The 110,558-nt window shown below is 61.7% G+C and carries 115 protein-coding genes and 1 other RNA gene (2 of these 116 running past the window's edge); 51 read left to right on the top strand and 65 right to left on the bottom strand.

From position 1 onward, the window contains the following. The 8 genes from ACTRWK_RS09670 to ACTRWK_RS09635 all read left to right on the top strand — a co-directional run. A protein-coding gene (locus ACTRWK_RS09670; protein ID WP_005852453.1) for a transporter substrate-binding domain-containing protein crosses the window boundary here: on the top strand, positions 1–302 show its final stretch. The gene continues 433 nt to the left of window position 1, outside the view; 302 of the gene's 735 nt are visible here — the last part of the coding sequence; the start codon falls outside the window, past its left edge; the stop codon is at positions 300–302. Between the two features lie 109 nt (positions 303–411). Then, positions 412–1,293 carry an ABC transporter permease gene (locus ACTRWK_RS09665; protein WP_081781238.1) on the top strand — a complete coding sequence of 294 codons (882 nt, stop codon included), beginning with the start codon at positions 412–414 and terminating at the stop codon, positions 1,291–1,293. Continuing rightward, positions 1,290–2,096, top strand: coding sequence for an ABC transporter permease (locus ACTRWK_RS09660; RefSeq protein ID WP_132996866.1), 807 nt, complete (start codon positions 1,290–1,292; stop codon positions 2,094–2,096). The genes ACTRWK_RS09665 and ACTRWK_RS09660 overlap by 4 nt, the downstream gene beginning before the upstream one ends. 97 nt (positions 2,097–2,193) lie before the next feature. Next, positions 2,194–3,528: a glutamine synthetase family protein gene (locus ACTRWK_RS09655; protein ID WP_005852447.1), complete on the top strand. Its 1,335-nt coding sequence runs from the start codon at positions 2,194–2,196 to the stop codon at positions 3,526–3,528. 13 nt (positions 3,529–3,541) lie between these two features. After that, on the top strand, positions 3,542–4,222 hold the full coding sequence (locus ACTRWK_RS09650) for a type 1 glutamine amidotransferase (protein WP_037943838.1): 681 nt from the start codon (positions 3,542–3,544) through the stop codon (positions 4,220–4,222). Next, positions 4,222–5,580: a glutamine synthetase family protein gene (locus tag ACTRWK_RS09645; RefSeq protein WP_037944976.1), complete on the top strand. Its 1,359-nt coding sequence runs from the start codon at positions 4,222–4,224 to the stop codon at positions 5,578–5,580. Before ACTRWK_RS09650 ends, ACTRWK_RS09645 begins: the two co-directional genes overlap by 1 nt. A gap of 73 nt (positions 5,581–5,653) precedes the next feature. After that, positions 5,654–6,958: an NAD(P)/FAD-dependent oxidoreductase gene (locus ACTRWK_RS09640; RefSeq protein WP_037943837.1), complete on the top strand. Its 1,305-nt coding sequence runs from the start codon at positions 5,654–5,656 to the stop codon at positions 6,956–6,958. Between the two features lie 95 nt (positions 6,959–7,053). Then, on the top strand, positions 7,054–8,232 hold the full coding sequence (locus ACTRWK_RS09635; protein WP_289081995.1) for a DegT/DnrJ/EryC1/StrS family aminotransferase: 1,179 nt from the start codon (positions 7,054–7,056) through the stop codon (positions 8,230–8,232). A gap of 106 nt (positions 8,233–8,338) precedes the next feature. Here ACTRWK_RS09635 and phaR read toward each other — a convergent pair whose 3' ends face one another. The 3 genes from phaR to ACTRWK_RS09620 all read right to left on the bottom strand — a co-directional run bounded on the left by phaR (position 8,339) and on the right by ACTRWK_RS09620 (position 11,439). Beyond that, positions 8,339–8,905 (bottom strand): polyhydroxyalkanoate synthesis repressor PhaR, encoded by a 567-nt coding sequence (phaR, locus tag ACTRWK_RS09630; RefSeq protein WP_005852439.1) that lies wholly within the window; start codon positions 8,903–8,905, stop codon positions 8,339–8,341. A gap of 133 nt (positions 8,906–9,038) precedes the next feature. Further along, positions 9,039–9,482, bottom strand: a complete 444-nt coding sequence (locus ACTRWK_RS09625) for a phasin family protein (protein ID WP_005852437.1) — start codon at positions 9,480–9,482, stop codon at positions 9,039–9,041. Positions 9,483–9,633: 151 nt separating this feature from the next. Then, positions 9,634–11,439 carry a PHA/PHB synthase family protein gene (locus tag ACTRWK_RS09620; RefSeq protein WP_005852436.1) on the bottom strand — a complete coding sequence of 602 codons (1,806 nt, stop codon included), beginning with the start codon at positions 11,437–11,439 and terminating at the stop codon, positions 9,634–9,636. A 104-nt stretch (positions 11,440–11,543) separates the two neighbouring features. Here ACTRWK_RS09620 and phaZ point away from each other — a divergent pair, with 104 nt between their 5' ends. Then, a complete protein-coding gene (gene phaZ, locus ACTRWK_RS09615) occupies positions 11,544–12,860 on the top strand; it encodes a polyhydroxyalkanoate depolymerase (RefSeq protein WP_037943833.1) in 1,317 nt (438 codons plus the stop codon). Then, a complete protein-coding gene (locus tag ACTRWK_RS09610) occupies positions 12,860–13,450 on the top strand; it encodes a DUF6151 family protein (RefSeq protein WP_037943832.1) in 591 nt (196 codons plus the stop codon). The genes phaZ and ACTRWK_RS09610 overlap by 1 nt, the downstream gene beginning before the upstream one ends. Before the next feature lie 21 nt (positions 13,451–13,471). Here the strand turns inward: ACTRWK_RS09610 and ACTRWK_RS09605 are convergent, their stop codons facing one another. From ACTRWK_RS09605 to ACTRWK_RS09585, 5 genes are all read right to left on the bottom strand, one after another. Then, the gene (locus tag ACTRWK_RS09605; protein ID WP_037943831.1) at positions 13,472–14,182 is read right to left on the bottom strand and encodes an alpha/beta fold hydrolase; all 711 of its coding nucleotides are present in this window, start codon (positions 14,180–14,182) and stop codon (positions 13,472–13,474) included. A gap of 65 nt (positions 14,183–14,247) precedes the next feature. Further along, complete coding sequence (locus ACTRWK_RS09600; protein WP_037944975.1) at positions 14,248–14,862, bottom strand: hypothetical protein; 615 nt, start codon at positions 14,860–14,862, stop codon at positions 14,248–14,250. Between the two features lie 36 nt (positions 14,863–14,898). Then, entirely contained in the window at positions 14,899–15,648 is a 750-nt protein-coding gene (locus ACTRWK_RS09595) for an alpha/beta hydrolase (protein ID WP_037943829.1), read from the bottom strand. A gap of 2 nt (positions 15,649–15,650) precedes the next feature. After that, entirely contained in the window at positions 15,651–15,884 is a 234-nt protein-coding gene (locus ACTRWK_RS09590) for a hypothetical protein (RefSeq protein ID WP_005852428.1), read from the bottom strand. Positions 15,885–15,942: 58 nt separating this feature from the next. Beyond that, positions 15,943–17,223: an MFS transporter gene (locus ACTRWK_RS09585; protein WP_289081996.1), complete on the bottom strand. Its 1,281-nt coding sequence runs from the start codon at positions 17,221–17,223 to the stop codon at positions 15,943–15,945. Positions 17,224–17,427: 204 nt separating this feature from the next. Here ACTRWK_RS09585 and thrS point away from each other — a divergent pair, with 204 nt between their 5' ends. The 5 genes from thrS to ACTRWK_RS09560 all read left to right on the top strand — a co-directional run bounded on the left by thrS (position 17,428) and on the right by ACTRWK_RS09560 (position 22,118). After that, positions 17,428–19,377 carry a threonine--tRNA ligase gene (thrS, locus tag ACTRWK_RS09580; protein ID WP_009826554.1) on the top strand — a complete coding sequence of 650 codons (1,950 nt, stop codon included), beginning with the start codon at positions 17,428–17,430 and terminating at the stop codon, positions 19,375–19,377. A gap of 220 nt (positions 19,378–19,597) precedes the next feature. Next, complete coding sequence (locus ACTRWK_RS09575) at positions 19,598–19,900, top strand: BufA1 family periplasmic bufferin-type metallophore (RefSeq protein ID WP_289081997.1); 303 nt, start codon at positions 19,598–19,600, stop codon at positions 19,898–19,900. Positions 19,901–19,991: 91 nt separating this feature from the next. Then, complete coding sequence (gene bufB, locus ACTRWK_RS09570) at positions 19,992–20,840, top strand: MNIO family bufferin maturase (protein WP_289081998.1); 849 nt, start codon at positions 19,992–19,994, stop codon at positions 20,838–20,840. Continuing rightward, positions 20,837–21,586 (top strand): HvfC/BufC N-terminal domain-containing protein, encoded by a 750-nt coding sequence (locus tag ACTRWK_RS09565; RefSeq protein WP_289081999.1) that lies wholly within the window; start codon positions 20,837–20,839, stop codon positions 21,584–21,586. The genes bufB and ACTRWK_RS09565 overlap by 4 nt, the downstream gene beginning before the upstream one ends. 1 nt (position 21,587) lies before the next feature. Beyond that, a complete protein-coding gene (locus ACTRWK_RS09560; protein ID WP_132996877.1) occupies positions 21,588–22,118 on the top strand; it encodes a DoxX family protein in 531 nt (176 codons plus the stop codon). Between the two features lie 3 nt (positions 22,119–22,121). Here the strand turns inward: ACTRWK_RS09560 and ACTRWK_RS09555 are convergent, their stop codons facing one another. Continuing rightward, positions 22,122–22,442: an arsenate reductase family protein gene (locus tag ACTRWK_RS09555; RefSeq protein WP_306285736.1), complete on the bottom strand. Its 321-nt coding sequence runs from the start codon at positions 22,440–22,442 to the stop codon at positions 22,122–22,124. Between the two features lie 155 nt (positions 22,443–22,597). Here ACTRWK_RS09555 and ACTRWK_RS09550 point away from each other — a divergent pair, with 155 nt between their 5' ends. Beyond that, positions 22,598–22,804, top strand: a complete 207-nt coding sequence (locus ACTRWK_RS09550; RefSeq protein ID WP_005852411.1) for a cold-shock protein — start codon at positions 22,598–22,600, stop codon at positions 22,802–22,804. Positions 22,805–22,874: 70 nt separating this feature from the next. Here the strand turns inward: ACTRWK_RS09550 and ACTRWK_RS09545 are convergent, their stop codons facing one another. The 3 genes from ACTRWK_RS09545 to thyX all read right to left on the bottom strand — a co-directional run bounded on the left by ACTRWK_RS09545 (position 22,875) and on the right by thyX (position 25,739). Further along, on the bottom strand, positions 22,875–23,168 hold the full coding sequence (locus tag ACTRWK_RS09545) for a hypothetical protein (RefSeq protein WP_235183766.1): 294 nt from the start codon (positions 23,166–23,168) through the stop codon (positions 22,875–22,877). Between the two features lie 808 nt (positions 23,169–23,976). Next, positions 23,977–24,819 carry an abortive infection family protein gene (locus tag ACTRWK_RS09540; protein WP_286759472.1) on the bottom strand — a complete coding sequence of 281 codons (843 nt, stop codon included), beginning with the start codon at positions 24,817–24,819 and terminating at the stop codon, positions 23,977–23,979. Continuing rightward, positions 24,816–25,739, bottom strand: coding sequence for an FAD-dependent thymidylate synthase (gene thyX / locus ACTRWK_RS09535; RefSeq protein WP_462843896.1), 924 nt, complete (start codon positions 25,737–25,739; stop codon positions 24,816–24,818). Before thyX ends, ACTRWK_RS09540 begins: the two co-directional genes overlap by 4 nt. Positions 25,740–25,939: 200 nt before the next feature. Between thyX and ACTRWK_RS09530 the strand changes: the two genes are divergently transcribed. The 5 genes from ACTRWK_RS09530 (at position 25,940) to ACTRWK_RS09510 (ending at position 30,237) form a co-directional block, all read left to right on the top strand. Continuing rightward, entirely contained in the window at positions 25,940–26,905 is a 966-nt protein-coding gene (locus ACTRWK_RS09530; protein ID WP_462843895.1) for a thymidylate synthase, read from the top strand. Positions 26,906–27,031: 126 nt separating this feature from the next. Continuing rightward, positions 27,032–28,303 (top strand): tetratricopeptide repeat protein, encoded by a 1,272-nt coding sequence (locus ACTRWK_RS09525; RefSeq protein WP_462843894.1) that lies wholly within the window; start codon positions 27,032–27,034, stop codon positions 28,301–28,303. Between the two features lie 68 nt (positions 28,304–28,371). Then, positions 28,372–28,806 carry a VOC family protein gene (locus ACTRWK_RS09520; protein ID WP_005852400.1) on the top strand — a complete coding sequence of 145 codons (435 nt, stop codon included), beginning with the start codon at positions 28,372–28,374 and terminating at the stop codon, positions 28,804–28,806. Between the two features lie 4 nt (positions 28,807–28,810). Continuing rightward, positions 28,811–29,521 (top strand): DUF1194 domain-containing protein, encoded by a 711-nt coding sequence (locus ACTRWK_RS09515; protein ID WP_289082005.1) that lies wholly within the window; start codon positions 28,811–28,813, stop codon positions 29,519–29,521. Beyond that, on the top strand, positions 29,518–30,237 hold the full coding sequence (locus ACTRWK_RS09510; protein ID WP_289082006.1) for a DUF1194 domain-containing protein: 720 nt from the start codon (positions 29,518–29,520) through the stop codon (positions 30,235–30,237). The genes ACTRWK_RS09515 and ACTRWK_RS09510 overlap by 4 nt, the downstream gene beginning before the upstream one ends. Here the strand turns inward: ACTRWK_RS09510 and ACTRWK_RS09505 are convergent. From ACTRWK_RS09505 to ACTRWK_RS09495, 3 genes are all read right to left on the bottom strand, one after another. Beyond that, positions 30,231–30,731, bottom strand: a complete 501-nt coding sequence (locus tag ACTRWK_RS09505) for a MarR family winged helix-turn-helix transcriptional regulator (RefSeq protein ID WP_037943810.1) — start codon at positions 30,729–30,731, stop codon at positions 30,231–30,233. The two genes, ACTRWK_RS09510 and ACTRWK_RS09505, sit on opposite strands and share 7 nt — an antisense overlap. A gap of 112 nt (positions 30,732–30,843) precedes the next feature. After that, entirely contained in the window at positions 30,844–31,110 is a 267-nt protein-coding gene (locus ACTRWK_RS09500) for a succinate dehydrogenase assembly factor 2 (protein ID WP_037943808.1), read from the bottom strand. Continuing rightward, the gene (locus ACTRWK_RS09495; protein ID WP_005852388.1) at positions 31,103–31,501 is read right to left on the bottom strand and encodes a helix-turn-helix domain-containing protein; all 399 of its coding nucleotides are present in this window, start codon (positions 31,499–31,501) and stop codon (positions 31,103–31,105) included. The genes ACTRWK_RS09500 and ACTRWK_RS09495 overlap by 8 nt, the downstream gene beginning before the upstream one ends. 89 nt (positions 31,502–31,590) lie before the next feature. Between ACTRWK_RS09495 and ACTRWK_RS09490 the strand changes: the two genes are divergently transcribed. Both ACTRWK_RS09490 and ACTRWK_RS09485 read left to right on the top strand, forming a co-directional pair. Further along, positions 31,591–32,793, top strand: a complete 1,203-nt coding sequence (locus ACTRWK_RS09490; RefSeq protein ID WP_462843893.1) for a pyridoxal phosphate-dependent aminotransferase — start codon at positions 31,591–31,593, stop codon at positions 32,791–32,793. A gap of 22 nt (positions 32,794–32,815) precedes the next feature. Then, complete coding sequence (locus tag ACTRWK_RS09485) at positions 32,816–33,211, top strand: hypothetical protein (RefSeq protein ID WP_005852384.1); 396 nt, start codon at positions 32,816–32,818, stop codon at positions 33,209–33,211. Positions 33,212–33,240: 29 nt separating this feature from the next. Here the strand turns inward: ACTRWK_RS09485 and ACTRWK_RS09480 are convergent, their stop codons facing one another. Further along, positions 33,241–34,614 carry an MATE family efflux transporter gene (locus ACTRWK_RS09480; protein WP_462843892.1) on the bottom strand — a complete coding sequence of 458 codons (1,374 nt, stop codon included), beginning with the start codon at positions 34,612–34,614 and terminating at the stop codon, positions 33,241–33,243. 145 nt (positions 34,615–34,759) lie between these two features. On the opposite strand from ACTRWK_RS09480, the gene ACTRWK_RS09475 reads away from it, so the two are divergent. Further along, positions 34,760–35,905 carry an alpha/beta hydrolase family protein gene (locus ACTRWK_RS09475; protein WP_289084176.1) on the top strand — a complete coding sequence of 382 codons (1,146 nt, stop codon included), beginning with the start codon at positions 34,760–34,762 and terminating at the stop codon, positions 35,903–35,905. Beyond that, entirely contained in the window at positions 35,902–36,774 is an 873-nt protein-coding gene (locus ACTRWK_RS09470) for an alpha/beta fold hydrolase (protein ID WP_037943801.1), read from the top strand. The genes ACTRWK_RS09475 and ACTRWK_RS09470 overlap by 4 nt, the downstream gene beginning before the upstream one ends. Before the next feature lie 24 nt (positions 36,775–36,798). Here ACTRWK_RS09470 and ACTRWK_RS09465 read toward each other — a convergent pair whose 3' ends face one another. Next, the gene (locus tag ACTRWK_RS09465) at positions 36,799–37,470 is read right to left on the bottom strand and encodes a dimethylsulfonioproprionate lyase family protein (protein ID WP_005852376.1); all 672 of its coding nucleotides are present in this window, start codon (positions 37,468–37,470) and stop codon (positions 36,799–36,801) included. Between the two features lie 150 nt (positions 37,471–37,620). Between ACTRWK_RS09465 and ACTRWK_RS09460 the strand changes: the two genes are divergently transcribed. Beyond that, complete coding sequence (locus tag ACTRWK_RS09460) at positions 37,621–39,582, top strand: DNA gyrase/topoisomerase IV subunit B (protein WP_005852372.1); 1,962 nt, start codon at positions 37,621–37,623, stop codon at positions 39,580–39,582. Positions 39,583–39,821: 239 nt separating this feature from the next. Here the strand turns inward: ACTRWK_RS09460 and ACTRWK_RS09455 are convergent, their stop codons facing one another. Then, positions 39,822–40,346 (bottom strand): hypothetical protein, encoded by a 525-nt coding sequence (locus ACTRWK_RS09455; RefSeq protein WP_146152946.1) that lies wholly within the window; start codon positions 40,344–40,346, stop codon positions 39,822–39,824. A 416-nt stretch (positions 40,347–40,762) separates the two neighbouring features. On the opposite strand from ACTRWK_RS09455, the gene ACTRWK_RS09450 reads away from it, so the two are divergent. Beyond that, entirely contained in the window at positions 40,763–41,443 is a 681-nt protein-coding gene (locus ACTRWK_RS09450; RefSeq protein WP_243251625.1) for a hypothetical protein, read from the top strand. Here the strand turns inward: ACTRWK_RS09450 and ACTRWK_RS09445 are convergent. Next, positions 41,440–41,925: a c-type cytochrome gene (locus tag ACTRWK_RS09445; RefSeq protein ID WP_462843891.1), complete on the bottom strand. Its 486-nt coding sequence runs from the start codon at positions 41,923–41,925 to the stop codon at positions 41,440–41,442. The genes ACTRWK_RS09450 and ACTRWK_RS09445 overlap by 4 nt on opposite strands. Before the next feature lie 37 nt (positions 41,926–41,962). On the opposite strand from ACTRWK_RS09445, the gene ACTRWK_RS09440 reads away from it, so the two are divergent. Beyond that, positions 41,963–42,397 carry a DMT family transporter gene (locus tag ACTRWK_RS09440; protein WP_074635566.1) on the top strand — a complete coding sequence of 145 codons (435 nt, stop codon included), beginning with the start codon at positions 41,963–41,965 and terminating at the stop codon, positions 42,395–42,397. A gap of 6 nt (positions 42,398–42,403) precedes the next feature. Here the strand turns inward: ACTRWK_RS09440 and ACTRWK_RS09435 are convergent, their stop codons facing one another. The 5 genes from ACTRWK_RS09435 to proS all read right to left on the bottom strand — a co-directional run bounded on the left by ACTRWK_RS09435 (position 42,404) and on the right by proS (position 47,242). Then, on the bottom strand, positions 42,404–43,138 hold the full coding sequence (locus ACTRWK_RS09435) for a calcium-binding protein (RefSeq protein ID WP_289081877.1): 735 nt from the start codon (positions 43,136–43,138) through the stop codon (positions 42,404–42,406). Positions 43,139–43,220: 82 nt separating this feature from the next. Continuing rightward, positions 43,221–43,904 (bottom strand): ABC transporter ATP-binding protein, encoded by a 684-nt coding sequence (locus ACTRWK_RS09430; RefSeq protein WP_289081878.1) that lies wholly within the window; start codon positions 43,902–43,904, stop codon positions 43,221–43,223. Beyond that, a complete protein-coding gene (locus ACTRWK_RS09425; RefSeq protein ID WP_289081910.1) occupies positions 43,897–45,144 on the bottom strand; it encodes a lipoprotein-releasing ABC transporter permease subunit in 1,248 nt (415 codons plus the stop codon). The genes ACTRWK_RS09430 and ACTRWK_RS09425 overlap by 8 nt, the downstream gene beginning before the upstream one ends. 158 nt (positions 45,145–45,302) lie before the next feature. After that, complete coding sequence (locus tag ACTRWK_RS09420) at positions 45,303–45,815, bottom strand: DUF2937 family protein (protein ID WP_289081879.1); 513 nt, start codon at positions 45,813–45,815, stop codon at positions 45,303–45,305. An 86-nt stretch (positions 45,816–45,901) separates the two neighbouring features. Further along, positions 45,902–47,242 carry a proline--tRNA ligase gene (proS, locus tag ACTRWK_RS09415; protein WP_462843890.1) on the bottom strand — a complete coding sequence of 447 codons (1,341 nt, stop codon included), beginning with the start codon at positions 47,240–47,242 and terminating at the stop codon, positions 45,902–45,904. 172 nt (positions 47,243–47,414) lie between these two features. Here proS and ACTRWK_RS09410 point away from each other — a divergent pair, with 172 nt between their 5' ends. The 5 genes from ACTRWK_RS09410 to ppx all read left to right on the top strand — a co-directional run bounded on the left by ACTRWK_RS09410 (position 47,415) and on the right by ppx (position 54,673). Continuing rightward, positions 47,415–48,776: an FAD-dependent oxidoreductase gene (locus ACTRWK_RS09410; RefSeq protein WP_289081880.1), complete on the top strand. Its 1,362-nt coding sequence runs from the start codon at positions 47,415–47,417 to the stop codon at positions 48,774–48,776. Between the two features lie 148 nt (positions 48,777–48,924). Next, positions 48,925–50,004 carry an AI-2E family transporter gene (locus ACTRWK_RS09405; RefSeq protein WP_005852352.1) on the top strand — a complete coding sequence of 360 codons (1,080 nt, stop codon included), beginning with the start codon at positions 48,925–48,927 and terminating at the stop codon, positions 50,002–50,004. Positions 50,005–50,008: 4 nt separating this feature from the next. Further along, on the top strand, positions 50,009–50,692 hold the full coding sequence (locus ACTRWK_RS09400; protein ID WP_005852349.1) for a P-loop NTPase family protein: 684 nt from the start codon (positions 50,009–50,011) through the stop codon (positions 50,690–50,692). Positions 50,693–50,744: 52 nt separating this feature from the next. Then, the gene (locus ACTRWK_RS09395; RefSeq protein ID WP_037944974.1) at positions 50,745–52,919 is read left to right on the top strand and encodes an RNA degradosome polyphosphate kinase; all 2,175 of its coding nucleotides are present in this window, start codon (positions 50,745–50,747) and stop codon (positions 52,917–52,919) included. Positions 52,920–53,098: 179 nt separating this feature from the next. After that, positions 53,099–54,673, top strand: a complete 1,575-nt coding sequence (gene ppx / locus ACTRWK_RS09390; RefSeq protein WP_037954289.1) for an exopolyphosphatase — start codon at positions 53,099–53,101, stop codon at positions 54,671–54,673. A gap of 6 nt (positions 54,674–54,679) precedes the next feature. On the opposite strand, the gene ACTRWK_RS09385 is transcribed toward ppx, so the two are convergent. The 7 genes from ACTRWK_RS09385 to ACTRWK_RS09355 all read right to left on the bottom strand — a co-directional run bounded on the left by ACTRWK_RS09385 (position 54,680) and on the right by ACTRWK_RS09355 (position 61,067). After that, positions 54,680–55,099, bottom strand: coding sequence for a hypothetical protein (locus ACTRWK_RS09385; RefSeq protein ID WP_009826515.1), 420 nt, complete (start codon positions 55,097–55,099; stop codon positions 54,680–54,682). A 42-nt stretch (positions 55,100–55,141) separates the two neighbouring features. Next, positions 55,142–56,167 (bottom strand): endonuclease/exonuclease/phosphatase family protein, encoded by a 1,026-nt coding sequence (locus ACTRWK_RS09380; protein WP_289081881.1) that lies wholly within the window; start codon positions 56,165–56,167, stop codon positions 55,142–55,144. Then, a complete protein-coding gene (locus ACTRWK_RS09375) occupies positions 56,167–56,847 on the bottom strand; it encodes a molecular chaperone DjiA (protein WP_064217454.1) in 681 nt (226 codons plus the stop codon). The genes ACTRWK_RS09380 and ACTRWK_RS09375 overlap by 1 nt, the downstream gene beginning before the upstream one ends. Before the next feature lie 32 nt (positions 56,848–56,879). Further along, positions 56,880–57,365, bottom strand: coding sequence for a GNAT family N-acetyltransferase (locus tag ACTRWK_RS09370; RefSeq protein ID WP_289081882.1), 486 nt, complete (start codon positions 57,363–57,365; stop codon positions 56,880–56,882). Continuing rightward, entirely contained in the window at positions 57,362–57,976 is a 615-nt protein-coding gene (locus tag ACTRWK_RS09365; RefSeq protein WP_289081883.1) for a VOC family protein, read from the bottom strand. Before ACTRWK_RS09365 ends, ACTRWK_RS09370 begins: the two co-directional genes overlap by 4 nt. Positions 57,977–58,045: 69 nt before the next feature. Continuing rightward, on the bottom strand, positions 58,046–60,175 hold the full coding sequence (gene scpA / locus ACTRWK_RS09360; RefSeq protein ID WP_037943775.1) for a methylmalonyl-CoA mutase: 2,130 nt from the start codon (positions 60,173–60,175) through the stop codon (positions 58,046–58,048). Then, positions 60,138–61,067, bottom strand: coding sequence for a hypothetical protein (locus ACTRWK_RS09355; RefSeq protein ID WP_132996897.1), 930 nt, complete (start codon positions 61,065–61,067; stop codon positions 60,138–60,140). The genes scpA and ACTRWK_RS09355 overlap by 38 nt, the downstream gene beginning before the upstream one ends. Before the next feature lie 168 nt (positions 61,068–61,235). Here ACTRWK_RS09355 and ACTRWK_RS09350 point away from each other — a divergent pair, with 168 nt between their 5' ends. Then, a complete protein-coding gene (locus tag ACTRWK_RS09350) occupies positions 61,236–61,697 on the top strand; it encodes a DUF4174 domain-containing protein (RefSeq protein ID WP_243251609.1) in 462 nt (153 codons plus the stop codon). A 94-nt stretch (positions 61,698–61,791) separates the two neighbouring features. Here the strand turns inward: ACTRWK_RS09350 and ACTRWK_RS09345 are convergent, their stop codons facing one another. The 6 genes from ACTRWK_RS09345 to ACTRWK_RS09320 all read right to left on the bottom strand — a co-directional run bounded on the left by ACTRWK_RS09345 (position 61,792) and on the right by ACTRWK_RS09320 (position 67,197). Continuing rightward, positions 61,792–63,837, bottom strand: a complete 2,046-nt coding sequence (locus tag ACTRWK_RS09345) for an acetyl-CoA carboxylase biotin carboxylase subunit (protein ID WP_009826508.1) — start codon at positions 63,835–63,837, stop codon at positions 61,792–61,794. 116 nt (positions 63,838–63,953) lie between these two features. Then, positions 63,954–64,160, bottom strand: a complete 207-nt coding sequence (locus ACTRWK_RS09340) for a hypothetical protein (RefSeq protein WP_005852327.1) — start codon at positions 64,158–64,160, stop codon at positions 63,954–63,956. Positions 64,161–64,344: 184 nt separating this feature from the next. Next, entirely contained in the window at positions 64,345–64,692 is a 348-nt protein-coding gene (locus ACTRWK_RS09335) for a hypothetical protein (protein ID WP_462843889.1), read from the bottom strand. Positions 64,693–64,791: 99 nt separating this feature from the next. Then, positions 64,792–64,935 carry a hypothetical protein gene (locus ACTRWK_RS09330; protein WP_005852323.1) on the bottom strand — a complete coding sequence of 48 codons (144 nt, stop codon included), beginning with the start codon at positions 64,933–64,935 and terminating at the stop codon, positions 64,792–64,794. A gap of 214 nt (positions 64,936–65,149) precedes the next feature. Beyond that, entirely contained in the window at positions 65,150–65,602 is a 453-nt protein-coding gene (locus ACTRWK_RS09325; RefSeq protein WP_286759449.1) for a DUF6497 family protein, read from the bottom strand. Positions 65,603–65,664: 62 nt separating this feature from the next. Beyond that, a complete protein-coding gene (locus ACTRWK_RS09320; RefSeq protein WP_037943769.1) occupies positions 65,665–67,197 on the bottom strand; it encodes an acyl-CoA carboxylase subunit beta in 1,533 nt (510 codons plus the stop codon). Positions 67,198–67,375: 178 nt separating this feature from the next. Between ACTRWK_RS09320 and ACTRWK_RS09315 the strand changes: the two genes are divergently transcribed. Both ACTRWK_RS09315 and ACTRWK_RS09310 read left to right on the top strand, forming a co-directional pair. Next, positions 67,376–68,593: a multidrug effflux MFS transporter gene (locus ACTRWK_RS09315; RefSeq protein ID WP_304950661.1), complete on the top strand. Its 1,218-nt coding sequence runs from the start codon at positions 67,376–67,378 to the stop codon at positions 68,591–68,593. Positions 68,594–68,664: 71 nt separating this feature from the next. After that, positions 68,665–70,065 (top strand): helix-turn-helix domain-containing protein, encoded by a 1,401-nt coding sequence (locus ACTRWK_RS09310; RefSeq protein WP_289081886.1) that lies wholly within the window; start codon positions 68,665–68,667, stop codon positions 70,063–70,065. Positions 70,066–70,069: 4 nt separating this feature from the next. Here the strand turns inward: ACTRWK_RS09310 and ACTRWK_RS09305 are convergent, their stop codons facing one another. From ACTRWK_RS09305 to ACTRWK_RS09270, 8 genes are all read right to left on the bottom strand, one after another. Next, complete coding sequence (locus ACTRWK_RS09305; protein ID WP_462843888.1) at positions 70,070–70,756, bottom strand: thermonuclease family protein; 687 nt, start codon at positions 70,754–70,756, stop codon at positions 70,070–70,072. Between the two features lie 107 nt (positions 70,757–70,863). Next, positions 70,864–72,522 (bottom strand): choline dehydrogenase, encoded by a 1,659-nt coding sequence (gene betA / locus ACTRWK_RS09300; RefSeq protein ID WP_462843887.1) that lies wholly within the window; start codon positions 72,520–72,522, stop codon positions 70,864–70,866. A 260-nt stretch (positions 72,523–72,782) separates the two neighbouring features. Beyond that, entirely contained in the window at positions 72,783–74,234 is a 1,452-nt protein-coding gene (gene betB, locus ACTRWK_RS09295; RefSeq protein ID WP_289081889.1) for a betaine-aldehyde dehydrogenase, read from the bottom strand. A 57-nt stretch (positions 74,235–74,291) separates the two neighbouring features. Then, positions 74,292–75,476 carry a choline transporter gene (locus ACTRWK_RS09290; protein ID WP_005852309.1) on the bottom strand — a complete coding sequence of 395 codons (1,185 nt, stop codon included), beginning with the start codon at positions 75,474–75,476 and terminating at the stop codon, positions 74,292–74,294. 63 nt (positions 75,477–75,539) lie between these two features. Further along, positions 75,540–77,048, bottom strand: a complete 1,509-nt coding sequence (betC, locus tag ACTRWK_RS09285) for a choline-sulfatase (protein WP_184582626.1) — start codon at positions 77,046–77,048, stop codon at positions 75,540–75,542. Then, positions 77,045–77,620 carry a choline-binding transcriptional repressor BetI gene (gene betI / locus ACTRWK_RS09280; RefSeq protein ID WP_074635535.1) on the bottom strand — a complete coding sequence of 192 codons (576 nt, stop codon included), beginning with the start codon at positions 77,618–77,620 and terminating at the stop codon, positions 77,045–77,047. The genes betC and betI overlap by 4 nt, the downstream gene beginning before the upstream one ends. A gap of 122 nt (positions 77,621–77,742) precedes the next feature. Then, positions 77,743–78,645 carry a DMT family transporter gene (locus tag ACTRWK_RS09275; protein WP_005852306.1) on the bottom strand — a complete coding sequence of 301 codons (903 nt, stop codon included), beginning with the start codon at positions 78,643–78,645 and terminating at the stop codon, positions 77,743–77,745. Between the two features lie 37 nt (positions 78,646–78,682). After that, a complete protein-coding gene (locus ACTRWK_RS09270; protein WP_286759443.1) occupies positions 78,683–79,279 on the bottom strand; it encodes a LysE/ArgO family amino acid transporter in 597 nt (198 codons plus the stop codon). A 200-nt stretch (positions 79,280–79,479) separates the two neighbouring features. Here ACTRWK_RS09270 and ACTRWK_RS09265 point away from each other — a divergent pair, with 200 nt between their 5' ends. Beyond that, positions 79,480–79,719, top strand: a complete 240-nt coding sequence (locus ACTRWK_RS09265) for a hypothetical protein (RefSeq protein ID WP_009826495.1) — start codon at positions 79,480–79,482, stop codon at positions 79,717–79,719. A 144-nt stretch (positions 79,720–79,863) separates the two neighbouring features. Here the strand turns inward: ACTRWK_RS09265 and ACTRWK_RS09260 are convergent, their stop codons facing one another. Continuing rightward, positions 79,864–80,604, bottom strand: coding sequence for a YebC/PmpR family DNA-binding transcriptional regulator (locus tag ACTRWK_RS09260; RefSeq protein WP_005852303.1), 741 nt, complete (start codon positions 80,602–80,604; stop codon positions 79,864–79,866). 158 nt (positions 80,605–80,762) lie between these two features. Between ACTRWK_RS09260 and ACTRWK_RS09255 the strand changes: the two genes are divergently transcribed. Continuing rightward, the gene (locus ACTRWK_RS09255; RefSeq protein WP_289081892.1) at positions 80,763–82,535 is read left to right on the top strand and encodes an SLC13 family permease; all 1,773 of its coding nucleotides are present in this window, start codon (positions 80,763–80,765) and stop codon (positions 82,533–82,535) included. Positions 82,536–82,614: 79 nt separating this feature from the next. Here the strand turns inward: ACTRWK_RS09255 and ACTRWK_RS09250 are convergent, their stop codons facing one another. The 4 genes from ACTRWK_RS09250 to mgtE form a co-directional block, all read right to left on the bottom strand. Then, on the bottom strand, positions 82,615–84,387 hold the full coding sequence (locus tag ACTRWK_RS09250) for an SLC13 family permease (protein ID WP_243251596.1): 1,773 nt from the start codon (positions 84,385–84,387) through the stop codon (positions 82,615–82,617). Between the two features lie 151 nt (positions 84,388–84,538). Then, a complete protein-coding gene (locus ACTRWK_RS09245; RefSeq protein ID WP_289081893.1) occupies positions 84,539–85,351 on the bottom strand; it encodes a TIGR00282 family metallophosphoesterase in 813 nt (270 codons plus the stop codon). A 77-nt stretch (positions 85,352–85,428) separates the two neighbouring features. After that, positions 85,429–85,989 carry a 5-formyltetrahydrofolate cyclo-ligase gene (locus tag ACTRWK_RS09240; protein ID WP_289081894.1) on the bottom strand — a complete coding sequence of 187 codons (561 nt, stop codon included), beginning with the start codon at positions 85,987–85,989 and terminating at the stop codon, positions 85,429–85,431. After that, positions 85,986–87,389: a magnesium transporter gene (gene mgtE, locus ACTRWK_RS09235; RefSeq protein ID WP_005852296.1), complete on the bottom strand. Its 1,404-nt coding sequence runs from the start codon at positions 87,387–87,389 to the stop codon at positions 85,986–85,988. Before mgtE ends, ACTRWK_RS09240 begins: the two co-directional genes overlap by 4 nt. Before the next feature lie 117 nt (positions 87,390–87,506). On the opposite strand from mgtE, the gene guaD reads away from it, so the two are divergent. Further along, the gene (gene guaD, locus ACTRWK_RS09230) at positions 87,507–88,799 is read left to right on the top strand and encodes a guanine deaminase (protein ID WP_286759440.1); all 1,293 of its coding nucleotides are present in this window, start codon (positions 87,507–87,509) and stop codon (positions 88,797–88,799) included. An 81-nt stretch (positions 88,800–88,880) separates the two neighbouring features. On the opposite strand, the gene ACTRWK_RS09225 is transcribed toward guaD, so the two are convergent. The 4 genes from ACTRWK_RS09225 to ACTRWK_RS09210 form a co-directional block, all read right to left on the bottom strand. Further along, complete coding sequence (locus ACTRWK_RS09225; RefSeq protein ID WP_289081895.1) at positions 88,881–89,315, bottom strand: CAP domain-containing protein; 435 nt, start codon at positions 89,313–89,315, stop codon at positions 88,881–88,883. Between the two features lie 67 nt (positions 89,316–89,382). Then, positions 89,383–90,723 (bottom strand): 8-oxoguanine deaminase, encoded by a 1,341-nt coding sequence (locus tag ACTRWK_RS09220; RefSeq protein WP_289081896.1) that lies wholly within the window; start codon positions 90,721–90,723, stop codon positions 89,383–89,385. Next, the gene (hisN, locus tag ACTRWK_RS09215) at positions 90,720–91,514 is read right to left on the bottom strand and encodes a histidinol-phosphatase (RefSeq protein WP_037944969.1); all 795 of its coding nucleotides are present in this window, start codon (positions 91,512–91,514) and stop codon (positions 90,720–90,722) included. Before hisN ends, ACTRWK_RS09220 begins: the two co-directional genes overlap by 4 nt. A 69-nt stretch (positions 91,515–91,583) precedes the next feature. Then, entirely contained in the window at positions 91,584–91,958 is a 375-nt protein-coding gene (locus ACTRWK_RS09210; RefSeq protein WP_005852284.1) for a helix-turn-helix domain-containing protein, read from the bottom strand. A gap of 859 nt (positions 91,959–92,817) precedes the next feature. On the opposite strand from ACTRWK_RS09210, the gene ACTRWK_RS09205 reads away from it, so the two are divergent. Further along, positions 92,818–93,594 (top strand): Bax inhibitor-1/YccA family protein, encoded by a 777-nt coding sequence (locus tag ACTRWK_RS09205; RefSeq protein ID WP_005852283.1) that lies wholly within the window; start codon positions 92,818–92,820, stop codon positions 93,592–93,594. 332 nt (positions 93,595–93,926) lie between these two features. Here the strand turns inward: ACTRWK_RS09205 and ACTRWK_RS09200 are convergent, their stop codons facing one another. From ACTRWK_RS09200 to gatC, 7 genes are all read right to left on the bottom strand, one after another. Then, positions 93,927–94,616 carry a VIT1/CCC1 transporter family protein gene (locus ACTRWK_RS09200; protein WP_009826483.1) on the bottom strand — a complete coding sequence of 230 codons (690 nt, stop codon included), beginning with the start codon at positions 94,614–94,616 and terminating at the stop codon, positions 93,927–93,929. A 127-nt stretch (positions 94,617–94,743) separates the two neighbouring features. Continuing rightward, positions 94,744–94,911, bottom strand: coding sequence for a 50S ribosomal protein L33 (gene rpmG / locus ACTRWK_RS09195; RefSeq protein ID WP_005852281.1), 168 nt, complete (start codon positions 94,909–94,911; stop codon positions 94,744–94,746). Positions 94,912–95,092: 181 nt separating this feature from the next. After that, an RNA gene (gene rnpB / locus ACTRWK_RS09190) (RNase P RNA component class A) lies at positions 95,093–95,504 on the bottom strand. 101 nt (positions 95,505–95,605) lie between these two features. Then, on the bottom strand, positions 95,606–96,274 hold the full coding sequence (locus tag ACTRWK_RS09185; RefSeq protein WP_037943754.1) for an N-acetylmuramoyl-L-alanine amidase: 669 nt from the start codon (positions 96,272–96,274) through the stop codon (positions 95,606–95,608). Between the two features lie 5 nt (positions 96,275–96,279). Beyond that, complete coding sequence (locus tag ACTRWK_RS09180; RefSeq protein ID WP_037943753.1) at positions 96,280–97,026, bottom strand: hypothetical protein; 747 nt, start codon at positions 97,024–97,026, stop codon at positions 96,280–96,282. A 38-nt stretch (positions 97,027–97,064) separates the two neighbouring features. Next, positions 97,065–98,552 (bottom strand): Asp-tRNA(Asn)/Glu-tRNA(Gln) amidotransferase subunit GatA, encoded by a 1,488-nt coding sequence (gene gatA / locus ACTRWK_RS09175; protein ID WP_037943752.1) that lies wholly within the window; start codon positions 98,550–98,552, stop codon positions 97,065–97,067. Beyond that, positions 98,552–98,839 carry an Asp-tRNA(Asn)/Glu-tRNA(Gln) amidotransferase subunit GatC gene (gene gatC, locus ACTRWK_RS09170; RefSeq protein ID WP_005852277.1) on the bottom strand — a complete coding sequence of 96 codons (288 nt, stop codon included), beginning with the start codon at positions 98,837–98,839 and terminating at the stop codon, positions 98,552–98,554. Before gatC ends, gatA begins: the two co-directional genes overlap by 1 nt. A gap of 188 nt (positions 98,840–99,027) precedes the next feature. On the opposite strand from gatC, the gene ACTRWK_RS09165 reads away from it, so the two are divergent. After that, positions 99,028–99,720, top strand: a complete 693-nt coding sequence (locus tag ACTRWK_RS09165) for a metal-dependent hydrolase (RefSeq protein ID WP_037943751.1) — start codon at positions 99,028–99,030, stop codon at positions 99,718–99,720. 6 nt (positions 99,721–99,726) lie between these two features. On the opposite strand, the gene ACTRWK_RS09160 is transcribed toward ACTRWK_RS09165, so the two are convergent. From ACTRWK_RS09160 to ACTRWK_RS09150, 3 genes are read right to left on the bottom strand one after another with little or no spacing between them, the layout of a single operon-like run. Further along, a complete protein-coding gene (locus tag ACTRWK_RS09160; protein WP_037943750.1) occupies positions 99,727–100,161 on the bottom strand; it encodes a hypothetical protein in 435 nt (144 codons plus the stop codon). Next, the gene (locus tag ACTRWK_RS09155) at positions 100,158–100,778 is read right to left on the bottom strand and encodes a DUF5671 domain-containing protein (RefSeq protein WP_037943749.1); all 621 of its coding nucleotides are present in this window, start codon (positions 100,776–100,778) and stop codon (positions 100,158–100,160) included. Before ACTRWK_RS09155 ends, ACTRWK_RS09160 begins: the two co-directional genes overlap by 4 nt. A gap of 6 nt (positions 100,779–100,784) precedes the next feature. Then, positions 100,785–101,240 (bottom strand): nucleoside deaminase, encoded by a 456-nt coding sequence (locus ACTRWK_RS09150; RefSeq protein ID WP_037943748.1) that lies wholly within the window; start codon positions 101,238–101,240, stop codon positions 100,785–100,787. A gap of 64 nt (positions 101,241–101,304) precedes the next feature. Between ACTRWK_RS09150 and ACTRWK_RS09145 the strand changes: the two genes are divergently transcribed. From ACTRWK_RS09145 to dtd, 10 genes are all read left to right on the top strand, one after another. Then, positions 101,305–102,312, top strand: a complete 1,008-nt coding sequence (locus ACTRWK_RS09145; protein ID WP_289081898.1) for a pseudouridine synthase — start codon at positions 101,305–101,307, stop codon at positions 102,310–102,312. 97 nt (positions 102,313–102,409) lie between these two features. Next, on the top strand, positions 102,410–102,640 hold the full coding sequence (locus ACTRWK_RS09140) for a hypothetical protein (protein ID WP_005852271.1): 231 nt from the start codon (positions 102,410–102,412) through the stop codon (positions 102,638–102,640). A 3-nt stretch (positions 102,641–102,643) separates the two neighbouring features. Continuing rightward, positions 102,644–103,531: a 5-bromo-4-chloroindolyl phosphate hydrolysis family protein gene (locus ACTRWK_RS09135; RefSeq protein ID WP_289081899.1), complete on the top strand. Its 888-nt coding sequence runs from the start codon at positions 102,644–102,646 to the stop codon at positions 103,529–103,531. 36 nt (positions 103,532–103,567) lie between these two features. After that, complete coding sequence (locus ACTRWK_RS09130) at positions 103,568–104,743, top strand: toxic anion resistance protein (protein ID WP_289081900.1); 1,176 nt, start codon at positions 103,568–103,570, stop codon at positions 104,741–104,743. A gap of 26 nt (positions 104,744–104,769) precedes the next feature. Continuing rightward, positions 104,770–105,729, top strand: a complete 960-nt coding sequence (locus ACTRWK_RS09125; RefSeq protein ID WP_005852268.1) for a DUF2927 domain-containing protein — start codon at positions 104,770–104,772, stop codon at positions 105,727–105,729. A 33-nt stretch (positions 105,730–105,762) separates the two neighbouring features. Beyond that, on the top strand, positions 105,763–106,881 hold the full coding sequence (locus ACTRWK_RS09120; RefSeq protein WP_005852267.1) for an SPFH domain-containing protein: 1,119 nt from the start codon (positions 105,763–105,765) through the stop codon (positions 106,879–106,881). A gap of 42 nt (positions 106,882–106,923) precedes the next feature. Beyond that, entirely contained in the window at positions 106,924–107,478 is a 555-nt protein-coding gene (locus ACTRWK_RS09115; protein ID WP_289081901.1) for a cytochrome b/b6 domain-containing protein, read from the top strand. A 66-nt stretch (positions 107,479–107,544) separates the two neighbouring features. Next, positions 107,545–108,675, top strand: a complete 1,131-nt coding sequence (locus ACTRWK_RS09110; RefSeq protein ID WP_289081902.1) for a TFIIB-type zinc finger domain-containing protein — start codon at positions 107,545–107,547, stop codon at positions 108,673–108,675. After that, positions 108,672–109,346 carry a nitroreductase family protein gene (locus ACTRWK_RS09105; protein WP_184582660.1) on the top strand — a complete coding sequence of 225 codons (675 nt, stop codon included), beginning with the start codon at positions 108,672–108,674 and terminating at the stop codon, positions 109,344–109,346. The genes ACTRWK_RS09110 and ACTRWK_RS09105 overlap by 4 nt, the downstream gene beginning before the upstream one ends. 1 nt (position 109,347) lies before the next feature. Then, on the top strand, positions 109,348–109,794 hold the full coding sequence (gene dtd / locus ACTRWK_RS09100; RefSeq protein WP_289081903.1) for a D-aminoacyl-tRNA deacylase: 447 nt from the start codon (positions 109,348–109,350) through the stop codon (positions 109,792–109,794). Positions 109,795–109,854: 60 nt separating this feature from the next. Here the strand turns inward: dtd and ACTRWK_RS09095 are convergent, their stop codons facing one another. Then, positions 109,855–110,558, bottom strand: partial view of an HlyD family type I secretion periplasmic adaptor subunit gene (locus tag ACTRWK_RS09095; protein WP_005852257.1) — the 3' portion only. Its footprint extends 487 nt past the window's final position; the window shows 704 of its 1,191 coding nt (coding positions 488–1,191); the start codon falls outside the window, past its right edge; its stop codon occupies positions 109,855–109,857.

The raw sequence follows: 110,558 nt of genomic DNA, 5'->3' as shown, positions 1-110,558 counted from the left end.
CCGGTGCCACCCTGCTGGAATTCGCCACCTATGATGAAACCGTCGCAGCCGTGAACAATGGCGAAGCGGATGCGGTTTTCGCCGACAAGGACGCGCTGGTCCCCACGGTCGAGGAATCCGGCGGCGAGATGGTCTTTGTCGGTGATGACGTGCCACTGGGCGGCGGCATCGGCCTTGGCCTGCGCGAAAGCGACACAGAGTTGAAAGCGAAATTCGACGCCGCGATCCAGTCCATGAAGGACGATGGCAGCCTGAACAAGCTGATCATCAAATGGTTCGGCGAAGACGCCAATACATTCTGATCATGATCGGGGCGGCGCAGATGCCGCCCCTTTTCTCTGCCTGCCGATCTGATTAAAGACCCAAATCCAGACGCCCGCCAAAGGGCGCATACCACCGGGACATTCCGCCATTTTTGCCTGCACCGACCCAGAAACGCTTTCCGGCCTGTCATGGCTGACGTGCTACCTGACCACGGGCAAGCATTTGGCCTTTTATGGTGCATTCGGCACCGTCTTGCTGCTGCTCGCCATCACCGCCCCCGCCGCACTTGCCTTTGGCTTTGGCGGTGCGATGGCCGCGCGGTCGCCCTTTGCGCCGCTGTCATGGCTGGGCCGCGCCTATATCGCCATTGTGCGCGGCGTGCCCGACATCGCCTTCTTCCTGTTCTTCGTCATCGCGCTGGATCAGGGCATCGAATACCTGCGCCACAAGGTGAAATGCCCCGACTGGGATCAGCCGATCCGTCAGGGCAGCGACTTTATCGTCTGTCAGGCCGCCAAGATGCCGCTTGGCAACTCTGCCCAATGGGTCCACGAGGCCTATGGCTTTTCGCTCGCGGTGCTGACCTTTGCCATCGTTTTCGGGGCCTTTGCCGCCAATGTGCTTTATGGCGCGATGCGCGCTGTGCCCCGCGCCCAGATCGAGACCGGCGAGGCGTATGGCATGACCCCGCGCCAGACCTTCTGGCGTATCCTTGTGCCGCAGATGTGGGTCTATGCGCTGCCCGGTCTGGGGAACCTGTGGATGGTGCTGATCAAGGCCACCCCACTGTTGTTCCTGCTGGGCGTCGAAGACATCGTTTATTGGGCGCGTGATCTGGGCGGAGCCAAGACCCCGCGCTTTACCGATTACCCCCACCCCGACTGGCGCATGTGGTATTTTCTGGCGCTGCTGGTGTTCTACCTCTGCTTTACCCGTGTGTCTGAAATCGTGCTGGACCGGCTGATGCGCCGTCTGACCAAGGGTCAGGCCACCGCCGGCGGCGAAGCACAGCGAAAGGCAGCGGCATGACCTGTTGGGAAACCATCCAATCCTACGGGCTGCGCTCGCTTGGCTATGGCGAACGGCTGCTGCCGCGCAGCGACTTTACGCTGTGTGACCAGTTCACCCTGATTGGGTCGGGCATGATTTGGAACATCTACTACGGTTTTTTCGCGCTGGTCAGCGGCTTCCTGCTGGCGACGGCGCTGGCCGTGGCCAAGGCCCACCCCAGCCCTTGGCTGCGCAAACCGGCGGAATGGTTTATCTTCCTGTTCCGCGGCTCGCCCTTGTTCATCCAGTTCTTCTTTGGCTATTTCCTGTTCCTTAGCCTAAAATCTGTGCACCCGTTCTTTGATATGTTCACCTCTGCGTGGCTTGGGGCGCTGATTGTTCTGTTCTTCAACACCTCTGCCTACTCGGCCGAGATCTTCTATGGCGCGCTGCAATCCATCCCCAAGGGCGACACCGAAGCCGCCGATGCCTACGGCATTTCCGGCTGGTCGCGGTTCAAGCGCATCATCTGGCCCACCATGCTGCGGCTGGCATGGCCCGCCTATACAAACGAGGCAATCTTCCTGTTTCATGCGACAACGCTGGTGTTTTTCACCGGTTTTCCGGCGCTGCAACAACGCGGGGACGCGCTGTATTACGCCAGCTATTTCGCGGACAAGACGTTTAACCCGTTTATCCCCTACCCGATTTTGGCGGGCTACTTCATTTTGCTGACGCTGGTGATCATCGCCATCTTCGGGCTGATCAACCGCCGTTTGAACCGCCATGTGCCTCAGGCTGCGGTGCGGAAAATTCGCTTGCGTCTAAATCTGATCCGGTAGTATCTGTTTTTTGATCAAATTATTTAGCGCGTGGGCGCTACCCCCGGTTTTCACGTTGTAAGAACGCCGTTCATGCCCGCCGCTTGCAAGGTGTGATATGAAAAACTGGCTCCGCAAACATCCTCAGGTCCGCACAATCCGTGTGGCCGCCGCCGACCTGAATGGTCAGGCCCGCGGCAAGCGCATCCCCACGCGCTTTGCCGACAAGGTGGTAGAGGATGGCACGCGCTTTCCCATGTCGGTGCTGAACCTCGATATCTGGGGCGAAGACATCGACGACAGCCCGCTGGTGTTTGAAAGCGGCGATGCCGATGGCATCCTGCACCCGACCGAACGCGGCTTTCTGCCAATGCCCTGGCTTGATGCGCCCTCGGCCCTGCTGCCGATCTGGATGTTCCACGAGGACGGGCGCCCCTATGGCGGCGACCCGCGCCATGCCCTGCGCGCGGTGGTCGAACGCTACAAGGATCGCGGGCTGACGCCGGTCTGCGCGGTCGAGCTTGAGTTTTTCCTGATCGACGATTCGGGCCGCAAACTGCAGGTGCCGCTGTCGCCGCGGTCGGGCAAACGCCGCAAGGCCGCCGAAACCCTGTCGATCCGCGCGCTGGACCAGTTCGATGAATTCTTCACCGATCTTTATGACGCCTGCGAAGAGATGGACATCCCCGCCGATACCGCCATTTCCGAAGCGGGTCTGGGCCAGTTCGAGATCAACCTCATGCATTGCGACGACGCCCTGCGCGCCGCCGATGATGCCTGGCTGTTCAAGATGCTGGTCAAGGGCCTCGCCCGCCGCCACGGCTTTGCCGCAAGCTTTATGGCGAAACCCTACGAAGATTACCCCGGGTCGGGCCTGCACACGCATTTCTCGGTGCTCGACAAGAACGGTAACAACGTCTTTGACGACGGCGGCCCCCAAGGCACGGCGATCATGCGTCACGCTGTGGCGGGCTGTATGAACGCCATGGCCGGCTGCGCGCTGGTCTTTGCGCCCCACGCCAACAGCTTTGACCGTATGGTGCCCGGTGCCCACGCCCCCACGGGGATCTCTTGGGCCTACGAGAACCGCACCTCCTCCATCCGTATCCCGTCCGGCAGCCACAAGGCGCGGCGGATCGAACACCGTGTGTCGGGCGGCGACGTGAACCCCTATCTGATGCTGGCCGCCGTGCTGGGTGCTGCGATGAACGGCATCGAGGACGGGGCAGAGCCCCCCGCCCCGATCACCGGCAACGCCTATGCCGCCGACCTGCCGCAAATCCCCGGCGACTGGAAATCCGCGATCGACGCCTTTGAAAACTCCGCCGAGGTAAAGCGTATCTTTGCCCCTGAAATGGTGCGCAACTTTATCCTCACCAAACGGCAAGAGCTACATTATATGCAGGAACTGACCCCGCAAGAGCAGGTCGAAATCTATCTGGACACGGTGTAATCAGATGCCCCCTATGAAAATCGGTATCCTTCAAACCGGCCACTCCCCCGACAATATGAAAGACGCGCTTGGCGATTATGGCGACATGTTCGTCAAATTGCTGGGCGGGCACGGGTTCGACTTCCAGATCTGGTCCGTGGTCGATGGCGACTTCCCCGCCTCGGCGGTGGATGCGGACGGCTGGCTGATCACCGGATCGAAACACGGTGCCTACGAGGATCACGACTGGATCCCCCCGCTGGAGCAGCTGATCCGCGCCATCCGCGAAGCAGGCCGCCCGCTGGTCGGCATCTGCTTTGGCCACCAGATCATTGCACAGGCGCTTGGCGGCAAGGTCGAGAAATTCGCCGGCGGCTGGTCCGTGGGCCGCACCGAATACACCATCGACGGAGAGACCCTGGCCCTGAACGCCTGGCATCAGGATCAGGTCACAAAACTGCCCGACGGGGCCAAGGTGGTCGGCGCTTCCGACTTCTGCGCCAATGCGGCCCTGCTGTATGATGATCACATCTGGACCATCCAGCCCCACCCCGAATTCACCCAAGACTTTATCGACGGGCTGATCCGCACCCGCGGCAAGGGCGTGGTGCCCGATCACCAGCTTCAGGCGGCCTCCGCCCTGCTGGACGCCCCCACCGACAATGCAAAAATCGCCGACCATATTGCAGATTTCCTCAAGAAAGAGAGATTATGATGTCCGACTGGCTTGAAGAGCTTCCCCCCGCAGCACGCGAATATCTGGAGGGCAAGCGGCTCGACGAAGTTGAATGTATCATCCCCGACCTCCCCGGCATCGCACGCGGCAAAGCGGTGCCCGCCACAAAATTCGCACGGCAGGAATATTTCCACCTGCCCGATAGCATCTTCTACCAGACCATCACCGGTGAATGGGGCGACGCCGCCGGTGCCGACGGGTTCATCGAAAAAGACATGATCCTGCGGCCCGATATCTCGACCGCGACCGCCGCCCCCTGGACCGGCGACTGGACATTGCAAGTGATCCACGACGCCTTTGACCGCGACGGCAATCCGGTCGAATATTCGCCGCGCAATGTGCTCAAACGCGTTGTCGATCTTTATCGCGCACAAGGGTGGGAGCCGGTTGTCGCCCCCGAAATGGAATTCTTTCTGGTCGCGCGCAACCTCGACCCCGCGCATGAGATCAAACCGATGATGGGCCGCTCAGGCCGCCCTGCTGCCGCGCGTCAGGCCTATTCCATGACCGCCGTCGATGAATTCGGCCCCGTGATCGACGACATCTACGACTTTGCCGAAGCGCAAGGGTTCGAGATTGACGGTATCACCCAGGAAGGCGGCGCGGGCCAGCTCGAGATCAACCTGATCCACGGTGACCCCGTGCGGCTGGCCGACGAGGTATTCTATTTCAAACGTCTGATCCGCGAAGCCGCCCTGCGCCACGATTGCTATGCCACCTTCATGGCGAAACCCATCGCCAACGAACCCGGCAGCGCCATGCATATCCACCATTCGGTGCTGGATGCCACGACGGGCAAGAACATCTTCTCTGGCCCGCAAGGGGGCGAGACGGACGCGTTTTACCACTTTATCGCCGGCATGCAGAACCACATGCCCGACGCGCTGGCCGTCATTGCGCCCTATGTGAACAGCTACCGGCGCTACGTCAAAGACCATGCCGCGCCGATCAATCTGGAATGGGGCCGCGACAACCGCACCACGGGCATCCGCGTGCCCCTGTCCGGCCCCGCGTCGCGCCGGGTCGAGAACCGCCTCGCCGGGATGGACTGCAACCCCTACCTCGGCATCGCCGCCTCGCTCGCCTGCGGCTATCTGGGCCTGATGGAACAGAAAAAGCCCAAAGCCGAATTCAAGGGCGACGCCTATGACGGCGACGGGGATATCCCGCAGGTGCTGGGATCCGCGCTGGATCTGTTTGAAGAGGCCACGACCCTGCACGAGGTGTTGGGCCCCGAGTTCGCCCGCGTCTACGCCATCGTCAAACGCGCGGAATACGAAGAGTTCCTGCATGTGATTTCCCCCTGGGAACGCGAGCACCTGTTGATGAACGTCTAGGCCCGCCGCACCCGCGGGAGCCTTCGGCGAGGATTTAAGACCATTTGGAAGCGGCCAAGGGGGCCGATCTGCAATGAACCTGCTATACGCAAACGATGCGCCGGGGCGCTATCCAGACAGCTGGTACGCCGCGACCGCAACCCCGACCGATGCCTACCCCACGCTCAAGGCCGATCAGCGCGCGGATGTCTGCGTTGTCGGGGGCGGCTATACCGGCCTGTCGGCTGCGCTGCATCTGGCACAGGCCGGTCGCCGCGTCGTGCTGGTCGAGGCGCAGCGCGTGGGCTTTGGGGCCTCGGGGCGCAATGGCGGGCAATTGGGGAGCGGTCAGCGCGTCGAACAGGACGCGCTGGAAAAGATGGTCGGACGCGATGCCGCAACGCGCCTATGGGATCTGGGCGAGGACGCCAAAGCGCTTGTCAAAAGCCTGATCAAGACCCATGACATCGATTGCCACCTCAAGCCCGGCGTCGCCTGGACCGCCAGTTCTGCCGGTGACGTAGAGCATCTGCACGCTTATGCCGGTTTCTTGCAAGACCGCTATGGCTACGAGCTGATAGAGGTGTTGGACCGCGACGCGCTGCGCAACGTCTGTGCATCGCCCGCCTATCGCGGCGGTATTCTGGATATGGGGGCCGCGCATCTGCATCCGCTCAACCTCGCCCTCGGGCTGGCACGGGCGGCGCAGGCGGCAGGGGTCGAGATCTATGAACGCAGCGCCGTGCATCAGATCACCGAAGGCAGCCCCGCCACTGTGCAGACCGACGGCGGGCGGGTGACGGCGGACCATGTGATCCTGGCCTGCAACGGCTATCTGGGCGGGCTGAACCGCAAGGTCGCGGCCAAGGTCATGCCGATCAACAACTTTATCGTCGCCACCGAACCCTTGGGCGACCGCGTGAAAGACGTGCTGCCCCGGGATGTCGCCGTGGCCGATAGCAAATTCGTGGTGAATTATTTCCGGCTCAGCCATGATGGGCGACTGCTGTTCGGCGGCGGCGAAAGCTATGGCTACCGCTTCCCCAGCGACCTCGCCGCCAAGGCGCGCAAGCCCATGGGCCAGGTTTTCCCCGCGCTGCGCGACGTCAAGATCGACTATGCTTGGGGCGGCACGCTGGCGATCACCATGAAACGGCTGCCCTTTCTGGCCCGCGTGGCCCCGAACATCCTGTCGGCTTCGGGCTATTCCGGCCACGGCGTCGGCACCGCGATCCACGCAGGGCAGCTGATGGCTCGTGCGATCCAGGGCGATGGCGACGGCTTTGATACGATGAGCGCCCTGCCCACGCCGACCTTCCCCGGCGGCGGCGCGCTGCGCAGCCCGCTGCTCGCGCTCGCCATGAGCTGGTTCAGCCTGCGCGACCGCCTGGGGATATAGTCACAAAACATTCATGAAGCGGAACGGGGAAAAGGCTTGGTCCCATAGGCGCATTGTTTTACCATTCTGAAAACAAACATTCAGGATATTGAAATATGACCCTGCCCGACATGCACAGCGCCGAAGCCATTCCCGACACAGCCCGCGCCGAGATAGAGCTGCTGTTGCAAAGCGGCGATCTGTTTCGTTACACCGCTGCGGCCGATGCGCCGGTGTCCTTGCTGGAGGCCGAGTTTGCGCAGATGATGGGCAGCCGCTATGCGCTGGCGGTGTCGTCCTGCTCTGCCGCGTTGTTTCTGTCACTGCTGGCGCTGGACCTGCCGCAGAACGCCAAGGTGCTGATCCCCGGCTTTACCTTCGCGGCCGTGCCCTCTGCCGTGATCCACGCCAATTATACGCCGGTGCTCTGCGAGGTCGGGGAAAACTACCGTATCGATATGGCGGATTTCGCCGCCAAGCTGCCGGGTGTCGACGCGGTGATCATCAGCCACATGCGGGGGCATACCTCGGATATGGATGCGATCATGCAGCTGTGCGATGCCGCAAACGTGCCGGTGATCGAGGATGCGGCCCATTCGCTCGGCACCCTCTGGCACGACCGCAAGATCGGCACCATCGGCAAAATCGGCTGCTTTTCCTTCCAGTCCTACAAGATGGTAAACGCGGGCGAAGGCGGCATCCTGATCACCGACGATGCCGATCTGGTGGCCCGTGCGATCATCATGTCCGGTGCCTATGAACATAACTGGAAGAAACACCCCGGCATCGCGGACGCCTGCGCGCGCTGGCAAAACAAACTGCCGCTTTATAACCTGCGTTTGAACAACCTGTCAGCGGTTCTGGTGCGGGCCCAACTGGCCGAACTGCCCCGCCGTGTGGCCGACGGGCTGCGCAACCACGACTACGTCGCGGCCAAGCTGAACGCCGCCCCCCAGATCGACGTCCCCGCCCCGCTGCCCCCCGAAACCCGCGCGCCGGATTCCATCCAGTTCAATCTGGTCGGGCTGGACGATGCCGCCATCCGCGCCTTTGCCGAAGCCAGCGCCAAGGCCGGCGTCAAGGTTCAGGTCTTCGGCCAAAGCACCGACAACGCGCGCGCCTTCTGGAACTGGCAGTTCATCAAGGACCTGCCCGACCTGCCCCGGACCCGCGCCATGTTGATGACCGCCTGCGACGTGCGCCTGCCCGTGCAACTGCAACCAGCCGAGCTCGACGCGATTGTGAATGTGCTGCTCGGGGCGCTGGCGACGGTGACGAAATCCGCCGCGGCCTGAGGCTTCATTTTGCCAGATAAACTCCCGCCGGAGGCATCCGGCAGACACACCAAAGCCCACCCGTCAGCGGGTGGGCTTTAACCATTCAAACGAGGGCCGAGCGCCGTCACTTCAGCTTGGAGAGTTTTTCCTGCAGCTCGGCCAGTTGCTGTTTGATCGCATCCAGACTTTCGGCGTCATCGCCCTTGGCGCTGGCGGGGCGCTGGTCGGTCTTGCCCATGCCGTTCCAAGGCGTCGGCATATTGCCGGTCATCGCCTTCATGAACGCCTCTTGCTGGGCCTGCATGACCTCGAAACCGGGCATCTTCGCCATCGGGTTGATCGTGTTCATGTTCTCAAGCACCCGCGCCTGACCGTCGCGCAGCATGTCAAACGATGTCTTGAGGAACTGCGGCACAACGCTCGCATCGGGGGACATATAGCTGCGCACAAGATCGTTCAGCACATCCACGGGCAGCACGGATTCACCGCGGCTTTCGTGTTCGGCGATGATTTGCAGCAGATATTGGCGGGTCAGATCGTCGCCTGATTTCAGGTCCACAATCTGCACCTCGCGCCCGTCGCGGATAAACCCCGAGATATCATCCAGCGTCACATAGTCACTGGTTTCGGTATTATACAGGCGGCGGCTGGCATATCGTTTGATAAGCAGGGGCTTGACTGTTTCGGTCACGGTAGATCCTTCCCAAATAGCATGCTGCATTGCAGCTTAGGGCAGCTTAAATGAAAAAGATAGGTGCCACAAAAAAGGGCAGACCGCAAAGTCTGCCCTGATCAATCTTTACCTGAACCAAAGGCCGGTTCGATTACTTCGCAGCGGCTTTCTTTGTGGCGGCTGTCGCGTCGGATGTCGCTTTTTTCACAGCAGCTGTTGCTTCTTCGGACATGTCTTTGCCCGCAGCCATCATCAGCTCGACTGTGTCCATCTGGACCTTCTTCGCGATTTCAGCGAAAGCGGCCATATGCTCGGACGCGACTTCAGCAGAGGCCGAGGTGAACTCGGTCATTGCTTTGGCGTAATCTGCTGGCTCTTGCTTGGCTTTCGACATCTCGGACATTTTTGCCAGAGTGTCTTTTGTCCATTTGCTGGAAATCTCGGCGGATTTCTCGGCAGCGTTCAGCGCAACGCCGGACAGCTTTTCGTTCAGTGTCGCAGTTGTTTTGAACGCGTCGTTCATTGCGGATGTGTCAACTGGGAATGCACCCATCATGTCTTTCATCATCGCGGCGAAATCTGGTGTCTTCGTCATGGTAAACTCTCCTTCTGGGGTCAAGCGGCGTCTACCGCTACGTTATGACTACCCCATAGATAGATGCTGCGGTGCGGCATTGCAAGTTTTTTCTGCAATGCAGCATCAGGCCATTTCAGCCCGCCGCCCCATAAAAAATTGACTAATCAGATCAGCCTCTTGCCTTGCGCACCACATAGGTACCCGGGGCTTCGCCCAGGGTATCACGGCCCTTTTCACCCGGAATACGGGCATCGACTTTCCCGTCAGAGCGATTCTCGAGCCACGCGCCCCAGCGGGGCCACCACGACCCTTCGTGGAACTTTGCCCCCTCCAGCCAGTCCTCGTGATCCAGCGACAGGTTGTCGTTTGTGTAGTGGCCGTATTTGCCTTTGCTCGGCGGGTTCACGATCCCCGCGATATGGCCCGATTGGGTCATCACAAAGGTCTTGTCCGCGCTGCCCATCATGCGCACGCCGCGATAGCTGTCTTTCCACGGCGCGATGTGGTCGGTCTCGCAGCCGATGGCGATGAGCGGCACATCGATATCCTCCAGCTTCAGACGATGACCCAACAGCTCAAAGCCGCCCTCGACCAGCTTGTTCTGCTGGCAAAGCCCACGCAGATACTCCATCGCCATGCGCTGCGGCAGGTTCGCCCCGTCGCCGTTCCAATACAGCAGATCAAAGGCCGGAGGCGTGTCGCCCAGCATGTAGCTTTTGATCGCGGGCCCATAGACCAGATCATTCGACCGCAAGAAAGAGAACGTCCGCGCCATGATGACCGAAGGCAGGATCCCTTTGTCCTTGGTCTCTGCCTCGATCCCGTCGATAAAGTCATCGGTCAGGAAGGGCTGGAACTCCCCCTGATCGGAGAAATCGGTGAGCGCGGTAAAGAAGGTCGCGGATTTGACGGATGTATCGCCGCGCTGCTTCATCAAGGACAGCGTCAGCGACAGCGTGGTCCCCGCGATGCAATAGCCTACGGCGTGCACCTGTTCCTGCGCCGTGATCTCCTTGACCTCGCGGATCGCGGTCAGGAACCCGTCCTCGATATAGTCGCCCATGCCGATGTCACGATGGCTTTGGTCCGGATTGACCCATGACACCATAAACAGCGTATAGCCCTGATCCACGATCCATTTCACCAGACTGTTCTGGGCCTTGAGATCAAGGATATAGAATTTATTGATCCAGGGCGGGAAGATCACGATCGGCGTGGCATCGACCTTTTCGGTGCTGGGGCTGTATTGGATCAGCTCGAACAGATTGTTGCGATAGACGACCTTGCCGGGGGATGTGGCGATGTTGCGGCCCAGTTCAAACGCGCTTTCATCGGCCAGCCGCACGATCAGCTCGCCGTTATTCGCCTCCAGATCGGCAATCAGGTTCTCCAGCCCGCGGATCAGGCTTTCGCCCTCGGTCGCCACAGCGCGTTCCAGCGCATCGGGGTTGGTGGCCAAAAAATTGGTCGGGCTCATCATGTCGATGATCTGGCGGCTAAAATATTGCAGCCGTTTCTTTTCATGCGGGGCCAGATCGGCCACATGATCAACGGCTTGGCCCAGGGCCTCTGCGTTGATCTGGTACTGCTGTTTGACAAAGTTGAAATAGGGGTGCGATTTCCACAGCGGGTTGGCAAAGCGGCGATCCTCGGGCGAGGTATCTTCCGGCGCGGCCAGCTTGCCTTTGGCCAGCGCCTGCTGCGCCTCCATAAAGTGGCCGACGGATTTGCTCCAGTAGGATACCTGCTGTTCGATCATCTTGGCGGGGTTCTGTACGGCTTCGGTCCAATAGGACGCGGCGGCCTTTGCAAACAGCTCTTGATTCGGGCCGTCCAAACTCGCCTGATGCGTGTCCCGCCCGACCATGATCTGCGACAGCCGCGCGCCAAGCGCTTCGACCTTTCGCAGGTTTTCCTCCATACGTTCCTGTGCCTTGGAGCTCTCTGCGTCGGTCTTGGTTGTTTTTATTGTCATGCTAACCGTTCCTCCCTATGTTTGCACCTGCAGCATCGCGCCGACCTTTGGGGGAGGGTCTGACAAGATGCCGGGCACAAGGCCCCCAACAGGAGACCCCTTACATGAAGTATATGGCATCTTACGATTTAATGGAAACGATGAGAAACACCAACCAGTGGCTGGGTGCCACGGCGTTGGCGATGGCATCGTATCCCGCTTTTGCCGCCATCCCGAACCCTGCGTTGAACTGGATGGCCGCATGGGGCGAAGTGACCGAACGCAGCTTTTCGCGCATGGTGGTCAAACCTGATTGGGATATCCCCCCCGCCGTGGGCGTTGATGGTGCGGACCATCCCGTCCTGATCGAGAAAGAGCTGGAAGGTGCCTTTGGCGATCTGGTGCATTTCGTCGTACAGGGCCGCGATGCGCCCAAGCGCAAGATCCTGCTGGTCGCGCCCATGTCGGGCCACTATGCGACGCTGCTGCGGTCGACCGTCATCAGCCTGATCCCTGACGCGGACCTTTATATCACCGACTGGCACAATGCCCGCGACATCCCCGTCAGCGCCGGCAAGTTCGACGTAGAGGATTATACCCTGCGGCTTGTTGACTATATGCGCCATCTGGGCCCTGACGTGCATGTCATCGCCGTATGCCAACCCGCCCCGCTGACCCTCGCCGCGACCGCCTATCTGGCGGAACAGGACCCCAAGGCGCAGCCAAGCTCGCTCACATTGATCGGCGGCCCCATCGACACCGCGGCCAGCCCGACAGAGGTGACGGATTTCGGTCACCGCGTGAACATGAACCAGCTGCAAGAGATGATGATCCAGCAGGTCGGCTTCCAGCACCAGGGCGTGGGCCGCAAGGTCTATCCCGGTCTGCTGCAGCTGAATTCCTTTATCACGATGAACGCCGAAACCCATGCCAAGGCCTTCCGCGACCAGATCATGCGTGTCGCACAGGGGCTGGCCGGCGACCACGACAAACACAACAAGTTCTACGACGAATACCTCGCCGTGATGGACATGCCCGCTGAATTCTACCTCTCCACCGTGCAGCGGATCTTCAAGGATAACGAGATCGGCACCAACAGCTTCTCAATCAAGGGTCAGCCCGTGGACATCGGCAAGATCACCGATGTCGCCGTCAAAACGGTCGAGGGCACCAAGGACGATATCTCGGCCCCCGGCCAATGTATCGCGGCGCTGAACCTCTGCACCGGCCTGCCCGACGACAAAAAGGCAAGCCACCTCGAAGACGGCGCAGGGCACTACGGGATCTTTGCAGGCAAAAGCTGGCGCGAGAATATCCGCCCGCTGGTGCTGAAGTTCATCGACGACAACCAGCGCACGGCCAAGGCGACAGCCCCCAAGGCCCCTGCGGCCCCGGCCAGCGCGGGTAAAACCTCGATCCCCGCACAGAAGTCGACGGCATAATGCCCGCCGCGCCGCGTGACCTGCCCTTTGCCTGTGCCTGCGGCACGGTCAAAGGGGCCCTGCGCGGCGTGACACCCGCGCGCGGCAGCCATGCCCAATGCCACTGCATCGATTGCCGCGCGGCCGAGGTCTACCTCGACCAGCCCGACCCCGCGCCACGGGCGATCCAGCTGTTCCAGACCACCCCCGACAGATTCCACTTCGATCAGGGTTTCGACAAATTGTCGGTGTTTTCCTTCGGAGAGACAAATCTGCTGCGCTGGTATGCCTCTTGCTGTGGCACGCCGATGTTCAACACGCTGCGCAAGCCCAAGCTCGCCTTTGCCAGCATCATGACCCGCACCCTGTCCGACCCTGCCCCGCTTGGGCCGATCGTCGGCACCGGCTATATCCCGACGCCCTCGGGCAAGCTGCGGAACGAAGGGCTGCCACGGTTGATCTGGGGGGCGCTGTCGCGGGCGGCCGGGGCCAAGGTGACAGGCCGCTGGAAGGTGAACCCCTTTATCGATCCGGACACCGCAACGCCCAAACGCCCCGTGCATATCGTTCCGCGTGACCAGCGCAAGGCAATCACCGAGGCGCTGCGCTAACCCGCACTTGCCCCGCCCCGATCACGCAGGGGTCAGGGGCATCTTCAACCATTCCTTGATCGCGGCAGTCGTGGCTTCGGGCTGTTCAAGCGTGGGCAGATGCCCTGCCCCCTCGATCACGCGCAAAATCGCATAGGGCAGCAGTTCGGCCATGAAACTATGGCGCTTCACGGGGTTGAGCCTGCCCACCTCGCCACACATCACCAGCGTCGGCACCTTGCACTTGCGCAATACCGCCTGCTGGTCGCGGGCCCGTTGCAAGGCGCGGGCTTGGCGCACATAGACTTCCGGCCCCAGCGTGTCGGCCATATCCAGCGCAATCTCCAAAATCGCCGCGCGGTCCGGACCGGGGGCGAGCCAGACGGGGTTCAGCTCTTCGCGCATGGCATCGGCCAGCCGCCCCGACTTGACCTTGACGATCAACATCTCGCGCGCGGCAGCACTCTGCGGCGTTTCGGCCAGCGGGCTGGCATCGATCAACGCCAACCGCGTCAACCGATCCGGCGCACGGCGCAAAATCTCGAGCGCGACAGCACCGCCCAACCCCAAGCCTGCCAGCGCGAAACGCTTGGGCAACTGGTCCAGCAGACCAGAGGCGATTTCCTCGATCCGCTCGCCTTGGGTAATCGGGGCGACAGTCACAGCGGTTTTCGCCGACAGCTCGGCGATCTGCGGCCAGAATACCCGCGCGTCAGACATGAGGCCCGGCAGAAGAACAAGAGGGTCAGCCATGTATGTCCCTGTCACTAGTCATAAATTCGCGTCACTTCGGGACACTGCTGCTGCGCCGCACCTCATCACGGATAGGCGATGCCACGCAAGGGCGGAAAATCGCCATAGCGCGCACGGCGCTGCGCCAAGGGCTCCGACGGCGACTTCCCGCCGCGCAACAGCATCCCGCGCGGCGCGATATAGCTGGAGATGCTGCGCAGCGGCTGCGGTCTCCACGTCAGGTTGAAGGCGGCGAGCTTGGGAAAGAACCACATCTCGGAATAGGGCAGATGGTCATGCACCCACCACGCCAGATCACGCCAGTCGCGCCCCTGATCATACTGGTCGGCAAACCACGGGATCACGATGCTCGCCCCGGCAATCGCCTGCGCCTCTGCGCCACGGTCCCAGATGTGACATTCGATCGGGTTGTCATTGGCCGCGCAATTCAGCTTGTGCCGGTTGCCATAGGCATTCAGCGCCGCCGACCGATACCCCGACCGCACGGCGATGCGGCCAAAGGTTTCCTCTAGCGGGTCCAGCAAGGTCGTGCAGAAGGCCCGTCCGTTTTCGATGGCAAGATCAGGATTGTCGGGGATATTTGGCTGCCCGTGAAACCCAGAAATCTCTGAGTACATGAAATCGCGCATAAAGAAATGCCGCGACAGCCGGACCCGCCCAAAGGTTTCAAGGCTCCACATGCTGGCCGGTTTACGCATGGCAAAGCCCCTTTATCCTCAGGTCGTGGCAGAGACCTCTTCCACCGCTTGGATCAGCAGTTTCAGGCAGCGGTCGTCGGAAAAGCGGTGGTCCGCATCCTTGACCAGTTGCAACTGCATGTCCGGCCCCTGCGCATGTTCCAGCAGACGCACGGCTGTGGCAACGCTGACGGCGGTATCTGCGGTGCCTTGCAGAAAGCGCGTCGGGAACGGCAGATGCAGCGGATCGCGCAGCACCAGCTGCTTGCGCCCGTCCTCGATCATCCGGCGCGTGATAATGTAAGGCTCCATATAATCGGACGGCAGTTCGACCTGACCCGTCTCGGCCAAAGTCTTTTTCTGCGCCTCGGTGAAGCTGGCCCAATAGCCGTCTTCGGTAAAGTCAGGGGCCGCGGCGATGGTAACCAGCCCCGCGATCCGCGCGGGCAGCGCGCGCACCAGCAGCAGCGATTGCCAGCCGCCCATAGACGACCCCACCGGCAGGATCGGGCCCTCGGTCAATGCTTCTACCGCAGCCAATGTGTCTTCGGCCCAATCGCCAATGCAGCCCTCCGTGAACGCGCCAGAAGATTCCCCGTGACCCGAATAATCGAACCGCAAGAACGCCCGCCCCTCGCGTTTGGCCCAGTCCTCAAGGAACACCGCCTTGGTGCCCATCATGTCGGATTTCAGACCGCCCAGAAACACCACGCAGGGGCCTGTGCCTTCGGTCTTGTGATAGGCCAGCCGCCGCCCTTGAGGCGTTTCCAGATACATCGGTGCCGTCATCCTCAGCCCCCCAGATAGGTGCCCTTGGCGGGGCGATAAAAGATTTTCTGGTTGTGCAGACGGCCCAGCAGATCGTCGATCCGGCGCAGGCTGTCTTTGGCGGCATCGGCGGGCAGCATCGATGCGGTGTCATTCAGCGCATCCATCGACAGATCGCGTTTGGTCACATGTAGCGCTGCCTCGATCAGGTCGATATCGCTGATCGTCAGCTCGAAGTTGCGGTTGTGTTTGGACATGGGCGAACCCCTTTGGATCAAATGCGCGCCCCAGTCATACGCCCCGCCGCCCCGACGATCAATCCGCCGCTTCGACTTCGCGCAGCCCAAGCGCCGCAATCGCGGCCCCTGCGGACATGACTGCGAATAGAACCAGCGTTGCCACCGGCCCGATCAGCGCGGCACCGCCCCCCGCCACGCCCGCGACCAACAGCAGCCCGCCAATCACCGTGTTGGACACGGCGGCATAGGCCGACCGCTGGTCCTTGGGCGACATATCCACCAGATAGGTAGACCGCCCCTGCCGCACCCCGTGATAGGCGATCATCAGAATGAACAGCACCAGCGGCATGGCCCAGATCTGCGTCGCCATCCCAAGCAGCGCCAGCGCCACCGCACCCCCCATCGCCAAGGCCCCGACAATGCCGGTCAACATCAGCACACGGCGGCTCGATTGATCCGACAGCCGACCCCAAACGTAGGAGCTTAACAGCGACGCCAAGGCCGAGGCGAGCACCAGCGCGCCAAGCTGGCCAAGGGCGGATTGATCCTCGCCCCCCGCCAGCACCACAAAATACGGCGGCGCAAGCGATGTGGCGACCAGCAGCCCTCGCACCAGAATGAACCGCCGCAGGTTCGCATCCTCCTTCAGGATAGAGAAACTGGCCGGCGTCGCCTTGCCGCCCTCGCTTTTGGCCTCGTCCAGCGTGGAAAACAACAGCGCCGCGCCGCCCCAAAGTGCCGCCGCCAGCGCGATCGCCGCGATCACCACGCCGCGATCCTGCACCAACCCCGACATCAGCAAGAGCGCCAGCACCAGCACCCCGGCAGAGGCGACAGACCCCGCCGTGCCCGTGATCGACCCGCGCCGCGACTTGCCCACGGTCTTGCCAAGGATATCCTTATACGACACCGAACAGGCCGCACGGCTGACCGCCAGCCCCGCCAGCGCCGCGCAAATCGCCAGCCCCGCCGCTGATCCGTCCAGCAGCAGCGCGGCCCCCACGATCAGCGCCGCGAAGATGCCCTGCCCCGCAGATCCCGCGACCCACGCCCATTTGCGCCGCGCCATCGCCTGCACCCAGCCCGCCATGACGATCTGCGGCAACAGCGCCCCCGCCTCGCGGATCGGCACCAGCGCCCCGGCATAGACCGCAGGCGCGCCAAGCGCCGTCAGCAGCCACGACAACATGAGCTTGGGGTCAATCAGCCCGTCAGCCACTTTGGTCATGGTCAGGCTGGCGATATGGCGCAGGGCGTTCGGGGCCTCGGCCTCTTGCGCATGGGACGACAGGTCCTGCGCGTCACCCTCTGCCCCTGAAAGCGTCTCAAACGCCCGCTGCGCCACATCATCCTGCATGTCTTCGCGTCCCGTCGCTACCCGTTAATCTGATGTTATCTATGGCACCGCGCCCCCAAGGAAAGGACAGCGCCCCATTTCACACGCCGCGCCCGCGCGCCCCACCGTGATATTGACAAGCCAGACCACCGACGCCAAACAGGCCGGACGCATATAACCCGCAACCGGGCGTCTCGTAGGCGCCAAACCGACGAGGAGGCCCAGATGGCCCAGATCACCCTCACCCTTCCCGATGGCAACGCACGTCAGTACGACGCAGGTATCACTGCGGGCGACGTGGCGAACGACATCTCCAAATCACTTGGCAAGAAAGCGATCAGCGCCACAGTGGACGGCGCCCATTACGATCTGGCATGGCCGATCAACGCGGACGCCAGCATCGCGATCCACACAATGGCCGACGAGGCGCAAGCGAACGAGCTGGTGCGCCACGACCTCGCCCACATCATGGCCCGCGCCGTGCAAGAGCTTTGGCCAGACACAAAAGTCACCATCGGCCCCGTCATCAAGGACGGCTGGTACTATGACTTTGACCGTAAGGAATCCTTCACCCCCGAAGACCTTGGCCTGATCGAAAAGAAGATGAAGGAAATCATCAACAAGCGTGACCCCGTCCGGACCGAGGTCTGGGACCGCGAGCGCGCGATCAAGCATTACGAGGACAACGGCGAACCCTATAAGGTCGAGCTGATCAACAGCATCCCCGGCGACGAACCGCTGCGCATGTATTGGCACGGCGACTGGCAAGACCTCTGCCGTGGGCCGCACCTGCAACACACCGGCCAAGTCCCCGGCGACGCGTTCAAACTGATGTCCATCGCGGGGGCCTACTGGCGCGGCGACAGCGACCGCGCGATGCTGCAACGCATCTACGGCGTGGCCTTCACCGGCAAGGAAAAGCTGAAAGCCCACCTGAACATGCTGGAAGAGGCCGCCAAACGCGACCACCGCAAGCTGGGCCGCGAGATGGACCTTTATCACATGCAGGAAGAGGCCCCCGGTCAGGTCTTCTGGCACGCCAACGGCTGGCTGATCTACACCCAGCTGCAAGACTACATGCGCCGCAAGCAACGCGCCGGCGGCTATGTCGAGGTGAACACACCGCAGGTCGTGGACCGTAAACTCTGGGAAGCCTCCGGCCACTGGGAGAAATACCAAGACCACATGTTCATCGTCGAAGTGGACGAGGAACACGCCCGCGAGAAATCGGTCAACGCGTTGAAACCGATGAACTGCCCCTGCCACGTGCAGATCTTTAACCAGGGTTTGAAATCCTACCGCGACCTGCCCCTGCGCATGGCCGAATTCGGATCATGCAACCGCTATGAACCCTCGGGCGCGCTGCACGGGATCATGCGCGTGCGCGGCTTTACACAGGACGACGGCCATATTTTCTGCGCCGAAGACCAGATCGAAGCCGAAACCGCCAAGTTCATCGAATTCCTGTCGGGCATCTACAAAGACCTCGGCTTCGAAAACTTCAGCGTCAAATTCTCGGACCGCCCCGAAAAACGCTCAGGCTCGGACGAGGTCTGGGACAAGGCCGAGGCGGCGTTGCTCTCGGCCACCCGCAAGGCAGGCATCGAACCCACGCTCAACCCCGGCGAAGGCGCGTTCTACGGCCCGAAACTGGAATTCGTGCTGACCGACGCCATCGGCCGCGACTGGCAATGCGGCACCCATCAGGTGGACTTCGTGCTGCCCGAACGGCTGGACGCGACCTATATCGGATCGGACGGCGCGAAACACCGCCCCGTCATGCTGCACCGCGCCACCTTGGGGTCGTTCGAACGCTTTATCGGCATCCTGATCGAAGAACACGCGGGCAAGCTGCCCTTCTGGCTCGCCCCGCGTCAGGTCGTCGTCGCCTCCATCACCTCCGAGGCGGATGACTACGTGCACGAGGTCGTCGCCACCCTCAAGGCGCAAGGCGTCCGCGCCGAGGCCGACATCCGCAACGAAAAGATCAACTACAAGGTCCGTGAACATTCGGTCGGCAAAGTGCCGGTGATCCTTGCAGTCGGCGCGCGCGAAGTCGAAGAGAAAACCGTGTCCGTCCGCCGTCTGGGGGAAAAGCAGACCTCGGTTCAGGCGCTGTCGGATGTGGCGAACGCCTTGGGCATCGAAGCCACACCGCCCGATTTACGCGGCTGAAAACTGTAACAAACCCCTCGGGGCGCAACGAACTTGCGCCCCGAACATGTCACTATGTTTCAAAATTGCGCCTCCCAACGCTGGAATCTCGCGAATTGTTACAAAAAAACCGGCGATTTTCTGACGCCTCCGTGACACACTCCGATGTGAGTAGCTTTGTCGCACCCCACGCGGCTTAATGTCCTTATCGACAAGCAACCAACCTCAGGAGGAAACACCAATGTCCAACACAATGAAAACACTCGTCGTTGCAGGCGCAGTTGCCGCTGCCCTGTCCGCACATTCGACCGCAGCAAACGCCGCGTCGAAAGAAAAATGCTACGGCGTGGCGCTTGCCGGTCAGAATGACTGCGCCGCAGGCCCGGGCACCACATGCGCTGGCACATCCGTCACCGACTACCAGGGCAACGCCTGGAAACTGGTTGACGCAGGCACCTGCGCCGACATGGAACTGCCCGCAATGGCAGACGGGTCCGAGCGTATGGGCTCCCTCGAAGCGCTGGACCGCGACCTGCCAGCCTAAGCCCTCAGCGGCCTAAACCATTCGCCTGCGCGGCACGCCCCATGCCGCCGCGCAGGCCCCTTTACACGACCCCTCGGATAGGGAGCCTCTTATGCCAGACGGTGCCACCCGTTTCGACACATTGCCCGCACGCCCGGGCGTCGGCTATAAACCCCAGCATTTCAAAGACCTGCAAGACGATCCTGGTCCAGTTGAATGGATTGAAATCCATGCAGAGAATTACATGGGCGATGGCGGCCGCCCGCTGGCACAGCTGCGCGCGTTGTCCGAAAAATTCGCCCTATCTGTGCACGGTGTCGGGCTGAGCATCGGGGGCGAAATGCCACTGGACCGCGATCACCTCGCCCGTTTGAAAAAGCTCTGTGACTGGGCAAACCCTGCCAGTTTCTCTGAACATCTTGCATGGTCCACCCATGACAGCGAATTCCTGAACGACCTGCTGCCCCTCCCCTATACCGAAGCCACCCTGTCCCGCGTGGCGGATCACATCAGTCAGGTTCAAGACACGATCGGGCGTCAAATGCTGCTGGAAAACCCCTCCAGCTACCTCGCCTTTGATGAATCCACCTTGTCTGAAACTGACTTTTTGGCCGAGCTAACCCACCGGACCTCCTGTGGTTTATTGCTGGATGTCAACAATGTGTTCATTTCAGCGAAAAACCTCGCCCTCTCCCCGCGCGACTATATCGACGCCTATCCGGTGGACGCCGTGGGCGAGCTTCACGTCGGCGGTCACGAGGAAGACAGCGTCGGTTTCAACCAACCGCTGCTGATCGATAGCCACAGCCGCCCCGTGGTCGACCCCGTATGGGATCTGCTGGCCTATACGCTGGACCGCACCGGCCCCAAGCCCGTGCTGGTGGAATGGGACAATGACGTGCCCGATTGGCCGACCCTGCGCGCCGAGGCAGAGCGTGCGGCGGATGTGCTGGCCCGATGACCACGCTGCACCGGTTTCGGACACCCCTGCTGGACCCGACGCAGGACCGTCCCGAAGGGCTTCGCGGTGCCGCTGGCGCGCCCGCTGACACGCGCTATGACGTTTACCGCAACAACGTCACCCATTCGCTCATTGGCGCGCTGCACAGCGCCTTTCCCTTGGTAGTCAAGATTCTGGGCACGCAGAACTTCGACCAGATCGCCCCCGCCTTTGTGCGTGCGCATCCGCCGAGCTCTCCGTTAATGATGCACTATGGCGCTGATTTTCCGCAGTTTCTTGCCGCGCAACCGCCTTTGTCAAAGATGGGTTACCTCCCCGATTGCGCCCGTCTCGACCTGGCACTCCGCCGGTCCTATCACGCCGCCGACAGCGCGCCCTTCGACCTTGCCGCCTTCCAGCAGATTGAGCCCGACGCGATGATGCAGGCGCAGCTGCCCCCCGCCCCCGCGACGGTGCTGCTCCGCTCTGACTGGCCGCTGTATGACATCTGGCGGTTCAACATGCAGGCGGATGCGCCCAAGCCGCAGATGCAGGCGCAGGACGTGTTGATCACCCGTCCCGACTTCGACCCCGCCCCGCATCTGTTGCCCCCCGGCGGCGGCGCATGGTTTGCCGCCTTGGCTGGGGGTGCCACGCTTGATCAGGCCCATGACACCGCGCTGGCCACGCACCCCGATTTCGACCTTGGCGCGGCTTTGGGCCTGTGCTTTGCAACCGGCGCGTTTTGCGCAAAGAACGGCGGATAAGATGCTGAAGACTCTCACCCTTTACGATCGCGCGACGGGCTGGATCACCGCGCAAGACTGGCTGCTGCCCACATTGGCGCGGTTCCTCTTCGCCGCGGTGCTGACGCAGTATTTCTTTACCTCTGGCCTGACCAAGCTTGACGGTCTGTTCACGCTGAGCACCGGCGCCTATGTCCAGATCTTCCCCCGCGCGTTCGAGGCGGCGGGCTATGACGCGACCGCGCTGTCGGCGTGGCACGGGCTGGTGGCCTATGCGGGGACGCTGGCTGAGTTCGTGCTGCCCGCGTTGATCGTGCTGGGGCTGTTCACTCGGTTTGCGGCCTTGGGGATGATCGGCTTTGTGGTGCTGCAATCGCTTACCGATCTATACGGCCACGGGCAATGGAGCGCGCTTGGTCAGTGGTTTGACCGTCTGCCGGACGGGACCATTCTGGACCAGCGCGGGCTTTGGGTGCTGCTGCTGGTGGTGCTGGTGGTCAAGGGCGGCGGGCCGGTTGCACTGGATCGCGTCTTGCTGGCGCGCCGCCGCTGAGGGTTACTGCGCGGCTTTGACCTTTGCCCCTGTCGCGTCGTTCCAGCCGAGGAACAGATCCTCCCCCACCGCGATCAGGGGGCGTTTCATCAAGGCGGGATGGGCCGCGAGCAATTCCAGTGGATCGGCACCGCGTGCCGCGTCGTCCAGACCGCGCCATGTGGTCGAACGGGTGTTGACCAGTGCTGCGCCGAATTGCGCGTGGGCGCGGGCCAGCACGTCGGCGGGGACACCGTCCTTGCGCACATCGACCAGCTGCGCGTCGGGCAGCGCCTTGATCGCCTTGCGGCAGGTATCGCAGTTTTTCAGACCGTAGATCAGCATTCTCACCTCACTTTTTTGGGGTTTCATATGTCCTAAGATAATCGGGCAGCGCGAAATTTCTTGATTTCCGGCGCGGGTGAACAACCTTTTATCGCGTAAGGCGGCGAAAGCAATTTTTCGACGCTGTGACAGCGATTAATGAGGAGCGTTGAGAAATGCCAACGGGTACAGTCAAATGGTTTAACACCACCAAAGGATACGGGTTCATCGCGCCGGAGGGCGGCGGATCGGATGTGTTTGTCCATATCTCTGCGGTGGAACGGTCGGGGCTGACCGGACTGGCGGACGAGCAGAAAGTGTCCTTCGAGATGTCCGAGGGCCGTGATGGCCGTCAGATGGCGACGGATCTGGAACTGCTGTAAAAAAGCCCGATGCCCAAGGGACACAGGGTTTTCTGGTCGTCTTGCGGGCAAAGGCACGCGGGGCTGCGGCTTAGCGGCAGCCCTTTTCCCCCGGCACGCAGGAATAGGTGACGGGACGCGGCGTATAGTGCCGAACCTTGTGCTTTTTCGGCGCGGGATGCGCCATCATCTGCTGGTAGCTGGTGCTGGTGTTCGGCGTGCCGCAGCAGATGACACCGGAAATGGTGATCGGCTGGAGCCCTGCGGGGCAATAGTTGGCCGAGGACGGGTAGGCATAGATCTTGGGCTCTGCCGAGACCTGTGCGGGCAGCAGAACCGCGCCCATCAGACCCAATCCGGCCATCATTCCTGTTGTTAGACGCATAATATCCCTCGTTATTTTCAATTTCCCTTAATTTGCCCCGCGTCAGCGGCCAAGTCTAGCCTTTTTGCCCCCTAGGGGTGTGTTGCTGGTACGGCGTAACGACAGAGGCGCGGGCTGCGGAGCGGGGCTCGGGTTACCCATGGGTAACTTAACCTGTTGTTATTGTTTGTTTATTTTTGGTTAGACTGGCGTGCGGTGGCGTGCGTTCGCTGGTGTGAGGCATGGTCCGGCAAAGCCGGATTGAACAGTCCAGTGGATTGTTCAAAGTCTCGAACGCGGAATGCGCAAGCATTTCGCCGGGGATGTATGAGGTGACCTAAACAGGGACCGCCGCGCCCGAACCGAGGGGTGGAAGCGAAGCGCCTGCTCAGCGAAGGCAAGCCATCGCTCTGTCGGTGGCGCGGATGCCTTGCACCCGCTGTCCCGCTCCGTGTGTGGGGGTGAGGCACGGTCCGGCGAAGCCGGATTGAACAGTCCGGTGGACTGTTCAAAGGGCCGAACGCGGAATGCGCAAGCATTTCGCCGGGGATGTAGGCGGTGACCTATATCGGGACCGCCACGCCCGAACCGAGGGGTAGGAAGCGAAGTGCCGGCTTCGTGTGGGGGTAAGACATGGTTGGGGCGCAGTCCCAATCAATCCTTCCGGGGGAAGGATTGAAATGTCGAACGCGGATTTCGCGAGAAATACGCCGGGGAGTTATGGGATGTAATCAATCGGGACCGCCGCGCCCGAACCGAGGGGTGGAAGCGAAGCGCCCGCCCCGTGGGGGCGGTTCGGGCGCTGCCCAATCGGAGATTGGGCATTGGGTCAGTTTTGGATCTGTCTCTCGCTAAATGAATCTATTAAGAAATCGCAGAATGCAAAGGTAAGGTTTACTACTAGTACCGCATGCCGTCTTGCAGGCTTATGCCGAGCAACGTGGCGGTCGCCTGATTTATTCGCTATTTCGTAAAATCCGGTAACCAAAGTAGAGAGGCCATTTAAAAGAGGCCTTAAAGAATCCTCAGTCATAGATGATTGGTCCATGTTTGATGCTATAGCCAAGGCCTTATAGAGTTTTTTGATATCACCTTCAGTGTCCTTGAATTCCACACCTTGTTTTTCGAGCGAGAGTTTCAGAAAGCCTTCAATAACAGTGTAGCAAATCGTAATTGCACCATCGAAATCATTAGACTCTATTCGTGCCCTCGCTTTGGTCACTCTCTCTTCAAGGATCGGATGAGTTAGCAGCAACTTTGTTGGTGAATTACCAAACACTAACTTGTTTGGCACGACCTGAAAGAAGATTGGCCCAGGGACGTGATCGTTTCCGTTATAGAAGCCAGGCCGGTAATCTTTGTTCAGTTTGTAGCCGTCTTGAGCTAAAATTTTGGAAAACTGAAAAGCAATATTTTCGGCGTGCTTTTCATTTTCGTCTAGTGAGTTAAATGCTTCCTCAATCACATCTTTCAGCCGTTGCTGTCCGTTCATTGTGGTCAGCTTTTCCCGCACGAAAATATGTCGAGACGGAAAACCTGCGCCGTACAGATCCATCTCGCCATGACCGTTGAAGAAATTTACCAATTGCGGGCCTGAACGATATTCAGAAACCTGCGAATCTCCAGAAATAATACCGACCAAAAATTCGATCGCCTTATTACCTATCTTCACCCATCAATCACTCCAATAAACTCCCGCCATTCCCCCTTGCTCATGCCAGAGGTCTCCTGCGTGACCTCCTCACCCTTCACCATCCGGCGGATACACTCAAGAGCTGTATTGGACATAGTCGCGCCACCTAGACGGTAATCCTCGAAGGCGCGGTAGGCGGCGGGGACCCAGTCGGCGACGACGTTGCAGATGGCATCGGCATAGACTCGGATCTCGTATTGGGCGTGGGCATCGGCACGCAGACGCAGGAAGTGGAAAAGGTTGTGCAGGTCCACCTTCCAGTACCATTGCGTGTAGATGTTCGACGGCAGGTTCATCCGCGCCAGCTCTCGTGCCAGACCGTCCTGCGGTTCTCCGTCGGGGCCGGTTTCGGCGATCATCGCCTCGTAATTGTCATAGGCGCGGTTGCTGTCGGACTTGAGGATTTCGAGCACACGGGCGGCCTCTGCCCCTTCCAGAACGCCGCCGCGGCCCTGATTGTTCACCACGCTTTGGGCGTTCACATGGGACGGCTCGGGGATGTAGAATTCACGGTCCAGGATCGAATAGCGGGCGGAGTATTCGTTGACGTTGGCGGTGCGGTGGCGGATCCACTGGCGCGCGACAAAGACGGGTAGTTTGACGTGGAGCTTGATCTCGCACATCTCGAAGGGGGTGGAGTGCCAGTGGCGCATCAGGTAGCGGATCAGCCCTTCGTCGTTCTGCACCGATTTCGTACCGCGCCCATAGCTGACGCGGGCCGCCTGACAGATCGCCGCATCGTCGCCCATATAGTCGATGACGCGCACAAAGCCGTGGTCGAGCACGGGAATGGCCTTGTAGAGATGGGCCTCCATCCCTTCGGAGACGGTGCGCAGGGTCTGTTTCGGCTCTGCCCGCAGAGCGTCGATTTCGGCTTGTTGGTCGGGGCTGATCGGCATGGGGGCGTCCTGTCATATGGGCGTGGATTCGGGGTCTACTATATCTGCGGCAGCAGGCCACCGGAACCGCCATATGCGGTATTGTTTTTGGGTAGCACTTTGGCGGCAAATGCACGCGAGGCAAGGTGGAGCGTTGACAGCAGGGCGCAGGATTGGCGACTGTCGCGGCAATCAACAAGAAATTTTCGAGGCAGACAGTTATGAAATTCGGGACATCAGCGCTGGCGCTGTGCGTATTTTTGGCAGCATGTGGCAGTGGCACGCCGTTTAACGGCGAGACGGAGGCAGATACGGGCACGGGTACTGACGGGAGCACGGGGGCCAGTGCCATTCCCGAAGAACTGGCGAACGACCTCAAGAGCTTTAGTTATGACCCGGCGTCCCAGACGCTGTCGATCACGGGTATCACCGCAGATGATAGCGAGTTCACCGCCAATTATCGCCGCCGCCCCGGCTTGGACCGCAACGGATATGAAGCCTACACCGCGCAGGACGGATCGCTGGACCGCCACGTCACCGCGTATGTGAAGGACATCGATGGCACCCGCGCCGCTGTGGTGATGACGGGCGGGCAATTCGAGCAGGTCTTTTCGGGCGCTGGATATTCCAACACCTCGTATTCAGCGCCGGTCGCACCGGGCACGCAATCCGAGGGCGGGCTGGTGACCTATGCGGGGAATTACATCGGGTTGCTGAACGGAGCCGGGTCCGGGGAAGATCTGGCACCGGTTGCAGACGGGACTGACCCCGACCCCCTGTCGCGTCAGGCCGCCGAAGTGACGGGCAAAGTGGTTCTGACCGGCGACTTCACCGACGCGGCGGTTGCAGGGATCATCTATGATCGCAAGGTAACCGACTTTGATACAGGCGGCACCTACGATCCCAACTCCGCCACCCCTTTCGAGGCGCAGAACATCGCGCTGGACAGCACTGGCATCGCGGAAGACGGCTCTTTCTTCGGGACCGCGTCACAGTCTAACAACGCGGTCGGCGAATACGGCGGTATTTTCGGGGGCACGGGTGCCACGGAAGTTGCTGGTGTGATCCACGCCGAGAACCACATTGCGCTGGGCGGATCGGGCACACCGATCGAGTATGGCGCGTTTGTCCTGACCCAATGTGGCCAACCCGGTGAAGACGCGATCTGCGATCAGCCCGAGCGATAGAGCGGCTGTATCGTGTCTTTCGCCAATTGCGCCATCGGCTGTGCAGTGGCCGGGCTCTGCCTGCTGAACAGTGGCTCTGTCGCGGCAGAGCAGTCGGTCGCGTTGTCCCTGCCAGAGGCCCGATCATTGGCGGTCCATGCGCTGAAGGGTGAACGCCCTGCTCTGGCGTCGCAGATCGCGCGAGGGTTGCTGATCGCGGATCCGCATTCGGCGTATGCGCATTATGTTCTGGCCACAGCCCATGCAGATATGGGGCACGGAACGGATGGGCGAAAGTCTGCGGCGCGAGCGTACCGCTATGCAGACAACAGGGTACAGAAGTTTCAGGCCGCGGAACTGGCAGCACGGCTGACCTTTGCAGATGGGCACCCGACCCTCACTCAGCTTTGGCTTAGACGTGCCGTTCAAAACGCCCCGACCCCGGAGATAGAAGAACAGCTTGCGCGTGACTATGCCCGTGTGCGGCGTGAAAATCCGTTTCGCTTTTCCATTACAGGCGGGGTGAAGCCCTCTAGCAATGTCAACAACGGTGCTGACACCGCACAGCAGGTGATCGACGGCTTGCCGTTTACCGGGCGGCTCAGCGGATCGGCGCAGGCCCTATCGGGTATCGTGGGTACCGTCGACGCGGTCGTCGGGTACCGTTTGCGGAGCACTCAAAAGACGCGAACGGACCTTTCGGGTCGCCTGTTTGTACAACGTGTGGCGCTTGATAGCGGGTCGCATGATTTGGCACCTGAAGCACGTAACAGTGATTTCGGAGCGACCTATGCAGATGTTTCACTTCGGCAGTCCTTCGCGGTCGGCGCGGCGGGCGGAAGCGCCGATGTAGCCGGATCGCTTGGCGAATACTGGTCAGGAGGCGACCGCAGCTATTCGTTCATGCGTGTTGGCGTCGGTCGCCGCTGGCAGCTGTCTGCTTCGACTTCGGTTTCCATGGGCGCGACGCTAGAAAAACGGTTTAGTGAACGAATTAGTTACTTTGACAGTAACACCGTGTCCCTGATTGTAGGGTCCCAACACAAGCTCGCTTGGGGTGATGGTATCGGCGTTTCCGTCAATCTACGCGAGACCGACAGCGACTTCGTCAACTATGCCTCGCAAGCCGCGTCCCTACGGTTAAGCTATAGCTTCGCCGATCAAATCGGTCCGGCGGTTGTGAACGCAGGCTTAACCTTGGGAAAAACCCACTACGACACCTATTTTGCGGTTTTCGATGTCCCCGGTGGCAAGCAAGACTACGCAACCTATGCGGACGTTAACATCATGTTACCTGATGTGGACTATGCGGGGTTTGCGCCCAGTGTGACTTTACGCGCCGGACGGACGCGATCCAATGTCAGCCGGTTCGAAACGAGCGAGTTTTCCGTCTCATTGGGATTTCAGTCAAAATTCTGACATCCGCTGGCAACCGCCGCCAGCCGTGCTACCCTGCAGGTCGAAGACGAAAGCAAAGGAGCCAACCCATGCCGATCAAATATTTGCACACGATGGTGCGCGTCAAGGATCTGGAGAAATCGCAAGCCTTCTACGAGCTGCTGGGCCTGAAAGAGCGCCGCCGGATCGACAATGAGGATGGGCGGTTTTCGCTGATTTTCATGTGCCCTCCCGGGCAGGACGACGGCCATGCGGATGTGGAGCTGACCTATAACTGGGACGGCGATGATGCGCTGCCCGATGACAGCCGTCATTTCGGGCACCTCGCCTATACCGTTGAAAACATTTATGAAACCTGCAAGATGTTGCAAGAGAACGGGATCACGATCAACCGTCCTCCGCGCGACGGGTATATGGCGTTCATCCGGTCGCCCGACAATGTGTCGGTCGAATTGCTGCAAGAAGGGGACCGGCTGGAGCCGCAGGAACCCTGGGCCAGCATGGAAAACACCGGCCATTGGTAAGCCGATGATCCGGGCGGCCTTCCTTGCCACAGCGCTGGGCGTCGCACCCGCGGCCCTTGCGGCGGCGGAGTGTCGGCTGGCGCTGCTGCTGGCGATGGATGTGTCCAGTTCGGTTGATGCGGTCGAGGACCGTTTGCAGCGTGGCGGCACCGCCGCCGCGTTGCTGTCAGACCCGGTGCGGCGGGCGTTTTTCGCCAGCGATCTGCCGGTGGCGCTGGCCGTCTATGAATGGTCGGGGCGCTATAACCAGCAGATCGTGCTCGATTGGCAGATGATAGACTCGCCCGACGATCTGACGCGCGCGGCGGGCGTGGTGGCGGGCAGCCAGCGCAGTCATAATGATTTTCCCACGGCCATGGGCTATGCGCTGGGGTTTGGTGCGGCGGTCATGGCGCGGGCACCGCGTTGTTTATACAAGACAATTGATCTGGCGGGGGACGGTCAAAACAACGAGGGCTTTGGCCCGCAGCTGGCCTATCGGTCGTTTGATTTTGACGATGTGACGGTCAACGGGCTGGTGGTGAATGCCGCCGATTTCGAGGCCGAGACAGGGCTGATCGCCTTTTACAAACGCGAGGTCTTGCACGGCCCCGGTGCGTTTCTGGTGATCGCCAACGGGTTCGAGGATTTTGAACGCGCCATGCGGATCAAGCTGGAACGCGAGCTGACACCCCCTGCGATTGGCAGCCTGTCCGTGGTCGAGGACGCGGGATGATCCGCGCCGGGGTTGCGGCCCTTGTCGGCGCAACGCTTTGGGCGTCGGCTGGCGTGGCGGAGTGCCGGCAGGCCTTGGCCTTGGGGCTGGATGTGTCGGGGTCCGTCGATGCGCGGGAGTACCGCTTGCAATTGGACGGGGTCGCCGGGGCCCTGGACGATCCGGCGGTGCGCGCGGCGATCCTGTCGGCACCGGAGGCACCGGTGTCCCTGTTGGTCTATGAGTGGAGCGGCCCGACAGACCAGCGCGTTATTGCCCCGTGGCGGTCGATCAGTGATGCCGCCGCCCTGCAAGAGCTGATCGACGGGCTGCGACAGGTGGAGCGCGCGGCCGCGTCGCCCGGCACCGCGCTTGGCGTGGCGGTGGCAGCGGGGGCGGCCTATCTGGCACAGCGGCCCGCATGTTTGAAGCACACGCTTGATATCTCGGGCGACGGGATATCCAACCTTGGGCCCCGCCCCCGTGACGTGAAACGACAGCTTGCCGGACGTGATCTGACGGTGAACGCGCTGGTGGTCGAAGCGGCGGGGGAGGACAGCACGCTGACGGGGTATTTCATGGCAGAGGTGATCACCGGCCCCGGTGCCTTTGCCCTGCCCGCCGCGGGGTTTGATGCCTATCAATCTGCCATGACCACCAAGCTGCTGCGCGAGCTAGCGGTGCTGTCGCTGGCGCAACTGGGTGACGAAGCCCTGCCCGCCCTGCGCGGTCAGTAGATATAGCGGATCTGGTCCGTCCAGTAGCGTTCCATCCGTTTGAGCGCGCGGGTGATGTCATCCATGCCCGATGCGCCCAGCGCGCCCTTGTGCATCAGCCCGCTGGCGTGGCGACCAAACAGGTCTGACACGACTCCGCTGATGTGACGCCCCTTGCCGGTCAGCCGCACCCGAACCGAGCGGCGGTCGATCTGGCAGCGCTGGTGGTGCATATAGCCCATATCCACCAGTTTTTTCAGGTTATAGCTGACGTTGCTGCCCTGATAGTAGCCGCGGCTTTTCAACTCTCCGGCGGTGACTTCATTGTCGCCGATGTTGAACAGCAGCAGCGCTTGCACGGCGTTGATGTCCAGCACGCCGACGCGTTCGAATTCATCCTTGATCACGTCCAACAACAGGCGGTGCAGCCGTTCAACCAGCCCGAGCGCATCGAGGTAGCTTTGCATGAATCCCGCCTCTGACGGGGGGATGGGGATGGGGTTTTGGATACTCATATTCAACTCCGACATTGCGATTGGGGCGGAAGCTGAAGATAAAAATAAAATATATCGTTAAACCGGACGGATGTCGGCGCGAGGGGGCCGACATCCGCAGGGGAAACCGCGCCTAAAGCGGGTTTGCAGCCAGATGAATCTGGATGTCCGCGATCAGCGCGGTAAAGGGTTCGGGCGCAGGTGTTTGCCCCGTAACCCATTGATAAAGGTCGTGATCATTCTCGCTCAGCATGTCGTCATAGAGCGACAATGCCGCGTCATCCATCGTCGCGAGACGGGTTGCGGCATAAGAAGGTAAAATGAGATCCATTTCCTTAATACCTCGCCGCATAGAGCGCATATGCAGACGTTTGACCTTGTGTTCGTGCAGCTCAGCCATGGGTGTTCCCTTTGAAAATCCGGCGTAGTTTCTTTTCGAGACGGCCCATTTGTTCGGCCCGTTTCAACAGATCGGCGCGCATGTCGCGCAGTTCGATCAATGCTTCTTTGATATTGGCGTCGGTGGCGGCTGTGTCATCGGGGGCGTCGATGCCTTCGCCCTCGCCGTTGATCAGCCACATCATCGACACGCCCAAGACCCCGGCGAGCGTGGACAGGCGGTTGGCGCGGGGTTCGGACAGGTCGTCTTCCCAGCCGCGCAGGGTGGATTGCTTGATCCCCAACCGCTTGGCGAGCGCGGCTTGCGTCATATCCGCGTTCTCGCGCGCGGCGGCGACCCGGTCGCCAAAGGTTGCCACGTCGGATGCGTACCAGTCTTCGTTCTCGGCCATTGCGTCTCTCCTGTTTGGACCGATCTGGCTTGATCGGTGCGGGGGTGCGCCCTATGAGGGTGCTGCACACATATCAAACTGAGGCCGAAATGGAACTGCTGTCCAAGACCCTTGCGCGCGTAAAACCGTCGCCCACCATCGCCGTGACCCAAAAAGCTGCCGAGCTGAAGGCCGCAGGCAAGGATGTGATCGGGCTGGGTGCCGGAGAGCCGGATTTCGACACGCCGCAGAATATCAAGGACGCCGGTATCGCCGCGATCACCGCGGGCAAGACGAAATATACCGCCGTGGACGGTATCCCCGAGCTGAAGCAGGCGATTTGCGCCAAGTTCAAGCGCGACAACGGGCTGGACTATACGCCCGCGCAGGTCAGCGTCGGGACCGGTGGCAAGCAGATCCTGTACAACGCGCTGATGGCCACGATGAACCCCGGTGAAGAGGTCGTGATCCCTGCGCCCTATTGGGTCAGCTACCCCGATATGGTGCTGCTGGCCGGTGGCACGCCGGTGATTGCCCCCGCGACGCTGGAGAATGATTTCAAGCTGACCCCAGAGGCGTTGGAAGAGGCGATCACGCCCAAGACGAAATGGTTCATCTTCAACTCGCCCTCGAACCCCACGGGCGCGGGCTATAGCTGGGATGAGCTGAAGGCGTTGACCGATGTGCTGATGCGTCACCCCCATGTCTGGGTGATGACCGATGATATGTATGAACATCTGGCCTATGATGATTTCAAATTCTGCACCCCCGCGCAGGTGGAGCCCGCGCTGTATGACCGTACGCTGACCGTCAACGGTGTGTCCAAAGCCTATGCCATGACCGGCTGGCGCATTGGCTATGCGGCGGGGCCGGAAAAGCTGATCGGCGCGATGCGCAAGGTACAGTCGCAATCCACGTCGAACCCCTGCACCGTCAGCCAGTGGGCCGCGGTGGAGGCGTTGAACGGCACGCAGGATTACATCGCCGAGAACAACAAGATGTTCACCCGCCGTCGCAATCTGGTGGTGGACATGCTGAACGAGATCGACGGCATCGTCTGCCCCAAGCCAGAGGGCGCGTTCTATGTCTACCCGTCCATCGCAGGGCTGATCGGCAAGACCACCCCGTCGGGCGTCACCATCACCGATGACGAGGTTTTCGCCACCGCGCTGCTGGAAGACACCGGTGTTGCCGTCGTCTTTGGCGCGGCCTTCGGCCTGAGCCCGAACTTCCGCATCAGCTATGCCACCTCGGACGCGGCGCTGAAAGAAGCCTGCACCCGTTTGCAACAGTTCTGCGCCGCGCTGAGCTAAGCCAGACCGTAAAGGAGCCCCCATGGCGAGCGACCTGCCAGAGTATTACTTTCGCGTGCGCGAGAATGGCGCGGCGGTGTTTCGCGTGGATGCAGAGAACCGCCAGCGGCGGATCGAGATGGACCAGATCGCCGTTGTGAACATCCGCAACGGCGAGATCAAACCCCAAGGCGATCGCGTGCTGTCGGACGGCGATCTGGAACGTATCCGCCAGTGGATGACCGAGCGCGCACAGGTGCTGGCGCAGCGCGACATCGACGATATCCACCGTGCGGTGGATTATCTGAACCTGACAACGCAGTGGGTGCAGTCAAAGGCCACGGACGACCAGCTTGATGCCGTCACGGACGCGCTGCTGTTGGCGATGCATGATCTGCGCAGCACGTTGGTACGCAAGAAGGCCGACCGGCTGCCCTAGGCGAAGCGGCTGCCGGTCAGCAGGTGGTGTTACGCGGCTGCGGGGTCTGTTGGCCCCAGACGTTTCAGCACGCTGCCCCAGAAGCGCGCGTTCAGCAGGATCGCCGCCACGCCAAGGCCAAAGACCAGCCCAAGCCAGACGCCGACCCCTTCTAGGTCAAAGACAAAGCCCAGCAGATACGACGCGGGCATGCCCACGATCCAATAGCTGAAGCCTGCAAGGAGCATCGGCACTGTGGTGTCCTGCACTCCGCGTAGAATGCCCAAGGCTACGGCCTGCGCGCCATCGACAAGCTGGAACAGTGACGCCATCGCCAGCAGCCCCACCCCGATCACAAGGATCTGGTCGCGCGCGGGTTCGTCACGTTGCATGAACAGGTTGATCAGCGGTTCGGGCCACATCACGAAGACAAAGATCGTCAACACTGCGACCAGCGCCGACATCACCGTCGCGGTGATCGCGCCACGCGCCAGATGCGCCGGATCGCGGCGGCCATAGGCATTGCCTGCGCGGATCGTGGCCACGTTGCTGATACCAAGGTGCACCATAAAGGTGATTGATGCCAGTTGCAGCGCGATGCCGTGGGCGGCCAGCGCTACGGTGCCCAGCCAACCCATCATAACGGCGCTGGCGGCAAAGAGCCCGACCTCGCTGAGCCCTGTGAACCCGATGGGCAGACCAAGGCGGAAGACACGGGCCAACATCTCCCAATCGGGACGCCAGAGGCGGACAAACATCTGGTGTTGCGGCATTTTCCACAGCACATAGATCACCACGGCGACCAGCGACACGCTGTGCGACGTGACAGAGGCGATGGCCGCACCGCGCACGCCAAGCTCTGGCGCGCCCCAGTTGCCGAAGATGAACGCATAGTTGGCCAGCACATTCGCGACGCCCGCCAGCAGCGTGATCCACAGCACGACCTGTGTGCGTTCCAGCGCGGCGAGGTAGCTTTTCAGCACCATGACCATCAGCGCGGGGAAGATGCCCCAAGCAGCGATGACCAGATAGCCGTCGACCATATCGGCCAGCGCCTGATCCTGCCCCATCAACGCCATGATCGGCCGCGACCAGATCATCAGCGGCAGCGCCAGCACGGCAAAGCCCATCGACAGCCACATGCCCATGCGGGTGGCGCGGCGCAGGCCGACCTCGTCGCCCTCGGCGTCAAAGGCGGCGACCAGCGGCATCACGCCCCATGCAAAGCCCGATCCGAAGATCAGCAGCACGAAGAAATAGGTGCTGGCGAGGGTGACAGCGGCCAGCGCCTCTACGCTGTACCAGCCCGCCATGACCGTGTCGGAGACCCCGATCGCGATCTGCCCCAGATGCCCGCCTACAAGCGGAAGCCCCATCACGGTGATGGCTCGGGCGTGGCCCGGATATGTCATTTGCTGTGTCATGCGCCTTTCCTACGCCGCCCTGCCCGCAAGGGGAAGAGCCGATGACCTAGGGGAAGGCCGCGCGGCGGTTTGCGTGGTCGGGCGGGCTTGCACCCTGCGGCTGGCCGCGCCACAGTCGCGACACCGAAGTTGGGAGGATACCGCCTTGCACAACCGCATCGATCTGCTGCGCCCCGACGCGCCAGCGCTGGCGCAGCGCGGCCCCCATCCCGTCGGCGTGACCACCCTGACCGCCGCTGTGTCCGACACGCGCCAATTGACGCTAGAGGTCTGGTATCCGGCGGCCGAGGGCACGGGTGCGGGGACGTCCTATGCCACCTTGCTGCGCGACGGTGTGACGCCGACTGTCTTGCACGGGTCGGCCTGCCGCGAGGCTTTTGTCGCCACGGGCTTTTCAGCGCCGTTGATCGTGATCTCGCACGGGTATCCCGGGAACCGCTTTCTGCTGAGCCATCTGGCGGAATCCCTTGCGCGCCAAGGCTTTGTCGTGGCGGCACCGGATCATGCGGGCAGCACCTATGAGGATCAGCAGGCCTTCGGGGTGACGTTGCTGAACCGTCCGCTGGACCAGCGCGCGGTGATTGACGCGATGGAGGCGCTGACGGGGCCCTTGGGCGATCTGGTGGCGTGTCGCCGTGTCGGGCTGATCGGCTATTCCATGGGCGGCTACGGGGCGATGATCTTTGGCGGGGCCGGTCTGGCCGAGACGGCGTTGCAGCATCCCCGCGCGCCCGAGGGCGGCAGCCTTGCGCGGCATCTTGCGGGGTCAAAGACCCACGCCGCCCTGCGCGATCCGCGGCTGTGCGCGATCATGCCCATCGGCCCTTGGGGCAACGGGCAGGCGATGTGGGATGCCGATGGGCTGGCGCAGATGGACACGCCGCTGTTCATGATGGCCGGCACCGTCGATGATGTATCAGACTATGCCGCGATGCGCCGCCTCTTCACCGGCTGCGCCAGCGACCGCTATTTGTTAAGCTTTATCAACGCGGGCCATAATGCCGCCGCGCCGATCCCTGCCCCGCTGGAAAGCTGGGCGCATTCGGATCTGCTGGGGTGGGCACCGTTCCAGCACTATGCCGATCCGGTCTGGGACACGCTGCGCATGAACAATATCGCGCAACATTATGCGGCGGCCTTTATGGGCATGCATCTGCGCGGTGACGACACCGCAGGGATGCTGGACGGGGCTGACTGGCCCGGTTTCGCCCCGGGCTCCGCCGTAGGGCTGCGACTGGAGCATTTGCCCGCCGGCCCCGCCCCGGACAAACCGAAAAGGAAGACGACATGACCGCCCATTGGACCGAAACCCGCCAGATCAACGGCAATCCTTTCTTTATTCGCCACTGGGGCGATGAGAACGCGCCCAAGCTGCTGATGCTGCATGGCTTTCCCGAATATTCGGGCGCGTGGAACGATCTGGCCCCGCTGCTGGCCAAGCGGTTCCATTGCATTGCCCCCGACCAGCGCGGCTATGGGCAGAGCTGGCGACCCGCCGAGGTAGAGCAGTACAAGACATCGAAGCTGGTGTCGGATATGGCGGCGTTGATCGGGGACGAGCCCGTGATCCTGCTGGGCCATGACTGGGGGGCCTCTGTCGCCTATGCGCTGACCATCGGGCGGCCTGATCTGGTATCGAAACTGATCATCATGAACGGCGTCCACCCCGCCCCCTTCCAGCGCGAGCTGGCCAAGGGCGGCGCGCAGACCGATGCCTCGCAATACATCCATTTTCTGCGCCGTGAGGGATCAGAGGATATTCTGGCCGCAGATGATTTCGGCAAGCTGATGGGGCTGTTCTCGGCGCATATGGATATGAGCTGGCTAGAGGGCGAGACGCTGGCGGGCTACAAGCAAGCGTGGCGTGATGCGGCGGGGCTGCGCGGGATGGTGAACTGGTATCGCGCCTCTCCGCTGAAGCTGGGGGCCGAGGGCGAGGCGATTGACGACGCGCTGAGCTTTGATCCGGCGCGGTTGCAGGTGCGCTGCCCGCATCTGCTGGTCTGGGGCACCGATGATACCGCGCTGCTGCCCGAGACGACCCGCGGGCTTGAGGACTACGCCCCCGACCTGACCCGCATCACCATCGAGGGCGCGGATCACTGGCTGCACCACCAAAAACCGCAAGAGGTGGCGGAGGCCATTCTGAACTGGCTTTAGGCCGCGCCTGCCCCGTCCCGCGTTTTACTTGCGCGCGCGGGTAAAGACCATTTTCTGCTGGTGCAGATCGGCAGGATCGCCCATCCACGCATAGGCCAGAAGCGCCGGTTCGCGGTCGCCCACGGTGATCCGGTGCAGATGTTCGGGCGGGTTAAAGATCATCGATCCGGGCACATAGACGCCCTGATGGTTCTCGGACACCGCGCCGGACAGACAGACGTAGCTTTCGGTGATCCCCTTATGGGCATGGGCCGGATAGGTGCAGCCCGGCGCGAAGAGCACCACGCCCAGAATGATATCATGGCTGACCACCGGACCCTGCGCCCCTGCCAGTTCGGCATAGGCATAGCTGTTGGTCAGCCCCTTGGGGACTTTCTCGTAGCCGTATTGCCAGCTGAGGTCATGGGCCACGGCATCCAGCGCCCGGACCGCGGGGGCCAAGGCCCCCTGCTTGCCCTCGTCCAGCGCGCGGCGCAGATGGGCAGTGACGGGCTTTTCCGCACGCGGCTGTAACCGCAGTTCGGCATTGCCCCGCAGCAGCCTTGCAATGGCCTCGCGCGCTTTGCGTTGATGGCTTTTGATCCGGTCGCTGCCGCCCGCGGGCAGGTAGCGATAAAGCTCGTCACATTCCTGCATCATATAGCGCCAGTCGGGCACATCGCGCAGGGTGGTGGGAGCGGCGGTGTCAAACGTCATGGCAAGCCTTCCAACGGTTTCCTGCCCCGATGATAGCAAAGGCACAGGCGCAGGAAACACCGCATTGCGACGTCATCCGCCCTTCCCCCGACCATAGCGCTCTGGCATAGTGGGAGGCTCAACAAAAGCAACAGACAGGCAGGCCCCTACATGTCCGATCTTCTTTCCGGTGCGCAGAGCAACGCCAAGGAATATGATGCCTCTTCGATCCAGGTTCTTGAGGATATGGAGCACGTGCGCCTGCGCCCCGGCATGTACATCGGGGGCAAGGACGATCGCGCGCTGCACCATATGGTCGCGGAAATCATCGATAACTCGATGGACGAAGCGGTGGCGGGCCATGCCACCTGGATTGAACTGGAACTGCATGAAAACGGCCATGTCACCGTGCGTGACAACGGGCGCGGCATCCCCACCGATCCGCACCCCAAAGACCCCAGCAAATCGGCGCTGGAGATCATCTTTTGCACGCTGAACGCGGGCGGCAAATTCTCGGGCGATTCGTACGAGACCTCGGGCGGTCTGCACGGTGTGGGGTCGTCCGTGGTCAACGCGCTGTCGGATCACCTGCGGGTCGAGGTCGCGCGCAACCGCGAGCTGTTCGCGATGGAGTTTTCGCGCGGCATCCCCCAAGGCAAGCTTGAAAAGATCGGCGCGGCCCCGAACCGGCGCGGCACGGCTGTCACCTTCCACCCCGATGCAGAGATTTTTGGCCCGCTCAAGCTCAAGCCCGCGCGGCTGTTCGCGATGGCGCGGTCCAAGGCCTATCTGTTTTCCGGCGTCGAAATCCGCTGGAAATGCGGCCAGCAGGACGGCGACACCCCGCAAGAGGCGACGTTCCACTTCCCCGGCGGCCTGTCGGACTATCTGAACGAAACGCTGAAAGGCTCGACAACCTACGCCGAGCATCCCTTTGGCGGCACCGTCGACTTCCGCGAGAAGTTCAACGCACCGGGCAAGGTCGAATGGGCGATCAACTGGACGCCGTCGCGCGATGGTTTCATCCAGTCCTATTGTAACACCATCCCCACCCCCGAAGGCGGCACCCACGAGGCGGGCTTCTGGTCCGCGATCCTGAAGGGTGTCAAAGCCTATGGCGAGCTGGTCGGCAACAAGAAGGCCGGCACCATCACCCGCGACGATCTGATCACCGGCGGCTGTGCGCTGGTGTCCTGCTTTATCCGCGAGCCTGAATTCGTCGGCCAGACCAAGGACCGTCTGGCGACGGTGGACGCGCAGCGCATGGTGGAAAACGCCGTGCGCGACCACTTTGACAACTGGCTGGCAGCGGATACCAAATCTGCGGGTGCGATCCTTGATTTTCTGGTGCTGCGCGCTGAAGAACGCCTGCGCCGCCGTCAGGAAAAGGAAACCGCCCGCAAGACTGCCACCAAGAAGCTGCGCCTGCCCGGCAAACTGACCGACTGTACCTCCAAGACCCGCGAAGGCACCGAGCTGTTCATCGTGGAGGGCGATTCCGCCGGTGGGTCCGGCAAGGGCGCGCGCAACCGGAACACGCAAGCCTTGCTGCCGCTGAAGGGCAAGATCCTCAACGTGTTGGGGGCCGCGTCGAGCAAGCTGAACACCAATGCCGAGATCAACGATCTATGCGAGGCGCTTGGCGTCGGGATGGGCACGAAGTTCAACCTTGATGACCTGCGCTATGACAAGATCATCATCATGACCGATGCGGATGTCGACGGGGCCCATATCGCGGCGCTGCTGATGACGTTCTTCTACACCCAGATGCGGCCGATGATCGATGCCGGGCACCTCTACCTCGCCTGTCCACCGCTTTACCGTCTGACCCAAGGGGCCAAGCGCGTCTATGTGGCGGATGATGCGGAAAAGGACATGTGGCTTGAGAAAGGCCTGGGCGGCAAAGGCAAGATCGATCTGCAACGCTTCAAGGGTCTGGGCGAGATGGACGCGAAAGACCTGAAAGAGACCACGATGGACCCCACCACCCGCAAGCTGATCCGCGTCACAGTCGACGAAGACATGCCCGGCGAGACCGGCGATCTGGTCGAGCGTCTGATGGGGAAGAAGCCCGAGCTACGCTACCAGTATATTCAGGAGAACGCCCAGTTTGTGGAGGAGCTGGATGTTTGAGGGGGGGTGATACCCTTCCATTTCGGAACTTGAACCGAAATGGAAGGGTAAGGGGTTATGCAGCGGCTTTCAAAACGCCTGATAGCTGCTGCTGTTCATTTGAACCAAACATTTCTGACTTCTTGAGTTCCGTGAGCCCAACTTTTTTAATTGCGCTCAGAAAAGCCTTGTAACTATCTTGTTCCCGTAGGCTGCAAGCCATAACAACTCTCCCGTACATAAAAACCTAACTCGGCATACTATGTGTCAGTTAGCAATTTGCTAACAAATAGCCATGATCCAACCATTTTGATATCCGAAAAGTGACCAAACTTAGTCATTTCCTCTGAAAAATTGCGGAACAAATCGAGATCAACTGGACTTCGGAAGTGGATTTTGACGTGCGGGCATACCAAGTCTCGATCACTTAAAGCCAAAACTGATTCGAATATTGAAGCTAGCAGGCGTGCATAATCATCGGCGCTATAGCTCCCTAAGTCATACTTTGGAGCAAGGATTAGGTTTCTAACACGCAAAACTCGACCGCTGAAGCGCGGAATGAATGCGCGGTTCACAAAGCACACAGCGTGGTGCTCCCCTGCAGCATCTACATGGGCATATACGCCGTTCCATCGTTCACCTGAACAAATCTCAATCTGTTCCCCTAAGAGCGGAATAGTAGCTGGCATATATGAAGAAAAATCTTCATCGAAATCGTGACACTGTTTTGCCCACTCCTCTAACAGATGTGCCCATGATCCGTCGTCGTGTAGAAGTTGCTTCATTCTTAACCTTTCCCAAAAGTGCTCAATCTATGCGGAAACAGCGCAAGCACAAAACACAACTTAAGCGATAGCTCCCCGTGGCTTTAATTGAAACCCGCACTCTTTTCTTTGACAAAGTGCGTCTACGATCACTTGTTGCTCGTTCAATAAATGGTCTAATTGACAAATCTTACTCGACGGTTAACGACGAATTCATGCCCCCTCGATGTTGACGCATCCCTCCAGCCTCAAACTGTCCCCCGGACAGTTTGCAAGACGGCCTCCGCCCCAGGGTCAGGCGCGGCCCTTAACATCTGTTCCGCAGGATATCTGCTCCGCCCGTTCGCCCCTGAAACCTTCCCTCGGAAGATTTCAACACGGGCCTCGTGTCAAAAATACCGCTTGATCCGCCCTGCGCTTTCACTCAACGTTTCGCCATGATCCGAGCCTTTATCCTCCTCATGTTTCTGGCCTCTTGCGGGCGGCCGTTGACCCAGAATGAGCTGCTGTTCGCGGGGGATATCATGGGGGATACGCTCGATTACCCCAAGGTGCGGCTGCATGACGGGTCGCCCTCGCGCGGGGTGACGATGACGCGCAAGGCGCGGCCGCGCACGACCTGTCGCGAGCGTATCCTGCCGCCCGAAAAGGTCGGCGAGGTGATCACCACCAAACCCGCCGCCGTGGCGCTGTGGAATACGGTGCTGTTTGACGAAGACTGGTATCTGGACGATTACCTGCCCGACTATCCCGACCGGATCGGGCTGATCGCGGCGATGATCTTTGCCCATGAGCTGACCCATATCTGGCAGTGGCAGAACCGCAAGACGACGGGCTATTCGCCGCTGCGTGCGGCGTTTGAACATGGCGGCGGGGCGGACCCGTATCTCTTTGATCTGGAGAGCGACCCGAAGTTTCTGGATTTTGCCTTTGAACAACAAGGCTCTATCGTCGAGGAATTCGTCTGCTGTCGTGCGTTGGACCCGCAGGCACCGCGCACCAAACGGCTGCATGCGCTGATCTCGCAAGAAATGCCCGTAGCACCCCTGCCCCAAAGCCGGCCCTATGCGGTGCGGATGCCCTGGGACGGGGTCGAGGTGAACGGGATCTGTAGTTAACGCTGGATACTTTCAAGATAGACCAGCAGCCCTGCCAGCGCCCGTGGTGTGGGCGTCAGCTGGCCATCCAGATCGACAGGCACCAGATCCAGCGCCATGCCCTCGCCAAACTGCGGCATCACCCGTTGCAGGTGGCTGTCTGTGGCATCGCCCGCCGGGTCGCCGTAGATATAGGCCAGCGTTCTGGTCTGCGGAAACCGCCCGCCATTGTCGCGCGCCAGGAGGGTCAGGTCGCGGGGCTGCGGGCGAAGGCCCTTGGCCGCGGCACCGGCCCCTTGGGCGTTCAGCCCGTGGCATTGCACACAGTTTTCGGCAAAAAATGCCGCCCCTTCCGCGCGGTCGGGGGCGTCGGGCGGGGTCTGTGCGGGCATACAGGCGGCCAGCCCCAGGAACAGCGGCACGCCGAGGGCGATTGTGGTTTTCATCATATGATCCTCCGGTAGGTCACGGGGATGCTTGCCCTTGGCGGGGGTCTTCGCCATGATCTGGATCAAGAAACGGGAAAGATTAGGAATACTCATGGCGCATTATGCAGTTGTGATGCTTTTGGCCGGGGTTGGCATTCCCGTTCTGGCCGCGTTGAACGCAGGGCTTGGCAGCCGGATCGGATCCCCTGCGGCAGCGGCTACGGTGCTGTTTGTGGTGGCTTTTTCGGTCAGCTTACTGGTCGCGATGCTGGTGGGGCGGCAAGGGTTTGCGCAGATCCCCGCGGCCCCGAAGCATCTGCTGCTTGCCGGATTTCTGGTGGCCTTCTACATCCTGTCGATCACCTTTATCGCGCCGCATTTCGGCGTCGGCAACGCGGTGTTCTTTGTGCTAGTGGGCCAGCTTTTCAGCGCCGCGGCGATTGACCATTTCGGGCTGTTCGGCGCGCAGGTGGCGCCCTTGGGGGCCGCGCGGGCCGCTGGCATCGCCTTGATGTGTGCCGGTGTCTGGTTGACCCAGCAAGCCTGAGGCCGATCAGGCCGCGTCTTGTAGTGGGTTGGTCAGCACAAAGAGGATTTCATCCTCCGCCAAGGGGTTTTCGATCCCTGGCAGGGTGATGGTGAGCCCTGTGCTGAGCGTGACCGTCAACTCTCCATCCGCGACGGTCTGATCGGTGACAGAGGCGTTTTCATCGTCGGTTTCGACAATCAGCGCATCGGTGCCCACGTCATAATCGGTGACCGTGATCCCGCCTGTGGCACCGTAGATCGCGGTGAAACTGTCCGCGCCCGTGCCCCCGATGCCGGTGTCATTCGCCCCCAATCGCAGGCTGTCGTCACCGTCTTCGCCGATCAGCTCGTCCGCGACCCCGTCGTCGCTGCCGTCTTGGGCGTTGACCCCGCCCGAAAGCGTGTCATTACCCTGCCCGCCAAACAGGATGTCGCGCCCGTCGGTGCCTTGCAATGTATCATCCCCCGCCGTGCCGGTTTGCGACTGTGCGTCATCCTCGGGCGGTTGCGCGGTGTCGTCGATTGTCTCGACCGCTGGATCCTCCGCGGTCGACGCGTCGGTTGGCGCGTCGGCTTCAGGCGCTGCCGGGTCGGGGGTCAGCGCATCGTCCATGCCTGCGCCCGTGGTCGTCACCATATCGGGCATGCCGATGGGGATTTCTTCGTCCTCGACCTCATCCTCCGTATCCTCGCCAAACGGGTCAAACACGGCCAGCATGGGGCCGAAAGCGGCAAAGAGCATGACGAGCAAAGGTGACATGGCAACATCCTGTTTTGACACAGTTTGCCCCCTGCTCGTGGCACCAGTTGGGTCTGGATAAGGATAAATTAAGGCAGCCGCCTTAAAGCGCGACCAGCTGCCCTGCTTCAAGCCGGATCTGGCGGTCCATCCGCGCGGCAAGCTCAAGGTTATGGGTCGCGATCACCGCCGATAGCCCCGTGCCCCGCACCAGCGTCATCAGCGCGGCAAAGACCTGATCCGAGGTGGTCGGATCAAGGTTGCCTGTGGGCTCATCCGCCAGCAGCAGCCGCGGCGCATTGGCCAGCGCACGGCAGAACGCGACCCGTTGCTGTTCGCCCCCCGACAGCGCCGCGGGCCGGTGGTCGGCGCGGTGGCCGATGCCAACCTCGTCCAGCAAGGACAGCGCGCGGGTCTGCGCCTCGGACTGCGAGACACCGTTTGCCAGCTGCGGCAACACGATATTTTCCAGCGCGGAGAATTCAGGCAGCAGGTGGTGGAACTGATAGATAAACCCCACATCGCCCCGCCGCACGCCGGTGCGTTTGCGATCGGACTGCCCTGTCATATCGGTGCCGCCAATCTCGACCGTGCCGGTGTCGGGCGTGTCGAGCAGACCCGCGATATGCAGCAGCGTTGACTTGCCCGCGCCAGAGGGGGCGACCAGTGCGACGACCTCTCCGGCGGCGACGGTCAGGTCGATGCCGCGCAGCACGTTGACTTCGTTCGGTTGGCCGGGGTTGTAGGATTTGCCAATCCCCGAGAGCCGCAAAACAGGATCATTCATAGCGCAGCGCCTCGACTGGGTTCATGCGCGCGGCACGGCGCGCGGGGAAGATGGTGACGACGAAGGACAGGCCAAGCGACAGGCCGATGGCCGACATCACGTCACCGAATTGCAGTTTGGCGGGCAGGAAGTAGATGCCGCGGATCGAAGGATCCCATGCGTTGCCCCCCGAGAGGTAGTTCACGACGGCAAAAATCTGATCGACATAGAGCGCGAAGAGACAGCCAAGGAACACCCCCATCGCAGTCCCGATGATGCCCGTGAAGGCCCCGCAGATGAAGAACACGCGCAGGATCGACCCTTCGCTTAAGCCCATGGTGCGCAGGATCCCGATGTCGCGCCCCTTGTTCTTGACCAGCATGATCAGGCCCGAGACGATATTCATCGCCGCGATCAAGACAAGGATGCTGAGGATCACGAACATCACGCGGTCCTCGATATCCAGCGCGCTTAAAAACGAGCCCGACGCATCGCGCCATGTCCAGATCAGGCCGCGTTCCCCCGCGGCGGATAGCAGCGGCACGGTCAGATCATCCACGCTGTCAGGGTTTTCGACCATCACCTCAAGCTCATCGGCGACGCCTTCGCGGTTGAAGAAGGACTGCGCCTCGGCCAGAGGCAGATAGGCGCGGGTGCGGTCGATGTCATAGCGCCCGGCCGAGAAGATATAGGTCACCTCGTAGCCATTCACGCGGGGCGAGGTGCCAAAGGCGGTTTTCACCCCGTTCGGAGAGATGATCTTGATCGTGTCGCCCAAGCCGACCCGCAGTGCTTGTGCCACGCCGGACCCGATGGCGATGCCCTGTTCGAAATCGGCCAGATCGCCATCGGCGGTTTCGGGGTTGGCGATGCGCGGGATATTGGCCAGATCGGCGGCCTCGATGCCAAAAATCTCGATCCCTGCGTTGGCCTGACCCTTGTTGGCCATCACCTGACCGCGCACCAAAGGGGCCACCTGCGTCACGCCCGGCACCTGGGCCACACGCGCGGCCATCTCGGTGTAATCGGGTATCCCCGTCTGGGACACGCCGTTCTCATCCACCGACGCCATATTATACACGGTCACATGGGCATTGGCCCCTAGGATCGTATCGACGAATTCAGCCCGAAAGCCCGACCGCACGGCAAGGGTCGCGATCAGGGCAAAGACCGCCAGCGTGATCCCGATCAGGCTAATCCAGGTCATCACGCTCACGCCACCTTCGGCGCGACGCGCACGCAGGTAGCGCCAGGCGATCATCCATTCAAAAGGGGCGAAGGGCGGTGTCGAGGATACTGGTTTGGCCAAGGGATGGTTCCGATCTGGGATCAATCGCGCGCAACCTCGCGGTTTCGGCGCATCGGGTCAAGCGAGGAGTGGTCGAGCGGCAGGGTGTACCGCAGGTAAAGCTGCGCGTGTCAGCGGCCCTGCGCCGGTATGCGGGCGCCGCGCCGCCGGAACGGGGCGCGTAACAGTCGCAGCAGCACCCCCAGCCCCAAGCCGCCCGCGACAAAGCCCGCGCCAGCAAACACCACCCCGGCAAAGTTCAACGGTACAGCGGGCTGAAACGCCTGCCACGCCGCCCCCGCGATCTGCGGGTCCGACATCTGCGGCAGGTGGTAGGCGCGCATGAAAGGCCCCTGCCCCTGCAATCGGGTCAGGGCGGTTTGCAATGTCTCGTAGCGGGCAAAGGTCGCGGCCATATCGGCGCGGCGACGCTCCATAAAGTCGGTACCGGTCATCTGCGCCAAGGCATCGCTGCGCGACAGGCCGACCGCTTGGGCGCTGGCATCGAAATCGGCAACGACCTCGTGCAGCGCATCGACCGCCCCGCCCAACCGTTGCAGATATTGCTGTGAGTATTCGGGGAATTGCGAGGTCACCGCCGCGCCCGCCACACCGCCAGCAAGGGTCAGCGCCCGCAGGATCATGAAACGCCCCAAAGGTCCGTTGTGCAGCGCTTCATGATCCGCCCCCGTTTTTCAAGGCCCGTCGTTCCAAGGCCCGTCGTTAAAGGTTAAGCGATACCGCGATAAATCCCGGCGATCTTTTCAACCGCGGCCTCGGGCGTCATCTCTTCGCTTTCGCCGCTGCGGCGCGAGGTCAGCTCGACCACACCGTTTTTCAGCCCCCGCGGCCCGACGGTGATCCGCCATGGCAGACCGATCAGGTCCATCGTCGCGAACTTGCCACCCGCGCGTTCCTTGGTGTCGTCATACAACGGGTCCAGACCCAGAGTCTGCAGGCTGGCATATAGCGCGTCACAGGCCGCATCCGCCTGTTCGTCGCCCTGTTTGAGGTTCACAATCCCCACATGGAAGGGCGTCACGCCCTCGGGCCAGATGATGCCCTTGTCGTCATGCGATGCCTCGATGATCGCGCCTAGCAGACGGCTGACGCCGATGCCGTGCGACCCCATGTGCACGGGCACAGGCTTGCCATCAGGCCCCTGTACGGTCGCCCCCATCGGTTCGGAATACTTCGTCCCGAAATAGAAGATCTGCCCCACTTCGATCCCGCGCGCGCTGCGCTGGCGTTCGGCGGGGACTTCGGCAAAAAGCGCTTCGTCATGGGTCTCGTCCGTGCGGGCATAACGCGAGGTGAACTCCTCCATCACGGCCTGACACTGGTCGACGGAATCATAATCGATCTCGCGGTCGCCGAACTTCAGCTCGGTGATCTGGCTGTCATAGAACACCTCGGATTCGCCGGTTTCCGCCAGCACGAGGAATTCATGCGTGTCGTCGCCGCCGATCGGGCCGGAATCCGCGCGCATCGGGATCGCCTGGAGCCCCATGCGTTCATAGCTGCGCAGATAGGTCACCAGATGGCGGTTATAGGCGTGCAGCGCGTCTTCTTTTGTCAGATCAAAGGTATAGCCGTCCTTCATCAGGAACTCGCGGCCCCGCATCACGCCGAAACGGGGGCGGACCTCGTCGCGGAATTTCCACTGGATGTGGTACAGCGTCATCGGCAGGTCCTTGTACGACCCGACGTGGCTGCGGAAGATATCGGTGATCATTTCCTCGTTCGTGGGACCATAAAGCATGTCACGGTCCTGACGGTCCTTGATGCGCAGCATCTCGGGGCCATAGGCGTCAAAGCGGCCGGATTCCTTCCACAGGTCCGCCGATTGCAGCGTCGGCATCAGCATCGGGATGTGGCCCGCACGCTGCTGTTCTTCGTGCACGATGGTTTCGATCTTGCGCAGCACCTTGAAGCCAAGCGGCAGCCACGAATAGATCCCCGCCGCCGATTGCTTGATCATGCCCGCCCGCAGCATCAACCGGTGGCTGACAATCTGCGCCTCAGAGGGGTTTTCCTTGAGCACAGGCAAAAAATAACGGGACAGACGCATGATGATCCTCTCAGAGTGAATTGGCACCTGACTATGATAATCCCCGCGCCGAGACAATCACGAACAGAAGGGGCACCAACAGCGGGGCACCAGGTCCCGCGTCCCGCAACTGATTGACCCTCGGCGCACAGACGCGTTTGTTGTCAGCGGCACAAAACAAAAAGGACGCCCCATGACCATGATCCTAGAGCCCGCGCGCGAAACCCCTGTGATCCACGAGACCGGCGTGCTGGTGATCGGCTCCGGCCCCGGTGGTCTGGCCGCGGCCCTTGCCGCCGCCCGCGCCGGGGCAGAGGTGACGCTGCTCGACCGGTTCGGCTGCTTTGGCGGCAATATCACCGTGGTCGGGGTCGAAGGCTTTGCCTGGTACCGCCATGAACAGACGATAGAGGCCGGCGGCATCGGCTGGGAATTCGAGGAAAGCGCCAAGGCGATGGGGGCTGCCAGCCCTGAATCCCAATCGCTCAGCTACGAGCTGGACAGCGAGGGGTTCAAACTTGTCGCCGACCGGCTGGTGACCGAAGCAGGCATCCACCCGATGCTGCACCGCCAGTTCGTAGCGCCCATCATGGAGGGCGACACGATCCGGGGTGTCATCGTCGAATCAAAAGCAGGCCGCGAGGCGATCCTCGCCAAAATCGTGATCGATGCCACGGGCGACGCCGATGTCGCCCACCGTGCCGGTGCCCCGACCTACAAGACCCCGGTCGAGGAGATGCAGGCCGCCTCGGTCATGTTCCACATCGCGGGCGTCGATAAGGCGGCCTTCATGGCGGGGGTCAAGGCCGACCCGCAGACCTATGCCAATTGGTCCACAGGCGAATGGGTGGTCGAAACCGATGGCAAGGAAGACGCGATGTTCTCTCCGTTTCTGGCCAAACCCTTTGCCCAGGCCATCCGCGACGGGCGTATGCCCGCCAACCTCAATACCATCGGGGGCACATGGGGCGCTGTGCATGACAGTGGCGAAATGACCTATATGAACCTGATCCACCTTGCGGAATGCGACGGCACCGACCCCGACAGTATGACCCGCTTCGAGATCGAGGGCCGCGCGCAGGCGATGCACGCGATTGACGCGCTCAAGGCCTATACGCCGGGCTGCGAGACCGCGCGGCTGCGCAATTTCGGCATGAGCATTGGCATCCGCGATACGCGCAAGATCGACGCGGTTTACAACATGACCGAAACCGACGTGCGCCAGCAGGCCCGTTTTGACGACAGTATCGGCATCTACCCCGAGTTCATCGACGGCTACGGCGTGTTGATCATCCCCACCACGGGGCGCTACATGCATATCCCCTACCGTGCGATGCTGCCCAAAGGGGTGAAGAATCTGCTCGTCGCGGGGCGCGCCATCGGCGGCGATAAAATCGCCCATGCCGCCACGCGCAATATGGCGTGCTGCACAGTGGCGGGCCAAGGCGCGGGCGTCGCGGCGGCCATCGCGCTGGCTTCGGGCTGCCCGCTGGACGCCGTGCCGCTGGAGCGCGTGCAAAAAACTCTGCAAGATCAGGGAGTCCGCCTGCATTGACCGCGCCACGCCCGCTTCCAAATGGCTTTAAATCCTCGCCGAAGGCACCTGCCCTATCGGCGGGTGCTGCCGATCCATTTCACCACGGGCCTTGAAAAACCGGCCCCGTTGCGCAATGTCGACCGAAACCAGAATGCGAGGATGCGGCATGGGCCTGCCTATCAGAGATCAGATGAAATACTGGGGTGTCGCGGGGGCGCTTTTTCTGGTGTTCCTGTGGTTCACCGGTGACGTGCTGCTGCCGTTTCTGATCGGGGCGGCGATTGCCTATTTCCTGGATCCCGTGGCCGACCGGCTTGAAGCCATGGGGCTGAGCCGCGCGATGGCCACGATGGTGATCACGCTTGTCGCCCTGCTGATCTTCGTGCTGATGGCGCTGCTGGTGATCCCGACCTTGATCAATCAGGCCATCAACCTGTTCGAGGTCGCCCCCGAGCTGACCCGCAATTTCACCAATTTCCTGACCGAACGTTTCCCCGCCCTGCTGGACGAAGGATCGACTCTGCGCAGCTCGATCAACTCTATCGGGTCGACCATTCAGGAACGCGGCGGCGAGGTGCTGAACACGGCGATTTCCTCGGCGGCGTCGCTGCTGAACGTGATGGTGCTGTTTGTGATCGTGCCGGTGGTTGCCGTCTATCTGCTGCTGGACTGGGACCGGATGGTCGCCCAGATCGACCGCTTGCTGCCGCGCGACCACGCGCCGGTGATCCGTCGCCTTGCGCGTGACATCGACCGCACGCTGGCGGGGTTCATCCGCGGCATGGGCACCGTCTGCCTGATTTTAGGGGCCTATTATGCCATCGCGCTGATGCTGGTGGGGCTGCAATTCGGCCTTGTCGTGGGCTTTATCGCGGGGCTGGTCACCTTCATCCCCTATCTCGGCGCGGTTCTGGGCGGAGCCTTGGCCATCGGTCTGGCGCTGTTCCAGTTCTGGGGGGATTGGTTCTCGATCGGGATGGTGGCGGGCATCTTCGTGCTCGGCCAGATGATTGAAGGCAACTTCCTCACCCCCAAGCTGGTGGGCAATTCGGTCGGGCTGCATCCGGTCTGGCTGATCCTCGCGCTGTCGGTCTTTGGCTCTTTGTTCGGCTTTGTCGGCATGCTGGCGGCCGTGCCGATTGCCGCCGCCCTTGGCGTGATTGCACGCTTCGCGACCGAGCAATATGTTGAAAGCTCGCTGTATCAGGGCACGCAGCGCAAGACCTTGGACGAAACGGCGGACTGACACGATGGCACAACAGCTTGGACTTGACCTTCCCAGCCGCCCCGCACTGGGACGGGACGACTTTTTCGTCGCCCCGTCCAACGCGATTGCCGTGGCCATGATCGAGGGCTGGCAGGCCTGGGCGGGGCGCAAGATGGTGCTGACCGGACCGCCCGGATCAGGCAAGACCCATCTGGCGCATGTCTGGGCCAATCTGTCCGGCGCAGGTATCATCGACGCGCGCGACATTGCCACGGGCGATATCCCCGCGCTGGCCCAGGGCCCGCTGGCGGTCGAGAACGTGCCCGACATCGCGGGCGACAATGCGGCCGAGACGCATCTTTTCCACCTGCACAATCTGGTGCTGGCCGAAGGCCATAGCCTGCTGCTGACCGGCACCCCGGCGGTGCCCCAATGGGGGCTGCATCTGCCTGACCTGACGAGCCGTATGCGCGCGGCGACGGCGGCAGCACTTGAAGCGCCCGATGACAGCCTGCTCACGGCCGTCATGGCCAAGCTGCTGGCCGACCGCCAGCTGACCCCCAAACCCGATGTGATCCCCTATCTGTTGCTGCGCATGGACCGGTCTTTCGCCGCCGCGGGTGATCTGGTCGCGGCCCTGGATGCCGCCAGTCTGGCGCAACAAAAGCCGGTGACACGGGCGCTGGCTGCACAAGTGCTGGACAATGGGTTTAACGCCGCGCGATAATCTTCTCAGATTTCGTCACAAACCCATTACAATGCAACGCCATAAGGCCGTCATGACAAACGCTGACTTTCTCGAATCCGCCTTCGTTCCGCCGCAGGATATGCCCGATCTGGACATCACCGGCCCCGGTCGTTTCTATAACCGCGAGCTCAGCTGGCTCGGGTTCAACTGGCGTGTTCTAGAAGAGGCGAAGAACCCCCGCGTGCCGCTGCTGGAACGCCTGCGCTTCCTGTCGATCTCGGCGGGCAACCTCGACGAATTCTATACCGTGCGTGTTGCGGGCCTGCGCGAGCTTGCCCAAGCAGGCAACACCACCCCCGCCAGCGACGGGCTGACCCCTGCCCAGCAACTGGTGCTGATCAACGAAGACGCGCGCAAGCTGATGACCGAACAACAGCGCGTACTGGTCGATCTGATGTCCGAGATGGACGACCAGAACATCATGCTCGAACGCGCCGCTGATCTGGACGCGGCCGATCTGGCCTATCTTGACGATGTATTCCTGCACCGCGTCTTTGCGGTTCTGACCCCGCTGGCGATTGATCCCGCGCACCCCTTCCCCTTCATCCCCAACACCGGTTACGCGCTGGCGCTGCAACTGGAACGCACCAGCGACAAGCGCCCGCTTCAGGCGCTGCTGCCGATTCCGGCGCAGATCGACCGTTTCGTCGCCCTGCCCGCCGCCGAAGGCTCGCTGCGGTTCCTGCCGCTCGAAGATCTGCTGGTGCTGAAGGTGCCGGGGCTGTTTCCGGGCTACAAGCTCAAGGCGCATTTCGAATTCCGCGTGCTGCGTGACAGCGATCTTGAGGTCGAGGAAGAGGCCGAAGACCTGGTGCGCGAATTCGAGGTCGCCCTGAAACGCCGTCGCCGCGGCGAGGTCGTGCGCCTGACCCATTCCGCCGGTGCCCCCGAAAAGCTGAAATCCGTGGTCATGGCCGAACTGGGCGTGCGCCCGCAGGATGTGATCGAACTGGACGGGATGATCGGCATCAACGACCTGTCCGAACTGGTGACCGACAGCCGCCCCGATCTGCTTTGGCCGCAATTCACCCCGCGCATCCCCGAACGCGTGACCGACCACGAAGGCGATATGTTCGCCGCGATCCGGTCCAAGGACATGCTGCTGCACCACCCCTACGAGACCTTCGATATGGTGGTCCGCTTTCTGGCACAGGCCGCGCGCGATCCCGATGTGGTGGCGATCAAACAGACGCTCTACCGCACCTCGCGCGACAGCCCCATTGTCGAGGCGCTGTGCGAAGCCGCCGAAGACGGGAAATCCGTCACCGCGCTGGTCGAGCTCAAGGCGCGTTTCGACGAGGCGGCCAACATCCGCCAGTCACGCCGGCTGGAACGCGCGGGCGCGCATGTCGTCTATGGGTTTCTCGACCTCAAGACCCACGCGAAAATCTCGACCGTGGTGCGCCGCGAGGGCGACCAACTGGTCACCTATACCCACTATGGCACGGGCAACTACCACCCGATCACCGCACGGATTTATACCGATCTGTCGCTGTTCACCTGTGACCAGAAGCTGGGCCGCGACGCGACCAAAGTGTTCAACTACCTGTCGGGCTACGCGCAACCCGACACGCTGGACAATCTCGCCATCTCGCCCATCTCGTTGAAGCCACGGCTGCTGGCGATGATCGCCGCCGAGGCCGACCATGCCGCCGCTGGCAAACCGGCAGAGATCTGGGCCAAGATGAACTCCATCGTGGATGCGGATGTGATCGACGCGCTTTACGCCGCGAGCCAGGCCGGGGTGAAAATCAGCCTGGTGATCCGCGGCATCTGCGGGTTGCGCCCCGGCATCAAGGGGCTGTCCGAAAACATCCGCGTGAAATCCATTGTCGGGCGCTTTCTGGAACATTCACGCATCGTCTGCTTTGGCAATGGCTACGGGCTGCCGCATAAGAAATCGCGGGTCTTCATGTCCTCCGCCGACTGGATGGGCCGCAACCTGACCCGCCGCGTCGAAACCCTGGTCGAGATCGAGAACCCCACCGTCAAGGCGCAGATCACCAGTCAGGTCATGGCGGCCAATCTTGCGGATGTGGCGCAAAGCTGGGTCATGTCCCCCGATGGCAGCTTTGCCCGCCCCGAGATTGCAGAAGGCACCTTCGCCTTCAACTGCCACCGCTTCTTCATGGAGAACCCCTCTCTCTCCGGACGCGGCACGGCGGGCGCATCCGACGTCCCGAAACTGACCCATACCGAAGACTAACCGCTTCATTTTGCCTGTAAACTCTCGCCGAAGGCGCATCTGTCCGATTGCGTTCCCGCTGGCGTTTATATCCCCCCATCACGGCGGGGTTTTTCACTTGCCCGTTTGCGTTAACGATTGACGCGGCGGGCCGGCTGGGCCAACTTGCCCCCCAAACAAAGGCCCCCGCAGGAGCGTCCGTGGCAGATAAAACCGACACCCCTCCGCCCTCTCCCGTCCCCGAAACGGGCGTCGCTGATCTGGGCCTGTTCGGCAAACCCCTGTTCCAAGACCCTTCGGCCCGTGCGCTGGCACGTGTGGGCGTGGTCGATGTGGGGTCGAACTCTGTCCGGTTGGTGGTGTTTGACGGGGCCGCGCGGTCGCCTGCCTATTTCTACAACGAAAAAATCATGTGCGCCCTTGGGGCGGGCATGGCCGAAACAGGCCACCTGTCGCCCGAAGGCCGGGTCCGCGCTCTCTCTGCCATGCGCCGCTTCAGCAAGCTGGCACAGGGCATGGGCCTGTCCGAGCTGACCGTCGTCGCCACCGCCGCCGTGCGCGATGCCAGCGACGGGCGTGATTTCTGCGACGAGGTGCAGCGCGAGACGGGCCTGAAGATCTGGGTCATCGACGGCGAGGAAGAGGCGCGGCTGTCAGCGCAGGGTGTTTTGCTGGGCTGGCCCGGTGCCTTTGGTCTGGTCTGCGACATCGGCGGGTCGTCGATGGAACTGGCGGAAATCTCGGGCGGGCGCGTGGGCAAACGGGTGACCTCGGCGCTTGGGCCGCTGAAACTGCGCGACATCAAGGGCGGTGCCAAGGCACGGCAGGCGCAGATCAAGACAGTGATCGAAGGGCTGGCCGAAAAGATGGGCGCACAGCGCGACCGTCTGTTTCTGGTGGGCGGCTCATGGCGCGCGATTGCGCGCATCGACATGGTGCGCCGCGGCTACCCGCTGCACGTGCTGCATGAATACCGGATGACCCCGAAATCCGTCCGCGAGACGGTGAAACACATCCAGACCAGCGACCATGAAGAGCTGCGCAAGATCAGCGGCGTCTCCTCCAGCCGGATGGCGTTGGTGCCCTTTGCCGCCGAAGTGCTGTCGCGGCTGGTCAAGACCTTCAAACCCAAGGATATCGCGATCTCCAGCTACGGGATCCGCGAGGGGATGCTGTATGAACAGATGCCCCAACGCCTGCGCGACCGCGACCCTCTGATCGAGGCCTGCCGCTTTGCCGAAGCCAAGGACGCGCGCACGCCGGGGTTCGGCAAGGCGCTGTTCGACTTTATCCTGCCGCTCTATAAATCTGCGCCGCCGCAGCGCAAACGTCTGGTCAAGGCCGCCTGCCTGCTGCACGACGTCAGCTGGCGCGCGCATCCCGACTACCGCGCCGAAGTCTGTTTCGACAACGCAACACGGGCGAATCTGGGCGGGCTGAAACACTCAGAACGGATCTATCTGGGGCTGGCGCTGCTGCACCGCTATTCCAACAAGCGCGAGAATACCCGTTTCGAAGACCTCTATGAAATGGTCGATGAAAAGACCCGGCTAGAGGCCGAGATTCTGGGCAAGGCCATGCGCTTTGGCGCGATGCTGTGGATGAACCCCGAGGAAGAGCGCGGTCACCTGCGCTGGTTCCCCAAGAAAAAGCTGCTGGAGCTGTGGCTGACCGACGACATGATGCCCCTGTTCGGAGAGGTCGCCGAAGCGCGGCTGAATTCCCTCGCCCTATCCCTGGGGGCCGAGGTCCAGCTTAAGACTTGCAAGAAATAGCCTGTCTTACAGGTCGATCTGCGGCACCTCGTCCAGATAGATCGCGGGCGGGGGCGGCGTTTCCTCGGGTGTCTTGTCTTCGGGCATGTCATCTTCCGGCGCGGGGTCTGGCTTGCGGCGGATCACAATATCGCCGTTGGGCATCTTTTGGGGCGGCTCATAGACGCTCCAATCCTCGACCTCTTCCAGCAGATCGGTAAAGGCGGGCCCCATCTCGGAGATGAAATTCCGCAACGCGGGGCTGGCCTTGCGCCCCCACTCGCCCAGCCCTTCCAGCGCGGGGGCCATCTCTTTCTTCATACCGTCAAAGAAATCCCGCGCCCCGCGTTCCATCAAGGAAAAGCCGGAGCCGTCGTTTTCCTGCTCTTGTGCCACGGCGACACTAGACAGGCAGATCAGGGTGGTGGTCAAAAGAAACTGTCTCATGCGGCGAAGACTGCCCTATTTCATCTTGTGATGAAAGCGGGATTAAAGGCGCGGCGACAAGTCCAGATCAATCGTCACCGGAAAGTGATCCGACGCTGTGATCAAGGCGTCGCGCAAGGCGGCATCCCCCCAGCATTCCGGGTCGTCCAACGGGTGCCAGATGCGCCAGTGCGGCCGATGCGCGGTCAGCGCCGGGCTGATCATGATGTAATCCAGCAGTGCCTGCAGATAACGTTTTTCGGGCGCGATCCAGAAGCGTGACGTGGTGGGCATCGCCCCGATCCGCTGGCCCAAGGCGCGGGTCGCATGGGGATCGACGAGCGCGCGATCCTGCCGGTGGCCCATCACAATCTCGACCGAGGACCGCCCGAAAAGGTCCTCGAAACTGTCGAGGCCCGGCCCGTCGTTCAGATCGCCCAAGACCATCAGCGGCGTGCCGTCGTCCAGCCGCGCATCGATCCGCCGACGCAGCCAGATCGCCTGTGCCAACTGCTTGCGCCGGTTGGCGATGCCGATGCGCAGCGCATCCTGCGGCGTCTTGGCCCCATGGGGGGCCTTGGATTTCAGATGCGCGCCGATCATGTGAAATGCCACCCCTTCGCGGGTAACGATATCCAGCTCAAGCGGCGGTTTGGAAAAGACGACATGATCCTCGCGCGCGTCGATATCCAGATCAATGTCCAACGTCCCGTCAAAGCGCGGCGCATCCCCCTGCCCGACCGAACCACCGGGCGCGTGGCTGGCCGACAGCCGGTCGGGATCGAACAACAGCGCGATTTCCTGCTGCGTGTCATTGGCAAAGCCGATCACCGCATTGCGTGTGCGCAGATCGAAATGCGCGGCAAAGCGTTCCAATGCGGCCACGGTGCCGCGTTTTCGGCTTTGGTCTGGGGCCTCGATCACCATCACAGCATCGGCATCCATCGCCCGAAACACGGTGCCCAAAGCCTGCGCCTGCTGCGCACGGGTGATATTGTGGCGCGCCGACCAGCCGTCATCCAGCAACAGTTGATCCTCATCGTCGAACAGACCTGTGAACCATTCAACGTTATAGGTCGCGATCCGCATTACTGCGCCTTGCCTGACCAGGTCTCCCACGCGCGGTTGATGTCGATCATGCGTTTTTCGGCCATGGCGATGGCCTCTTGCGGCAGGCCGCGGGCGACCAGAGCGTCGGGGTGATTGGCCCGTACCAGCTTGCGCCAGGCCGCGCGCCCCTCTTCAAGCGAGGCATTGGGCGGAATGCCCAGAACCGCATGGGGCAACGGCGAGGTATCGGGCACGAACCGCGCCCGAAGCGAGGCAAAATCGCTGTCATCCATCGCGAAGATCTGCGCGACACGCACCAGAAACGCATCCTCGTTCGGGTGGTACATGCCATCGGCCATGGCAATGTGGAACAACCCTTCGATCAGATCATGCAACGTTTCGGGCTGGTCCGCGAACATCTGCGCAATGCGCGCGGCGTAATCCTCGAACCCGGCCACATCGTGCCGTGCCAGGTTGAACACCCGCGCCGCACCTTGCTGGTCGGCCTCGGCAATCTGGAACACTTCGCGAAAGGCGGTAACCTCGTCGCGGGTCACCTGCCCGTCGGCCTTGGCCATCTTGGCCCCAAGCGCGATCACCGCAATGGTAAAGGCCACCGACCGCTCTGGCGGGGTGCGCAGACGGTCGAAAACAGCCGACAGCCCCTCACCGGCGGTGAGCGCTGACAAAGCTTCGGTGATGCGAGACCAAATAGACATGACGCCCACCATACGGGGCAGCGCCGGGGAAGTCAGCGGGGCGTCAGCATTTTCTGCATCAAAATTAGGTCAAGCTGCTGCCCGTTCTTCTGCCCGATGCGCGGCATCCTGCCCACGTGGTCGAACCCGAGTGCTGCATGAAAGCCAACGGCACCCGGATTGGCCCCGCTGATCGCCGCCACCATGACGCGCCGCCCCTGTGCGACGGCCGCATCACAGGCGGTTTGCATCAAGGCACGGCCGGCACCCGCGCCCTGCGCTGCGGCATCAAGAACGATCGAATGCTCCACCGCATCGCGATACCCCACCCCGCTGCGAAAGGCCCCGTAGGTGATGAAACCGGCGACACCCTCCGCGTCGGCCACCCAGAACTGCCCCGCGCGACCGTCGATCAGCGCCTCGACCTCTGCAGCCATCTTGGGCTGCGACGTGAAGGTGAACAGCGTTTGCGTGATCATCACATTCCACAGGGCCGCCACGGCCGCGGCGTCGCTGCCCTTTGCTGGCCGGATGATCACGCCAGCGCAGCACGGCCCGCGGGCGTGTCAAAACGGGCAGACAGCGCCGGTGTCCCGACCTCGAACACGACGCGCGCATCGGTGAAGATCGGGGCAAGCGTTGCCGCCAATGCCTCGGCCTGCGGATGCTGGACCGTCAATGTCACCAAACGACAGCCAGAGGCATCAAGCCGCTGGGTCGGATGGGCCTCGCCTTCCCATTGCATCAAGGCAGGGGCACAATTGTCATAGGGCAGCATACCGGTTTCCGGCACCGCCATACGCCAGCGCAGATCCCCGCGCTGCAACGCCACCGGCGCGCCATAGCCTTCGGGCAAGGCTTCCAGCGTCGCCTCAAGATCATCGCAGCGGCAAATCCAGTTGGACAGCCGCGCCGGACCGTTGAACCGGTCCAGATCAAACCAGCGCGCATAGGCAGGCGCAGGCGCGTCGGGGTCGACGGCAATCGCCTCCAGATACAGCCCATCGCCAAGCCCCAGCAGATGGTTATGCGTGCCAAACACCGCATGTGCGCCACCCGGCTGCAACGGCACCCCAAGCACCTGCGCGGCCAAGTCGGACGCGGCTTTCAGGCTTTCGCCCGCGACGGCAAGATGGTCCAGTTCGATCATTGGTCCTGCTTCCAGATGGTTCAAATCCTCGGGGGAGTGTGAGGGGGCAGACAGCCCCCTCGCGCCCGTTTAGCTGCGTGCGGCACGGATCAGTTTCAGGATATCCTGCGCGGCATTGGGGATATTGGTCCCCGGCCCGAAGATCGCCTTGACCCCCGCATCTTTGAGGAACTTGTAATCCTGCTGCGGAATGACCCCGCCGCAGATGACCAGAATATCCTCGGCCCCCTGATCCTTCAGCGCCTTGATCAACTGCGGGGCGAGCGTTTTGTGACCCGCCGCCTGGGACGAGATGCCGATGACATGCACGTCGTTGTCCACGGCATCCTGCGCGGCCTCGGCGGGGGTCTGGAACAGCGGCCCCACATCCACGTCGAACCCGATATCGGCAAAGGCGGTCGCAATGACCTTGGCCCCGCGGTCGTGCCCGTCCTGACCCATCTTGACCACCAGCATACGCGGACGGCGGCCTTCCGCTTCGGCGAAATCCTCGACCGATTTCTGGATTTCCGCAAAGCCGCTGTCGCCCTCATAGGCCGCGCCATAGACGCCGGCCAATGTCTTGACCTCGGCGCGGTGACGTCCGAATTTTTCTTCCATCGCCATGCTGATCTCCCCTACGGTGGCGCGGGCGCGGGCGGCTTCGACCGCCCCTTCCAACAGGTTTCCGCCCTCTGCGGCGCGGCGGGTCAGCTCGGCCAGGGCGGCTTTGCAGGCGTCTTCATCACGCGCGCTACGGATCGCTTCGAGACGTTTGATCTGGCTGTCGCGCACCTTGACGTTATCGACATCCAGAATGTCGATCTCGTCCTCGACCTCGCGGCGGTATTTATTGACCCCGACGATCACCTCGGTGCCGCGGTCGATCTTGGCCTGACGGGTGGCGGCGGCCTCTTCGATGCGCAGTTTCGGCATGCCGGAGGCGACGGCCTTGGTCATCCCGCCCAGCTCTTCCACTTCCTCGATCAGCTTCCATGCGGCGTCTGCCAGATCGGCGGTCAGCTTCTCGACATAGTAGCTGCCGGCCAGCGGGTCGACGACATTGGTGACGCCGGTTTCTTCTTGCAAAATCAACTGCGTGTTGCGCGCAATGCGCGAGGAGAAATCGGTGGGCAGGGCAATCGCCTCGTCCAGCGCGTTGGTGTGCAGCGACTGCGTGCCGCCCAGAACCGCGCTCATCGCCTCGTAGGCGGTGCGGATCACGTTGTTATAGGGGTCTTGTTCCTGAAGGCTCACGCCGGAGGTCTGGCAGTGGGTCCGCAGCATCGAGGATTTGGGGTTCTTCGGTTTGAATTCATCCATGATCCGCGACCACAGCAGACGCGCCGCGCGCAGTTTCGCGGCCTCCATAAAGAAGTTCATGCCGATGCAGAAGAAGAAGCTCAGCCGGGGTGCAAACCGGTCCACATCCATGCCCGCGGCAATCGCCGTGCGCACATATTCGCGGCCATCGGCAAGGGTAAAGGCCAGTTCCTGCACAAGGTTCGCGCCCGCCTCTTGCATGTGGTAGCCCGAGATCGAGATGGAGTTGAATTTCGGCATGTGGTCCGAGGTATATTCGATGATATCCCCGATGATCCGCATCGAGGGCTCGGGCGGATAGATATAGGTGTTGCGGACCATGAATTCTTTCAGAATGTCGTTCTGAATGGTGCCCGAGAGCACGGATTTATCATGCCCCTGCTCTTCGCCCGCGACGATGAAATTCGCCAGGATCGGGATCACCGCGCCGTTCATCGTCATGGAGACCGACACTTTGTCGAGCGGGATACCGTCGAACAGGATCTTCATATCCTCGACGCTGTCGATGGCAACGCCCGCCTTGCCCACGTCGCCCTCTACCCGGGGGTGGTCGCTGTCATAGCCGCGGTGGGTGGCCAGATCGAAGGCCACCGACACACCCTGCTGCCCCGCCGCAAGGGCGCGGCGGTAAAAGGCGTTCGATTCCTCTGCCGTAGAGAAACCCGCATATTGGCGGATCGTCCACGGGCGGCCGGCGTACATGGTCGCCTTCACCCCGCGGGTAAAGGGTGCCTCGCCGGGGATGCCGCCCAGATGGTCCAGCCCTTCGGTGTCTTCCGCCGTGTAAAGCGGTTTGACATCAATGCCTTCCAGCGTGTGCCACGTCAGGTCATCGAGGCTACGCCCGCGCAGTTCCGCCTCAGCCAGATTGCGCCAGTTTTCTTTGTCCGCTGTCATGGTGGTGTCCTTTTCTTCTATCGCCGTCTGGCCAGCTTGTGCCGGCTCTTGGGGCGGTTGATGTCTCTGTCAGGGTGGCAAGACCATCCGCACCGGCTGTCAGCCAGAACAGATCGTCCGCATAGGTTTCACGCAAGGCTGCGGCCTGCGCGTCGCTAAAGGGGTGCCAGTTGCCCAGCCCGTCGCTGCGCAGCCCTGCCACGGCAGGGCCCATCTGCGCGCGCAGGCTGGCCTCGTCCGGGCGGCGGTTCAGCCAATAGCCTTGGGTGGTGGCGGGGGCAGCACGACCGGTGAGCTGCGTAAACAGCGCATCGGGGCGGCCCGCGTAATCGTCATAGCGGGCGATGCTGATCTTCGCCTCGGGCAAGGCGCAGGCAAGATCGGTGATGACATCGCGCCAGCCGCGCCGGTCATGAGCGATACGGTCAATCTGGTCGGCATCCGGTACGGGATGCCCGCGCCCCACGGTATAGGCCAGCGCAGAGGCCCACCAATGGTCCGTCTGCCGGATGGTCAGCACCACCTGCGTCACGCGCCCGCCAAAGCTGGCCCCGAACCGCGCCATACGTTCGCCGATGGCCGGAAACAGCCGCCCGCTGCGCACCGAATGGCGCGCCGAGCCGATCATATTCTCGTCCGAGATCAGCAGTTGATCCGCCCCGAGGTCCCGCGCCTTGCCCATCAGCAGCGACACGCGCCCGTTTACCAAATTCGGCCCCGAGGCCAGCATTCCCGACGCCGGAAACAGCCCTGCAAACAGCCCGCCACGGGTCTGGCGCGGCCCCCAGACGCAGGTGCCCTGCGCCGCGATGGGATCGGCGTGATCCGCCAGATAGCGTTGAAAACTTGTGGTTCCTGTACGGTGTGCACCGACGTGAAGAAGAATATCCATGATCTGCTTGCCCAATCCTTGAACGGGGGCCAGCCACTGTGGCCCACTAAGAGTTTGAGCCACAGTCATGCCCGCAAACCTGTTGCAGAGTACTTAATATGCGCAGATGTCCGGTTGTGCATCGCAATTGCGTCGCGCAAGCTTATATCTGTACGGACAGGAGACAAAATGAAACCAGTGATAGCCCTTGTTTTTGCAGGATTGTTTGCGGTCTCGGCGGGGGCGCAAACGGCCACGGACCCCGAGGTTCCCACGTTGTTCCTGCCCGCAGATATGGAAGATTTGAGTGAATTCCATTGGAAAAAAAGACCGGTTCTGGTCTTTGCGGACAGCGAGGATGACCCCGCGTTCCAATCCCAGATGGAGCTTTTGCGCGAGCAGCCCGAAGACCTGATCGAGCGTGACGTGATCGTCCTGACCGATACCGATCCGGGCGCGCGCAGCCCGTTGCGGCTGCGGATGCGGCCGCGCGGGTTCATGTTGGTGCTGGTGGGCAAAGACGGCGGGATCAAGCTGCGCAAGCCCCGCCCCTGGGATGTGCGCGAGATCACCCGCAGCATCGACAAAATGACCATCCGGCAACGCGAAATTCGCGACGCCAAGGAAAAGTCAGGTAAAATCTTCGACTGAACAGCCAGCAGCCGCTGCAATATGGGCCGGTGCTGCGAAGGGATCCCCCGCAGCGCCGTGTTGTATCCCATGATGGCAACGGCTGGCATGGCGCTTATTCGAACTCGATGATGACATCATCCACAGCGAGGCTATCCCCCGCTGCGGCATTGACCTTGGACACTTTGCCCTTCTTCTCGGCGCGCAGGATGTTTTCCATCTTCATCGCCTCGATGGTGCAGAGGTTCTGGCCTTCCTGCACCTCGTCGCCGACCTCTACATCGATTTTCACCACCAGACCCGGCATCGGGCACAGCAGCATTTTCGATGTGTCGGGCGGCAGTTTCTCGGGCATTAGACGGGCCAGTTCGGCCTGACGCGGGTTGCGCACATGCACTTTCATATCCGCGCCACGGGCCCGCACGCGGAACCCGCCAGAGATTTTGCCGACCTTGAACACCAGCGGTGCGTCATCGATGGTCATCTCGGCCAATTGGTCGCCCGGTGTCCAGTCGCCCGCGACGCGCAGCGCAGTGCCGTCGTCGAAGGTCACCGTCGCGCCCTTTGGGTCGGCCTGAATTTCCACATCGAACGACTGGCCTTGCAGCGCGACGTTCCAGGCGGTGCCGACCTTGCGTTCGTGGTTGTCCATGCGGCCCGAAACGCGAGTCCGGCGGATCTCTCCGACGCGGTGCATGGCTGCAGTGGCCGCCGCGATCCGGCGCAGTTCTGCCTCGGGCAGCTCTACCCCGTCAAAGCCGTCGGGGTATTGTTCGGCGATAAAGGCGGTGGTCATGTTGCCTTCGACAAAGATCGGATGATCCATCACGGCAGAGAGGAACGGCAGGTTGTGCCCGATGCCTTCGACCTCGAAGCTATCCAGCGCCACGCGCATGCGTTCAATCGCCTCGGCGCGGGTCGGTGCCCATGTACACAGCTTGGCGATCATCGGGTCGTAATACATTGAGATTTCGCCGCCCTCGTAGACGCCGGTATCGTTGCGCACAGCCGTGTCACCCGCGGGCGCATCGCCCTGCCATTTGTCGTTGGTCAGCAAGGGGCCCGCCGCGATCTCCATCGGAGGGCGGTAGCGCGTCAGACGCCCGATGGAGGGCAGGAAGCCGCGGTAAGGATCTTCGGCATAAAGCCGGTTTTCGATCGCCCAACCGGTGAGTTTCACGTCATCTTGGGTGATGGTCAGCTTTTCGCCATTGGCCACGCGGATCATCTGTTCGACCAGATCGACACCGGTGATCAGCTCGGTCACGGGGTGTTCCACCTGAAGACGGGTGTTCATTTCAAGGAAGTAGAAGTTCTTGTCGCCGTCCACGATGAATTCGACCGTACCGGCAGAGGTATAGCCAACGGCCTGCGCCAAGGCGACGGATTGCTCGCCCATGGCTTTGCGGGTGGCTTCGTCAAGGAAAGGCGACGGGGCCTCTTCCACGACCTTCTGGTTGCGGCGCTGGATCGAACATTCGCGTTCGCCCAGATAGATACCGTTGCCGTGGGCGTCGCAAAGCACCTGAATTTCGATGTGGCGCGGCTGGGTGACGAATTTCTCAATAAAGATACGATCATCGCCAAAGCTATTGGCCGCCTCGTTCTTGGACGACTGGAACCCCTCGCGGGCCTCTTCGTCGTTCCACGCAATACGCATCCCCTTGCCGCCCCCACCGGCAGAGGCTTTCAGCATCACCGGATAGCCGATTTCGTTCGAGATCTTCACAGCCTCATCCGCGTCTTCGATCAGCCCCATGTAGCCGGGGACCGTGGAAACACCGGCTTCCTGCGCGATTTTCTTGGAGGTGATCTTGTCGCCCATCTTCTCGATCGCGCCCTTAGGGGGGCCGACAAAGGCGACGCCAGCGGCCTCGAGCGCCTCGGCAAATTTCGCGTTCTCGGACAGGAAGCCATAGCCCGGGTGTACGGCCTGCGCGCCCGACTGCTTGATCGCGTCCATGATCTTGTCGATCACGATATACGACTGGTTCGCGGCAGGCGGGCCGATGTGGATCGCCTCATCGGCCATCTGGACGTGCAACGCCTGCGCATCAGCGTCGGAATAGACGGCGACGGTTTCGATGCCCATCTTCTTGGCGGTCTTGATAACGCGGCAGGCAATCTCGCCGCGGTTGGCGATCAGGATCTTATTGAACATCGACTGTCCCTTTTGGTCTTGAGTGAACGGAAAAACCCCGCATCAGCACGCGGCTGAGCGGGGCAAAATCTTTGGCACTGCAGCTACCGCGACCCGAGGCCGCGGTAGATGTCAGATTATTGGCAGCGCACTGCGCCGGTTTGGCACGCCAGTACGTTTGCGCCGGCACCGATGGCCGCGCCTTGCGCGAGGCTACCGCCTGTGACGGCTGCTGCACCGGCACCCACGACACCACCGCCGAGCGCTTGTTCGCCCAGTGTGTCACCGCATGCAGCGAGGCCAGCGGACGCAGTAACGGCGAGAAGAATTGTTTTGATGGACATGGGATTAAACCTTTTATTGATCGTGCGTTATTCGCGATGTGATACTGATAAACGCATGGTTTCGCAGAAGGTTCCACCGCGGTTTGAATAACGGCGCGCGCCCCTGGCCCGACGGGCAAATTACCGCCCAACATGCCGCGCATGTGGCAAAAACCAGCCGAAAGGAAGGGGGCGACGCGCATGATCAATCCTCGAACGCGTCGGGGAAAGACGCCCGGGCAAGGGCTTCGTTGATGACCAGCATCGCATCATAGTCGGCTGGATCAAAGGGGTCATCTACCGCGACGACCTCGCGACCAAAGAGCCAAGACAAACGGCCCGCGTCCAGATTGCCCCTTTCGAACGGCTGGTCGCCAAAGGCTTCCCACAGCGCGCGCATAAAGGCCGTGTCAACACGACGGTCCGCCGCCTTGCGGTCGGAACGGCGTTCGCGACGGGTCAGCAGGGTGACCCCACGCGGGTTGGCGCGACGGATAACGAATTGATAGTCTGATCCGGGCATACGCCCCGGAAAACCGCGATGTTTCAGCATGATACCCCCCAGACTGCGAGGGCGATGCGCGGTGCTACCCCTGCGTTACATGGCGCAGAGGGGTTGGAGACAGGCGCAAAGGCCTGTCCCCGACAAGCATTACTTGTACTTGCCTGTGTACACGGGCTCAACCGAGATGGGCTCGGGTGCGACCACGACATATTCTTCTTGCTGCTTGGGTGCGCATGCCGCAACGGCTGCGATAAGGCCGAATGCGGCCAGCATTGTGATGCTCTTGGACATCTAAGTCTCCTGTCACTGTTTAAAGGGCCCGGCACTGCCTCATGCCAATCAGACCCCGATGTTAAAGTAAGAAATACGTCGGTATTCCCCGCCGCGACATTATCGCAGTTCATTGGCGTTGCATACGGTGTGCTTTCCAATGCGGCCAGATGTGACGCCAAAGCCGCAGTTCGGCGCGCTGGTGCCGCAGCGCTCGCAAGATGTTGTGGGTGCATCAAAGGCCCTCCCAGATACAGGTGTCGTTGCTCAGGCGAAATGCCTCGAAAAACTGTGTGGCATCGGGGTCGGACACCCCGAATTCCGTGACGCGATCAGCCAAAGAGATCACGATGACCTCTCCGTCCAGCGCATGTTGCGCCATGTAGGGAATGGCCAGCGCGTCGCACAGATAGGTCATATCGGCCCCAACCTGCGCAAAGTCCACAGCGCCCGTATCGCGCGCGATATAAGGGGCTACAAAACGGAAGCGCAGCCATGTCTGCACCCCCACCTCGTCTATCAGCACCTCTTGCAATTCGATGCTTTCGCCCGACGGCACCTCGACCGGCTGCGCCGCGGCAGAGGCCGTGGCGAAAGCTGCGCCAACCGCAAGCCACTTCAATGCCGCACCCGCCGGATGCAGACCGTAAGCCAAAGACGCGGAAAGAGAGGGGTGATCGGTAACCAAAGCGGTCTCCTGCCCCTCGGGGTGTCTGCAAAGGCACCGCGAGGGATATGGATTAAACGACGTTACAGCGGGATGTTGTTATGCTTTTTCCACGGCATCGCGGCTTTCTTGTTGCGCAACGAGGCAAAGGCGCGGGCAATCCGCTTGCGCGTGGTCCGCGGCTGGATCACCTCGTCGATAAAGCCACGCTCTGCCGCGACAAAGGGGTTCGCGAAACGCTCTTCGTAATCGGCGGTATGGCGTGCGATCTTTTCGGGGTCGTTCAGATCGGCACGGTGGATGATCTCTGTCGCGCCCTTGGCCCCCATCACGGCAATCTCGGCTGTGGGCCACGCGTAGTTGAAGTCGGACCGCAGGTGCTTGGACGCCATCACGTCATACGCGCCGCCATAGGCTTTGCGGGTAATGACCGTCACCATCGGCACCGTCGCTTCGCCATAGGCGAACAGCAGCTTGGCACCGTGTTTGATCACGCCGCCATATTCCTGCCCCGTACCGGGGAGAAAGCCGGGCACGTCCACCAGCGTCAGGATCGGAATTTCGAACGCATCGCAGAAGCGCACAAACCGCGCCGCCTTGCGCGAGCTGTCGATATCAAGGCAGCCCGCCAGTACCATCGGCTGGTTCGCGACCACACCCACAGTGCGCCCTTCGATACGGATAAAGCCCGTCAGGATGTTCTTGGCGAAGTCTTCCTGAATTTCGTAAAAGTCGCCTTCATCCGCAAGCTTGTGGATCAGCTCTTTCATGTCGTAGGGCGTGTTGGCGTTGCTGGGTACCAATGTATCAAGCGACGCCTCGATCCGGTCGGGTTCGTCAAAGAACGGGCGCACAGGCGGCATGTCGCGGTTGTTGGCGGGCAGGAAATCGACCAGACGACGCACCTCGGCCAGTGCTTCGACGTCATTTTCAAACGCGCCATCCGCGACTGAGGATTTGCGCGTGTGCGTCGTCGCGCCGCCCAGTTCTTCTGCGGTGACCTGTTCGTTGGTCACGGTTTTGACCACGTCAGGGCCTGTCACGAACATATAGGACGTGTCTTTAACCATGAAGATAAAGTCAGTCATCGCAGGGGAATAGACTGCCCCGCCCGCACATGGCCCCATGATCACGCTGATCTGCGGGATCACACCGGAGGCTTCGATATTGCGTTGGAACACCTCGGCATAACCCGCGAGGCTGTCGACGCCCTCCTGAATACGCGCGCCGCCGGAATCGTTGATCCCGATGACAGGCGCACCGTTCTGGATCGCCATATCCTGAATCTTGCAGATCTTTTGCGCGTGGGTCTGGGACAGCGATCCGCCAAAGACCGTGAAATCCTGACTGAAGACATAGACCAGACGGCCGTTGATCGTGCCCCAACCGGTGACAACGCCGTCACCTGCGGGTTTTTGCTGCTCCATCCCGAAGTCGGTGCAGCGGTGGGTGACGAACATGTCGAATTCTTCAAACGACCCATCATCAAGCAATAGGTCGATCCGCTCGCGGGCGGTCAGCTTGCCACGGGCGTGCTGCGCATCAATGCGCTTTTGCCCTCCGCCCAGTCGGGCGTCGTCGCGGCGGGTTTCAAGCTGTTCCAGAATATCTTTCATCACGCACCTCTATAAGATTTCCGCCACCGTAACGCCGCCTCCGCGCGAACCAAAGAGCATTTTTGCAAATTTGCAAAAACTATACACCCACATCTTTGCTAATTGAAAACTTGCAAATCGTTCGGTTACCGTATGGTTCTGGATAGACAAGATGCAACCGCAGGCATACTGATATGCAATGATCAAGGATAACCCCATCCGTTTTCTGGACAAAACATCCCCCCCGCATATTTCCACGCTGATCCTTCTGTCGGGGATCGGGGCGCTGGCGATGAATATGTTCCTGCCTAGCCTTCCCGCAATGGCTGAGTATTTCGACGCCGATTACTCTGTGATGCAGCTTTCCGTCCCGCTTTATCTGCTGTGCAGCGCGGTATTGCAGGTGCTGATCGGCCCGATTTCGGACAATCTGGGCCGCCGCAATGTGCTGCTATGGGGGCTGGCGATATATATGGTCGCGACGGTGGGCTGTATCTACGCCCCCACGACGGCTGTGTTCCTTGCGTTCCGCTGCGTGCAGGCCATCGTCGCCGTTTCGATGGTGCTGAGCCGCGCCGTGGTGCGCGATATGTTCGCCCAAGATAAAGCCGCCTCGATGATCGGCTATGTCACGATGGGCATGGCGCTGGTGCCCATGATCTCCCCCGCTGTGGGCGGGTTGCTGGAACAATCCTTCGGCTGGCAGGCGACCTTCTGGGCGATGTTCTGGATCGGGGCGCTGGTACTGGCGATCACATGGTTCGACCTTGGCGAGACCCACGTCGCGTCAGGGCGCACGCTGACCCAGCAATTCGCCGAATACCCCGAGCTGCTCGGCTCTCCGCGGTTCTGGGGGTACTCGATGGCGGCGGCCTGCTGCTCGGGTGCGTTCTTCGCCTACCTTGGCGGCGCGCCCTTCGTGGGCAGCGTCGTTTTCGGCATGGAACCGGCCGAGCTTGGCATCTATTTCGGCGCGCCCGCCGTGGGCTATTTCCTTGGCAACTTTATCACCGCCCGCAAAGCGACCGTGGTCGGCGTCAACACGCTGGTGCTTTGGGGCTGTCTGGCCAATGCGATTGGCGGGTCGGTGTCGATGATGATCTTCCTGCTGGGCTATGGATCGCCGCTGTCGTTCTTCGGGATGATGACGCTGGTGGGCCTTGGCAACGGGCTGTGCATCCCCAACGCCACCGCGGGCCTGTTGTCGGTGCGCCCGCATCTGGCGGGCACGGCGTCCGGGCTTGGCGGCGCGATCATGATTGGCGGTGGTGCGGGGCTGAGCATTTTGGCCGGTGCCCTGCTGAGCGAGGAGACCGGAGCCTATCCGCTGCTCTGGATCATGCTGGCCACCGCCGTGGCGGGCGTCGCGTCGATCTTGGTCGTGATCCGCCGTGAACGAGCGCTTGGCATCGCCTGACGGGCCTTGCCGCCGTTAGTTTGCAAAGATACGGTTTGCAGAACCGGTAACTTTGCAAAGGCCCCACCCCGATGGCGATCCAAAAGCTATACGCTGGCGCAAAACTGCGCGAGCTGCGCACCAATCTGGCTCATACCCAGAAAGAATTCGCCGCGCGGCTTGGCGTATCCCTCCCGTACTTGAACCAGATGGAGAACAATAACCGACCCGTCAGCACCACGGTCGTCTTGGCACTGGCGTCTGAATTCGGGATGGACGTCACCGAACTGTCGAGCGGGGACAGCGAACGGCTTGTCAGCGACATGCGCGAAGTCCTGTCCGATCCGGTGTTCGAGGGAGATGTGCTGCCGCTGGCCGATGTGCAGCTTGCGGCCTCCAACGCGCCGGGGTTGGCGCGGGCGTTCATCAAGCTGCACCAAAGCCACCGCCAGACCCAGGAACGGCTGGCCTATCTGGACGAAGCCTTGGGCCGCGAAGATGCCCGCCCCTCCCCCAGCCCGTGGGAAGAGGTGCGCGACTTCTTCCATTATTGCGACAATTATCTGGATGCCGTGGACCGCGCTGCCGAGTATTTCGCCCGCGACACCGGCACTGGCCAAAGCCTGCGCGACACCACGCTAGAGGCGCTGTCCGGCGCAGGCATCACCGTCGCCTTCGACGAGACAGATGCCCTGCGCCGCTATGATCCGGCCAGCGGCGTGTTGCATGTCTCGGCCCGCGCCTCGCAGGCCACACAGACGTTCCAGATGCTGCTGCAGGTCGCCCTTGTGCGCCAGAACGACCTGCTTGAGGCAACCTTGGATTTCGCGCGTTTCAACAGCCCTGCGGCCCGTGACATCGCGAAGATGGGGCTGGCGAACTACTTTGCCGGGGCCGCGCTGATGCCCTACGCCCGGTTTCTGGAGCGCGCCCAAAGCTGCCGCCACGACCTCGAGGTGCTGGCCTCTGATTTCGGGGCATCGATCGAACAGGTCGCGCATCGGCTGTCGACGCTGCAACGCCCCGGGTCAAAGGGGATTCCGTTCTTCTTTGTCCGTGTGGATCAGGCGGGCACGATCACAAAACGCCATTCGGCCACCCGTCTGCAATTCGCGCGGTTCGGCGGAGCCTGCCCCCTGTGGAATGTGCACAGCGCCTTTGAAACGCCGGGCCGCTTCCTGCGCCAGCTGGCCGAAACGCCGGACGGGGTACGCTATATCTCGTTGGCGCGGGACATCTCGAAGCCGGCGGGGCGGTTTGGCGCGCCGGTGCGGCGCTATGCGATTTCACTGGGGTGCGAGGTGCGCCATGCGCCCGCGCTGGTCTATGCAGACGGGATGGACACCACCCGCGCCTCGGCGTTTGAACCCATCGGCATATCTTGCCGTATTTGCGAACGTAAACATTGCCACCAGCGGTCTGTGCCGCCGCTGGAACGCCAACTGGTGGTGGACCCGAACCTGCGCGACGTGCTGCCCTATCAGGTGGATTGACCGCTTACCGCTTGGCCGCCCGCCACCCGGCGGCACGCGCCTGCGCCGCGGTGCAGAACCAGCGTTCGCCCTTGTCGGTGCGGATCACGGTCCGGTCATAGTCGCGCTGTCCGGGCATGTGAAAGATCCGCGTGCCCTTGCTGCTGACATTCCCCTTGATCACACAGCCGCCCGGCCCCGATGACGCAACGGGCTTTGGCGCTGCTTTTGAGGCTTTGCGATAGGCATCGGGGCGCTGCGTTTCATAGGCATGCACCCCGCGTCCCGCCCGCTTGGCCGCCGCTTCACGCGCGACATAGGCGCGGCTGTAGCGCGCGTAGGAAAAGGCCAGCCCCGCCGCGACCAAAGCTTGCCCCATATCCTGCCCCAAGGCGGCACAGCGCGCGACAATCCGGCCATAGCGGTCGGTATCCACCCGCTGGCAGTCGGCCCGCTGACCGTCATAGGTGGCGCGCACCTGCGCCGTCACCCAAGCGCCGCAGTTCAACACGCGCCCATCCGTGGCACGGCAAGGCTGATCACCTTCGACCGCATCAATGCCGAAAAGCCGGATCCGCGTCTCACCCAATGCGATCGTATCGCCGTCGATCACCCGGATCTCGCCCGTCAGGCGCGGTTCGACCGCCGCAGCGGGTTGCGTGAAAACGGCGACCAGCGCCGCGGCGAAACATGAATGAAGGATGGCTTTCATATCCCGTTGATTGGGGCGTTTCCACGCCCCAATCAACCAGAGATATTAACCAAGGTTAACTTTAGTTAACACTTGTGGCCTCTCGACCAAAAACGGGGGGCAGCCCCTTAGCGCTGCGCGGTTTCCCAGTCGGGATGAATCCAGGGCGCGTCATTTGACGCGGCCAATGGATCAAGCCCCAGCACATGGTCCGAGATTTTCTCGCCCACCATGATGGACGGGGCGTTCAGGTTGCCATTGGTGATCCGCGGGAAGATCGAGCTGTCGGCGACGCGCAGCCCCTCTACCCCGATCACACGGCCCTGCGGATCAACCACCGCCTGCGGGTCATCGGCGCGGCCCATGCGGCAGGTACCACAGGGGTGATAGGCGCTTTCGGCATGTTCGCGGATGAAGGCATCAAGTTCATCGTCGCTTTGCACATCGGCCCCCGGCTGGATCTCGTGTTTGACGAAGGGCTTGAAGGCGTCCTGCGCAAAGATCTCTCGGGTGAGGCGAATACAGGTGCGGAACTCCTCCCAATCCTTGTCTTGCGACATGTAGTTGAAAAAGATCTTCGGCGCGTCGGCCGGATTGCCCGAGGCCAGCGTGACAGACCCGCGCGAGGTCGACCGCATCGGCCCCACATGCGCCTGAAACCCGTGGCCTTCGGCGGCGGCCTGCCCGTCATAGCGCACGGCGATCGGCAGGAAGTGATACTGGATATCGGGGTATTTGATCCCCGCCTTCGACCGGATGAAGGCCGCGCTTTCAAATTGGTTCGACGCGCCCATGCCGGTTTTCGTGAACAACCACTGCGCGCCGATTGCGGCCTTGGAAAAGATGTTCCAGTGCTTGTACAGCGTGATTGGCTGGCTGGCGGCCATCTGGATATACAGTTCAAGGTGGTCTTGCAGGTTCTGGCCAACACCGGGGCGGTCGGCGACCACGTCGATACCATGCTCTGCCAGATGGGCCGCAGGGCCGATGCCCGACAGCATCAGCAGCTTGGGCGAGTTGATGGAGGACGCCGCGACGATCACCTCGCCGCTGGCGCGCAGCACCTCGGTCTTGCCACCGCGCAGCACCTCGACCCCGACAGCGCGACCATCTTCGATCACGATCCGCTGCGCCAAGGCGCGGACCAGTTCGACGTTGCCGGTCTTTTGCGCGGGCCGCAGATAGGCGTTGGCCGCGGACCAGCGACGGCCCTTCCAGACCGTCTGCTCCATCGGGCCGAAGCCTTCCTGTTTCTCGCCGTTATAATCGTCGGTCGCCTCATAGCCCGCTTGCTTGCCCGCCTCGACAAAGGCTTCGAACAAGGGGTTTTCACGGGGGCCACGGCTGACATGCAGCGGGCCGTCAGTGCCGCGCCAGTCGGGGTCGCCCCCGTGGCCGCCGTCATGCCAGCTTTCCATGCGTTTGAAATAGGGCAGCACATCGGCATAGCCCCAGCCGTCGGCCCCCTGCTCTTCCCAGTGGTCATAGTCCATCGCGTGCCCGCGCACATAGACCATCCCGTTGATCGACGACGATCCGCCGATCACCTTGCCACGCGGGGTCGCCAGACGACGGTTGTTCAGATGCGGTTCGGGTTCGGACTGGAACCCCCAGTCATAGGTTTTCATGTTCATCGGATAGGACAGCGCCGCCGGCATCTGGATGAACGGCCCGGCATCGCTGCCACCATGTTCGATCACCATCACCTTGCGCCCTGCCGTGGCCAGGCGGTACGCCATCGCGCAGCCCGCGCTGCCCGCCCCTACGATAATAAATTCAGCTTCCATCCTATCGCCTTCCTTCCGTGAGTCTTTCGCGGGTCAAGGAGGCCGCAGGCCCCGCGCCCCCGGCGCGGCTTGTCCTTGACGCGCGCAAGACTCGCATCCCAACATTGTCGAGGTGACTTGAGGATCAGACCGATCCCTCAAGCACCTCTCAGCATATTCCGGCACGCCCTGCCCAAGCCCCCTTTGTTGCCGAAGGAAAGCTTGGGCCGGATGCGCGCCCATCTATCGCATGCGCGTCAGCGCAGCGTTGGATCAGCGCCCTAGAAAGGCGCTTCCATATCGCCCATGCGCACATAGACGGTTTTCAACTGGCTATAGTGATCAATCGCCGCCTTGGAGTTCTCGCGCCCCACGCCCGAATTTTTCATGCCGCCAAAGGGGGCTTCGACCGGGGCGTCGTTATAGGTGTTGATATAGCAGGTGCCCGCCTCAAACCCCGCCGCGACGCGGTGCGCGCGGGACAGGTCTTTGGTGAACACACCGGCGGCCAGACCGAATTCGGTCGCATTGGCGCGGGCCATCACCTCTGCCTCGGTCTCGAAATCCAGCACCGACATGACCGGCCCGAAAATCTCTTCGCGGGCGATGGACATGTCGTCGGTCACATCGGCAAAGACGGTGGGCTGCATATAGAAGCCATCGCGGTCGATTGCTGCCCCGCCATAGACCAGACGCGCGCCTTCGGCCTTGCCCTTTTCGACATAGCCAAGCGCGATCTCCATCTGACGTTTTGACACCATCGGGCCAAAGCTGGTGTCAGGGTCCATCGGGTCGCCGATCACGGCAGTGTCCAGACGCTCGGCCAAGCGCTTGAGGAACGCCTCTTTGATGTCGCGGTGCACGAAGACGCGGGTACCGTTCGAACAGATCTGACCAGAGCTGTAGAAATTGCCCAAGATCGCGCCGCTGATGGCGTTCTCGATATCGGCGTCCTCGAACACGATCATGGGGGACTTGCCGCCCAGTTCCATCGTGACATGCTTGATGCCTTCGGCGGCCGCGGCATAGACCTTGCGACCCGTGGGCACAGAACCGGTGAGCGAGACCTTGTCGACGCGCGGGTCGGTCACAAGGGACGCCCCCACTTCGCCCATGCCCTGCACAACGTTATAAAGACCGGCGGGCAGTCCTGCCTCTACCAGAATTTCCGCGACTTTCAGCGCGCAAAGCGGCGTCGTCTCGGACGGTTTGAAGATGATCGAGTTCCCGCAGGCCAGCGCCGGTGCGCCTTTCCAGCAGGCGATCTGCGTCGGATAGTTCCATGCGCCGATGCCGACACATACACCCAGCGGTTCGCGGCGGGTATAGACCCAGTCTTCGCCCAGCTGGATATGCTCCCCCGTCAACGAGGCCGCCAGACCGCCGAAATATTCCAGCGCATCGGCACCGCTGGTCGCATCCGCAACCGAGGTTTCCTGATAGGGTTTGCCGGTGTCATACGTCTCGAGGATCGACAGATCGTGGTTGCGTTCGCGCATGATGTCGGCGGCGCGGCGCAGGATACGGCCCCGTTCGGTGCCGGTCATCGCGGCCCAAGCAGCCTGCGCGTCCCGCGCGGCGGTGATGGCTTTCTCGACGATCTCCGGCGTGGCGGCATAGACGGTCGCGATGACCTTGCCCGTGGCCGGATAGATCACCTTGATCGGGGTGCCGTTGGTATCTTCGACATATTCGCCGTTGATGAAATGGCTGGCGATGGGTTGCGTTTGCATAGGTCTCTCTTTTCGGTTGGGCCCCGCCCGTATGGCGGGGCCGCTTAGGATTAAGGGTTATTCGGCCGGGATATTGGCGTTGCCATCCAGCCCGTGCAGGTGACGGCGTTTGACAAAGAACATATAGCCAAGCGCCAGCAGGTAGATGCCGATCACGATGGTCCCGACCCACTGGATCTGTAGCCATTGGCTTTGGAACAGCAGCGTCAGCACAAACAGGCCGATGGCGTTGGCCAGCACGTAAGACACCGTGCCAAAGCGTTCGGTCGTGAAGTTGAGGTTATCGGTGTAGAGCCGGATCAGACTGTCGAACGAGTTGATCACGAACACGATGCCCACGATGGTCATGGCCCAATTCGGGAAGCCCGCGGTGCCGATGCCGTTCAGGTGGTAGTAATACAGCACCGAGAACCACAAGCCCAAGGGGATCGACGGGAATACCAGCAAGGACGCCAGCAGTTGCCATGTCTTCAGCCCGCCAACAAAGCGGCTGACGAACTGCCCGATCATGATCGACCAGGCGAACCACCAGAACAGGTAGAATTCGTGGTAATCCGTCAGCGGGATGATGAACTTGTGGATATTCGCGAAATAGCCGCCAAGGTTGCTGGCACTAGAGGCAAATTCGCCCAATCCCATGCCGGCGTTCAGCCACATGTAGGCGATCAACGCCAGAAACAGCAGGGTCGAGCTGACCGACAGCACACGCACGAACTTCAGATCGGTGGAGCTGAAAGCCGCAATCAGGATCACGAGGAAGCAGATCAGGTAGAAGACCGGCAGGATCGTCTCTCCGTCGCCGACCTCGGCGATGTAATAGGGCATATAGATCAGGAACAACGCACCGGTGAAGGCGCAGGTGGTGATGATCACAATGTTGTTCAGCAGTTTGATCGCGGGGATCTCGAAGAACTTCACCCGCGGCTCGATGGCGCAGAAATAGAAGGTCGTCAGGAAGTAGAACGTCCAGATCAGAAAGCCCCAGAACCCGAATTCAAGCGCCAGCGGGTTGGTGAACCCATAGGCTGGCTCGGTGGCAGTATCCGCATAAAGCGGGAAGTCGAAGGCCAGCGGGAACATGATCAGCCCCACATCCAGCCCCGACGTGAAGAGGATCGCGATAAAGGTGAACAGCGGCACCGGCGTCACGCCGGTCAGCGGCAGGTTCCACCACTTGATCGTACAAAAAATAGTTAAGCCCAAAGCCAGTATGACCCCGAACGAAATGATGGTCGTTAACATTGTGTCCCTCCGTGTTGGGGGTGCATTATTGGTTTGGTTGCCCGCACCCCTTGGGCAGTCGTTCTATTCGCCGCGCGGAAAACGTTTGTTCTCTTCCAGCACGTTCAGATCCATGTGGTTACGCATGTATTGCTCTGACGCATTGCGCAGCGGCTGGTGATCCCACGGATAGTACCCGCCCTTGCGCAGCGCCTCGTAGACGACCCAGCGGCGGGCCTGGCTTTTGCGCACATCGGCATCAAAGGCGGCCAGATCCCAGCGGGCGTCGGCCTTGGCCGACAGGGTCAGCCGCGTGCCCTGATGGGCAGGTTCTTCGGCAAGGTTGGTCAGCTCGTGCGGATCGGTTTCCAGATCGAACAGTTGGTCAGGATCAAGGGCGCAGCGGTTGAACTTCCACTTGCCGTAGCGCAGTGAGACCATCGGCGCATAAGACGCCTCTGCCGCGTATTCCATCGCAACGGGTTCGGTGCGTTCCACCCCCTGCCCCATGGGCACCAGCGATTGCCCCGTGGTCCATTCCATCACCTCGTCCATGGACACGCCTGCCAGATCACAGACGGTCGGGCACACGTCGATATTGCTTACCGGCGTGGTCTGCAAACCGGGTGCCATCTGCGGGGCGGCGATCATCATCGGCACGCGGGACGACCCTTCGAAAAAGCTCATCTTGAACCAGAGCCCCCGCTCGCCCAGCATATCGCCGTGATCCGAGCAGAAGATGATGATCGCCTCTTGGCGCGTGTCTTCTAGCGTTTGAAGGATCTCACCGATCTTGTCGTCAAGATAGCTGATGTTGGCAAAGTAAGCCTGACGTGAACGTTTGATGTCGCGTTCGGTGATGTCGAAACTGCGCCAATCGTTCGCGTCAAAGATACGTTTCGAATGGTTGTCCTGATTTTCATACCCCAGATCGGGCACCTCGGGCAGCAAGTGGTCGCAATCGTTGTACAGATCCCAGTATTTCTTGCGTGCGACATAGGGGTCATGGGGGTGTGTAAAGCTGGCGGTCAGACACCACGGGCGCGGATCCAGACCGCGTGACAGGTCGTAAATCTTGCGCGTCGCCTCATAGGCCACGGCGTCGTCATATTCCATCTGGTTGCTGGTTTCCGCCACGCCTGCGCCGGTCACCGACCCCATATTGTGATACCACCAGTCAATGCGTTCCCCCGGCTTGCGGTAGTCCGGAGTCCAGCCGAAATCGGCGGGGTAGATATCGGTGGTCAGGCGTTCCTCGAACCCGTGCAGCTGATCGGGGCCGACGAAATGCATCTTTCCCGACAGGCAGGTCTGATAGCCCGCACGCCGCAGATGGTGGGCGTATGTTGGCACGCTCGACGCGAACTCTGCCGCGTTGTCATAGACGCCCGTAGCCGACGGAAGTTGCCCCGACATGAACGCCGCCCGCCCCGGCGCGCACAGCGGGCTGGCGGTATAGGCGTTCTTGAACCGCGTCGACCGCGCCGCCAGCTTTTTGAGGTTCGGGGCATGCAGCCAGTCGGCGGGGCCGTCGGGAAACAGCGTGCCGTTTAACTGGTCGACCATCAGGATCAGGATATTGGGCTGGGTCATTCTTTGGTCCCCACAAGCATATGAAGCACCGACAAGGCGCGGTCACTGGCGGCGCGGGCGCTGCCCTCGTCCGACAAGGCGGCACGCAGGTAAAGCCCGTCGATCAGTGCCGCCAGCGTATCGGCATCCCCTGCCGGATCATCCGAGATCGGGCGCAGCGCATAGGTCAGGTTCGACCGCAGCCGCTTTTGATACACCACCAGCAAACGGTAGGTTTCGGTATTGGTCCGCGAGGAGGCATAGAGCGTCATCCAGGCGCTGACCGTTGCCGGATCGAAATAGCTTTCGTCAAAGCTCGCGCGGATAATCGCCTCGGCCCGTCCCAGCGGGGATTTGTTCAGACGCAGCTCGCGGCGGACCTCGGCGCTGTATTCCGTCAGGATATAGCGCATGGCCGCAAGAAAGATCTGGTCCTTGCCGCCAAAATAGTGATGCGCCAGCGCCGAGGACATCCCCGCGCGGCGCGCGATCTGGCCGACCGTCACATCCAGTGACTGGGCAGCACCGATTTCGGCAATCGTCGCTTTGACCAAGGCGTCGCGGCGAATAGGCTCCATTCCGACTTTGGGCATAAAGAATCCTTAGTGGTTTGATAGCGTCTGGCCATCAAACCTACGTTCATTGACTGACAAGTCAATAAAAACCTGAGAGCGGATCAACTCAGGGTTTAGTCATTTTCCAGCCGGCGGCGTTGCTAGAATTTCGTCGCCGGCGTGGCGGGGGTGATCTGGCGTTTCAGCATCGCCTCGCGCCATGTGATAAACGTCACCGACCCAAGGATTACCGCCCCGCCAAGAACGACCCAGATATCAATGGGTTCAGCAAAAACGACAGCACCTAGCGCCGTGGCCCAGACCAGTTGCAGGAAGGTCACCGGCTGGGTCACCGTCAGCGGTGCCGCGGCAAAAGCCAGCGTCATGGTATAGTGGCCTGCGGTTGCAAAACACGCGACAGCGGCGAGGATTCCGATCTCTTCCCACGTAGGGGTGATCCAGTTGGCAAGCGCGAAGGGGGCCAGAAACAGCGTCACGAACAGCGACATCATCGCGACGACGACCGACGGGCGGACCTCGTCCGCAAGCACCTTGGCCAGCAAATAGGCCCCGCCAAACACCACCGCCGCGATCAGCATCGCGAAATGCCCGCCGGTCAGCTCTCGAAACCCGGGTCGCAGGATGATCGCGGCCCCGACCAGCCCCAGAACGACCGCAATGATCCGGCGCAGGGCCAAGCTCTCGCCCAGAAACAGCGCGGCCCCGATGGTGACATAGATCGGCGCAAGATAGTTCATCGCCGTCACCTCGGCGATAGAGATACGGGTCATGGCGTAGAACCACAGGATAACGCCCACCCCATGTAGCCCGCCGCGTACCGAAAACAGCGCCCATTGGCGGCGCGACAGCTTCGCCTCGCGCAGCGCGCCAATCGCGGGCAGCAGGAACACCAAGCCAAAGCCATAACGGATAAAAGCAGCTTCGGAGGACGGCAGGCGCGGGCCCATATGTTTGACCAAGGCGGTCACGCAAATGAAACACAGGCCGGTCACGACCATCCAGAAGATACCGGTGACGGGGCGTTGGGGATGTGCAGTTGTCATGGGCGCAACATTCCCCAACCCTTCCCCAAGGGCAAGGTCACATCAGCAGAAGTTTCAAAGCAATTGCCCACATGGTCAGCGCAATCACACCATCCAGAATTTGCCAGCTGCGCGGCTTGCTGAAAAACGGCCCCAACAGGCGCGCGCCATAGCCCAGGCTGAAAAAGAAAACAAAGCTCGCCGTGACCGCACCTGCCCCGAAGGCAAGGCGGCTTTCATATTGCGCGGCGATGGACCCCAGCAGCACGACGGTATCAAGATAGACATGCGGGTTCAGCCAGGTCAGCGCGAGCAGGGTCAGGATCGTGCGGCGCAGGCTGGTTTGCGCGGCCCCGTCAGCGGCCAGCGCATGGCCGCCCTGCCAAGCCGATCGCGCGTTCTGGAAACCGTACCAGATCAGGAACGCCGCCCCGCCGTAGCGCATCAGTGTTTCGAACCACGGCACCGCCGTGGCCAGCGCACCGAACCCCGCCACCCCTGCGGCGATCAGCACCGCATCCGACAAGGCGCAGGTCAGGCAGACCCAAAAGACATGCTGCAACCGCAAGCCTTGGCGCAAGACAAAGGCGTTCTGCGCCCCGATAGCCAGAATCAAGGTCAGGCCCAAGGCAAAGCCGGGTAAGAAGGCGGTCATATGTCAAAAGCTCCGTCGGGAATCTGGGCCGGTCTCGGGCAAGATGCACCGCCGGACCCCACCCAAAAATAAATTTTCATCCCCTGCAACCCCAACTTTATTGTTGCGGCCGCGAAACATTTGCGTGATTGGGCCCGTTACTACTAGCGAACCACAGATACAGCGCCTATCTGACCCGCATACAACCAAGGAATAATGTCATGTTCGACGACAAACAGAAGCTGGAAATCAGCCAAGATGAATTGGCGCTTATCGAAGCAGCCCTGCACACACAGTCCAAGATCCTGAGCGTTCAGGCAAGCGCAGGCGGATCAAAGGCCTTGGGGCACCTCAACGAGGTCAAACGCGTCCTCGCCTCTATCTCGCAGCAGCGCGTGCGCGACACCACGACCAAACCGGCCTGGGGTGGTCTTTTTCGCATGGCGCGCCTTTTGGGATAAATTCGGCCCCAAACGCTGACACAAAAAAACCGCCCCGCAGCTAAGCCAGGGGCGGTTTTTTTGTGTCTCGCGGGCGTGTGACGCAACCGCCCCCCGCCAAAGCAAAGCCCCGCCGCGACATGGGTCGCTGGCGGGGCGTAAATGCTACAGCTGCTCCATCACCTCGTCAGAGGCTTCGAAGTTCGCGGTGACCCGCTGCACGTCGTCGTCGTCTTCCAGGGCGTCGATCAGCTTCATCAGCTTTTCCATCCCTTCCAGATCCATTTCGGTCGTGGTGGTCGGACGCCAGACCAGCTTGGTGCTGTCGGATTCGCCCAACTCGGCCTCAAGCGCGGTGCTGACATCGTTCAGGTCGGTATCCATGCACCAGATGACATGTCCGTCATCCGAGCTTTCGACGTCTTCCGCACCGGCTTCGATGGCTGCCATCATGACGGTGTCGGCATCGCCAACGCTGGCGGGATAGGTGATTTCGCCCTTACGGTCGAACATGAAGCCGACGCTGCCTGTCTCGCCCAGATTGCCACCGTTCTTGGTGAAGGTGGACCGCACGGTCGATGCGGTGCGGTTGCGGTTGTCGGTCATCGCCTCGACGATGACGGCAACACCATTGGGGCCGTAGCCTTCATAGCGGATTTCTTCGTAATCCTCGCCCTCGCCGCCGACGGCTTTCTTGATCGCGCGTTCGATGTTGTCCTTGGGCATGGACTGGCCCTTGGCCTCTTTTACCGCCAGACGCAGACGCGGGTTCTTGTCCGGATCGGGTTCGCCCATCTTCGCCGCGATGGTGATTTCTTTGGAGAGCTTGGAAAACACCTTGGCGCGCAGTTTGTCCTGACGGCCCTTACGGTGCTGGATATTTGCCCATTTTGAGTGACCTGCCATAGTGACCTCACATGCTAAAATTCTCGGTTGGCTCTCTATACGGCAGCCCACGCGCCTGAACAAGCCACCGCGCACGCGCGCGCTATGGCTGGGTTTGGGGCAGACAGGCGCGCGGGCGGCTGCTAGGGCTTTGGTCGCAGTTCACGCAAGGTACGCTCATGACCGCCGATCAAATCATCCTGTTCACCCTGTTTGCCGCCGTGTTCGGCATGCTCTTGTGGGGGCGGTTCCGCTATGACCTTGTCGCCTTTGCTGCGCTGATGGTTGCCGTGGTGCTGGGGGTGGTCGACAGCAAGGACGCCTTTGCCGGCTTTGGTCACCCTGCGACGCTGGTGGTCGCGCTAGTGCTGATCGTATCGGCGGGGCTGACGCGGTCTGGCGCGGTGTTGCTGATCACCCGCACGCTGGTCGATGCCTCGCGCAGCCTTGGCGGGCATATCACGCTGATGGGGGTCATCGGCGGGGTGCTGTCAGCCTTCATGAACAACGTCGCAGCCCTTGCGCTGCTGATGCCGGTCGACATCCAGACCGCCCGCAAGGCCGGTCGATCCCCGGGGTTGAGCCTGATGCCGCTGAGCTTTGCCACGATCCTTGGCGGCATGGCGACGCTGATCGGGACGCCGCCCAATATCATCATCGCCTCGATCCGACAGGAATCCCTTGGCGCACCGTTTCGCATGTTCGATTTCGCCCCTGTGGGCGGGATAGCGGCGGCGGCGGGGCTGGCCTTTGTCGCGCTGATCGGCTGGCGTTTTATCCCGCAGCGCGAAAACAACGTGCTGGGCCCCGAAGACCTGTCCCCCTATCTGGCAGAGCTGACGATCCCCGAAGGCAATGCCCAGATCGGTAAACGTCTGGCAGAGCTTCAGGACGCAGCCGAGAAGACCGATGTCGCCATGCTGGGGGTGATCCGAGACGGCAAGCGCCGCTACGGCCAATCCCGCAACCTGCCCCTGCGCGCAGGCGACGCGCTGGTGCTTGAGGCAACACCCGACGCGCTGGACGAATTTCGCAGCACGCTAGACCTGCATGTCGCCGACGCCGACCGCGAAGACCGCCTGCGCGCCGATGGCGAAGGGGTCGAGATCATCGAGGTCGTGGTCACCAGCGATTCCCGACTGAACGGCCGGTCGGCTCAGGCGGTCGGCCTGTCGTGGCGGCAGCGCTCCGTGCTGCTGGGGGTATCGCGGCGCGGCAAACGCATCACCTCGCAACTGCGCAAGACCGAGCTGCAGGTGGGTGATATTCTGCTGCTGCTCGTGCCCCGCGATACCGCGTCCCATGTGGTCGAATGGCTGGGCGTGCTGCCCCTTGCTGACCGCGGGTTGGCAGTGACCGAAAACCACAAGGTCTGGCTGGCCATCGGCCTGTTTGGCGGCGCGGTCACGGCGGCGAGCTTTGGGTTGATCTACCTGCCCGTCGCCCTGGGGCTGGTCGTCATCGCTTATGTGCTGGCACGGATCGTCCCGCTGTCGGAGCTGTACACCCATATCGAATGGCCGGTCGTCGTCTTGCTGGGGTCGATGATCCCGTTGGGGGCGGCGCTCGAAAGCTCTGGCGGGACGGAGCTGATTGCCGGCGCGCTTGTCGGATTGACCCAAGGGCTGCCCGCATGGGTGGTGCTGACGGTGCTGATGCTGGTCACCATGACCCTGTCGGATGTGCTGAACAATACCGCCACCACCATCGTCGCCGCCCCCGTGGGCATCCAGATGGCGGCAAGCCTTGATGTCTCGCCCGACCCGTTCCTGATGGCGGTCGCCGTCGCCGCATCGAGCGCATTCCTGACGCCCATCGGGCATAAGAACAACACGCTGATCCTTGGTCCCGGGGGCTATAGCTTTGGCGATTACTGGCGTATGGGGCTGCCGCTTGAGATCATCGTCGTCGCGGTGTCCATTCCGGCTATTCTGGTGTTCTGGCCGCTTTAGGGCGCGCGACCATTGGAGGTGCCGGGGGCCAGCCCCCGGACCCCCGGGATTTTTGCCATTTGGAAGCGCGGGAACGGTGCTACCAGAAGAGCGGGATCATCATGGAGACGAGCAGCGACATCGACAGGTTGAGCGGAATGCCGATGCGCATGAAGTCGGTGAAACGGTAGCCGCCCGGCCCATAGACCAGCGTATTGGTCTGGTAGCCGATGGGGGTTGCAAAGGCGCAAGACGCCGCGATCATCACCGCCACGACCAAGGGGCGCGGGTCCATGCCAAGTGCGGCCCCCAGGCTGATGGCAATCGGTGTCATGATCACCGCCACCGCGTTGTTCGACACGATCTCTGTCAGGGTTGTCGTCAGCAGGAACACCGCGAAGATCACATAGAAAGGCGACAGCGTGCCGAGGAAGGGTGCGATATTGTCAACGATCAGGCTGATCGCGCCGGAGTTTTGTAACCCTGCCCCGACCGCAAGCATCGAGAAGATCAGTGCCAGCAGCCGGCCATCGACAAAGCTGAAGGCCTCTTCCGCGTCGATACAGCCCGTGACCAGGACCAACGCCACGGCCAGCACGGCCAGTAGCAGGATCGGCGCGACGTTCAGCGCGGCCAAGACCACGATTCCCACCAGCGCCGCGATGGCGATCGGGGCATGCCCCCGCCGGAAGGCCCGTGCGGACGGCTGCGAGACGTCGACCATATCCATATCCGAGGCAAGGCGCTGGATATCCTCCATCGCGCCTTCAAGCAGCAGCGTGTCACCGACCTTGACGATGAGGTCGTCAAGCTGGCGACCGATGTTCTGGTTCCGCCGGTGTACCGCCAAAGGGTACACCCCATAGCGCCGGCGCAGACGCAGCGCCCCGAGCGTGCGGCCTACCATCTTGCAGCCCGGCGTGATCAGCACCTCTACGGTCGAGGTTTCCACCGCCGACACCTGATCGACACGCTTGAGCTCTTTATTCGCCTGAAGGCTGAGCAGCTCGGTCATCTGGGTCCGCAGAACCACACGGTCACCGACCCGCAGTTCGACACTGGCCAGATCGCGGCGCAACGATTGATCGCCGCGCACCACGTCGATCAGCCGCACGCCTTCGCGTTTGAACAGTTGCACGTCAAGCACCTCGCGCCCGATCAGGTTGGAGTCGGGCGGGATCACGGCTTCGGTGAAGAACTTCATCTTGGAGCGGTCCGACAGCATATTCGCCATACTGTCGCGCGCGGGCAGCAGTTTGGGCGCGAAGACGGCCATATAGATCAGGCCCCAGGCGCAGACGACCAGACCGATGGGCAGGATTTCGAAAATGCCAAACGGCTCCAGCCCTTGCGACCGTGCGACACCGTCCACCAGAAGGTTGGTCGAGGTCCCGATCAGCGTCAGGGAGCCGCCCATGATCGCCGCATAGCTCAGCGGGATCAGCAGTTTGGAGGCTTTGGTGCCAAGCGTCTGGCTGAGCTGCACCACGACCGGAATCATCACCACCACCACGGGCGTGTTGTTCATCACCGCCGAGGCCGCCATGACGGCCACGATCACGCCCACCACCGCCGTTTTCGGATGCGTCTTGGCATAGCGTTCGGCCATGCGCGTCAGCACATCCAGCGCGCCCGTGCGCACCAGCGCGCCCATCACGATGAACATCGCGGCAATGGTCCAGGGGGCAGAGTTCTGCAGCACCGCCTGCGCATCGTCATAGGGCAAGATGCCAAGCGCCAGCATGATGGCCGCCCCTGACAGGGCCACGACCTCGGTCGGGAGGGATTCGCGCAGGAACATGACGAACATGATCACAACGACGGTCAATGCCAGGATGGCAGAGGTGCTATCCGACAGGTTTAGAAAGTCCATTCAGGTATATCCGGCCTTGGGCAGATGAAAATCAAACTGCAGTGTCGTTGATTGCAACGTCCACGGCAAGCGTCGCCTTGGGGCAAGCGTCAGATGCGCCTGCCATGCGCTATTCCGGATACGGGTCTAAAGCGTGCCAGCCGCAACGCGGTCAGGGCGCGCTTTGCTGCAGCTTGCCGCCCTGACGCACGGGCACGATACGAGTCGCCTTGCCGGTGCGGTCGTCGGTTTCGATATAGACGCCGGATAGGGTCGCTTCTTCGTTGGCCGGGGTGAAGCGGTCTTTGGGCATGCCGGTGATGAAGCGGCGCAATGGCTCTGTTTTCTCCATGCCAATCACCGAATGGTAATCGCCGCTCATGCCTGCATCTGTCAGATAGGCCGTCCCGCCCGGCAGGATCATCGCGTCAGACGTGGGCACATGGGTATGCGTGCCCACAACAAGGCTGGCGCGGCCATCACACCAATGCCCCATCGCCATCTTTTCCGACGTCGCCTCGCAATGCATATCGACAATCACCGCCGATGCCATGCCGCCCAGAGGGTGGGTCTTGAGCACAGGCTCAAGCGCCGAGAACGGATCGTCAAAGGGGCGTTTCATGAAGACCTGACCAAGCGCCTGGGTGACCAGCACCTTGCGCCCGTTCTTGGCGGTGAACAGACGCGCGCCCTTGCCCGGTGCGTTTTTCGAAAAATTCAGCGGCCGGATGACACGCGGCTCCTGCTCGATAAAGCTCAGCATGTCTTTTTGGTCAAAGGCGTGGTCGCCCAGGGTCAGACAATCGGCCCCTGCGTCCAGCAGCGTTTTGGCGTGGCTGCCAGACAGCCCCATGCCAGAGGTGGCGTTTTCACCGTTCACCACCACAAAATCCAGCTTCCATTCCGTCCGCAGACGGGGAAGGTTTTCGTTGATTGCGCGGCGGCCCGCGCGGCCCATGACATCGCCGAGGAAGAGTATTTTCATGCCCCAAGCGTTAGGCTGCGCAGCGCCCGAGGGCAAGGGGCGGAGCTGCGGTTTTTGCGCGCGGGGTGCGGGCGCGCCTAGGCGATCTCGATCACGCCCGTCTCTGTCACGATCAGACCAAGCGGCTGGTCGGTGGGTTCAAGCGGCAGATCGTCAACCTCTTGGCCCGCAAAGGCAAAACCGATCGCCAAGGTCGCCCGCCGCTCACGCAGCTGTTCCAGCGTGCGGTCATAAAACCCGCCGCCATACCCCAGTCGCCCGCCAGTGCGGTTGAACGCCAGCAGCGGGACGATCACGATTTCAGGGTCAAAGAAATGCTCGACAGCGGGGATCTGAGCGCCAAAGGCACCGTCCACCAACGGGGTATCCGGGGTCCAGCGCGAAAACCGCAAAGGCTGCGCCGCGCCCATGATCACCGGCACGCCCACGGGGCCGTGGGCCGCCGCCTCGGCCATGGCGGGGCGCGGGTCAATCTCTGTGCGTATGGGTAAAAAACCGGACAGCGGGACGCCGCGATACCCCGCGAGCACTTCGCTCAGATAGCCGGCTTGCGCGGCGTTGGCACCATCAAACAGCGGCTTGCGACGGGCAAAGGCCGCCTTGCGCGCTGCCGCCTTGACCGCCGCCATATCCGTCACAGCAAGACCGCCGCCGCCAGCCCCAGAAAGGCGAAGAAGCCCACGACATCCGTCACCGTGGTCACAAAAGCACCAGAGGCAAGGGCCGGATCCACGCCAAAACGTTCCAGCAGGATCGGGATGCCCGTCCCCGCAAGCCCCGCCACGACCATATTGATCACCATCGCCGTCGCGATCACATAGCCAAGCGCGGGTGACCCGAACCACAGGATGCCGACGATCCCCATGATGATCGCGAAAATCAGGCCATTCACCAGCCCCACAAGACATTCACGCCGGATCACGCGCCAGACGTTCGATCCGGTCAAATCCCGAGTCGCGATGGCGCGCACGGCCACGGTCAGGCTTTGCGTACCTGCATTCCCCCCCATAGAGGCCACGATGGGCATCAACACCGCCAACGCCACGATCTGCGCGATCGCCGCCTCGAACTGCGAAATCACCATAGAGGCCGCGATGGCCGTCACCAGGTTCACCGCCAGCCAGGGCAACCGCTGCTTGGTCGTCTCGATCACACGGTCAGACAGCGACCCTTCGCCAACACCGGCCAGACGCAGGATGTCTTCTTCGTGTTCCTCGTCCAGCACCGACATGGCGTCATCAATGGTGATCACCCCGATCAAACGCCCCTCGTCATCGACAACGGGCGCAGAGATCAGGTGATACTGGTTGAACGCATAGGCGACATCGCCCTCGTCTCGCAGGGCGGGAATGACCTGAAACGTATCCTCCAGAATGTCGCGCATGGGGGTGGCGCGTTTGGACCGCATCAGCTTGCCAAGAGTGACATTGCCCACAGGGTGCAACCGCGGATCAACCATGACGATGTGATAGAACTGGTCCGGCAGGTCTTCCTCGGGCGTGGCGCGCAGGTGATCAATCGCCTCGCCCACGGTCCAGTGTTCGGGGGCCATCACGACTTCGCGCTGCATCAAACGACCAGCAGAATATTCGGGATAGGTCAGCGCCTGTTCGACAGCGACCCGGTCCGCATCTTCCAGGGCCCCCAGAATGGTCTCGGCCTGCGCATCCTCAAGGTCTTCGATCAGATCGACAACATCATCGCTGTCCATGTCGCGCACGGCGTCCGACAATACCTCGGGCGTCAGAATCGCAACGACTTCCTCGCGGATCGATTCGTCGAGCTCCGACAGAATCTCACCATCGAACTCGCGGTCATAGAGCCGGATCAGCTTGGTCCGTTCAAAGGCGCTGATCTGTTCCAGAAGGTCGGCGATGTCGGCCGCGTGCAGCGGCTCCATCAGCTCTGTCAGCTTGGCGGCGTCATCGATTTCCACCGCATAGAGAATGGACGCCACGGCCTTCTTGTTCAGCCGATATGCCTCGCCTTCATCCTCGGCGTCGGGGGAGAGTTCAAGTTCCTGTGCGTCGTCAACCATGGCTGCCCCCACTTGCGATTTTGCGCAGACCATAAGCGTGCCACAGCGCGGATACAATGGCGCGGAACCCTGCGCTATCGGATTGTCGGCACGGCGGGCTGCGGTTAGACAGGCGGCATGAAAACACAAACACTCCTCCTCGGCCAAACGCTCCGGTTTACGGGCAATCCCCTCTCTGACCCGTGGGAGGAGACGGTTCATATCGACAGCGACGGTGGCGTGCTGATTGAAGGCGCGCAGATCAAGGCCGTGGGCCGCGCCGACGACCTGCGCAAGGCGCACCCGCAGGCGACGGTGCAGGACTATGGCGACCGGCTGATCTGTCCGGGGTTTGTGGACGCCCACGTGCATTATCCGCAGACCGCCATCATCGCGAGCTGGGGCAAACGGCTGATCGACTGGCTCAACAGCTATACCTTCCCCGAGGAAATGCGCCTGTCAGACCCCGCCTATGCCCGCGACATCGCCGGGCGCTATCTGGATCTGACCCTGGCCAACGGCACGACCACTGTCTGCTCTTTCGCCACCATCGCCCCCACCAGCGTCGACGCGATATTCGACGCGGCAGCAGAGCGTGGTCAGCGGATCGTGGCGGGCAAGACCTGCATGGACCGCAACGCCCCCGACGGGCTGCGCGATACGGCGCAATCGGCCTATGACGACAGCAAGATGCTGATCGACCGCTGGCACGGCAAAGGCCGCGCCAGCTATGCGATTACGCCCCGTTTCACGCCGACCTCGACGCCGGAGCAACTCGCGGCCCTGGGTGCGCTCTGGACCGAGCGCCCCGACTGCCTGATGCAGACGCACCTGAGCGAACAGATCGACGAGATCGCTTGGGTACAAGACCTTGTACCCCACGCCCGCGATTATCTGGACACCTACGAGGAACACGGGCTGGTGCGTGATCGCGCCGTCTTTGGCCATGCCATCCACCTGACCCCGCGCGAGATCGACCGCCTTGCCGACAGCGGCGCATCGGTGGTGCATTGTCCCACTTCGAACACCTTCATCGGATCGGGACTGTTCGACATGGCGCATATCGCCGCGCAGCAGATACCGATTGGCTTGGCCACGGACACCGGCGGCGGATCGTCGTTCTCGATGCTGCGCACAATGGCTGCGGCCTATGAGATCGGTCAACTGCGCGGCACCCCCACCCATGCGGCGCAGTTGATGTGGCTTGCCACCGCCGGCTCTGCCCGCAGCCTGCATCTGCACGAAAAGATCGGCACACTCGCCGAAGGCTTCGAGGCCGATATCACCGTGCTCGACCTCGCCTCCACCCCCGCGATCAAGCAGCGCAGCGACAATGCGCACAGCATATGGGATCAGCTTTTCGCCACAATCATGATGGGCGACGACCGCGCCATCAGCGATGTCTGGGTCAACGGGGTGCGCCGAGGCTGACGCCAGCCTCCTTCATTTTGCCTTTAAACTCCCCGCGGCGCGTCCCGTAGGCGCGCCTTGCGAGACGGCTTCGGGCCCATCCTAACAGGGTGCGGCCAGAACCATTGCCCAAATCCGGTCCGGCCCCTGAAACAGGCCAAAACCCGTGGCATTCCGGCTCATCATATTGCGATAATGCGGTGCCGACTGCGCCCATCCCCGCATGACCTGCGTCAGATCCCCCTGCCCCTTGGCAAGATTCTCGGCCACATAGCACCAGCGATAGCCCTGCGCCCGCACTCGATCACCAACACCAGACCCATCGCGCCCCGTGTGCGAGAAATATCCGTGCCGCGCCATGTCCAGCGCATGTGCCCGTGCGGCGGCCTCTAGCCGCGGCGCATAGGACAGCGGGGCCACACCCTGCTGCGCGCGCATGGCATTCAACATCTGAACCGCCTGTGGCTCGGCGCGCAAAGGCGATATCGCGGCAATCAACAGAGCCACGGCCAAAGCCAGCCTTCGCAGAATATTCATACCGTCAACTCCCCCACCTTCGCGCTCCCCGCGTCTCTACTTCCTCCCGAGATCGAGGCACGCGTGTTTATATCGCGTCCCGCAGCGCCCGCGCGAGCTTGTTTTGCTGCGCGATCTGCGCGGGTAGATCTATGGTCACGACCTGCCCGTCCCGTACGACGCTGCGCCCTTCAACAAGCAAATCGCGGACTGTTGTCGGCCCTGCGAGCAGCAACGCTGCCGGATCCCAGCTCCCGGCGCTTTCAATCCCGCTCACGTCCCAGATGGCGATGTCTGCCCGCGCGCCCACCTCGATCCGCCCGCATTCGGGGCGGCCCAAGATGTCTGCACCGCCGCGCGTGGCAATCTCGAGCGCTTCGCGTGCGCTCATCGCATCCGCCCCGCCAGCAACGCGCTGCAAAAGCATCGCCTGCCGAGCCTCTGCGACAAGATTACCGGCGTCATTGCTTGCGGATCCATCGACCCCGAGCCCCACGGGAACCCCGGCATCTCGCATCGCACGAAGGGGCGCGATCCCCGAGCCCAAGCGGCAGTTCGAACAAGGGCAATGTGCAACGCCAGTCTTGGTCTGCGCGAATAACGCGATCTCGCTCGGGTCGAGCTTCACGCAATGGGCATGCCAGACATCGGGTCCGACCCAGCCCAGATCTTGTGCATATTGACCCGGACGACAGCCGAATTGCGCTAATGAATAGGCGATATCCTCCTCGTTCTCGGCAAGATGCGTATGCAGCATCACGCCTTTGTCCCGCGCCAACAGCGCTGCGTCCCGCATCAGGTCCCGACTTACCGAGAAGGGCGAACAGGGCGCGATGCCAACCCGACACATGGAAGAGGCCGATGGATCGTGAAAACCGTCGATCACACGAATGCAATCCTCCAGTATCGCAGCCTCGCGTTCCACCAAAGCGTCAGGTGGCAACCCACCGTCGCTTTCCCCGATGCTCATCGCGCCGCGCGTGGGCTGAAACCGCACCCCGATCTCTGCCGCGGCGTGTATTGTATCCTCCAACCGGCTGCCGTTCGGATACATATACAGGTGGTCCGAGCTTAAGGTGCAGCCGGACAAGGCAAGCTCTGCCAACCCCACCTGAGCCGAGACATACATGTGATCCGGCGTAAACCGCGCCCAGATCGGATAAAGCGTTTTAAGCCAGCCAAACAGCAGCGCGTCCTGCCCCCCCGGCACCGCCCGCGTCAGACTTTGATAAAGGTGGTGATGGGTGTTCACCAACCCTGGCGTCACAACGCACCCTGATGCTTCTATCACCTCCCCTTCAGTTGTCAGGTTTTGTCCCACCGCCACGACAACCCCATCGCGCAGCAAAACATCAGCCGATACCAATTCGCGCCGCGTCTCATCCATCGTCAAAAGATAATCAGCGTTGCGTATCAGCAGTTCGGTCATATCGGACAATTCCTAACAAACTCTAAAGCTTCGGCGTGAATATCGGCATTGGCCGCCGCGATGGCACGTCCCCCATGATGGGCGGGGCCGCCATCCCAGTCGGTAACGATGCCACCGGCGGCATGGACAAGGGCGATTGGTGCTTGAATATCATAGGGTTGCAGGCCCGCTTCGATGACCAGATCGACCTGCCCCGAGGCCACCAAAGCATAAGCATAGCAATCCATCCCAAAGCGCGCCAAACGCGCGTGTCGCGCCACCTCGGCAAAGGCGGCCCCTTCGGATGTCGTCCCGACTTCTGGAAAAGTAGTGAAAACGGTCGCCTGTGAAAGTGCACGCGCCCCACGCGTCCGCAGCGGATGAACGCCAGACGGGCCCGACACCTCTGCTTGGCCGCTGTGCCCAACAAAACGCTCGCGAATATAGGGCTGGTCGATGATCCCGAAAAACGGCCCATCCGCATTGCTGACCGCGATCAACACGCCCCAGGTCGGCGTGCCGGAGACAAAACCCCGCGTGCCGTCAATGGGGTCCAAAACCCAGGTGAGCCCGGACGTCCCTTCCGCGATACCATATTCTTCGCCCAGGATGGCGTCGTTGGGGCGTTCGCGCGCCAAGATATCGCGCATGGCCCGTTCGGCCGCACGATCGGCTTCTGTGACGGGATCATAGCCCGACTGGAATTTGTTGTCCGCAATCAGATCTGCTTGACGAAAATGGGGAAGTATCGCGGCACGGGCGGCGTCCGCCAGCAAATGGCCCACACGCAATATATCGGGATCGGAGTGCATATTTGGTATCATAGCTACCGATCTGACACTTTCGCCAGATCCTTGCAAGATAACACTTCCCGCTAAAGGTTAAGCCACATCACTGAGGACACGCGCCAGTTCGAACAGGCGGCGACGCTGGTTTTCGGGGATCGCATAGTAAGAGCGGATCAAATCCATCGCCTCTTTATCGCCGCTCAGATCCGCGGGGATATTGTCCAAGGCCTTTTCGGGCTGCGGTTTTTCGGCTTCCAGACCTTCAAAGAAATGCGAAACGTCCACGTTCAGGGCAAAGGCGATGTCCCAAAGTCTGGACGCGCTGACACGGTTTGCACCGGTTTCATACTTTTGGATTTGCTGGAATTTTATGCCAACAAGTTCTGCTAAGCGCTGCTGTGTCATGCCTGTCAGCCAACGGCGCTGCCGTATTCGCTGACCAACATGAACATCTACTTTATGAGGCATCACGATCTTCTTTCTAACTCAGCGCCCATAATTTCGACGCTTGTATTTGTGGAGAGGAAGTGACCAATTCACGTGGTCATTTCCGACAAAACGTGCTACTTGCAAATATACTCACTATGCGCAAATAAAATGAAAATGGACATACGTTCAGTTATCATTCCAATCAGCGCCAGCACTTAATCAAGCGTTGTTTCTGCGAGAAAAATACCCCTTATACGCGAACTGAACGTAGCAAGCGTTCGGGAACTCGCAAAACTTTTTACCTGAGCCGAGCACCATAAATTCGCCGCAATGCTGTGTGTCAGCATTTCCAACACATTGAGACCCGCTCCTCTCACGCTCAAGAATACCATATTTGTCAGTAAGATAGCCCCGCCCGTCAGCTTCGCCACTACATTCTGCGCGGGTGCGCGATGTTTTGCTCACGGCACCCGAATACCGCCTGATTAGCGCTAATAACGAAAACGTTACGGCACAATTGCGCCCGTCGCGGGGAAGAATCATCTTTTTCATGGGCAAAAGGCTTGCAGTCTAAACCTTAAAATACCGTTCAGAGCCGCGAGAACGACGCAGCAAAGCGCCGCGACGCAAAATTCGCAAACGCGTTAGGCAAATCTTCATATCCCTTCTTTAGCTCATTCATCACGGACACGCAGATGTGCAACCGAAAGGCTGCGTGTTTCGACGGTAGAAATGCCTATGTTGCGCCACATTTGGCAAAGCAAAACGCCAATAGTGCCCGCTGCGCTAGAATTGGATGCGAAAGCTCTTGAAAACAAAGACGTGTGTGCCGATATTTGACCCAATACCGAGGTCGGAGAACCGACTTTGCAACACGTCTATTATTTGGAGGATATTCATGGCCGACGTGAACACAATCCGGTCTGCGGCCGGATCCCGCGCCGCCGCTATCGATGAAGGGCTGCGCACCCATATGAATAAGGTGTATGGCACCATGTCGATTGGCATGTTGATCACCTTTGCAGCGGCTTGGGCCATTTCCGGCTTGGCCGTGACGACCGATCCTTCCGGCGCGGTTGCGCAGATTGGCACGGACAAGTACCTGACTTCCTTCGGCTCTGCGCTGTATATGTCGCCGCTGAAATGGGTTGTGATGTTTGCACCTTTGGCGTTTGTCTTCGGCTTGGGTGCCGCGATGAATAAAATCTCGGCCGCGACTGCGCAGACATTGTTCTATGTTTTCGCTGCCGTCATGGGCGTTTCGATCAGCTCGATCTTTCTGGTCTTTACGGGTTATTCCATCATCCAGATTTTCTTGATCACCTCGATCGCTTTCGCGGGGCTGTCGCTTTGGGGCTACACCACGAAAAAGGATATCTCCGGCTGGGGTAGCTTCCTGATCATGGGCGTCATCGGCCTGGTTGTTGCGTCGATCGTGAATATCTTCCTCGCCTCCCCTGCCCTTGTGTTCGCGATCTCGGCTATCGGCGTTCTGATTTTCGCTGGCCTCACCGCCTATGACACGCAGAACATCAAGAACACTTACTTGGCGCACGCACATCACGGTGACCAAGAATGGCTGCAGAAGTCCGGTATCATGGGCGCATTGAGCCTGTACCTGAACTTCATCAACATGTTCATGATGTTGCTGCAATTGTTCGGCAACCGCGAATAACAGACTGCCCCACGACGCGGGGAAATACCTAAGAACGAGCGCCCATCGACATCCGTTCGGTGGGCGCTTTCTTTTGCCCTAGGCGCTATCACAACCGTCGGCCCGACTACCTAATCTGCCCGCGACGCTTCCGCTTAACTGCGATCCATCTAAGCAGTCTGTTCAGTGACATTCGGCTCTACAAGCGTGCCGACACGACCTTGCGACTGTACGTCTTCCAGCCGGGCGCACAGAAAGGCACATCCGCAGAGGAGCGAACCTCCTCTCGAAATATTCACTGAAGTGGTGATTTCAAAGGTCTCAGCTTAGGTGCCAGCTCACCCCCGACCAAGCTAAACCGCAACGTGGAAGGCTTGCCCCAACGCAGCGGTCACGGCCATCGCAAGCGCGCCCCAGACCACCGCACGAATAATCGCCGAGCGCATGGGCGCACCGCCAAGCCGCGCACCGCCACCGCCAAGCAGTGCCAGAGCGAGCACAGCGGTCACGGCAATCGCGATCAAAGCGTACCCGGCAGGGGCGACAAGTGCTGCGATCAACGGAAAGGCCCCACCCAGAGCGAAGGCGAGCGCGGAGGCCCCGGCGGCCTGCAGCGGATTCGCTTGCCCTGCCAGGCCAAACATACCGAGCTCCTCGCGCGCATGCGCACCAAGAGCGTCGTGGTCGGTCATCTGCGTGGCAACCTTGACGGCGAGCGCGGCATCGACGCCGCGGTTCTCCAACCCTTCGGCAAGCTCTTCCAGCTCGTAGTCCGGGTCTTCCTCCAGCGCGATACGCTCACGCTCCAGATCGGCGGCTTCCACATCGGCCTGCGCCGAGACAGAGACATACTCCCCCGCGGCCATGGACAGTGCGCCCGCGGTCAATCCGGCGAAACCGGTCAGGGCGACATTTCCGGTCGCCATCCCCGCCGAGGTAACGCCGACCAGAAGGCTAGAGATGGAAACAATCCCGTCATTCGCCCCCAGTACAGCGGCGCGCAACCAGTTGCTCCGGTTGATGTAATGGCCTTCTTTGGGCATTGCCCGTCTCCTTGCGATCACATCCGGTACTCAGCCGCGACAGCAGGGCTGTTCCCATGTCCGAGGTAGAAAAACGCAAAAGGCCGCGCACGAGGCGCGGCCTTCATATCGCGTCGACGGTAAGATCTTACTTGATCTTGCCTTCTTTGTATTCAACGTGCTTACGAATAACGGGGTCGTACTTTTTGATGACCATTTTCTCGGTCATGGTACGTGCGTTTTTCTTGGTTACGTAGAAATGGCCTGTGCCCGCGGACGAGTTCAGACGGATCTTGATCGTGGTTGGCTTCGCCATAGTCGTTCTCCTGCAACGACGAGCAGGCCGCTGATCGACCGCTCGTGAAATCCTGAGTTTTGGGTTCTAGTCACGCCTGCGCCTGAGTCAACCGCTATTTCCTGCCCATGGCCCAAACGAACCGGAAAAATTGAAGTTTTCCGGACCAAGCCCCCGAAGAACAGGGATAAAGACCATGATTATGCGCGGAAGGCCTATAAGCCGGATTTTGTCCCCGCTTTGCGACAGGGGATGACCATTCCTCTGACCATGCAGTTGCCTGCACAGCTACAGCTGCCAACCCGGACCTGCTGGGGCAGAAGTGGCCCCGCCTTGCCTGTTGCCAGACGCGGCGCGCGGTCCCTATTTGGCATTGCTCCCGGTGGGGCTTGCCTTGCCAGAGATGTTACCACCTCCGCGGTGCGCTCTTACCGCACCGTTTCACCCTTACCTCCCCGGTGGTATCGGTTGCCCGACCCGTCGAAGCGGCGGTCTGTTTTCTGTGGCGCTTTCCGTCGGGTTACCCCGCCCGGGCGTTACCCGGCACCGTTTCTTCTAGGAGTCCGGACTTTCCTCGACCTTGTTGCCAAGACCGCGGCCATCCAGCCTTCCGCGCGCTGCACGCCTAGCGCCTAACTTCAGGTGGGGTCAATCAGTTTCACCCGCCGCGATGCCTTCGGCGAGGATTTTTAACCATTTGGAAACGGGTGTGGTGCTAGAGATCATGCCCGAGGGTCATATCCGCGGCGCAGAGCGGCCCCTTGCGCCAGGGGGCATACCGCAGACGCGTGCTGTGCAGCAGAAGGTCAATATCATCGGTGGCGGTGTAGCCTGCCGCATGTGCCGCCGCGATAAAGGCCGCCGGTGTGGGGTCGGATCCGCGGTCGTTTTCCGCGTACCGACTGCCTTTGCCGGCAAGGTTCTGACGCGCCAGACGTGGCCAGTCGAATCGCGGTCCGGGGTCGATCTTGCGTCCGGGGGCCATATCCGAATGGCCGATGACCCCTTCGGGCAGGATCGACCACCGCTCCATAATCCCCCGCAGCAGGGTTTCGAGCGTGACCATCTGCGGTTCGGAGAAGGGGTGATTGCCGCGGTTATCCAGCTCTATCCCGATAGAGCGTGAATTGATGTCATCGCGACCCTGCCATTCCCCTGCACCGGCATGCCAGGCACGCTGGTCTTCCGGGACAAGTGGTACAGTCTCGCCCTTGCCCGTGATCAGATAGTGGGCCGAGACTTCGGCCGCAGGGTCGCAAAGACGCGCGCAAGCCGCTTCTGCACTGTCCATCGCGGTATAGTGGAGCACGATCAAAGAGGGCCGCAGCCCGTTGCGGCGCGGCCCATGGTTCGGGGAAAGGTAGCGGTCAGGCGCGTCTGCCATAGGGCCTAGCCCTGCACCCCTTTGCGATAGGGGCTCGGGTCCCAGTTGCAGGCGTATCCGTCGCCGTCAGGGTCCATGCCGGAGCGGTCCTTTTCAGGGCCGCCCGCACTGAGGAAGGCGATCTGCGCCTGATCCGGGTGCGAATACTGGGCGCAGGCCCGTGCGAATTTGCGCTGCTTGTTGAACCCCCGACGGGTGTAGATCGGGGTGCCGACGGCGTGATTGTTCTGCAAAGCATAGGCCACGATATTGGGCCCGGCATCGGCGCGGTCCGGCAGGGCTTCGGGTTGCACCACACGGTATTGCGCGCGGTTGGCCGCGATGCGGGCCGCGTCGCCTTCGATGCTGCGCTCATCGGCCACGGCGTCAAAGTTGTTCTCTTGCGATATTCCCCCTGCTCCCAGCACCGGTGGCGCAGGGTTGGACGGGCTGGCGTTCACAGGGGCCACGCCCGAATTGGTCGCGGCATCATTGCCAAGCCCACCGGGGCGCGTGGCATCCAGGATACGTGCCGTTTCAGCAGCCGTCGCCGCGGCGGAACCATCATCGACAGCGTCCAGCGGCGTGGCGTCCACCGAGGCGGGTGCCGGCATCGTTGCCACCGCCCCGCCTGCCAAAGCTGTATCCCGCTGGGATTGCGCGGCGTCGAACGACCCGTCAAAACCGACACCCCGTCCACTGTCGGGGATTGCGGGCTGGCAGGCCGCCAGGGCGAGCCCCAAGGCTGCAACAATTGAACAACGTATCATCATCGGACCTGCTTTATCTGCTCTGGTTTATCGGCGGGGGTTTACCACCATTTCTGCGGCTTGGCTACAAAGCCCGCCGCCTGCTCCAGCGCATAGGCGGTAGACAGCAGATCGGCCTCTTCCCATGGGCGTCCGATCAGCTGCAAGCCAAGCGGCAGGCCGGTCTCGCTGGTGCCGGTGGGCAATGCGATACCGGGCAGCCCCGCGAGGTTCACGGTGACCGTGAAGACGTCGTTCAGATACATCGCCACAGGGTCCGTATCCGTCATCTCGCCCAGACCGAAGGCCGCCGAGGGCGTGGTCGGGGTCAGGATGCTGTCGATACCGGCCGCAAAGGCGTCTTCGAAGTCTTTCTTGATCAACGTGCGGACCTTGCGCGCCCGGTTGTAGTAGGCGTCGTAGAAGCCCGCGCTTAGCACATAGGTACCGACCATGACACGGCGCTGCACCTCGGCCCCGAAGCCTTCGGCGCGGGTCTTTTCGTACATCTCGGTGATGCCGTCGCCGTGGTCCAGCTTGGCGCGGTGACCATAGCGTACCCCGTCATAGCGGGCGAGGTTCGACGAGGCTTCCGCCGGTGCGATCACGTAATAGGCAGGCAAGGCGTATTTCGTATGCGGAAGAGAGATATCAACGATCTCGGCCCCGGCGTCGCGCAGCATGGCGATACCGTCCTGCCACAGCTTGTCGATCTCGGCAGGGATACCGTCGATGCGGTACTCCCGCGGGATGCCGATCTTTTTGCCACGGATGTCGCCGGTCAAGGCGGCTTCGAAATCAGGGACCGCCAGCTCGGCGGAGGTGCTGTCCTTGGGGTCATACCCCGCCATGGCTCCCAGCATGATCGCCGCATCGCGCACGGTCTTGGTCATCGGGCCCGCCTGATCCAGCGACGAGGCAAAGGCCACGACGCCCCAGCGGGAGCAGCGGCCGTAGGTCGGCTTGATCCCCACGGTGCCGGTAAAGGCCGCAGGCTGGCGGATCGAGCCGCCGGTATCTGTGCCGGTGGCCGCGAGACAAAGATCCGCCGCCACAGCTGCCGCCGACCCACCCGAAGATCCGCCGGGTGTCAGCGCTGTTTCATCGCCCGAACGCCGCCACGGGTTGACGGCATTGCCATACACGGAGGTTTCATTGGACGATCCCATCGCGAATTCATCCATGTTGAGCTTGCCCAACATGACGGCCCCGCTGTCCAGCAGGTTCTGCGATACGGTGCTTTCATACTCGGGCAAGAAGCCTTCAAGGATGCGCGACGCCGCTTGCGACGGCACCCCTTTGGTGCAGAACAGATCCTTGATACCGATGGGCAGACCACACATGGCAGGGGCATCGCCGGATTTGATCCGCGCATCGGCTGCCTTGGCCTGATCCATCGCCAGATCACCGGTGTGGTGGACAAAAGCGTTCAGCGCGCCCGCGCCTTCGATCGCGCTCAGACATGCCGCCGTCAGCTCGGCCGAGCTCACATCCCCCTTGCGCAGCGCGTCACGTGCATCGGCAAGGCCCAGTTTATTCAGATCAGCCATTATTCAACCACCTTCGGAACCGCAAAAAATCCTTCGCGCGCGTCGGGCGCATTGGCCAGCACCTTGGCCTGCTGGTCGCCATCGCGCACCACGTCCTCGCGCTTTTTCAACACCTGTGGCGTGACTGATGTCATCGGCTCTACCCCGTCGACATCGACTTCGTTCAACTGCTCGATAAATCCGAGGATATTGTTGAACTCTTGCGCCAGCGCGGGCAAGGCGTCGGGTTCGACCTTGATGCGGGCCAGTTTCGCCACCCGTGCGGCTGTGGACTCGTCAATGGACATGGGCGCTCCTTCATCTGATTGGGTGCCGTTTATCGCCCCCTGACCGCCCCCGCAAGTCTGGGGGCTGCCTCTGACCCGCAATCGCGCCGGTTGATCCTTCATTTTGCCAAATAAACTCCCGCCGGAGGCTCCCCAAAGCGGCATCACGCGCTACAGTCCGCTAAAGACACGGAATAAGGGAGACCCAAATGGATATCATCTGGCTAGGCCACGGCAGCTTTCGCATCGAGATCGAGGATCAGATTCTGCTGATCGACCCCTGGCTCACCGGCAATCCGATGCTGGACGACGCGCAGCACGAGGCCGCACTGGCAGGCGTGACGCAAATCCTGGTGACCCACGGGCATTTCGACCACACCCAGGACCTCAAGATGGTGGCCGAGAAAACCGGAGCGCCGGTTGCAGGCATGGTCGAACTGATGGGCTATTTCAGCGCGCAGGGCGTGGAGAACACCATCGGATTCAACAAAGGCGGCACCATCCGCTGCGGCAAGGTCGATGTGACCATGGTCCCCGCGTCACATTCCTCTTCCGTCGATGGGGACGCGGGGCCTGTCTATATGGGGGCCGAGATCGGCTTTATGATCAAGGGCGAAGGCCGCACGATCTATGTCACGGGCGATACGGATATTATGGCGGATATGGATTGGATGGGCGACTACCACAAACCCGACATCGGCATTCTCAGCGCGGGCGGCCATTTCACCATGGATATGGCCGGTGCGGTCTATGCGGCGAAACGGTATTTTGACTTCAAGACCGTCATCCCCTGCCACTACCGTACCTTCGACGCGCTTGAACAATCGGCGCAGGTGTTGATCGACGGCTTGCCCGGCGTGGATGTGATCGAGCCCGAGGTGCTTAAACCGATCAGCCTGTAAAACGGCCTAATTAACAGAACCGGCGCGATCCCCGATGAAACAAAGGGTGTCGTTGGCGCGCAGGGCGATGGTGTCTTGATCAAACGCAGCTTTGCGCGCCTCTGCTGGATCAAGCGCCAGCGTGGCGCAGACCTCGAACGCGGTATCGCTGAGGCGGTGGTAGGCGTAGGGCGCGCCCGTTGCAGGGTCGCCTTGGGTCAGCACATCGCGCAATCCGGGCCGCATGCCGGGACAATAGCTGTCATCCGCAAGCGCTTGCGGCAATGGTTTGCCCAAGTGACCAAGGCACATCAGATGCGTGTGCAAGGTCCGCAGATCGCTGAGGCGCTGACTGTCCTGCTGGGCGAGCCTTGCGTGCTGCGGGCCACCCACCACGACCAGGCCGCCGATGATGGCACCGCCGACCAGCACAGACATGCACATCAGCAGCACCTTGTTCACGCCGGGGCCTCTTCGCGCAGATCGCGCAGATAATAGGCAAAGATGCCCCCGGCGACGACCAGCACCACCAGCGCCTTGAGCACGAATTGCGCCGTCAGGTCACCGGTCAGCAGCGCATAGATGGTGGCAATCGAATCCCCTAACATCGTCAGCGCGGCCAAAAGCAGGCCGATATAGATCATCCATTTGCGGATCGCAGAGCGGTACAGCGCAGGGTCGCGCGCCAGTTTCCGCCGCTCGCGCAAGGTCAGCCACAGATACATCGGTCCGGTCACGATCAACACCGCAACCCCCCAGCGGATCGACCGGTCGCTGCCGCCGTCGCCCGTGGCAAAGACCACATCGACCAGCGCCTGTAATACGACAACCAGATTGAACGCGCCAAGGATCAAGACGCAGAACGTCAGCGCATAGGTAAAGAAGTCCCGCGCAGACACCGTCGCCACAGGCCGCGGAATGGGCGGAGAGAACGGCATCTCGTCCCAGCCGTTCAGGGCATCCTGCACCTCGGCGCTGCACCAACCGGCATGGGTCAGCGCGGATGTGATCTCGGCCCGTGACTTGCCCGCGGCCAAGGCGTCGCGCACGAAAATGCTCAGCTCGTCCCGTTGGGCCATATGGGTCTATCCTTTTCGTTTCTCTGCAAAAAACGCCTTTAGCAGATGTTCGCTTTCAGGCGCTGCAATGGCGTCATAGACGTCGGGGGCGTGGTGACATTGCGCGTGGGAAAACACCCGCGCACCCTGCGCCACACCGCCAGACTTGGGGTCTGACGCGCCGTAGTACAAGCGTGCCACCCGCGCGGCAGAGATCGCGGCGGCACACATGGCGCAGGGTTCCAGCGTCACATAAAGCGCATGCCCGCCCAGCCTTTCGGACCCCGCCGCCGCACAGGCAGCACGGATCGCCAGCACCTCGGCATGGGCGGTGGGATCGTTCAGCTCGCGCGTCCGGTTGCCCGCCTGCGCGACGACCTGTCCGTCGGGGGCCACGATGACCGCGCCCACGGGCACTTCACCGCGGGCAGCGGCGGCGCGGGCCTCTTCCAGCGCTTGGGACATATAGGACGTAAAGCTCATACACCTCTCTTGCCCGCAAACGCCGCCCTTTCGCAAGCGCGGGAAACAGGGTAAGCGCTGAAGTATGAGCGCAGATACACCCTCCCAGCCCCCGAAATCCGGCACCCCTCCCGGTGACCGCATTGCCAAAGTCCTGTCCCGTGCCGGCATCGCCAGCCGCCGCGAGGCCGAACGCATGATCGAGGCCGGTCGCGTGCGCGTCAACGGTGCGCAGATCGATTCGCCCGCGTTGAACGTGACGCCCTCGGACGCGATCACCGTCGACGGCAAACCGGTGGGCGAGCCCGAACCGCCCCGCGTCTGGCTGTTCCACAAGCCCACGGGGCTGGTCACCACCAACCGCGACGAAAAGGGCCGCGGCACGATCTTTGACGATCTGCCCGAAGACATGCCCCGCGTCATGAGCATCGGTCGGCTTGACCTCAACTCCGAGGGGTTGCTGCTGCTGACCAATGATGGCGAGGTCAAGCGCCGCCTCGAACTGCCCTCGAACGGCTGGCTGCGCCGCTACCGCGTGCGCGTCAATGGCCGCCCCACCGACGATATGCTTGAACCGCTGCGCAAGGGCATCACCGTGGATGGCGAGGACTTTCAGCCGATGACGGTCACGCTGGACCGGCAACAAGGGGCGAACGCTTGGCTGACCGTCGGGCTGCGCGAAGGCAAGAACCGCGAGATCCGCCGCGCGATGGAGGCGGTGAACCTGTCGGTGAACCGGCTGATCCGCACCAGCTATGGCCCGTTCCAGCTTGGCGAGTTGAAAACCGGCGAGGTCGAGGAACTCAAGCGCAAGGTGGTCCGTGACCAGCTGGGCCTCGAGATTGCCGATACCACCGGCACCGCGATCAAGAAAAAGCCCGCGCACATCATCAAGCGCAAGCCCCGCAAACCCGGAGAGCCGGGCCCCGGTCGCCCAGGCCTGCCCAAGGAACCCGGTGACAAGACCGCGACAGGCAAGACCATCCCCGGCAAGCCCAAGCCCGGTTATGGCAAGTCCAAGCCCGCACGCCCCGCGTCCGACCCCGCGCCGCGCAAGTTCGGCACCCGCGTAAAATCCACCCGTAAACCCTGATTTCTGTGGGTTTACGGCCCTTTGGCCGCTACTTTTGCGTGCGTGACCCTAGCGGGTGGCGAGCACTGCGACTATATGTCGTGCAAAGGAAGGTCCGATGGGTCGATTGCTTGTCTTTGTCGCCACGCTGGCGCTGATTGTTGCGTTTGTCGCCGTTTTGGTGACAATCATCGCAAGGATTCTGGACGCGGGCCGTCGTGCATCGACACCAGCGCATGGACAGGAGGTTTATCGCCCCATGGCACCGACACCGTTTCAGAAAATCACCTATGCCGCGCTTGTTGTCTTGCTGTTCGGTGTCTCTACCGGCTGGCTCGGGGGGCTTTGATCCATGGCGCAGCGCTTTGGCGGTAAATACAGCAATCATGATGCTGGCGACGGCACGCGGCCTCCGCAGGGCACCCGTGCCAAACGTATAGAGGTCGACCCTGCAAGCGGGCGGGCCAAAATCTTGTTCATCCCCGCCATTCCGCTTGTGTTCATGTCGTTGAACGACGGGGCGCAGGGGCTTGCATTGGGGCTGCTGGCGGCGGCGACGCTGACCGGTGCCGCATGGATGCTGCGCGAGGGGCTGAAAGCCGAAGCCGCCTATACCGCGCGCAAGGTTGCCGAACGTCCCGCCCTGCCGCGCAAGATCATCGCCAGCCTTCTGACCGGTGCCGGCGTGGCGCTGGCCGCCTATAAGAATGACCCCGGACTGGCGGCCCCTGTGCTTTATGCGCTGGCCGCGATGGGGCTGCATGTGTCGGCCTTTGGCATCGATCCGCTGACATCCAAGGGGATGGAGGGCGTGGACAGCTTCCAGAAAGACCGCGTCGCCCGTGTCGTGGACGAGGCGGAAAAGCACCTTGCCGCGATGAACACCGCCATTGCACGCGCGGGCGACCGCAAGGCGCGCGACCGGCTGGCGCAGTTTCAGGACACCGCACGCACGCTGATCCGCACCGTGCAGGATGATCCGCGTGATCTGACCGGTGCGCGTAAATACCTGTCGGTCTATCTGCTGGGCGCGCGTGACGCGACAATCAAGTTTGCGGATATCTACGCCAGCACCGGCGATGCGCAGGCACGCGCCGATTATCTGGCTTTGCTCGATGATCTGGACAAAAACTTTGCCGCGCGCACCCAAAAATCGCTATTGGAAGACAAAACCGACCTGAACATCGAAATCGACGTGCTGCGCGAGCGGCTTTCCCGAGAAGGCGTGCGTCTCGACTGACGCGCCCCGCCCCAAGAGCATAGGAATACTTGAAACATGTCTGATACCGTTCGTGACAAAGCGACCCAATCCGTAGCGCTGGTGGAAGAGGTCAACGCGCAGATCCTGCCCGACCCCGCCCCTGCGGATGCCGTCGTCTCGCTTGAGAAAGCCGATGCGCCACAATCGGCAGAGATCAAAAGCCGCATGGCAGAGATCGACATGGGCGACACGCAGTCGATCATCGGTTTCGGGTCCGGCGCACAGGCCGAGTTGCAGGAGATCAGTCAGGCGATGTTGCAGGACGTGCGCAACAAGGATGTGGGCCCCGCCGGTGACAGCCTGCGCACGATCGTGACAACCATCCGCGGCTTTTCCGTATCCGAGCTGGACGTGCGCCGTGAACGCAGCTGGTGGGAACGTCTTTTGGGCCGCGCGGCCCCCTTTGCCAAATTCACCGCCAAGTTCGAAAAGGTACAGGGTCAGATCGACCGCGTCACGGACGAGCTGCTGACCCATGAACATACCCTGCTCAAGGATATCAAATCGCTTGATATGCTGTACCAAAAGACGCTGCAGTTCTATGATGAGCTCGCGCTTTATATCGCCGCGGGCGAGGCCAAGCTGGCAGAGTTGGACGCGACCACCATCCCCGCCAAAACGGCAGAGGTCGACGCCGCACCAGAGGCGGATCAGGTCATGGTCGCACAGGAACTGCGCGATATCCGCGCCGCGCGGGACGATCTGGAACGTCGTGTGCATGACCTGAAACTGACCCGTCAGGTGACGATGCAATCGCTGCCCTCGATCCGCTTGGTGCAGGAGAACGACAAGTCGCTGGTGACCAAGATCAACTCGACCCTCGTGAACACCGTGCCGCTGTGGGAAACCCAGCTGGCGCAGGCGGTCACCATCCAGCGCAGCGTCGAAGCCGCCGCCGCCGTGCGTGACGCCAATGACCTGACGAACGAGCTGCTGACCTCTAACGCGCAGAACCTGCGCGAAAGCAACAAGGTCATCCGGACCGAGATGGAACGCGGTGTGTTCGACATCGAAGCCGTCAAACAGGCCAATGCCGACCTGATCGGGACCATTCAGGAATCGCTGCAGATCGCCGACGAAGGCAAGGCGCGCCGTGCCTCTGCCGAGAAAGACCTGCAAGAGATGGAGGCCAATCTGCGCGACACGCTGGCCTCTACCAAAGCGGCCAAGCCCGCAGCCCCTGCGGCATAACCCCGTCACAACCTGGAGCGCGCGATATGGTATGGCAACGGTTGGGGCGAACAGGATGGATCGGCACGGCGGCTGTGGTCGCCGCGCTGGCCGCCTGCACCCCGCAGCCCCCTGTTGAACCGACGCTGAAACCCATCGCGCGCCCCGACACGCCGCCGGCCCCGCCCCCCGTGGTGGCCAAGCCCACGTCGCAAAAAAGCGCCAAGCTGCGCAGCTATTTCAACCAGGTGCAGCAGGCCCAGTTGAGCCAAGGGTTGCTGCGCCGGGATGGTGGGGGGCAGGACACGCCCTTCACCGCCGACATGCTGGTGCGCAACTTTGAACAGATCGCTTTTTACAACGAATATAACGCCACCCTGACCGGACGGGGCGATAAGACCCCCATGCGCCGCTGGGAACGCCCCGTCCGGATGGAGGTCGTCTTTGGCGACAGCGTTCCCCCGTCCGAACGTGACCGCGATGCGGCCTCGATCCGCGACTATGCCACCCGCCTCGCAGCCACGACGCAGCATTCCATCACCGTGGGCGGCAAGCCGAACTTTATGGTGATTATCGCGGGCGAGGATGACCGCCCCGCCGCCCTTGCCCAAGCCGCCGAACGCATCCCCGGTGTGACCGCCGAAAGCCTTGCCGCGCTCAGCGATCTGCGCCGCGATACCTATTGCATCGTCGCCGCCTATGCCGGTGGCGCGGACCCAAGCACCTATACCGCTGCCGTCGCCGTCATCCGTGCCGAGAACCCCTCGCTTATGCGGCTGTCGTGTATCCATGAAGAACTTGCGCAGGGCCTTGGCCTTGCCAACGACAGCCCCACCGCGCGCCCGTCGATCTTTAACGATGACGATGAATTCGCGCTGCTCACCCGTCACGACGAGCTGCTGCTGAAAATGCTCTATGACCCGCGCTTGCACGCCGGCATGACCGCCGAAGAGGCGACCCCCGTGGCTCGCAAGATCGCGCTCGAACTGATCGGCGGGCCCGTTTAACCCGCCACTGACCTCCCCCGAAAGGACCAAGACATGGGTATTCTCGATTTTCTCTCTGGCCAATTCATCGACGTTATCCATTGGACGGACGACACCCGCGACACGATGGTGTCCCGGTTCGAGCGCGAAGGCCACGAGATCAAATACGGGGCCAAGCTGACGGTCCGCGAAGGGCAAGCCGCGGTCTTTGTCCACGAAGGTCAGCTGGCGGATGTGTTCACGCCCGGCCTTTATATGCTTGAAACCAACAACATGCCGATCATGACATCGCTGCAGCATTGGGATCACGGCTTCAAAAGCCCCTTCAAATCCGAGATCTATTTCGTCAACACCACCCGTTTCAACGATCTGAAATGGGGCACCAAGAACCCGATCATCGTGCGCGACCCCGAGTTCGGCCCCGTGCGCCTGCGTTCATATGGCACCTACTCTGTCAAAGTGTCGGACCCCGCGCGGTTCCTGACCGAAATCGTGGGCACCGATGGTGAATTCACCATGGACGAGATCAGCTATCAGATCCGCAATATCATCGTGCAGGAATTCTCGCGCAGCATCGCGCTGTCCAATATTCCGGTCATGGATATGGCCGCCAATACCCGTGAACTAGGCAAACTGGTGAGCACCGAAATCTCGGCCACCATTGCAGAATACGGGCTGACCATCCCCGAACTTTATATCGAAAACATCTCGCTCCCCCCCGCCGTGGAGGAGGTGATGGACAAACGGTCGTCGATGGGGGTGATCGGGGATTTGAACAAGTTCACGCAGTTCCAGGCGGCAGAGGCATTGGGCCGCGAGGGCGCTGCGGGCGCAGCAATGCAGACCGGTCTGGGCGCCGGATTGGGCATGCAGATGGGCCAAGCTGCCGCCGCGCAGGCAGGCCCGTGGGGCCCGCGCCCCGCGGCTGCGGCCCCCGCTGCACAGACGCCCCCGCCCCCGCCGCAACCTGAAAAGGTCTGGCATCTGGCAGAGAACGGCCAGACCAAGGGCCCGTTTTCAAAGGCCGCATTGGGCCGCATGGCCACGGATGGCGGGTTGACCCGCGAGACCTATGTCTGGACCCCCGGTCAGGATGGCTGGCTCAAAGCAGACGATGTGGCCGAGCTGGCGCAGCTCTTTACCGTGCTGCCGCCCCCGCCGCCTCCTGCGTAAGGCTCTGTGAAACTTGGAACGGGCAAGGCGCGTGTCTAGGCTATGACCCCACGCCGTCGCCCCTTGCTGCCCCACCGTCGGACCCTGATGAAGCTTTTGCATTGGGGCATGGTGCCGCTGTTTATCTGGTTCCTGCTGGTGCAGCCGGCGGATGTGGCGCGGATCGGGCCTGCGGCGGTGCGGTTCCATTCGGTCATGGGCTTGGTCTTTGTCAGCGCGGCACTGCTGTGGTGGGTGTCCTACATGCGACGCGGCCTGCTGGGGCGCCCCGGCCCCAAGCTTGCGGGCTGGGCCCGTTGGCTGCATCCGGTGCTGCATAAGACCCTGATCTGGGGTATCTTTGGCGTCGCCCTCACAGGGCTGCTGATCGGGGTGACCTCGACCGTGCAGCTTTGGGCCGGTGGGATTGTCCCGATTGCCGTGCCCCTTGATATGCCGCGCGCCAACGACCTCGTCGGGCTGATCCACAGCATCGAATTCTACGCTCTTGCAGGCCTCGCGCTGGCCCATGCCGCATTTCACATCTGGCGTCACCTTCGCCTGCGCGACAACGCCCTGCGCATCATGGCCCCTAAAGTGCTGCACCGTTTTTTGTGACCCTGCTCTGGCGGCAGGGGGCGCACTGCCCTATGTCTGGGGCAGGCCTGACCAAAGGACAGCTCTATGCCCGCCAGCACCGGCTTTGACGACCCCGACCTGCCCCCCACACCGACCGAGGAACACCGGTTCCCCTGTGACACCTGCGGGTCCGATCTGCGGTTTGATCCCGAAAGATATCTGCTGGTCTGCGACCACTGCGGCAATACCGAAGAGATTTCAGGCACACGCGGCGTGCATAACCCGATCGCCGAGCTGGATTTCCAGGCCGCACTGGCCAGCGCTCTCCCCCAATCGCAGATGGAGGATACACGGGTCACAACCTGCCCCAACTGCGCCGCACAGGTAGAGTTCGACCCCGGCAAACACGCCACCGAATGTCCGTTCTGCGCGACCCCTGTTGTGATCGATACAGGGGTGAACCGCCATATCAAACCCCGTGCCGTGCTGCCCTTTGGCCTGACCGAGGATACAGCACGCGATGCCATGACCGACTGGCTGGGCAGCCTGTGGTTTGCCCCCAATGGCCTGCAGGAATACGCGCGCAAGGGCCGCAAGATGCAAGGCATCTATGTGCCCTACTGGACCTATGACGCCGACACGCGCTCCAGCTATTCGGGCGAAAGGGGCACGGTCTATTACGTCACCCAGACCGTCATGCGCGACGGCAAACGGGTGCAGCAGCAGGTGCCGAAAATCCGCTGGCGGGCGACCTCGGGTCGGGTGGCGCGGTTCTTTGATGATGTGCTGGTACTGGCGTCGAAATCGCTTCCCAAACGGTTCACCGATGCGTTGGCCCCGTGGGATCTGGCGGCCCTTGAACCCTATGCCCCGGAATACCTCGCCGGCTTTCGCGCCGAAGCCTATGCGGTGACGCTTGATGAAGGCTATGCGCAGGCACGCGAGGTGATGGACGCGATGATCCAGCGCGATGTGCGTTTTGATATCGGCGGCGACCGTCAGCGCATCCACAATATCCAGACGCAGGTCAGCGATGTGACATTCAAACATATCCTGCTGCCGGTCTGGCTGGCAGCTTACAAGTACCGCGGCAAGACCTATCGTTTTGTGGTCAACGGCCGCACCGGCAGCGTACAGGGCGAACGCCCCTATTCCGCTGTGAAAATCACCTTTGCCGTGATCCTTGGCCTGATTGTCGCCGGGGTCTTTGGCTATTTTATGGCGCTCCAGAAATGACCCAGATCGATACATTCACCGACATCCTGCGCGCGCGTTCTTCGTGCCGCGCCTTTCGCCCCGATCCGGTCGACGACGCGCTCATCACCCGTATCGTCGACGCAGCGCGCCACGTGCCGTCGTGGTGCAATGCGCAGCCTTGGCAGCTGACCATCACCAAAGGGGCCGCGACCGACCGCTTCCGCGACGCTTTGGCGCTAGAGATTGCGAAGGGCACACCCCCCGCCCCCGATCTGGACTGGCCGGCCTCTTACAGCGGCGTCTACGGCGACCGGCGGCGGAGCTGCGGGTTCCAGCTTTATGACGCCGTCGGGATCGAGAAATCGGACCATGCGGGCCGCATGGCGCAGATGATGCGGAACTATGCCTTGTTTGACGCGCCCCATGTGGCGATCGTGACCTCCCCGGCTGAGCTTGGGGCTTACGGGGCGATGGACAGCGGCGGCTTTGTCACGGCCTTTACGCTGGCGGCCACAGCGCTTGGGGTGGCCACCATCGCCCAGGCCGCTATCGCTGCCTATGCGCCCACCGTGCGACAGCATTTCGACCTGCCGCAAGACCGCCTGATCCTTTGCGCGATTTCCTTTGGCTATGCGGATGACGCGGCACCGATCAACCGGTTCCGCACGCAGCGGGCCACCCCTGAAGACATCATCGATTGGAAATCCTGATATGCGCGCACTGCTACAACGCGTCAGCAACGCCTCCGTCACTGTCGATGGCCAGATCATCGGTCAAATCGACCACGGGCTGCTGATCTTCGTCTGCGCCATGCCCGACGATACACATGCGACCGCGCAAGGACTTGCACAAAAGATCGCCAAGCTACGTCTGTTCAAGGATGATGCTGGCAAAATGAACCGCAGCCTGCCGGATACGGGCGGCAGCGCGCTGATTGTCAGCCAGTTCACCCTTGCCGCCGATACCTCCCGTGGGACCCGCCCCGGTTTCTCGCGCGCCGCCAAGCCCGATCAGGCAAAAACGCTGTACGAAGATTTCATCGCCTGCGTCGACGCCCTTGGCATTCATGTCCAAACCGGTTCATTCGGGGCCGATATGTCCGTCGCGCTCACCAACGACGGCCCCGTCACCCTCTGGCTCGACACAGAAAACCCCTGATCTTCCAAATGGAAAAAATCCTCGGGGGGTCAGGGGGGCAGACAGCCCCCCTTGCCAAGCCTACGGCTCCCGAAACGCCTCTTTCGACTTGTAAAGCGGCTTCAACAGATACTGCAAAACCGTCTTTGACCCTGTGTGCAACTCCACGCTTGCCTGCATGCCGGGTCGGATCTGCAAAGACGCCTGCCGCGGGGTGAGGTGTTCTGTGTCCACCTGCAACGTGACCTTATAGTGCGGATCCCCATCCGGCGCGCGGGATCGTTCGTCCTTGAACGTATCGGCCGAGATCAATTTGACCGTGCCCTTCAACGTGCCATAGATCGTATAGTCATAGGCCGACAGCTTGACCGTCGCCTCTTGGCCGGGGCGCACGCCGGCGATGTCTTCGGGCTTGACGCGGGCCTCGACGAACAGCTCTTCATCCAGCGGGATGATCTGCAAAATCTCCTCGCCCGGGCGCACGACGCCGCCGATGGTGGTCACGCTCAGGTTGTTGACGATGCCGCGCAGGGGGCTGACCAGGACGGTGCGGTTCAACTGGTCTGTGCTCGCCTTGAGGTTCTGTTTCAGCGTCGCCAGTTCCTTGAGCACATCGGAATATTCCTGCGCACGCTCCAGCTCTGTGCCGGTGACGATCTCGTCCAGCTTGATCCGCGCATCCGCATGGGTCTTGCGCGCGCGCGTCACCTCGATCAGCGAAACGATCTTTTTCTTGAGCATATTCTCAAGCAGCTCACGCTCTTTCAACGCCTCGGTCAGTACCC

The organism is Sulfitobacter sp. G5_S2_6_S6 (assembly GCF_054968505.1).
The sequence above is the reverse complement of the archived record's forward strand: the minus strand, read 5'-3'. Positions and strand labels throughout refer to the sequence as shown.

What these genes read in the sequence shown, in the direction of transcription:
- ACTRWK_RS09660 (WP_132996866.1), top strand. Translation starts at nt 1,290, where the DNA reads ATGACCTGTTGGGAAACCATCCAATCCTACGGGCTGCGCTCGCTTGGC.
- ACTRWK_RS09655 (WP_005852447.1), top strand. Translation starts at nt 2,194, where the DNA reads ATGAAAAACTGGCTCCGCAAACATCCTCAGGTCCGCACAATCCGTGTG.
- ACTRWK_RS09650 (WP_037943838.1), top strand. Translation starts at nt 3,542, where the DNA reads ATGAAAATCGGTATCCTTCAAACCGGCCACTCCCCCGACAATATGAAA.
- ACTRWK_RS09645 (WP_037944976.1), top strand. Translation starts at nt 4,222, where the DNA reads ATGTCCGACTGGCTTGAAGAGCTTCCCCCCGCAGCACGCGAATATCTG.
- ACTRWK_RS09640 (WP_037943837.1), top strand. Translation starts at nt 5,654, where the DNA reads ATGAACCTGCTATACGCAAACGATGCGCCGGGGCGCTATCCAGACAGC.
- ACTRWK_RS09635 (WP_289081995.1), top strand. Translation starts at nt 7,054, where the DNA reads ATGACCCTGCCCGACATGCACAGCGCCGAAGCCATTCCCGACACAGCC.
- ACTRWK_RS09625 (WP_005852437.1), bottom strand. Translation starts at nt 9,482, where the DNA reads ATGACGAAGACACCAGATTTCGCCGCGATGATGAAAGACATGATGGGT.
- ACTRWK_RS09620 (WP_005852436.1), bottom strand. Translation starts at nt 11,439, where the DNA reads ATGACAATAAAAACAACCAAGACCGACGCAGAGAGCTCCAAGGCACAG.
- phaZ (WP_037943833.1), top strand. Translation starts at nt 11,544, where the DNA reads ATGAAGTATATGGCATCTTACGATTTAATGGAAACGATGAGAAACACC.
- ACTRWK_RS09610 (WP_037943832.1), top strand. Translation starts at nt 12,860, where the DNA reads ATGCCCGCCGCGCCGCGTGACCTGCCCTTTGCCTGTGCCTGCGGCACG.
- ACTRWK_RS09605 (WP_037943831.1), bottom strand. Translation starts at nt 14,182, where the DNA reads ATGGCTGACCCTCTTGTTCTTCTGCCGGGCCTCATGTCTGACGCGCGG.
- ACTRWK_RS09600 (WP_037944975.1), bottom strand. Translation starts at nt 14,862, where the DNA reads ATGTGGAGCCTTGAAACCTTTGGGCGGGTCCGGCTGTCGCGGCATTTC.
- ACTRWK_RS09595 (WP_037943829.1), bottom strand. Translation starts at nt 15,648, where the DNA reads ATGACGGCACCGATGTATCTGGAAACGCCTCAAGGGCGGCGGCTGGCC.
- ACTRWK_RS09590 (WP_005852428.1), bottom strand. Translation starts at nt 15,884, where the DNA reads ATGTCCAAACACAACCGCAACTTCGAGCTGACGATCAGCGATATCGAC.
- ACTRWK_RS09585 (WP_289081996.1), bottom strand. Translation starts at nt 17,223, where the DNA reads ATGCAGGATGATGTGGCGCAGCGGGCGTTTGAGACGCTTTCAGGGGCA.
- thrS (WP_009826554.1), top strand. Translation starts at nt 17,428, where the DNA reads ATGGCCCAGATCACCCTCACCCTTCCCGATGGCAACGCACGTCAGTAC.
- ACTRWK_RS09575 (WP_289081997.1), top strand. Translation starts at nt 19,598, where the DNA reads ATGTCCAACACAATGAAAACACTCGTCGTTGCAGGCGCAGTTGCCGCT.
- bufB (WP_289081998.1), top strand. Translation starts at nt 19,992, where the DNA reads ATGCCAGACGGTGCCACCCGTTTCGACACATTGCCCGCACGCCCGGGC.
- ACTRWK_RS09565 (WP_289081999.1), top strand. Translation starts at nt 20,837, where the DNA reads ATGACCACGCTGCACCGGTTTCGGACACCCCTGCTGGACCCGACGCAG.
- ACTRWK_RS09560 (WP_132996877.1), top strand. Translation starts at nt 21,588, where the DNA reads ATGCTGAAGACTCTCACCCTTTACGATCGCGCGACGGGCTGGATCACC.
- ACTRWK_RS09555 (WP_306285736.1), bottom strand. Translation starts at nt 22,442, where the DNA reads ATGCTGATCTACGGTCTGAAAAACTGCGATACCTGCCGCAAGGCGATC.
- ACTRWK_RS09550 (WP_005852411.1), top strand. Translation starts at nt 22,598, where the DNA reads ATGCCAACGGGTACAGTCAAATGGTTTAACACCACCAAAGGATACGGG.
- ACTRWK_RS09545 (WP_235183766.1), bottom strand. Translation starts at nt 23,168, where the DNA reads ATGCGTCTAACAACAGGAATGATGGCCGGATTGGGTCTGATGGGCGCG.
- thyX (WP_462843896.1), bottom strand. Translation starts at nt 25,739, where the DNA reads ATGCCGATCAGCCCCGACCAACAAGCCGAAATCGACGCTCTGCGGGCA.
- ACTRWK_RS09530 (WP_462843895.1), top strand. Translation starts at nt 25,940, where the DNA reads ATGAAATTCGGGACATCAGCGCTGGCGCTGTGCGTATTTTTGGCAGCA.
- ACTRWK_RS09520 (WP_005852400.1), top strand. Translation starts at nt 28,372, where the DNA reads ATGCCGATCAAATATTTGCACACGATGGTGCGCGTCAAGGATCTGGAG.
- ACTRWK_RS09515 (WP_289082005.1), top strand. Translation starts at nt 28,811, where the DNA reads ATGATCCGGGCGGCCTTCCTTGCCACAGCGCTGGGCGTCGCACCCGCG.
- ACTRWK_RS09510 (WP_289082006.1), top strand. Translation starts at nt 29,518, where the DNA reads ATGATCCGCGCCGGGGTTGCGGCCCTTGTCGGCGCAACGCTTTGGGCG.
- ACTRWK_RS09505 (WP_037943810.1), bottom strand. Translation starts at nt 30,731, where the DNA reads ATGAGTATCCAAAACCCCATCCCCATCCCCCCGTCAGAGGCGGGATTC.
- ACTRWK_RS09500 (WP_037943808.1), bottom strand. Translation starts at nt 31,110, where the DNA reads ATGGCTGAGCTGCACGAACACAAGGTCAAACGTCTGCATATGCGCTCT.
- ACTRWK_RS09495 (WP_005852388.1), bottom strand. Translation starts at nt 31,501, where the DNA reads ATGGCCGAGAACGAAGACTGGTACGCATCCGACGTGGCAACCTTTGGC.
- ACTRWK_RS09490 (WP_462843893.1), top strand. Translation starts at nt 31,591, where the DNA reads ATGGAACTGCTGTCCAAGACCCTTGCGCGCGTAAAACCGTCGCCCACC.
- ACTRWK_RS09485 (WP_005852384.1), top strand. Translation starts at nt 32,816, where the DNA reads ATGGCGAGCGACCTGCCAGAGTATTACTTTCGCGTGCGCGAGAATGGC.
- ACTRWK_RS09480 (WP_462843892.1), bottom strand. Translation starts at nt 34,614, where the DNA reads ATGACACAGCAAATGACATATCCGGGCCACGCCCGAGCCATCACCGTG.
- ACTRWK_RS09470 (WP_037943801.1), top strand. Translation starts at nt 35,902, where the DNA reads ATGACCGCCCATTGGACCGAAACCCGCCAGATCAACGGCAATCCTTTC.
- ACTRWK_RS09465 (WP_005852376.1), bottom strand. Translation starts at nt 37,470, where the DNA reads ATGACGTTTGACACCGCCGCTCCCACCACCCTGCGCGATGTGCCCGAC.
- ACTRWK_RS09460 (WP_005852372.1), top strand. Translation starts at nt 37,621, where the DNA reads ATGTCCGATCTTCTTTCCGGTGCGCAGAGCAACGCCAAGGAATATGAT.
- ACTRWK_RS09455 (WP_146152946.1), bottom strand. Translation starts at nt 40,346, where the DNA reads ATGAAGCAACTTCTACACGACGACGGATCATGGGCACATCTGTTAGAG.
- ACTRWK_RS09450 (WP_243251625.1), top strand. Translation starts at nt 40,763, where the DNA reads ATGATCCGAGCCTTTATCCTCCTCATGTTTCTGGCCTCTTGCGGGCGG.
- ACTRWK_RS09445 (WP_462843891.1), bottom strand. Translation starts at nt 41,925, where the DNA reads ATGGCGAAGACCCCCGCCAAGGGCAAGCATCCCCGTGACCTACCGGAG.
- ACTRWK_RS09440 (WP_074635566.1), top strand. Translation starts at nt 41,963, where the DNA reads ATGGCGCATTATGCAGTTGTGATGCTTTTGGCCGGGGTTGGCATTCCC.
- ACTRWK_RS09435 (WP_289081877.1), bottom strand. Translation starts at nt 43,138, where the DNA reads ATGTCACCTTTGCTCGTCATGCTCTTTGCCGCTTTCGGCCCCATGCTG.
- ACTRWK_RS09430 (WP_289081878.1), bottom strand. Translation starts at nt 43,904, where the DNA reads ATGAATGATCCTGTTTTGCGGCTCTCGGGGATTGGCAAATCCTACAAC.
- ACTRWK_RS09425 (WP_289081910.1), bottom strand. Translation starts at nt 45,144, where the DNA reads ATGATCGCCTGGCGCTACCTGCGTGCGCGTCGCGCCGAAGGTGGCGTG.
- ACTRWK_RS09420 (WP_289081879.1), bottom strand. Translation starts at nt 45,815, where the DNA reads ATGATCCTGCGGGCGCTGACCCTTGCTGGCGGTGTGGCGGGCGCGGCG.
- proS (WP_462843890.1), bottom strand. Translation starts at nt 47,242, where the DNA reads ATGCGTCTGTCCCGTTATTTTTTGCCTGTGCTCAAGGAAAACCCCTCT.
- ACTRWK_RS09410 (WP_289081880.1), top strand. Translation starts at nt 47,415, where the DNA reads ATGACCATGATCCTAGAGCCCGCGCGCGAAACCCCTGTGATCCACGAG.
- ACTRWK_RS09405 (WP_005852352.1), top strand. Translation starts at nt 48,925, where the DNA reads ATGGGCCTGCCTATCAGAGATCAGATGAAATACTGGGGTGTCGCGGGG.
- ACTRWK_RS09400 (WP_005852349.1), top strand. Translation starts at nt 50,009, where the DNA reads ATGGCACAACAGCTTGGACTTGACCTTCCCAGCCGCCCCGCACTGGGA.
- ACTRWK_RS09395 (WP_037944974.1), top strand. Translation starts at nt 50,745, where the DNA reads ATGACAAACGCTGACTTTCTCGAATCCGCCTTCGTTCCGCCGCAGGAT.
- ACTRWK_RS09385 (WP_009826515.1), bottom strand. Translation starts at nt 55,099, where the DNA reads ATGAGACAGTTTCTTTTGACCACCACCCTGATCTGCCTGTCTAGTGTC.
- ACTRWK_RS09380 (WP_289081881.1), bottom strand. Translation starts at nt 56,167, where the DNA reads ATGCGGATCGCGACCTATAACGTTGAATGGTTCACAGGTCTGTTCGAC.
- ACTRWK_RS09375 (WP_064217454.1), bottom strand. Translation starts at nt 56,847, where the DNA reads ATGTCTATTTGGTCTCGCATCACCGAAGCTTTGTCAGCGCTCACCGCC.
- ACTRWK_RS09365 (WP_289081883.1), bottom strand. Translation starts at nt 57,976, where the DNA reads ATGATCGAACTGGACCATCTTGCCGTCGCGGGCGAAAGCCTGAAAGCC.
- scpA (WP_037943775.1), bottom strand. Translation starts at nt 60,175, where the DNA reads ATGACAGCGGACAAAGAAAACTGGCGCAATCTGGCTGAGGCGGAACTG.
- ACTRWK_RS09355 (WP_132996897.1), bottom strand. Translation starts at nt 61,067, where the DNA reads ATGGATATTCTTCTTCACGTCGGTGCACACCGTACAGGAACCACAAGT.
- ACTRWK_RS09350 (WP_243251609.1), top strand. Translation starts at nt 61,236, where the DNA reads ATGAAACCAGTGATAGCCCTTGTTTTTGCAGGATTGTTTGCGGTCTCG.
- ACTRWK_RS09345 (WP_009826508.1), bottom strand. Translation starts at nt 63,837, where the DNA reads ATGTTCAATAAGATCCTGATCGCCAACCGCGGCGAGATTGCCTGCCGC.
- ACTRWK_RS09340 (WP_005852327.1), bottom strand. Translation starts at nt 64,160, where the DNA reads ATGTCCATCAAAACAATTCTTCTCGCCGTTACTGCGTCCGCTGGCCTC.
- ACTRWK_RS09335 (WP_462843889.1), bottom strand. Translation starts at nt 64,692, where the DNA reads ATGCTGAAACATCGCGGTTTTCCGGGGCGTATGCCCGGATCAGACTAT.
- ACTRWK_RS09330 (WP_005852323.1), bottom strand. Translation starts at nt 64,935, where the DNA reads ATGTCCAAGAGCATCACAATGCTGGCCGCATTCGGCCTTATCGCAGCC.
- ACTRWK_RS09320 (WP_037943769.1), bottom strand. Translation starts at nt 67,197, where the DNA reads ATGAAAGATATTCTGGAACAGCTTGAAACCCGCCGCGACGACGCCCGA.
- ACTRWK_RS09315 (WP_304950661.1), top strand. Translation starts at nt 67,376, where the DNA reads ATGATCAAGGATAACCCCATCCGTTTTCTGGACAAAACATCCCCCCCG.
- ACTRWK_RS09310 (WP_289081886.1), top strand. Translation starts at nt 68,665, where the DNA reads ATGGCGATCCAAAAGCTATACGCTGGCGCAAAACTGCGCGAGCTGCGC.
- ACTRWK_RS09305 (WP_462843888.1), bottom strand. Translation starts at nt 70,756, where the DNA reads ATGAAAGCCATCCTTCATTCATGTTTCGCCGCGGCGCTGGTCGCCGTT.
- betA (WP_462843887.1), bottom strand. Translation starts at nt 72,522, where the DNA reads ATGGAAGCTGAATTTATTATCGTAGGGGCGGGCAGCGCGGGCTGCGCG.
- betB (WP_289081889.1), bottom strand. Translation starts at nt 74,234, where the DNA reads ATGCAAACGCAACCCATCGCCAGCCATTTCATCAACGGCGAATATGTC.
- ACTRWK_RS09290 (WP_005852309.1), bottom strand. Translation starts at nt 75,476, where the DNA reads ATGTTAACGACCATCATTTCGTTCGGGGTCATACTGGCTTTGGGCTTA.
- betC (WP_184582626.1), bottom strand. Translation starts at nt 77,048, where the DNA reads ATGACCCAGCCCAATATCCTGATCCTGATGGTCGACCAGTTAAACGGC.
- betI (WP_074635535.1), bottom strand. Translation starts at nt 77,620, where the DNA reads ATGCCCAAAGTCGGAATGGAGCCTATTCGCCGCGACGCCTTGGTCAAA.
- ACTRWK_RS09275 (WP_005852306.1), bottom strand. Translation starts at nt 78,645, where the DNA reads ATGACAACTGCACATCCCCAACGCCCCGTCACCGGTATCTTCTGGATG.
- ACTRWK_RS09270 (WP_286759443.1), bottom strand. Translation starts at nt 79,279, where the DNA reads ATGACCGCCTTCTTACCCGGCTTTGCCTTGGGCCTGACCTTGATTCTG.
- ACTRWK_RS09265 (WP_009826495.1), top strand. Translation starts at nt 79,480, where the DNA reads ATGTTCGACGACAAACAGAAGCTGGAAATCAGCCAAGATGAATTGGCG.
- ACTRWK_RS09260 (WP_005852303.1), bottom strand. Translation starts at nt 80,604, where the DNA reads ATGGCAGGTCACTCAAAATGGGCAAATATCCAGCACCGTAAGGGCCGT.
- ACTRWK_RS09255 (WP_289081892.1), top strand. Translation starts at nt 80,763, where the DNA reads ATGACCGCCGATCAAATCATCCTGTTCACCCTGTTTGCCGCCGTGTTC.
- ACTRWK_RS09250 (WP_243251596.1), bottom strand. Translation starts at nt 84,387, where the DNA reads ATGGACTTTCTAAACCTGTCGGATAGCACCTCTGCCATCCTGGCATTG.
- ACTRWK_RS09245 (WP_289081893.1), bottom strand. Translation starts at nt 85,351, where the DNA reads ATGAAAATACTCTTCCTCGGCGATGTCATGGGCCGCGCGGGCCGCCGC.
- mgtE (WP_005852296.1), bottom strand. Translation starts at nt 87,389, where the DNA reads ATGGTTGACGACGCACAGGAACTTGAACTCTCCCCCGACGCCGAGGAT.
- guaD (WP_286759440.1), top strand. Translation starts at nt 87,507, where the DNA reads ATGAAAACACAAACACTCCTCCTCGGCCAAACGCTCCGGTTTACGGGC.
- ACTRWK_RS09225 (WP_289081895.1), bottom strand. Translation starts at nt 89,315, where the DNA reads ATGAATATTCTGCGAAGGCTGGCTTTGGCCGTGGCTCTGTTGATTGCC.
- ACTRWK_RS09220 (WP_289081896.1), bottom strand. Translation starts at nt 90,723, where the DNA reads ATGACCGAACTGCTGATACGCAACGCTGATTATCTTTTGACGATGGAT.
- hisN (WP_037944969.1), bottom strand. Translation starts at nt 91,514, where the DNA reads ATGCACTCCGATCCCGATATATTGCGTGTGGGCCATTTGCTGGCGGAC.
- ACTRWK_RS09210 (WP_005852284.1), bottom strand. Translation starts at nt 91,958, where the DNA reads ATGCCTCATAAAGTAGATGTTCATGTTGGTCAGCGAATACGGCAGCGC.
- ACTRWK_RS09205 (WP_005852283.1), top strand. Translation starts at nt 92,818, where the DNA reads ATGGCCGACGTGAACACAATCCGGTCTGCGGCCGGATCCCGCGCCGCC.
- ACTRWK_RS09200 (WP_009826483.1), bottom strand. Translation starts at nt 94,616, where the DNA reads ATGCCCAAAGAAGGCCATTACATCAACCGGAGCAACTGGTTGCGCGCC.
- rpmG (WP_005852281.1), bottom strand. Translation starts at nt 94,911, where the DNA reads ATGGCGAAGCCAACCACGATCAAGATCCGTCTGAACTCGTCCGCGGGC.
- ACTRWK_RS09185 (WP_037943754.1), bottom strand. Translation starts at nt 96,274, where the DNA reads ATGGCAGACGCGCCTGACCGCTACCTTTCCCCGAACCATGGGCCGCGC.
- ACTRWK_RS09180 (WP_037943753.1), bottom strand. Translation starts at nt 97,026, where the DNA reads ATGATGATACGTTGTTCAATTGTTGCAGCCTTGGGGCTCGCCCTGGCG.
- gatA (WP_037943752.1), bottom strand. Translation starts at nt 98,552, where the DNA reads ATGGCTGATCTGAATAAACTGGGCCTTGCCGATGCACGTGACGCGCTG.
- gatC (WP_005852277.1), bottom strand. Translation starts at nt 98,839, where the DNA reads ATGTCCATTGACGAGTCCACAGCCGCACGGGTGGCGAAACTGGCCCGC.
- ACTRWK_RS09165 (WP_037943751.1), top strand. Translation starts at nt 99,028, where the DNA reads ATGGATATCATCTGGCTAGGCCACGGCAGCTTTCGCATCGAGATCGAG.
- ACTRWK_RS09155 (WP_037943749.1), bottom strand. Translation starts at nt 100,778, where the DNA reads ATGGCCCAACGGGACGAGCTGAGCATTTTCGTGCGCGACGCCTTGGCC.
- ACTRWK_RS09150 (WP_037943748.1), bottom strand. Translation starts at nt 101,240, where the DNA reads ATGAGCTTTACGTCCTATATGTCCCAAGCGCTGGAAGAGGCCCGCGCC.
- ACTRWK_RS09145 (WP_289081898.1), top strand. Translation starts at nt 101,305, where the DNA reads ATGAGCGCAGATACACCCTCCCAGCCCCCGAAATCCGGCACCCCTCCC.
- ACTRWK_RS09140 (WP_005852271.1), top strand. Translation starts at nt 102,410, where the DNA reads ATGGGTCGATTGCTTGTCTTTGTCGCCACGCTGGCGCTGATTGTTGCG.
- ACTRWK_RS09135 (WP_289081899.1), top strand. Translation starts at nt 102,644, where the DNA reads ATGGCGCAGCGCTTTGGCGGTAAATACAGCAATCATGATGCTGGCGAC.
- ACTRWK_RS09130 (WP_289081900.1), top strand. Translation starts at nt 103,568, where the DNA reads ATGTCTGATACCGTTCGTGACAAAGCGACCCAATCCGTAGCGCTGGTG.
- ACTRWK_RS09125 (WP_005852268.1), top strand. Translation starts at nt 104,770, where the DNA reads ATGGTATGGCAACGGTTGGGGCGAACAGGATGGATCGGCACGGCGGCT.
- ACTRWK_RS09120 (WP_005852267.1), top strand. Translation starts at nt 105,763, where the DNA reads ATGGGTATTCTCGATTTTCTCTCTGGCCAATTCATCGACGTTATCCAT.
- ACTRWK_RS09115 (WP_289081901.1), top strand. Translation starts at nt 106,924, where the DNA reads ATGACCCCACGCCGTCGCCCCTTGCTGCCCCACCGTCGGACCCTGATG.
- ACTRWK_RS09110 (WP_289081902.1), top strand. Translation starts at nt 107,545, where the DNA reads ATGCCCGCCAGCACCGGCTTTGACGACCCCGACCTGCCCCCCACACCG.
- ACTRWK_RS09105 (WP_184582660.1), top strand. Translation starts at nt 108,672, where the DNA reads ATGACCCAGATCGATACATTCACCGACATCCTGCGCGCGCGTTCTTCG.
- dtd (WP_289081903.1), top strand. Translation starts at nt 109,348, where the DNA reads ATGCGCGCACTGCTACAACGCGTCAGCAACGCCTCCGTCACTGTCGAT.